Genomic DNA, 115,204 nt, shown 5'->3' with positions numbered 1-115,204 from the left:
TTTTTTTCAAATTATTTTTAATAAAAAACTATGAAAAGAACATTTCAACCGTCAAATATAAGACGTAAAAGAAAAATTGGATTTAGAATAAGAATGTCAACTAAATCTGGAAGAAAAATATTAAATAATAGAAGAAATAAAAAAAGAAATAATTTAATTGTAGCTTAAATTATATATGAAGAAATTTTCATTAAATAAAAAATTTTTAATAAAAAAAAGTGATTTTTTTAATAAAAAAATATTTAATAATTCAATAAAAATATTAGATATATCAATTTTTTTTATAAAAAATAATTTAAAAATCTCTAGAATAGGTTATATTATAAAAAAAAAAGAAGTTAGTAATTCTTATAATAGAAATAGAATAAAAAGAATAATAAAAGAATTATTTAGATTAAATAAAAATTTATTACCTATAAATTTAGATTTAATTGTAATACCAAATAAATCAATAGATAAAAAAAATAATTTTTTAATTTTTATGAAATTAAAATTTTTATTAAAAAAAATAATAAATCATTATATAAATTAAATTATATGAATTTTTATGAAAAAGATACTATAATAGCAATATCTACTCCAATTGGAAAAAGTGGAATAGGAATAATTAAAATATCTGGCAATAATGTTAATGAAATATCTAAAATTTTTTTTAAAAAAAAAAAATTAAAAGATAGATTAGCTGAATTTTCTAAATTTATTAATCCATTTAATAATAAATATGAAATTATAGATGAAGGTATATTAATATTTTTTAAATCACCTAATTCATATACTGGAGAAGATATATTAGAATTTCAATGTCATGGAAATCCAATAATATTAAATTATATATTAGATTGTATAATAAAAAATAAATATGCTAGATTAGCATATAATGGAGAATTTTCAAAAAGAGCATATTTAAATAATAAAATAGATTTAATACAAGCTGAATCCATATTAAATATTATTGAATCAGAATCAATAGATTTAGTAAAATTATCTTTTAAATCATTAAAAGGAAATTTTTCTAAAAAAGTAAATAATATAATTAATTTATTAAATAATATTAAAATTGATATAGAATCATTAATAGATTTTTCATATGAAAATATAGATGTATCATATAAAAATATAAATAATTTATTTATTTATGTAAAAAAAAAAATAAAAATTTTAATAAATGAATCAAAAAAAAATTTATTTTTAAGTAATAAATTAAATATATCAATAATAGGTAACCCTAATGTAGGTAAATCAACTTTATTTAATAAATTAATTAATAAAAATAAAGCAATAGTTACTTCAATTCCAGGAACAACAAGAGATATATTATGTGATAAATTTAGTTTAAACAATATTGATATTAATATATTTGATTCCGCAGGAATACATAATACTGATAATATAGTAGAAAAAATAGGAATAAAATATACAAAAAAAAATTTAAATAAATCTAATTATTTATTAATAGTAATAAATACAAAAATTGATATTTCAGAAATAAATAGTAATAATATACTAAATATATTAAAAGATAATTTAAATAAATATATTTTTTCTATAATAAAAAAAAATAAAATAGAATTTTTAATAATAAAAAATAAATCTGATATAAATAACGAAAAACCTGGATTATACAAATTTAATAATATAAATATAATTAATATATCTGCAAAAAAAAATATTGGTATAAATATAATAAAAAAATTTTTAATAAATAAATTTAATTTCAATATTAGTAATACTACATTTTTATCTTCTAAAAGATATATAAATTTAATGGAAAATTCATTAGAAATATTAAATGAATTTAAAGATATATATGAATGTAATGATATAGTATTATTTCTTAATAATATATCTTTGTCAATAAAAAAAATAATAGAAATTACTGGTAAAGAATTATCTAATGATGAAATTTTAAATAAAATTTTTTCTAAATTTTGTATAGGAAAATAAAAAATTTATAGAACAGAGGAGGAGAGATTTTAACTCTCAACTACTGATTTTGGAGACCAGTACTTTTCCTTTTAAGTTACTCCTCTACTATAAAAATTTTATTTGATAATTTCCTACTCTCACATAAATTAATACACTACCATCGGCACTATGACATTTCACTTCTGAGTTCGGAATGGAAAAAATAAATAAAATATTATTTTTATTCAGGTGGTTCTATCACGTTATAATTATCAAATAAAAATATTCTTTTTTTATAAGAGTTAAGTCTCACGGGATATTAGTATTAGTCAGCTCAACATTTCACAATGCTTACACACCTAACCTATCAACGTCATAGTATATAACGTCCCTTTAGGTAATAATTAAAATTATTACTGGGAAGATTAATCTTAAGGTAAGCTTCCCGCTTATATGCTTTCAGCAGTTATCTTTTCCATACGTAGCTACCGGGCAATGCCATTGGCATGACAACCCGAACACCATAGGTATGTCCACTCCGGTCCTCTCGTACTAGGAGTAGCTCCTTTCAATCTTCCAACGCCCACGGCAGATAGGGACCGAACTGTCTCACGACGTTCTAAACCCAGCTCGCGTACCACTTTAAATGGCGAACAGCCATACCCTTGGGACCTGCTTCAGCCCCAGGATGTGATGAGCCGACATCGAGGTGCCAAACACCGCCGTCGATGTGAACTCTTGGGCGATATTAGCCTGTTATCCCCGGAGTACCTTTTATCCGTTAAGCGATAGCCTCTACCATATAGGATCTATCGGATCACTAAGACCTGCTTTCGCATCTGCTCGAATTGTAGTTCTCGCAGTTAAGCTAGCTTATGCCTTTGCACTAACCTCACGATATCTGACCGTGATTAGCTAACCTTTGTACTCCTCCGTTACTCTTTAGGAGGAGACCGCCCCAGTCAAACTACCCGCCAGACACTGTCCTCAATCCGGATAACGGATTAAAGTTAGTATATCAAATATTAAAGAGTGGTATTTCATATTACGACTCTATATTAACTAGCGTCAATATTTCTTAGTCTCCCACTTATTCTATACATTAATATCAAATATACAATATCAAGTTATAGTAAAGGTTCACGGGGTCTTTCCGTCTTGCCGCGGGTACACTGCATCTTCACAGCGATTTCAATTTCACTGAGTCTCGGGTGGAGACAGTCTGGCCATCATTACGCCATTCGTGCAGGTCGGAACTTACCCGACAAGGAATTTCGCTACCTTAGGACCGTTATAGTTACGGCCGCCGTTTACCGGGGCTTCTATCAAAAGCTTCTTTAAATATACTTTACAATATAATTAAATAACTTAATTAATTAACCTTCCGGCACCGGGCAGGCGTCACACTGTATACATCCATTTTCATGTTAGCACAGTGCTGTGTTTTTAATAAACAGTTGCAGCCAGCCGTTATCTTAGACTAATTTCAGCTATATAAAATAACTTACATATTAGTATGTCTTCTCCCTAAGTTACGACATCATTTTGCCTAGTTCCTTCACCCGAGTTCTCTCAAGCGCCTTAGTATTCTCTACCTGACTACCTGTGTCGGTTTAAGGTACGATTTATTAAAATTTAAAGTTTAGAAGCTTTTCTTGTAAGCGTGGCATAAATTATTTCGTTATTTTATTAACTCATCATCATATATCAATGTTAAAAAGAAAAAGATTTACTTATTTCTTACATCTAAATATTTAAACTAAGATAACCTTCACTTAGCTAACATAGCCTTCTCAGTCACTCCATCACAAATTTTAATAAGTACAGGAATATTAACCTGTTATCCATCGATTACGTATTTCAACCTCACCTTAGGATCGACTAACCCTATCCCGATTAACGTTGGATAGGAAACCTTAGTCTTTCGGCGAACAAGTTTTTCACTTGTTTTATCGTTACTTATGTCAGCATTCGCACTTCTGATATCTCCAATTCACCTTACGATAAATCTTCACAGACTTACAGAACGCTCCTCTACCCAATTTATTAAAAATAAATTGTCGTAGTTTCGGTGTATGATTTTAGCCCCGTTAAATCTTCCGCGCAAGATGACTCGACTAGTGAGCTATTACGCTTTCTTTAAATGATGGCTGCTTCTAAGCCAACATCCTAGTTGTCTAAGACTTCTAACTTCGTTTTACACTTAATCATAACTTAAGGACCTTAACTTACGATCTGGGTTGTTTCCCTTTCCACTATTGACATTATCGCCCATAGTGTGTTTCCAATAATAAAATTTATAGTATTCGTAGTTTGCATTGAACTGGTAACATAAGTCCCTAGTACAAAACAGAGCTCTACCCCTATAAACTAATTATAAGACGCTACCTAAATAGCTTTCGAGGAGAACCAGCTATCTCCTGGTTTGATTGGCCTTTCACCCCTAACCACAAGTCATCCGCTAATTTTTCAACATTAGTCGGTTCGGTCCTCCAAATATATTTACTTATTCTTCAACCTGCTCATAGTTAGATCACCAGGTTTCGGGTCTATATCCTGAAACTAATGCCCATTTAAGACTCGGTTTCCCTACGGCTCCCTATTTTAAAAGTTAACCTTGCTACAGAATATAAGTCGCTGACCCATTATGCAAAAGGTACGCAGTCACATAAAAAAATATAATGCTCCTACTGCTTGTACGTATACGGTTTCAGGATCTATTTCACTCCCCTAACCGGGGTTCTTTTCACCTTTCCCTCACGGTACTAGTTCACTATCGGTCAAACAGTAGTATTTAGCCTTAGAGGATGGTTCCCCCATATTCAATCAAGATAACATTTCTCGATTTACTTAAAATAAGCCAATATATATAAATTTTAAAACACAGGGCTATCACCTTTTATAGCTAAATTTTCCAAAATTATTATTATAATAAATATATATTGTATAGCTTATTTGGCTTTTCCCTTTTCGCTCGCCACTACTAAGGGAATCTCTTTTTGATTTCTTTTCCTCAGAATACTAAGATGTTTCAGTTCTTCTGGTTTGCTTTATTAAACTATTTTATTTATTTAATAATAAATATAATTTTAATTATATTTAGGTTACCCCATTCGGATATTACCGATTAATAACGTTTCTTATCAACTCATCGATACTTTTCGCAGATTAGCACGTCCTTCATAGCCTCTGTTTGCCAAGGCATCCACCATATACGCTTAATTTCTTAACCCCTTTTTTTTATTTAAATGGAACTAAGCGGAATTGAACCGCTAACCTTCTGATTGCAAAACAGATGCTCTACCTATTGAGCTATAGCCCCTATTGTAGGCTTGAGTGGATTTGAACCACTGACCTCACCCTTATCAGAGGTGTGCTCTACCATACTAAGCTACAAGCCTAAAATTATTCAATTTTTTTTTCTATAAAACACCTAAAATAAAATAAACAAGGAGGTGATCCAACCACAGGTTCCCCTACGGTTACCTTGTTACGACTTCACCCCAGTCATGAAACACAAAGTGGAAAGATCTTTTCAATTTTACTTGATTAAGTTTTCTCGCTTCTTTTGCAATTCACTTCCATGGTGTGACGGGCGGTGTGTACAAGGCCCGAGAACATATTCACCGTAGCATGCTGATCTACGATTACTAGCGATTCCTACTTCATAGAGTCGAGTTGCAGACTCCAATCCGGACTATGATATACTTTTTGAGATTTGCTTGTTCTCGCGAAGTTGCTTCTCTTTGTATATACCATTGTAGCACGTGTGTAGCCCTACTCATAAGGGCCATGATGACTTGACGTCGTCCTCACCTTCCTCCAGTTTTAAATCACTGGCAGTTTTCTTTGAGTTCCCGACTTTACGCTGGCAACAAAGAATAAGGGTTGCGCTCGTTAAAGGACTTAACCCAACATTTCACAACACGAGCTGACGACAGCCATGCAGCACCTGTTTAAAGATTCCTTTTTCAAGGCACTAAAATATCTCTATTTTATTACTTTAAATGTCAAGAGTAGGTAAGGTTTTTCGCGTTGCATCGAATTAAACCACATGCTCCACCGCTTGTGCGGGCCCCCGTCAATTCATTTGAGTTTTAACCTTGCGGTCGTACTTCCCAGGCGGTCAATTTAACGCGTTAGCTACGAAAAATATAAATTTAAAAAATATTTACATTCTTCAAATTGACATCGTTTACAGCATGGACTACCAGGGTATCTAATCCTGTTTGCTACCCAAGCTTTCGTGCCTCAGTGTCAGTTATTACCCAGGGAGTCGCCTTCGCCTCTGGTATTCTTTCAAATATCTACGCATTTCACCGCTACACTTGAAATTCTACTCCCCTCTATAAAACTCTAGTATATTAGTTTCAAATGCAGTTTTTAAGTTAAGCTTAAAAATTTCACATTTGACTTAATAAACCACCTACGCACCCTTTACGCCCAATAATTCCGATTAACGCTTGCACCCTCCGTATTACCGCGGCTGCTGGCACGGAGTTAGCCGGTACTTCTTCTGCAAGTAATGTCAATTAATAATAATTATTAGTTATATTAACTTCTTCCTATGCTGAAAGTGCTTTACAATCAAAAGACCTTCATCGCACACGCGACATAGCTGCATCAGGGTTTCCCCCATTGTGCAATATTCCCCACTGCTGCCTCCCATAGGAGTTTGGACCGTATCTCAGTTCCAATGTGGCTGACCATCCTCTCAGACCAGCTAGAGATCATTGCCTAGGTGTAGCTTTTACCTCACCTACAAGCTAATCTCGTCTGGGCTCATCTAATGACATAAGGTCTTTTAAAAGATCCCCTACTTTAATCTAAAATCTTTTAAGATATAAAGATATTATGCGGTATTAGCTATCGTTTCCAATAGTTGTCCCCCATCATAAGGCAGATTCCCAGATATTACTCACCCGTACGCCGCTTGCCATCAATATAATAATAATAAATTACAATTATATTATGTTAGCCGCTCGACTTGCATGTGTTAAGCTTGCCGCTAGCGTTCAATCTGAGCCATGATCAAACTCTTAATAAATAAATAATAAAATACTATATAAAAATAAAAACATATTATAGTAAACTAAAATATATTTAAATTTTATATAATCATTCTATTATTTAATAGAAAAATAATTAATATATAACAAATATGATTATATAAAAAAAAAACATATAAATCTATATTATTTAACAATAAAATTTTAAAATGAAATAAATATTCATGAAAGTAAGTAATTATAAATTATATACATCTAAAAATAAAATAAATAATAATTATACATTAAGTCATAAACTAATGATTAAATCTGGATTAATAAAAAAAATATCATCTGGATCCTATATATGGTTACCAACAGGTTTAAGAGTTATAAAAAAAATAAATTCTATAATAGAAAAAAAAATGGAAAGTGTAAATTTCAATGAAATATCTATTCCAATTCTTCAAGATAGTGAATTATGGAAATTAAGTGATAGATTAAATATATATGGTAATGAAATTTTTCATATAAAAAATGAAAAGTATATATTAAGTCCTACAAATGAAGAAATAATAACTTATATATTAAGTAAAGAAACAACATCATATAAAGAATTACCAATAAAATTATTTCAGATAAATAATAAATTTCGTAATGAAATAAGATTCAGTAATGGAGTAATAAGAACTAAAGAATTTATAATGAAAGATGCATATTCTTTTCATATAGATATTAATTCTTTAAATGAAACTTATTATAGAATATATAATTTATATAAAAATATATTTAATAAATTTAAATTAAAATTTAATATATATAAAGTTAAATCTAAAAATATGGGAGGAGATATATCACATGAATTTAAAACAAATTTTAATAAAGAAAGTGATATAGAAATAGCTCATATATTTAAAATAGGAGATAAATATTCTAAAATATTTAATTTTAATTTTATAGATAAATTAGGAAATAAAAAATATATTAATATGGGTTCTTATGGAATAGGTATATCCAGATTAATATATACTATAGTAGAACAAAATAATGATAGTAAAGGTATAATATGGCCAAAATCTATATCACCATTTGATATATGTATTATTCCAATAAATTTTTATAAATCAAAAATTGTAAATGAAATATCTAAAAAAATTTTTTATAAAATAAAAAAAATTAATATTTTTGATATCATAATATATGATATAAATAAAAGTATAGGTTATATGTTTTCAGATATAGAATTAATTGGTATACCTTTAATATTAATAATTAATGAAAAAAATACATTAAATAATCTAATAGAAATTAAAATAAGAAAAAATAATGAATCTAAATTAATAAATTTAAAATATATATTTAATTATATTAAATGTTTTTTTAAAAAAAATTAATATTTAATTATTAATTAAAAAATATATTTTACTTTTAATATCTTTATAATTTAAATTTTTATTAAATATTTTTATTAAAAAATATTCACTAAATTTTTCTATTTTTATATATTTTTTATCAATATTAAACTTTTTATATAAAAAATCAAATATATTATTTTTTAAATTATAATATTTGTTATCTAATTTTATTTTTATTAAATTATTTACTATTTTAGTTTTATTTTTACTAATAAATTCATAATAATTATTATTATTACTTATAATATTTAATAAAATTAATATTAATTTATTAACATCAGATTTATATAAATCTAATAAGTTATTTAATATATTTTCATTTGTTAATAAAGAACCATTCTTATATAAATTTAAATCATTATAAGATTTAACTAAATTAATAAATTTATTTATCCTTAAATTATTAATTTCCTTATCTTTAGGAAATTCAATTTTATTAATAATATAATTATATTTTTTTTCTAAAACTTTTATAAAATTAAATTCCTTATTTAGAAATAATATAGATTTTCCAGATCTTCCAGCCCTTCCTGTCCTTCCTATTCTATGAACATAAGTATCTACATTTTCAGGAATTTCATAATTTATTACTAAATCTATATCTTTTATATCTATACCTCTTGAGGCAATATCTGTTGCAACTAATATATTAAATTTTTTATTTGATAATGATTCTATAGTTTTTTCTCTTGATAATTGATTCATATCTCCATTTAAATAACAACTATTATAACCTTTAGATCTTAATAAATCAGAAATATAAATTGTAGAATATTTTTTTTTAGTAAATATTATTAATAAATTAAAATTTATTATTTCTATAAATTTTATTAAAACATCTTCTTTATTATAAGAATTAACTATACAATAATTTTGTTCTATTTTAGGTACTATATCATTTTTAACTATTATTTCTTTTGGGTTTTTAGTAAATTTATTTATTATATTAAATCTTATATATTTAGACATAGTCGCAGAAAATAAAATAGTCTGATAATTTTTATTATCTATGTTAGATACTATTTTTTCTACTTCATTTATAAATCCCATTTTTAATATTTCATCAGATTCATCAAAAACCAATGTATTTATATTAGATAAATTTAATGTTTTTCTATTTATATGATCTAATATTCTTCCTGGAGTGCCAATTATTATATTTGATCCTAAATTTAAACTTTTAAATTGATTATTATAATTTTGTCCTCCGCATAAAATAGATATATTTATATTTTTAATATCACAAGAGAACTTTTTAAATACATTACTTACTTGAATTGCTAATTCTCTAGTGGGTTCTAATACTAATATTTGAGGATATAAATTATTTAAATTTAAGTTATTTAAAATAGGTAAAACAAATGCTAGAGTTTTTCCACTTCCAGTGTTAGCTATACCTATAATATCTTTTTTAGATAATATTTCAGGTATACATAATTTTTGTATAGGAAATGGATTAATATAATTTAAGTTGTTTAATTTTTTTATTAAAAAATCTTTAATACCTAAATCTAAAAAAGAAATATTATTCATAATTTAAAGTATATTAATTAAAATTTAATTTTATATAATCTGGATTATTCATATTTATGATTTTAACATTTATTTTTTGGCCAATAATAAATTTTTTATTTAAATTTGTTAATATATTTTTTTTAATTATACCTTTTTTATTTATATCATCTATATTAACAATTAATCCTATATCTAATATTTTTATTATTGTACCAATATATAAATCTCCAATATTTGGTATATATAATATATTATTTATTTTATTTAAAGTTTCTAAATAAATCTTATTATTTGGAGATAATATTTTAATTACTCCATCATCATTAATATCTATATTAGATCCTGTTTCTTTTATAATATTTTTAATTGTAATTCCACCTTTTCCTATTATATTTTTTATTTTACTTTTACATATATTAATAGTATTTATTACAGGAGCAAATTTAGATAATTTTTTATCATATTTAGATATATTATTATTCATTATATTTAATATTTTAATTAAAGCTTCTCTAGATTTAATTATTATATCTTTTAATATGTTAATATTTAAATCATTTATCTTTGTGTCCATTTGTAAAGACATTATCCCATTATAACTTCCAGATATTTTTATATCTACATCTCCAAAATTATCTTCTTCTCCTGATATATCAGTTAATATTATATATTTATCATCACTATATTTTAATAACCCCATAGCTATACCAGCTACATGATTTTTTATTGGTATGCCTGCATCCATTAATGCTAATGAAGCTCCACATACAGAAGCCATAGAAGATGACCCATTAGATTCTAATATTTCAGAAACTATTCTTATACAATAAGGGAAAATATTAATATCAGGTATCAATGGTAATATTGATCTTTTAGATAAATTTCCATGCCCTATTTCTCTCCTTTTGGGATACCCGATATTACTTATTTCTCCGGTAGAGAATGGTAAAAAATTATAGTGAAATAATAATCTATCATTTGAATTTTTATCCATCATTCCTAATGTAATAGTAACTAGAGATTGAGTTTCTCCTCTAGTGAATAATACTGATCCATGCACTCTTGGTAAAAATTTTCTTATTATATTTATTTCTCTTATATCATCAAATTTTCTATCATCAATTCTAATCATATTATTTAATATTTTATTTCTAAATATATTTTTTTCTATGTCATTAAAATGATATAAAATTTCTGATTCAGAATAATCTGATAGTACATCATCTATTTTGTCTAATAATATTTTTTTTATATTTTCTATTTTTATTTTTCTTAAATTTTTATCCTTAATTAAATAAATAATATTTACATCATCATAAACTATATTTGATATTAACTCATATAAATTATTACTTTCAGTATATTTATTATTAATATTTAATATTATTTTATTTTTTACATTTATAATAAATTCATTTAAACAATCAATTATATTTAATTGATTTTTATATCCAAAAAATATAGCTTCTATTAAAATTTCATCTAATATATCTTTTGAAAAAGATTCTATCATAGTTATTGTTTTATTATTACATGAAATTATAAGATCTAGGCTACTAGATTCCATTTTATTTTTTAGTGGATTTAATATAAAGTTATTGTTTATATATGCAATTCTAGATGTAGATATTGGTCCATAAAAAGGTATATCTAATATACTTAAAGCTACTGAAGTTCCAATTATTGATATAACATCAGGATTAATATCTGGATTTATTGATAAAGATATTATAGTTATTTGTATTTCATTAAAATAATTTTTATCAAATAATGGTCTTATAGATCTATCTATTAATCTAGAAATTAATATTTCATTTTCATTTTGTTTTATTTCTCTTTTTAAGAAATTATTTGGAAATTTACCTAATGAATAACTTCTTTCATAGTAATTTACAGTTAATGGAAGAAAATTTTTAAATGAATATGAATCATTTTCTACAACAGTTATTAAAACTTTAGTATCATTCATACTTGCAATTATAGAAGATGAAGACTGTCTAGCAATAAAACCAGTTTCTAATTTTATATTATACTCACCATATTTAAAATTTTTAGTTATATTATTAAAATTAAACATTTTATTTTAACTATTTTTTAATTCATATATTATATTTTTATATTTATTAATATCGTTATTTTTTATATATTTCAATAATTTTTTTCTTTTACATATTTTTAATATTAATCCTCTTTTACTATGAAAGTCATTTTTATTTTTATTAAAATGATTTTTTAAATAATTTATCTTATTAGTTAAAATATTTATTTGATATATTATTGATCCAACATTTTCCATATTTTAATTTTTAAATATTTATTAATTGTGAAATAGTAATCATTTTATTAAAATTACCTATACTTAAACGTCTTAATGAATAAACATAAGCCATACAACCTAATGAAATACCTATATCATTTACTAATGATCTAATATAAGTTCCTTTAGAACACGTTATTTCTAATTCTAAAAATTCATTTTTAAGAGATATTATATTAATAATATATATTTTAACATATCTACTTTTTATTATACATTTTATATTTGACCTGGCGTAATTATATAATCTAATTCCATTTATTTTAATAGATGAGTAAATAGGTGGTTTCTGTAAAATTTTACCTTTAAATAAATTAATTTTATTTAAAATAAAATTAATATTAAAATTAATTTTATTAGTATATATATTTATTTTAGATTCAGAATCATATGTTTTTGTAAATTTACCAAGTCTGGCTATAACATTATATTTTTTAGGTAAATTTAATATATATTGAAAATATTTAGTACCATTATCAAAAATTATAGGAATCATACCTGTAGCTAATGGATCTAATGTTCCTATATATCCATATTTTTTTTTTTTAATTATTTTTTTTATTTTATTTAATGTATAATTTGACGTCCAACCATACGGTTTATCTAAAAATAATATATTTTCATCATATTTTAGCATTTATTATTTAAATTTTTTATTAAATTATATAATCTAATATTTTTATATATGGATTCATCATATATAAAATTTAATTTAGGTATATTTTTTACCACTAAAGATTTACTTATTATTTTTCTTATAAAATTTTCAGTATTTTTTATTATTTTCATTTTTTTTATTATTTCGTTTCTATTTTTTTCTAAAAAAATTATAAATATATTTGCTACACTAAAATCTAAAGATATATCTACATCTATTATTGATATATCTTTTATTCTAGAATCATTTATTTTTTTAATTAGAATTAAAGAAATTTTATATTTTATTTCTTTAGATAAACGTTTTATATAAAAAATATTTTTTTTATTCATTTTATTTAGTATGAATTTATTTTATCATTTATTTTTATATTATTAAATTTTATATATAATCCACATTTCATTCCCTTTTTTGCTTCCAAAATATTTTCTTTAAATAATTTTATTGATTCTAATTTACCTTCATATATATTTATATTATTTCTTATGATTTTTATATTATTATTAACTTTTATAATTCCATATGTTATCTCACATCCAGATATAATACCAACATTTTTTATATTAAATATATTTTTAACTAAAGCTGATCCTTTTATATTTTCTAATATAATATTATTTTTTCTTTCTGAAATTATACTTTTAACTTTATCTATTAGGTCATATATTATAAAATAATTCTCAAAAAATATATTATTTATTTTTATTAATTTTAAAATATTTAAATTTACTTTTATATTAAATCCTAATATTATTGATTTAGTTATAATAGCCATATTAATATCATTTTTATTTATTTTTCCTATACTATGACTAATAAATTTAATATTTAAATCAATTTTTTTTAAAGAATTAATTATAACATCACATATTCCTTTTACATTAGTTTTTAATATTATGTTTATATCATTAGTTGATGGTTTTATTATACTTATATCTTTTGTTTTACTTTTTTCGGATTTATAAATAAAATTTATTTTATTTTTATTATTATATACATATATTTTTTCTCCAATATTAGATATATTATTTAGTCCTAATATTTCTATAGGCATAGATGGTAATGCATATTCTAAATATCCATCAGTACTATTTATTAATTTTATTTTTCCAATATTATTATTACATATAATATTATCTCCTATCTTAAATATACCTTTTTTTACTATTAAGGATATAATAGGACCTCTATTATCTATAAATGACTCTAAAACTATTCCTTCTGGAGTATTACTTTCTATATTAGAATTTAAATTTATCATTTCAGATTGCAAATATATTGCTTCTAATAAATTATCTATTCCTATTTTATTTTTAGATGATATATTTATAAATTGATATTCTCCTCCTAATTTATCAGAAATTATATTATATTTATATAGATCTCCTATTATTTTATTTGAATTATATAAATTTATATCTTTGTCTATTTTATTTATAACTATAACTGAAGGTATATTAAAATTTTTTATATAATTTATACATTCTATAGTCTGTAATTTTATACCATCATCTGCCGCTATTACTAATATTACTATATCTGTAATTTTAGCACCTATATTTCTCATATATATAAAATCTTCATGACCTGGAGTATCTAGAAATGTCATAAAACCAAATTTAGTCTTTATATAAAAATATTTTATATATTGTGTAATATTACCATATTCATTTAAATTTATATTTTTATTATTTAATAATAATATTTCATTTAATATTGATGTTTTTCCATGATTTACATGTCCTAATATAGTTATTATTGGAGTTCTTTTTTTATATTTTTCAATATTGTTTAATTTAAAATTATTTTTACTCATTTAGTTTCATTAAGTAATTTAAAATTTTAATATATAAAATTTAATTTATATTTACATAATTTAGATAATAATTTTATATTATTTTTATTTTTTAAAAAAAATATATTGTTATCTTTTTTAATAAAAATATCTAATTTATATTTATTAATATTTATTTTTAATATTTTTATAGGAAATATAATATTAAAAATAAGTTTTTTTATATCATTATTCCAAATTATTATGTCTATTTTTTCTCCTGATAATTCATTTGAAATATATCTATTTATTTTTTTATTTAAAATATTATTAAATATTATATCTAATTTATTTTTTAACTTTATTATTATTTTAGATATATATCCAGGATTTCTAATTATTGAAATTATTTTAATATAATTTTTATTTTCACTATTAATATTTTTATAAAATAATTCATATATAATTTTATTTGATGTTCTACTTATAAATAATTCTATATCATATTTATTAATAATAACATTAAATAATATTCCAGTTATTTTATCGCCTAATTTAAATGAATCATTATTTAACATATTATTTTTATTTAATATAGCATCTATATTATCTTCGATATATATTAAAATATAATTTTTACTTATTTTTTTTACTATACCTAATATTAATTTTCCTATAAGTTTATTAAATTTATTAAATAAAATATTATTTGATATTTTTTTTACACTTTCTATTAAATTTTTTTTTGTAAGTTCTATTAAAATTCTATTAAATTTTATATTTATTTCTTCTTTTAAAATATTTTTATTAATTAAATTATTATATATATTATTACAATTTGATTCTGTTAAATTTTTATATATTTTTTTATAAAATTTAATATCTCCACTATTTTTATCTATATATACTTCTATATTATTTATATTTTTTAATGTTTTATTAATTGCTAATAATAAAGAATCTTTTAAAATTTCAAATACTTTATCTTTAGATATTAAATTTTTATTAGATATAGATTCAACAATAACTAAAATTTTTTTATTCATAATTACTGAAATTAATATTTTTATAAAAATTTTAAATTTTTAATAAATTTATAAAAATAAGACAAAAAAAATATATTATTTTAATATAAAATTAATACTTATTGAACTATAAAAGATTGCGGAAGTTGGATTCGAACCAACGACCTTCGGGTTATGAGCCCGACGAGCTACCACTGCTCTATTCCGCGTATTTGAATAAATTAATTGTAATTATATTATTATATTATAAAATATCAAAAAAATAAATATTTCATATACTATTAAATTTTACCGAGAAAGGGATTCGAACCCTTAAACTTTTAAGTACTACTATCTTAAAGTAGCGTGTTTTCCAATTTCACCATCTCGGTTTAAATATTATTTTTTTTTATTAAAATTAATACTATAGAAAATAATATTATAGATACAATATATATAATTCTATTTAAAATAATATCATCTTTATACATTATTATGTCATATTTTTTAAGATTTAAATTTTTATTATATAAAATATTTTCTATAATAAATAAAATTATTAATAATAATGAAAAAATATAAAACATAAAATAAAATAAATTCATAACTTTTTATTATTAACAGTAATCTATTGGTTTTCTATTTATTAAATTGTTTATTTGATTAGAATTTAAGGTTTCATTTTTTATTAAAGCATCTTTCATAGAATGTAAAATATCTATATTTTTTATTAAAATATCTTTAGCTCTTTGATAATTTATATTTATTATATTAATAATTTCTTGATCTATTACTTTTAATATATCTTCAGATAAAGTTTTAGATCTAAATATAAATTTATTATTCATATATGATTCATTTTCATCATCAAATGAATACATTAAAGGACCTAATATTTTTGAATATCCTAATTGAATTACCATTTTTCTTGCTATTGAAGTTGCTACTTTAATATCATTTAATGATCCTGTTGATATTTTATTATATCCATATATTATTTCTTCAGCTAATCTACCTCCATATAATGCAGATATTTTACTTTCTAATCTTATTCTATTAGTATTTAAATACTCTTCATTAGGTAAAAATAATGTTACTCCTAAAGATCTACCTCTAGGTATTATAGTTACTTTATTTATAGGATCATGATCTGGAATTAATTTTCCAACAATAACATGCCCTGATTCATGATATGCTATATATTCTTTTTGTTTATTAGTAAGAATCATAGATTTTCTTTCAGAGCCTAATATTATTTTATCTCTAGAAAATTCAAAATCTGACATATATATTTTTTCTTTATCATTTTTAGCCGCATGTAATATTGCTTCATTAACTAAATTAGATAAATCTGCTCCAGAAAATCCTGATGTACTTTTTGATATTAATGATAAATCTACATCTTCATTTAAATTAATTTTTTTAACATGTATTTTTAATATTTCTTCTCTACCTTTTATATCAGGTAAATCAAATATAACTTTTCTATCAAATCTTCCTGGTCTTAATAATGCATTATCTAATACGTCTGGTCTATTAGTAGCTGCTATAACAATAACTGATTCATTATTATCAAACCCATCCATTTCAACTAACATTTGATTTAATGTTTGTTCTCTTTCGTCATGACCTCCTCCAAAACCAGTACCTCTTTGTCTACCAACAGCATCTATTTCATCTATAAATATTATAGATGGAGATTTTTTTTTTGCTTGATCAAACATATCTCTTACTCTTGATGCACCAACTCCAACAAACATTTCTACAAAATCAGATCCTGATATAGTAAAAAATGGCACATCTGATTCTCCTGCTATAGCTTTAGCTAATAATGTTTTTCCGGTACCAGGAGGCCCTATCATTAAAATACCTTTAGGTATTCTTCCTCCTAATTTTTTAAATTTATTTGGATTTTTTAAAAAATCTACTATTTCTTTAACTTCTTCTTTAGCTTCATCACATCCTGCTACATCTTCAAATTTTATTTTTATTCTATTTTCTGAAATTATTTTTGCTTTATTTTTACCAAAATATATTGATCCTTTACCTCCAATTTGTATTTGTCTAATAAAGAATATCCATACTAATAAAATTAAAATTATTGGAGACCAAGATATTAATATTGAGGTAATAATATTATCTTCATTACATTTTCCTATTATTTTTATATTTTTATTTAATAAAATACTTAATAATTTATAATCTAATATAGGCATATATGTAATATAACTATCTCTATTTTTTTTTATAACATAAATTTCTTTTCCATTTATACAAACTTCTTTTATTTTTTCTTTATTTAAATCATTAATAAAAGTAGAATAATCAATTTTATTTTTACATTCATTTATATTAAAATTATTAAATATAAATATTAAAGATAAAGTAATAATTAACCAAATGATAAAGTTTTTAATCATATTTTTATATAAATAATTTATTTATTAAATATTTTAAAATTTTTAGCTACAATATAAAATTCACTAGATTTTTTTTTTGATGAAACAGGTTTTAATATTTTAATATAATTAAATAAATTTTTAATTTCTTTAATTATTAGTTCTGTATAGTAACCATAAAATAATTTTATAACCATACATCCATTAAATATTAATTTATCTATACATAAATTAATACATACTTTATATAAATCATATATATTTTTTGAATCTATAATTTTATTACCACTTATATTAGGAGACATATCAGATAATATTAAATTTATATATTTAACTTTAATAAAATTTATAAAATCATTATATGAATTTTTTTTTAATATATTACATTTAAAAAAAAAACATTTTTTATATAATCCATATCTAATATATCACATGAAAATATTATTGAATTACTTGTATAATCTGATGCAAATTTAGACCAACCTCCAGGAGAAGATCCTAAATCTACTATTTTAATATTGTCATAAAATATTTTTTCTCTATTATTTATTTCTTTTATTTTAAACCAAGATCTTGATTTTAATTTTAATAATTTAGCTTTTCTATAAAAAAAATCACTAAAATTTTTGTTATTTTTCATTTTAATTTATTGATAATATTTTATATCTTAATATTCCAATTGGGGCTTTTATTTCTACTATATCATTTATTTTTTTATTTAAAATGCTTTTAGCTACTGGAGAGTTTATAGATATCTTATTATTATCTATATTGGATTCAAATTCACTAACTATATGATAAATATTTATTTTATTATTATCTATATTCAATATTTTAACTTTAGAATAAATTGTTATTAAATTTAAATTTCTATTTTTTAAATTAATTATTTTTAATTTAGATAATTTTTCTTCTATATCAATTATTTTATTTTCATATATTTTTTGTTGTTCTTTGGCTGATTTGTATTCATAATTTTCTTTAATATCTCCATATGACCTTGCTTCTCTTATAGAATTTATTATTTCAGGAATTTTTATATTTTTTATGTAGTCTAATTTTTTTTTTAATTTTCTAATTCCTTCTTTGCTTATTAATATAGAATCCATACTTAAACCTTTTTTAAAAAATTATATATATCAATTAATAATTTATTTATACTAATATTTTTTTTTGCAGAAATTAAATAATAATTTGATTTCCAATTTAATTTACTAATTATATAATTAGAATATAGTAATACATCATTATAACTTAATAAATCTATTTTATTAAAGACAATCCATTTTTCTTTTAAAATTAAATTTTTATTATATAAATATATTTTATTAAAAATATTATATATATTATTAATAGAAAAATTACATTTATAATATGATATATCTATAATATATATTAATAATGAACATTTATTTAAATGATTTAAAAAATTGATATTAAAATTACTAGAATTTATTAATCCAGGAGTATCTATTATAGAAAATTTATTATTAACTATAAATTTTCTAGGATATTTAGTATTTAAATCTATTTTATCTTTATTTATAATAGAATATATTAAAGATGTTTTACCAGAATAAGATAATCCTATAATTCCAACATCAGAATTTAATTCTAATTTTAATATTAAAGTTCTATTTTCTCCAATTTTACCTAATGTACAAAATTTTGGCGATCTATTTATTGATGATTTAAATTTACTATTACCTAATCCAAAATCTCCTCCTTTTGCAACTATTAATAACTCATTATTATTTTTTATATTATAAATAATTTCTTCAGTATCATAATTTATCACTTTAATATTAATTGGAACATTTATTATTGTACTTTTACCATTTTTTCCTGTTTTATTTTCTTTACTTCCCTTTTTACCATCTTCTGCATATATTATATTTTTAAAATTACAATCATTAAAATTATTTATGTTTTTATTAGATAATAAAAATACATCTCCTCCTTTTCCTCCATTTCCTCCATCCGGTCCTCCTTTATTTATAAATTTTATTTTTCTAAAACTTACACATCCATCTCCTCCATTTCCGGCTTTAACTTTAATAATTTTTTTATATAAAAAATTCATAATTTAAATTGGTATTACATATATAACTTTTTTATTATTTATTTTATTTTTTTTAAATTTTATTATTCCTCTTATTAATGAAAATAAAGTATAATCCTTTCCACATCCAACATTAACACCAGGATGAAATTTACTTCCTCTTTGTCTAATTAATATATTACCAGGATATACAATTTCTCCTCCAAAATGTTTTAATCCTAATCTTTTACCAGGAGAATCTCTTCCATTTCTTGTAGATCCAGCAGCTTTTTTATGAGCCATATTATACCTCAATAATATTTTTTATTTTTATATTAGTAAACCATTGTCTATGATTATTTATTTTTAAATAATTTTTTCTTCTTTTAAATTTTAGAATTTTTATTTTTTTTGTTCTTATATGATTAATAATTTTAACAATTATTTTTATATTCTTTATGAAAGGATTACCTATAAATAATTTATTATTATAATTTAATAATATTAAATTATTAATTTCAATTTCACTATTTATATTTAAATTAATTTTATCTACTTTTAATATTTGATTATCTTTAGATATATATTGTTTATTATTAAATTGAAAAATTACATACATTTATTTTACCTTTTTATTAAATAATATTATATTATATAATGTTATAATTATAATTTTAATATATTTTATATAAAATAAAAAAGAATATGGCAGTACAACAAAATAGAAAAACTAGATCAAAAAGAAACATGAGAAGATCTCATGATAAAATAATAATTCCTAAATTATCAATTGATTTTTATTCTGGAGAATTACATATTAGACATTTTGTTAGTAAAAATGGATTTTATAAAGGTAAAAAAATATTTTAATTTAAATATGAATGATTTTTTATATATAGATAAAAAATTTAATGAAATAATATCAATATATAAAAAAAAAAGAATCCCATTATTAATAGATTTAAATAATTTTATATATAAAAATATCTTATTAAATAAGATATTTAAATGGATATTATGTATAAATAAAATTAATTATAATACATGTGGTAAATGTAATGAATGTATACAATCAAATATAAATTTAAATATTAACTTTATTAATATAAATAATTTTATTATAGATAAAACTATAAATATAGAAGTAGTTAAAATTTTTATTAAAAAAATATATAGATACAATAATTCTAAAAATAATACAATATTTTATATACCTAATTTAAATTTATTAAATGATATTTCTATTAATCTAATATTAAATATATTAGAAAATTATAATAATAATATTTTTATAATAATATGTTGTAAAAATATAAATAATATTCCAAATACTATAATAAGCAGATGTTTTTATATAAAAACATATATTAAAAATAAATTATTAATTAGATTTATAAAAAATGAATTCAAAAATATAGATATAAAAATAATTAATATTGCTATTAATATATATGAAAAATCTTATATTAATATAATTAATTTTTTAATAAATAATTATAATAAAAGAACTTTTTTTTTTAATTTTTTTTATGTTTCTTTAATAAATAATAATTTTAGTAATTTATTAATTAATATAAATAAAAATAATATAAAAATATATGATATATTATATTGGTTAATTTATTTATTTAAAGATTTACTAATTATAAAAACTAAAATTGAATATATAAAAAATATAGATCAAATTATATTAATAAATAAATTAGAAAAAATTTTATCTGTAGATAATATATTTAAAATAATAGATAATATAACTTATCATATAAATAACATAAAAAAAAATAAATATATAAATAAGTCTATAATAAAATATAATATAATTATATTTTTAGAAAAAATTTTATTAAATAAATGAAAAATATAAATTTAATAGATTCTCATTGTCATATAAATGATATATTAACAAATTATAGTATATATAATAATATAGATGATTTTATAAATGATTCATTAAAAAATAATGTAAATATTTTATTAAATGTTAGTATAACAATATCTGATTTTAAAGAATCTTATTTAAAATTTAAAAAAATAAAGAATATATTATATTCATGTGGTATACATCCTTTGCATATAAATAATACAAATTTAAATAAAGATATTAAAGAGCTATCAGAAATATCTTTAAATAAAGATGTTATAGCTATAGGAGAAACAGGATTAGATTTTTTAAAAGAATATAATAAAGTAAAAAAAAATATACAAATAAATTCTTTTACAAAACATATAGAAATTAGTAAAAATGTAAATAAACCTATTATAATACATACAAGAAATTCAAGTGAATATATTATAGATATAATAAAAAATGAAAAAATAAATGGGGTAATACATTCATTTAATGATGAATTATATATTCTAAAAAAATTTTTAGATGAAAATTTATATATATCTTTATCTGGTATATTAACTTTTAAAAATTCTAATTTAAAAAATATAATAAAATATATACCAATTAATAAATTATTAATAGAAACAGATTCTCCTTATTTATCCCCTCATCCATATAGAGGAAAATGTAATATACCATCAAATATTAATGAAATAATTAATTATATTAGTAAATGTTTAAATTTAGATGTAATATATTTATCTGAAAATATATATAATAATTTTATAAATTTTTTAAATTATAAATAATAAAAATTAAATATAAATTATTAAATAATATTTAAATTCTAGAATAAATTATTCCTCCTCCTATACAATTATTTCCTATATAAAATACAACTGATTGTCCTGGTACAACTACACCATTAGGTTTATCAAAAATTACATATACAAAATTATTAAATATTTTTACTAAAGAATTTATATCATTATTATGATTATATCTTATTTTTACTAATGCTTTAAATCTATTAATATTATTAGGGATTTTATTTATCCAATTTATATTATTAGCTATTAATCCATAAGATATTAAATTTTTATGATTTTTATTTTGTGATACTACCAATATATTTTTTTTTATATTTTTATCTATTATATACCATGGACTTTCTTTGTATCCTTTTATACCTCCTATATTCAAACCTTTTCTCTGGCCTATAGTATAAAACGATATACCATTATGATATCCTATAAATTTATTATCTTCAGATAATATAATACCTTTTGATTTACTTATAAATTTACTTAAAAAGTTATTAAAACACTTATTTCCTATAAAACATATACCAGTTGAGCTTTTTTTATTATAATTACTTATTTTTATTTTTTCTGCTATTTTTCTAACTTCATTTTTTTTAAAATTTCCTAATGGAAAAATATATTTATTTATTTCATTAGAATTTAATTTATATAAAAAATAACTTTGATCTTTATTTTTATCTAATCCTCTTAATAAGAAATTTTTATTTTTTTTTTTACAAAATATATTTCTTGCATAATGACCAGTAGATATATAATCACATTTTATATTTTTATTAATAAAATCTTTTAATATATTAAATTTTATTATTTTATTACATAAAATGTCAGGATTTGGAGTATTTCCTTTTAAATATACATTTAAAAAATATTTGAATACATTATTAAAATAATCTTTTGAAAAGTTAATAGTATGTAATTTTATATCTAATATATCTGTAACTAATTTAGTATCTAAAAAATCTTTTAATGAATTACAACTATTTTCATTATTATCTATTTCCCAATTATTCATAAAAATTCCTTCTACACAATATCCGATTTTTTTTAATATATATGCAGATACTGATGAATCTACCCCACCTGACATTGCTACTATTACTTTTTTTTTAATCATAACTTGTATATTTATTAATAAAAATTATATATAATTAAAATAATATTATATTATGAATATTAAAATGTCGATATAGTTTAATGATTAAAACAATACATTCGTAATGTACAGTTATAGGTTTAATTCCTATTATCGACTAAAGTGAGATGTCTGAGCGGCTTAAAGAACATATTTGTAAAAATATGTGTATAAAAATATATTTTTATACTCGAGGGTTCAAATCCCTCTCTCACTAATAAAATATATAAAAATATGAATTTAATCAAAAATTTAGTATTAGTAAGTAATATAACTTTAATTTCAAAAGTTATTGGATTTATTAAAGATATAGTTATAGCAAAAATATTTGGAGCTGGTTTAAATACAGATTCATTTTTTATATCATTTAGATTAATAAATTTATTTAAAAGAATATTAGCTGATGGTATATTTTTTCAAGTTTTAATACCAATATTAGTAGATTACAAAAATAATAATAGTATTAAAGATACAAAAATATTTATAAAAAAGATTTCTGGATTTTTAATAATATTATTATTTATAATAATGTCTTTATGTTTATTATTTTCATCTAATATGATTAAAATTATAGCTCCTGGAGTAAGTAATAATTATAATGAATTTTTATTAACTGTAAATTTATTTAAAATATTATTACCTTATATATTTATAATTTCATTTATATCTTTTTCCGGATCTGTATTAAATATATTTAATAATTTTACTGTTTCATCTATATCACCATCTATATCTAATTTAGTTACTGGGATCTTTTTAATATTAATAATTAATTTGTATAATAGTACAAATATAATATTATTACCAATATCTATAATAGTAGGTAATATATTACAACTAATTATTCATTTGTTTTCTTTAAAATTTTTATTTAATATAAATTTAATACCAAATTTCAGTATAGATAAAAATATATTTAATATTATATATAAAATTATACCTATAACTATTAATGTTTTAGTTAGTCAAATATCTAATATATTAAATACTATATTAGTATCGTTTTTAAATCCTGGATCAATATCTTGGCTATACTATTCAGATAAGATAATAGAATTTTCATCTGGTGTTTTAGGAGTTTCTTTAAGCACAATAATATTTCCTATATTGTCAAATAATATAAATAATATAGATAAATATTCTGATATATTAAATTGGGGTATAAGATTAAGTTTATTATTATCTATACCAGCATCTATTATAATAATAATATTATCTGAAGAAATAATAGTATCATTATTCCAATATGGAAAATTTTCTAAATTTGACACTTTAATGACAAAAGAATCATTAATATATTATTCATTGGGATTAACATCAATAGTTATATTAAAATTATTAAATGTTGCATTTAGTTCATATCAAGATAATAAAACTGTATTAAAATCTTCTGTATTAACTTTATTTTTAACACAATTTATAAACTTTTTATTAATATTTAAATTTAAACATATAGGATTATCTTTATCTATAACATTAACATCATTAATTAATTCTATAATATTATATTATATGTTAATAAAAAATAAATTATTTAAAGATAAAATTGATTGGTTAAATATTTTATACAAAATATTTATATCATCATTAGTAATGATAATATCTTTAAAAATAGGTAAAAAATATATAAAAATTTTTGATTATAACAATTTATTTATTAGATTAATAAAATTAGTATCTTTAATATTAATAGGTAAATTATCTTATTTAGTATCATTCTTTTTATTAAAAAAATTTTAAATTTTATTTAATGTTTTTATACCTAATAAATTTAATGATATTTTTATTATTTTAGAAGTCAATATTATTAAATTTAATTTACTATTAATAGTATTTGTTTCTAAAATTTTACATTTTTCATAAAAAATAGAAAATTTTGTTGATATCATATAAATATAATCACATAATATATTTGGTAATCCATTATTACCAGAAAGTATTATTTTTTCCTCAAAATTTATTATATTAATAGCAAGATCTCTTTCATATTTATTATATATTTTAAATTCTACTTTTAAATCTGATATATTTTTTTTATTTTTAATTTTATATTTATTTATTAACGAACATATTCTAATATATGTATATTGTATATAAAAAAATGTATTTTTATTAATAGATATTATATTATCTATTTTAAATATATAATTATTAAATCTATTTTTAGATAATTCAAAATATTTTATTGATCCTATACTTAAATTATTTACTATATTATTTATTTTTCTTTTACATTTTATCTTATATTTAAGATCTTTTTTTATTTTATATTTTACTTCTTTTATTATATCTATTAATTTTAATAAATCACCATCTCTTGTTTTAAATGGTTTATTATCTTTATTTAATATCATACCAAATATATGATGCTCTATATATGAATTTTTTGGTATATATCCAGCAATTTTTGATATTTCATATGAAAATTTTATATGATCTGATTGTCTACTATCTACATAATAAATAATTTTATTAGCTTTTAATATATTTAATCTATATTTTATAGATGCAATTTCGGTTGATGAATATAAATATGTTCCGTCTTTTTTTTGTAAAATTATCCCCATAATTTTATTTTCTTTATTTTTAAATTTTTTTAAAAATATTATTTTAGAACCATTATATTCTTTTAAAATATTTTTATTAGTCAAATCATCTATTATTTCTGGTATAAATTTTTGATAATAACTTTCTCCTATTATATTGTTTAATTTTAATGATATATTCATAATTTTATATATTCTTAAAATATTCATTATTGATATTTTTATTATTTTATTCCATATATTTGTTATATAAGTATTTTTATCTTGTAATTTTTTAAAAATAATATTAGAATTTTTATTAAAATTTTTATCATTTAAATATTTAATTCTAGATTTAATATATAATTTTTCTATATCATATATTGATATATCTGAATATTCATTAAAACCATTTATCATAAACTCATATATTATCATACCAAAATTTATCCCCCAATCTCCTATATGACTTACTTTTATTACTTTATTACCAATAAATTTTAATATATTAGATATAGAATCGCCTATAAAAGTTGATCTTATATGACCTATATGAAGTTCTTTTGCCATATTTGGTGATGAATAATCTATAACTATAGTATTTGTATTAATTTTTTTATTTATATTAAATTTATTACATAACATATTTAATATATTATTTTCTATATATTCATTGCTTAAATATATATTTATAAAATTATTTATTAGTATTACTTTTTCAATAAATTTATTTTTTTTAATTTTTTCTATTATTTTATTTAATAAAATATCTTTATTACTTATATTTTTTAATATATTAAATATCCCATCTATTTTATAATCACCAAATAATTTACTTTCTCTTAATATTATTTTTTTTTTTATGATATTTATTTTATATAAATTAAATATATTATATATATCATTTATAATTGATTCTTTTATATTTATCATAATTTTGTTTTTCATATCCATAATCTTTTAGTTTTGGGTTGTATGATGAAAGTTTAGCTAAAAAATCACATCTTTCATTTTCTTTTACACCTGAATGACTTTTTATCCAATTCCAATTTATAATTTTAAATTTACATATATTAAAATATAATAATTTCCATAAATCTAAATTTTTAATTTCTTTTTTATTATATAATTTCCAATTATTATTTTTCCAATTATAAATCCATTTAGTTATTCCTAATTTTAAATACATACTATCTGTATTTATTTTTAAAATATATTTTTTGTTAATATTTTTTAATAAAATTAAAGCCCCCATTAATTCCATTCTATTATTAGTTGTTAAATAATATCCATTACTTATTTCTTTTGTATAATTATTATATTTAATTAAAATACCATATCCTCCAGGTCCTGGGTTTTTAATACATGATCCATCAATGAATGTATCTATCATTTTCATATTAAATATTTTAAAATATAAATGTTATGAAAAAAAGACAAATAGCGTTGGATACAGAAACAACAGGAATAAATAAATTTGGAGCTCATTATTTAGGTCATAAAATAATAGAAATAGCAGCTGTAGAAATATTAGATAGAAAAATAACAGGTAAAAAATTTCATACATATCTTAATCCTAGAAGATTAATAGATAAAGAAGCATATAAAATACATAATATAAAAGAAGATTTTTTAAAAGATAAACCTTTATTTAAAGATAAAATAGTTGAATTTATAAAATTTATAAAAGGCTCAGATTTAATAATACATAATGCAAGATTTGATGTAGGTTTTATAAATAATGAAATAAATATGCTTAATTTAAAAAAAGAAATAAAAATAGATAAAATATGTACTATAATAGATAGTTTAAATATAGCAAGAAAGGTATTTCCTTGTAAAAAAAATAATTTAAATGATTTATGTTTTAGATTATCTGTAAATAATAAAGATAGAAAATTTCATAGTGCATTATTAGATGCAAATATTTTAGCTGAAGTTTTTTTAAAATTAACTAGTAACCAAATAAAAATAGATTTTGATATTAATAATAAAAATAATATAGAATATAATATATTAAATAAAAAAAATATTAAAATAATTTATGCAAATAAAAAAGAAATATTAAGTAATAATATTTTTTTTAATTTTATAAAAAAAAAATATATTAATAATTAAACTTAATATATAATATTATCTATTGGTGCGGTAGTTCAGATGGTTAGAACATCGGTCTGTCACGCCGAGGGTCACGGGTTCAAATCCCGTCCGCACCGTTATTTAATTTAAAAAAAAATATAATATTACAATACATTTCCTTAAATTAATTTATAAATTTAATTAAACATTTTTAAAAAAATTATATATTTTAACTAATAAAATAATTATATTATTAAATTAATTATTAAAATAAAAATATGATAAATAATAAATTAAATAATAAATTATTAATTCCAATATTACCTTTAAGAGATATTATTGTATATCCTTTTATAATATTACCTTTATTTATAGGAAGAGATAAATCAATAAAATGTTTAGAAGAGGTAATGAGAAAAGATAAAAAAATAATTTTAGTTACTCAAAAAGAATCAAATAAAGATTTTCCAAATATAGACGATTTATTTAATGTAGGTACATTATCTATAGTTTTACAATTTGTTAGATTACATAATGGCACAATAAAAATTTTAATAGAAGGATTAAATAGAATTAAAATAAAAAATATATATGATAATGGTAATTTTTTTATATCAGAATTAGAATATATAAAAGAAATATGTAACTTAACTAATAATGAAAAAGAAGCATATTGTAAAATTTTAATAAATAAATTTGAAGATTATATAAAATTAGATAAAAAAATATCTATAGATATATTAAATTCTATATACAATATAGAATTTAATAATATATCAAAACTCGTAGATATTATATCATCTAATCTTCCAATAAAAATAAATGATAAACAATATATATTAGAAGAATCAAATATATTAAATAGAATAAATTTTCTAATAAAAATAATAGAAAAAGAATTAGATATTCTTATTATAGAAAAAAAAATAAGGAATAGAATAAAAAAACAAATGGAAAAAAGTCAAAAGGAATATTATTTAAATGAACAAATAAAAGCGATACAGAAAGAATTAGGGAATAAAGATAATATAGACGAATATGAAATTTTTGAAAAAAAAATAAATGATTTAAAATCTTCTAAGGAAATAAAATTAAAAATAAAAAATGAATTAAATAAATTAAAAAATATGCCAATGATGTCTGCTGAATCTACAGTAGTTAGAAACTATATAGATTGGTTATTAATAATACCTTGGAAAAAAAAAACAAAATTAAAATCTGATATAAATTATGCTAAAACAATTTTAGATAATGATCATTATGGATTAAAAAAAGTAAAAGAGAGAATATTAGAATATTTATCTGTGCAAATAAGATCTAAGAATAATAAAATTAAAGGGCCTATATTATGCTTTGTAGGCCCTCCTGGGGTTGGTAAAACTTCATTAGGTAAATCAATAGCTAAAGCTACTGGAAGAAAATATATAAAAATATCTCTTGGTGGATTAAAAGATGAATCTGAAATAAGAGGTCATAGAAGAACATATATAGGCTCAATGCCAGGAAAAATAATACAAAGAATTTCTAAAGTTGGGGTTAAAAATCCGTTATTTCTATTAGATGAAATAGATAAAATGTCTTCTGATTTAAGAGGGGATCCTTCTTCAGCATTATTAGAAGTATTAGATCCTGATCAAAATTACTCATTTAATGATCATTATATAGAATTAGATTATGATTTATCTGAAGTTATGTTTATTACTACATCTAATTCAATATCAAATATACCTATCCCATTACTTGATAGAATGGAGATAATAAATATATCAAGTTATACAGAAGATGAAAAATTAAATATAGCAAAAAATTACTTATTTACAAAACAAATAAATCAAAATTTTTTAAAAAAAAGTGAAATAAAAATAAATAATGATTCTATTATTAATATAATAAGATATTATACACAAGAATCAGGTGTAAGAAATTTAGAAAAACAAATTTCTAAAATTTGTAGAAAAGTGGTAACTTTAATTGAAAATGATAATAATATAAAATCAATAGAAATTAATATTGATAATATAAATAAATTTCTTGGTCCAAAAAAATTTGATTATGAAAAATATTATAATAAAGAAAATCAAATAGGCATAGTTAATGGATTAGCATGGACTGAATCAGGAGGAGATATAATGCCAGTTGAAATTTTAATAAATAAAGGAAAAGGTAGACTAATATATACTGGGTCATTAGGAGATATTATAAAAGAATCTATTAAAACTTCATTAACTTTTATAAAGCATATTTCTGATATATTAGATATAAAAAATAATTATGAAGATATAGATATACATGTACATATGCCTGAAACATCAATTCATAAAGATGGACCAAGTGCTGGTATAACAATATGTATTGCATTAATTTCTTCATTATTAAATATCCCGGTAAAATCTAATATAGCAATGACTGGAGAAATAACATTATATGGAAATATTTTACCAATAGGAGGTTTAAAAGAAAAAATATTAGCAGCTAAAAGAAATGGTATAAATAATATAATTATACCTAAAAATAATAATTATGATTTAGAAGAATTAGAAAAAGATATATTATATAATTTAAATATACATTTAGTTAATAATATAAATGAAGTTATATTATTATCATTTATAAATAATCCTTTAAAAAATTTTAGTTAATAAAATGATTAATATTAAAAATTTTAGTAATTTTGTATTAAAATCATTATTATATTTTATATGTATATCTTTAATATGTAGTTGTATGTTGAATTACTTAATGATTAAACAAAAAGATTTTATAATAAAGATAAATAATGAAAAAATAAGTGCAGATCAAACTAAATTTGAATTTGATAATGAGATAAGAAAGCAAAGTTATGAATACGGTTTTAATATTTCTGATGTTATATTTGATAATTTAAATAATACAAAAAAAAATATAATATTTAAAATAATTAAAGAAACATTATTATCAAAATATTATTTATCAATAATAAATAATAAAAACAATTTAAATAAAAATGAAATAGACAAATTAAAAATTATATTATATAAATTATATAATAGAATTCCTTTACAAACTGATATAGATAATAATGAAATAAAAAATATACCAAAACATTACAATAATATATCAATAAATAAAATTTCATTTTCTGAAATTAATAAACATTTTAAAGATATAGAATTTTATTTACCAAATGAAGATATAAATTTATTACCAATATTAAGCCAAGATAGAGAAATTAGATTAGCTAATATAAATGTAAAAAAAATATTGAATAATAAAAATATATCTGAAGATGAAATATTAAAATATTATAATGAAAACAAACCTTATAGTTTAGATTTATTTAAGATTAAATATATATTTATTAATAAAAAAAATATATTTGATAATATAAATATAAATGAAAATTTTTATATTTGGTTTAATAAAATAAAAAAAAAATATAGCAATTTAGAAAAAAATAAAAAATATGTAATATTAAATTTTAATAGTATAAATGATTGTAAATTAGCATCAAATTTATTAAAAAAAAATAAAAATATATTAATATCAGAAGATAATATATCAAAAGAATTGAAATTTAATAAAATTGAGTTTACTAAATGGATAGATTCAGATAATAATTTCTTTAAAAATTTTAATTTGAATAATATAGGAGAAATTTCTAATATATTTAAACATAAAAATTATTACGTATTATTACAATTAATTGATATATGTAATAAAAAAATAATATCTTTTAATGATTTTAGTGAAAAAAATAAAAATATAATATTAAATGATTATAAATTAATTGAAGTTAATAAACTATTTAATTATATATATAATAAAATTTATGATAATAAATATAATGAAGATTTAATAAAATATATTTTAAATAAATATAATTTTTTAAAAATAGAAGAAAGTTTATGGTTTAATAAAAAGAATATACCTAGAACAATAAATTCAGAAATAATAAATAGATTTTCATTTTTTGATTTTTGTAAAAAATTATTAAAAAATAAAAAAAATAATATATTTTTATTAAATTCAAATTCTTTAATATTAATAGATGAAATATTAAATATACCTCCTAAAATAATGGGTATTAATGAATCAAGAAAAGATATATATAATAATATTATGTTTAATAATATAAATAAATTAGAAAATGAAATATTAAATTTATGTAATAAAGGAGATGAAAATAAAGCAAAAGAAAAATATAATTTTTGTTTTAGTAAACCAGAAACAATAAATTTTTTTTCTAAAAAATTTAATTATATAAGTGATATAATATTTTCTATGAGTATGGTAAATAATAAATCAAATTATAAAACAAAATTTTTAGATAAAGAAAATTTAATATTAATATCTTTAGATAAAATTAAAAACAAATATATTAATAAAGAAAATAAACATAAAATTATATATGAAAATATATTTAAATCTATATTAAATAATGTTGTAATTGATCTATTAGTAAGTAATTTAATAAAAAAATCAGATATTACAGTAAATGATAATTGTTTGAATTTTTAAAATTTATTTTGTTTTATATATTTATTTTATTATTGATCCCAATAATAATATTAAAATTATTAAATTGGAAATGGAAACCTATATATTATATAAATAATTTTTATATATTATTATTTTTAAATATAATAAAATTATTTAATAATAAATATTTTATTTTTATAAAAACTATTTTATTTAATATTTTATTATATAATATTAATAATAAAGATATATTTGTTATTAATTTTTTGCTTATTATATCTAATTTTATAAAACATATAATTAAAAATTTAATTAAAATAAATAGACCTTATTTTTTATATATAAGAGAAAATATAAATAAAAAAAGTAATAATAAATATATAGATATATATTTAGGTAAAATTAAAAATATATCTTTTGATATTCTAAATATAGAACATAATATTTATTATTCATTTCCATCAGGACATTCAATTTTATTTTCTATGTATATATTTTTAATTTATAAAATATATAATAATAAAATTATTAATAAATATATATTTATAATTTATTTTATATTATATACTATAAATTTATATACTAGAATTTTTTTAGGATTACATTATTTAATAGATGTTTTATTTGGAATTTTAATAAGTTTTATATTAATAAATTTCTACACATATTTTTTATTAAAATGAAATATATTCCTCTGTAGTTCAGTGGTAGAACGACGGACTGTTAATCCGTATGTCACTGGTTCAAATCCAGTCGGAGGAGAATAATAAAATATTATGGTGATTATAGCTCAAATGGCAGAGTTCTGGATTGTGGTTTCAGATGTTATGGGTTCGAATCCCATTAATCACCCTATTTTATCGGTAAGTAGCGCAGTTTGGTAGAGCAACTGGTTTGGGACTAGTAGGTCAGAGGTTCAAATCCTCTCTTACCGATTTAATTTTATTTATTCTTAAAGAGAATTTTTTTTTACCTAAAATATATATTATATTACTTATTTCTGGAGTATTATTTATTTTTCCAGTTAATAATATTCTTAATAATTCATATATATCTTTTAATATAAAATCTTTATTTATACTATTATTTATAGTATTTTTTATATTATATTCATTCCAATCTTTAATTTTTAATATATTTTTTTTTAAATTAAAAATAAATCTTACTAATTTAGTATTATTTAACTTATTAAAAAAATATTCTTTATTAATTAATAATTCGTTATATATATAATTAGAATTTTCTAATATTTCATTTAATGTATTTGATCTATATTTATATACATTAATTATATTTATTAATAGTTTATTATTTAATTTTAAATTTAATTTATATTCTTTTATATATTTTTTAATATATTTTAATATAATACTTACATTTAAATTAATAATACATATTTTATTTATCCAAAATAATCTTTTTTCATCAAAAATATTAGATGATTTATTTATATTTTTTAATGAAAAATTTTTTATCATATCGTCAATAAATAATATATTTTTTTTATTAAAATCTAAATTAAATAAATAATTAAGTATAGCTTCTGGGATAATTCCAATTTTTTTATATTCAAATATATCTATATAATTATCACTATTTTTAGATAATTTATTTTTATTTTTATCTAAAATTAATGGAATATGAATATAATTAGGTATTTTTAAATTTATAGATTTTAATATATTTATTTGCTTTGGTGTATTACTTATATGATCATTACCTCTTATAATATGAGTTATTTTCATATCGTTATCATCTATAGCAACGCAAAAATTATATGTATACTCTCCATTAGTTTTTTTTATTATAAAATCATCTAACTCATTATTATTAAATATAATTTTATCAAAAATTAAATCATTAAATATTACATTTCCATTTAATGGATTTTTAAATCTTATTACATACTTATTATGTAATATATTTATATTTTTATTTCTACAAGATAAATCATATTTTGGTTTTATTTTATTACTTATTTGTATTTTTTTTGTATTATTAAGTTTATCTTTATTACATATACAGTAATATGCTTTATTATTATAAAGCATTTTATTTAAAATATAATTATATCTATTATATCTTTCAGATTGAAATATTATTTTTTTATTATCCCAATTTAATTTTAGCCATTTCATTATATTTATAATATCTAAAATATATTTATCATTACATTTTAATTTATTAGTATTTTCTATTCTTAATAAGAATTTACCATTAAATTTTTTAGCAAATAATAATGAATATAAAGCTATTCTTATATTTCCAATATGTAATTTACCAGTAGGGCTTGGTGCAAATCTTGTTATTATTTTTTTCATATTAAACAAAAATATATTGACTCATTTTATTAAACAATTAAAATACTATTAGGTGATTAGCTCAGCAGGCAGAGCATCTCTTTTACAAGGAGAAGGTCGACGGTTCAAATCCGTCATTACCTATTTTATTAGGGTTGTTAGCTCAGTAGGAAGAGCAGTTGACTTTTAATCAATTGGTCACAGGTTCGATTCCTGTACAACCCATTAATATATTATATTTATCCCTATTTTTATTAATTTTTTTATTTTTTCTATATTTTTACTATTTTTAAAAAAAGTTAATATATTATTAATTGTTTTTTTATTAACTACTTTTAGTAAAAAATCTTTATTATTTTCAAATTCAATTAATTCATATATAGATTTATATTTTTTTGATATATTAATAGCTGTTTGAATTCCTATATTTTTTATATTTAAAGAATATATAAATTTATAAAAAACTATATTTTTAGATTTATTTATTGATTCTATTATATTTTTTTTTAGTTTATTATTTATATTTATTTTATTATGTAAATTAAATATATCTATTTCATCATTTATTATATTTTCATTAACAAATAATTCTATTAATCTTTTTCCTAATCCGTATATAGAAAATGAATTTTTTGATACAAAATGAAAAATATATGATTTAAGTTTAGATTTACATTCATATACATCAGATATACATTTAAATGTATTATTTATTGATTCTATATTATTTTTACAACTAGGACAATTTTTAATTATTTCTACTTTTTTTAATTCTAAATTATTTTTTCTTTTTTCTATTAAAACTGATTCTATATTAGGTATTACATTACCTGATTTTTTAATATATACATAATCGCCGATCATAATATCAATTTTTTTAATATAATTAATATTAAATAATGATATTTTTTTTATTTTAGATCCATCTATTATTATAGGTAATAAAATTCCTATAGGAGTTATAATACCATTTTTACTTATTTCATATATTATATCTATAAGTTTTGTTATTTTTTTTTCTGGAGTAAATTTATATGATATAAGCCAATTAGGATATTTATAAGATACCCCTAAAATATTTTGTAGTTTTATTGAATTTACTTTTATAACTATCCCATCTGTTTGATATTCTATATTTTTCTTTATTATATTAAAAGAATTAATATAATTAATAACATCTTTTATACTGTTACATAATTTATTGTTAATATCTATTTTTAAACCTAATTTTTCATTATATTTTAGTATGCAATAATGACTATCTGTATTTATATTATCTGTATATCCAATACCATAATTTATAAAATTTAAATATTTTTTATTTTCTTCTTCAATATTATGTTTTCTAATAAACCCAGAAACTAGATTTCTAGAATTACATATTTTTTTATTTTTTAATTTTAATTTATTAAAATCTATATTAGATATATATATTTCTCCTCTTATTTCTATAATATTTGGAATATGTTTAATATTATTAAATAATAATGGAATATTATTTATACCTGATATATTTTTTGTAACGTCTTCTCCTATTAAACCATTACCTCTAGTAGTAGCTTTAATTAATTTACCATTTTTATATACTATACTCAAAGCTATACCATCTATTTTTACTTCACAGCAATAAGTTATATTTAAATTATTATTTATATTTAATTTTCTATGTATGTTTTTATCAAAATTTATTATATCTTTTATACAATATGTATTTTTTATTGAAAGCATAGGTTTTATATGATAGTTTTTTATTTTTTTTTTATTAAAAAAAGTAGTATCATATATTTTTTTTGTAGGAGAATTATTTGTACATAATTTAGGATATTTATTTTCTAAATTTATTAATTTATTAATTAATAAATCATAATTATAATCTGATACTATAGATTTATTATTTATGTAATAATTATATTCTAATTTTCTTATTTTTTTTTTTAGTAAATTTATTTTTTTATATATAGTATTTTTCATAATTTATAAATTAAAAATGATATATGGTACAGTTTTTATATTAAAATTGAATAATTTTATAAAATATAAATATATAAAAAAAATTGAAATTGATAATGAATTAAAAAAAACATTATTAGGAATAAAAAATACAATAAAAGAATTAAAAATAATTAATAAAAAAATTAATAAATATTTAAAAAATAAAAATAAATTTAATATATTTAATATACAAATAAAAATATTATGTAAAAAAAATTTTATTAAAAATATTATTTTTTTTATAAAAAAGAAAAAATTTAATTCTTATTATTCAATATATTATTCTATATATTTATCACAAATAGATATATTAAAAAATAAATATAATTTTTTTTTAAAAAATGAAGATATAATAACTGATATTATAAATAGATTAAATAAAAATATATATAAAAATTCATTTAATAAAATTTATAATATAACTTCTTTAGAAAAAAATAAAATATTAATTTTTAAAAATTTAATAAATATAAATATATTATATAATTTAAATTTTAAAAATGTAAATTTAATAATTATAAATAAATATAAAAATAATAGTATTAATAAAATAAAAAATATACCTATATTATATCTTAATAATATAATTTTTTTTATTAAAAATGGTGATTATATATTTATTAATAAATTAAATAATAATATATATATAAACCCAGATTCAAAAAAAATTAAATGTTTAATATAAAATTTTAATTTGTTTATTAAATAAAAATATGTTAAATTAAATTTAATAGTTCAAGTATTTTATTTTTAATAATCTAAATAATGTTATATAATAATAATGAATATAGATAATGTATCTAGAAAAGTTTTAGCTAATGCTATAAGAATATTAAGTATGGATTCAGTTGAAAATGCAAATTCAGGTCATCCAGGAGCTCCAATGGGTATGTCTGATATAGCAGAAGTGTTATGGAGAGATTATATTAATCATAATCCTAGCAACCCAAATTGGATAAATAGAGATAGATTTATACTATCTAATGGACATAGTTCAATTCTTTTATATAGTATATTACATTTAACTGGGTATAATGTTTCTATAGAAGATTTAAAGAATTTTAGAAAAATTAATTCTTTAACTCCAGGACACCCGGAGTACAGACACACTCCGGGAGTTGAAATAACTACAGGACCTCTTGGTCAAGGAATATCTAATGCTGTTGGTTTTGCAATAGCTGAAAAATTATTATCATCAAAATTTAATAAAGATAATTTTAATATAATTGATCATTATACGTATGTATTTGTAGGTGATGGATGTTTAATGGAAGGAATATCTCATGAATCATGTTCTATAGCAGGTAATTTAAATTTAGGAAAACTTATAGTTTTTTATGATAAAAATGGTATATCAATAGACGGTGAAGTAAAAAATTGGTTTAATGATGATACAGAATTAAGATTTAAATCATATAAATGGCATGTTATAAATAATATAGATGGACATAATTGTGAAGAAATAAAAAAATCTATAGAAAAAGCAAAAAGTATAACAGATAGACCAACTATTATAATATGTAATACTATAATTGCATTCGGATCACCAAATAAATCTGGAAAAAGTATATCTCATGGATCTCCATTAGGCAATGAAGAGTTAATTAATGTAAGAAAATCATTAAATTGGGATGAATATGAATTATTTAAAATTCCTAAATATATATATGATAAATGGAATTTTATAGATAAAGGAAAAAATAAAGAATTAAATTGGAATAAAAAATTTATTAAATATTCTTCTAAATATCCTATTTTATCAAAAGAATTAATAAGAAGAATAAATAGAACTCTCCCAGATAATTGGGATTTTAATAATAAATTATTTTTAGATAAATTTTTAAAAGATTTAAATATAGATATAAATATTTCAACTAGAAAATCATCATTAAATGTTTTAAATAAAATAGGTCCTATATTACCAGAATTATTAGGTGGTTCTGCTGATTTATCATCAAGTAATTTAACATATTGGGATAAATCTTTATATATTAAAGATGATTTTATAAATGGTAATTACATACACTATGGAGTAAGAGAATTTGGTATGACAGCTATAGCAAATGGCATATCAATATATGGAGGATTTATTCCTTATACTAGTACTTTTTTAGTATTTTCTGATTATGCTAAAAATGCAATAAGAATGTCTGCTTTAATGAAAGCTCATCATATTTTTGTATATACTCATGATTCAATATGTTTAGGAGAAGATGGTCCTACTCATCAACCAATAGAACAATTAAATTCTTTAAGAGAAATACCTAATTTAATTTTATGGAGACCATGTGATCAAATCGAAACGTTAATATCATGGAAATATGCTATAGAAAATAAAAATGGACCTACTGTAATAATTTTATCAAGACAAAATTTAAAACAACAGTATAGAGATAAATGTAAGATATTAAATATAAAAAAGGGCGGATATATTTTAAATGATAATACAAGTAATAAAAATAAAAAATTAGTAATAATATCTACAGGGTCAGAAATAAATATATCTGTATTATTATTTAATTATTTTAAAGAAAAAAATTTTAATATAAGAATTGTATCAATCCCATCTACAAATATATTTGATTTACAAAATTCAAAATATAAAGAATATGTGTTACCTAAGAATTCAACAAAAATAGTAATAGAATTAAGTACTACTAATTTCTGGTATAAATATATAGAAAATGATGGAGAAATTATAGGAATAAATTCATTTGGTAAATCTGGATCAGAAAAAGATTTACTTAATTTTTTTAAATTTGATTTTAATAATTTAGTTAATAAAATAAAAAGATATCTATAAATTATTATATTGTAATATTAATTTATTTCTTTATAATATTAAAATAATATATTTTATTTTTAATTTTTTAAAGTAAATAATTATGATAAAACTTATCTTTTTATATCTGTTAATTAATACTAATGTATGTTTTTCTTCTGAAGTTTTAATAGATAAAGTTTCTGCAATTTTTAATAATGAAGCAATATTACAAAGTGAAATAAATTTAATAAATAAAATAAATAATATAAATAATAGTAATAATATTTTAGATAATATAATTTCATTAGATGAAATTATAGTAGAAAAAATGAATTATCAATTAGCTATAGATAAAGGTATATTAATAAATGATTTAAGAGTTGATTATTATATAGATAATATAGCTAAAAGTAAATTTTTAACCAGAAATAAATTTTTAGATATTATAAAAAATAATAATATAGATATAAATTATTATAGAGATTTTATAAGAAAAAAAATAACTGTAGATTTATTATATAATTTAGAAATAAGAAGTAAAATAGATGTATATGAAAGCGAAATATGTAAAAATATAGATAATATAGATTCTAGCTATATAAATTCAATGTTCTATAAATATTGTTTAGAATTTATTAAAATCCCAGTAATAAGTGATAAACATAAATTAGACTCTTTAATAAAATTTACTGTAGATAAAGTTATAAATAATAAAGTTAGTATAAAAACATTATTAGATACTAATGAATTTACTAAATTTCCAAAAAATATAGAATTCTTTTATATAAAAGATAAAAACAAAGAAGAATTACCTAATTTTTTATCAAGATATATTGGTAATGAATCATATGTTAATGATATAATAGGTCCGGTATTTACAAATAATTATGTGTTTATATCTAAGATAAGCAGTATTGTTAAGAACAATATAATAAATGAGAATGTAAAAGAAGTTATTATTAAGAATATATTTATAAATATGAGAGAATTAAATTCTAAAAACATTATACATAATATATTTAATGATATTAATAAAAATAATACTTCATTTAATGAGATTTTACTTAAACATTATAATAGAGGTATTATTTATATAAGAGATTTATCATGGAGAGATATAAATTTATATACAGATGAATTTAGAAATAAATTATTATCATTAAAACCTAATGAAGTTAGTAAGCCTTTCATATCAGATAATAACTGGCATATATTAAAATTAATAAGAACTAGAAGTATAAATTATATTGATCATTTAAAATATAAAATATCATATAACGATATATATAATAAAAAATTTAATAGTGTAATATCAGAATGGATAAATAATAATAAAAATAACTTTTATATAGAAATTGTAAATTAAAAATAAATTTGAAAAAAATAAAATATGATCAATATATATTAAATAATAATTATATAGTAGATTATATTGTTAATTATTTAAATTTAAATATAAAAAGTAATAGTATAGTTGAAATAGGACCGGGTAGTTGTGTAATTACTAAAAAAATAATTAATATATTTAAAAAAATATATTTAATAGAAATAGATAAAAATATAATTCCTAATTATTTTTTATATAAAAAAAATATAGATATAATTATAGAAGATGCTAGATATTTTAATTTTTATAATTTATATTTAAAAAATAATAAAAATAAATTAGTAATATTTGGAAATTTACCTTATTGTTTCTCTGTGCCAATAATTATAAATATAGTAAAATATAGAAATTATATAAAAGATGTATTATTTATGGTTCAAAAAGAATTATGTGATAGATTACTTTATAATATAAATAGTAAAAAATATGGTAGATTATCGGTTATAGTTAATTTATTTTTTAATACTAAAAAAATATTAGATAATATAAAACCTAATTCTTTTATACCTGAACCTAAAGTTTTATCCTCAATAATAAGAATGTCATTAAAAAATGTAAATTATAATATAGATTTAGATAAAATAAAAAAAATTACATTTATATTATTTAATAATAAAAGGAAAAAAGTAAAAAATAATTTGTTAAAATATTTTAGTTTGTCTATTATAAGTAAATTAGATAATAAAATATTAAATATGAGACCGGAAAATATATCGATACATGAAATTTTAAATATTATTAATTTATTAAATTTTTAATATTAATACTATATAACTTAATAATATTATTATATCTGATGTATTAAACATTATTGGTAAATAATACTTATATAACTTAAAAGTTATAAAATCTATTACTTCTTTATATAATATTTTTTCTATTATATTACTTATTGATCCAGATAACATAATTATAAATATAATATTTAATAATTTTTTCTTATTTGTATATTTAGATATTATTTTAAATAATAAATATAATATTTTTATAATAAAAATATAATATAAAAAACTATTAAAATTAAATGATACTTTGTTCTTAGTATCATTTATATTTAATAAATATATATATAAAATATTTAATATATTTATCTTTTTTATTATCTTATTTCTTCTTAAAAAGAATTTAATTAATAAATCTGTAATTAATATAAAAAAAAATATTAAATATTTATACAAATTTTCTTTCTTCTCCATTTAAAAATATATTATTTATACATCTATTACAAATTAAATTATTTTTTAATTCATATTTATAAAATAAATTCCAACATCTATTACATTTAATACCATCTATTTTTTTTAGAAATATATTTATTAAGTTTACATTATTTATTTTATAAGAATAATCATAATTATAACTATTTATTTCATCTTTATTTAATACTGATACTTTAGAAACAATAAAAATAAAGTTTAATTCATTTTTTAATTCTTTTAAAATATAGGTATATTTTTTATTTTCAGTATATATAAAAATATGAGATTCTAAAGAATTTTTTATTATATATATACTTTTACAATGTTCTATTATTTTATTTATTTTACTTTTTATATAAAAAACTGAATTCCAAAAATTATGATTAAATATATTTTCGTTATTTATGCTAAATTTACTTAAGTCATACCATTTTTCTATAAATATATATTTATTTTTTTTTTTATTTTTATTTATATTTCTGTATATATCATATGAAGTGAAAGGTAATATAGGAAATATTAATCTTGTTATAGATTCTATTATATGATACATAGATGTTTGTAAACTTCTTCTCGATATTGAATTAGATTTATTAGTATATTGTCTATCTTTAGTTATATCTATAAATAAACTAATTTCATTAGATAAAAATTTTATTAAAGTGTCTACAACTAAATGAAAGTTAAAATTATTATAATAATTTATAATTTTATTTTGTATGTTATTTATAGAACTTAATATCCATTTGTCAATATATAATAAATTTTTAAAATTTATTAAATTTTTTTTAATATTAAAATCATATAAACTTGATAAAATAAATCTTGATATATTTCTTATTTTTCTATAATAATCATTTATTATATTAAATGAATTATAATATATTGTTATATTTTTTTTATAATTTAAATTTGATATCCATAATCTTATTATGTCGTTACTATTTTCTTTTAATAAAGATTCAGAATTACCTATATTTCCTAATGATTTAGATATTTTAATATTTTTATCATCCAATACAAATCCATGAGATAATATATTTTTAAAAGGCAAATCATTATTTATTATAAAATATATTAGTATTGATGACATAAACCATCCTCTAAATTGATCATTTCCTTCTAAACATAAATCAATATTATTATATTTTAATTTAGAAATAATTTTTTTAATAAAAAATATAGAGCTTCCAGAATCAAACCATACATCTAATACATCATCTGTTTTTTTATAAATTTTATCATCAATATCAAAATATTTATAATCTACATTCCACCATATTTTAGATCCATTATTTTTTATTAATTTAAATATTTTATTAAAAATACTAAGTGTTTTAGGATGAGGTGAATTATTATTTTTATTTATAAATATAGATATTGGTATACCCCATTTTCTTTGTCTAGATATACACCAATCATCTATTCTATTTTTTATCATTTTTTCCATATAATTTTTACCCCATCCTGGTATCCAATTTATATTATTTAATTTGTTTATTATGTTTAATTTTAAATTATTTTTATTTAAATCTATGAACCATTGATTAGTTAATCTAAAAATTATCTTAAAATTATGTCTTGAACAAAAAGGATAATTATGTTTTATATTTTTAATATATAAAAAACTATTATTTTTTTTTAATAATTTTACTATTAATTTTTCACATTCAAATATATTTTTATTATCTAATAATGTATCAGTATTTTTATATTTTCCTTTTTCATCCACTGAATTTATAATTTTTAATTTATTTTTTAATCCTAAATCATAATCATTTTTACCATGACCTGTTGCTATATGAACTATACCTGTTCCTAAATTTATATCTATATTGTTATCGAAAATTAATTTTATTTTTTTATTGTATATTGGATGTTTTATACTAATATTTTTTAATAAATATCCTTTTATTTTTTTTAAAATAAAATATTTTTTTATTTTAATTTTAATCATAACTTCTTCAGTTAATTTTGATAATATTATTAAATTTAGATTCTTATTTATATTAATAAAATCATAGTATAAATCTGGATTTATTGATAACCCTGTATTATCTATTATCGTCCAAAATGTAGTAGTCCATGCTAAAAATGATATATTTTTTATATTATAAGTATTATTTATTTTAAATATATTAAGTATATTTTTTGATACATTAAATAATAAATAAATTGATCTACATTCATCATTAATATAATTTATTTCAAAGTGCGATAATGTAGATTTACATTTTACACACCAAAAAAATGGTTTAATATCATTTTTTAAATAACCTAACTTAAAAATTTTTTTTAAACATTTTAATGTAGATAATTCAAAATTTTTATCCATAGTTAAATATGGTTTATTCCAATTAGCAATTATTCCTAAATTTATAAAATCTTTTTTTTGATTTTCTATTTGTTTTAATACATAATTATTACATTCTTCTATAAATTTATTATCATATTTATGATAATTTAAATCCTTATTAATTTTTAATTCAATAGGTAAACCATGACAATCCCAACCTGGTATGTATATAGAATTAAAACCGCTTAAATTTTTAAATTTTATTATTATATCTTTTAAAATTTTATTTAATATATGTCCTATATGAACATTTCCATTTGCATATGGAGGTCCATCATGTAATATAAATATATTTTCATTTTTTCTATTTCTTTTAATAAAATTATATATATTTATTTTATTCCATTCATTTAGTATTTCTTTCTCTCTTATTTTTAAATTTCCTTTCATTGGAAATTTTGTTTTAGGTAAATTTAATTTATAATTAGTATTATCAACTAAAATTTTTAATTTCATATATTATATATTTTTATAACTAATTAATTTTATTTTTAATTTAAAGTTTAAATAAAATTATATATTAAATATATGTTTTTAAAAAATATTATTTTAAAATATTCAAATTATGAATAACAAATGTATTGAAGTAAAAAAAAATAATTTTAAAAGTAAAAAAATAATAAAAACTTTAATTAAAAAAACTAAATTATCAATAGAGACAAAAAATAAAAATCTTTCTATTGAAAATTTTAAAAAATTACAATCATATTTAGATATACAAACAAAAAAAAATATAATAAAAAAAAATAAATGCTCTAGATATAAATCAAAATTAATGATTAAAATAAATAGTATATAAATAAATTATGAATAAAAATAACAAAATAGGAATATTTTTTGGAACGAATACAGGTAATACAGAAAAAATATCTAAAATAATTAATAATAAAATAGGAGAAGAAAATTCTATTTTATTTGATATATCATTAAAAAATAGTATAGATAATATATCTAACTTCAAATATATGTTATTTGGTATACCTACTTGGTATTATGGAGAATTACAATATGATTGGGAAAATATAATTGATTTAATAAAATCTACTGATTTTAATAATAAGTACATAGGATTATTTGGATGTGGGGATCAAATAAATTATTCTGATAACTTTTGTGATGCTATATATTTAATATATAATATTTTAAAAAAAAATAATGCTAATATAATTGGATTATGGCCTAATAAATTCTATTTTTTTAAGAAAACTAAAAGTTTAGATAAAAAATCAAATAATTTTTTTGGATTAACTATAGATGAAGATAATCAATCAGAAAAAACAGATGAAAGAATAAATATATGGTTAAATATTATTAAAAAAGATTTAAATAAAAATAATGAAAATATATTTAGTTGGAGGAGCTATTAGAAATAAATTATTATCTTTACCAGTAAAAGAAAAAGATTGGTTAGTAATAGAATCAAATATAGATGAAATGATTAAACTGGGATTTAAACAAGTAGGTAAAAATTTTCCTGTATTTATAAATCCTATAACTAAAGAAGAATACGCTTTAGCTAGAACAGAAAAAAAAAATGGATATGGATATAGTGGTTTTATATGTAATTTTTCATCTTCTGTTACTATAGAAGAAGATTTATATAGAAGAGATATTACTATAAATGCAATTGCTGAAGATAAATATGGTAATATTATAGATCCATATTTGGGGTTATATCATATCAAAAAAAGAATTATAAAACATATATCTAATAATTTTTCTGATGATCCATTAAGAGTTCTTAGAGTTGCTAGAATATTTGCATATTTATATCATTTAGGATTTAAAATAGATAAATTAACATTAGAATTAATGAAAAAAATAGTTAATTCAAGAGAACTTATATATATATCATATGAAAGAATATGGATTGAAACTAAAAAATCACTATTAAATACAAATTCTCATATTTACTTTTATACATTACATATGTGTGGAGCTTTAAAATTATTATTTAATGAATTTTATAAAATTATAGATAAAAGATATATAAAAAATAAAATAATTTTTTTTTTAAAAAAAATAAAAAAAATTAAAAATTTAAAGTTAAATATATTAAATAAATTTTTATATATAATTTATGAAATAAGTAAAAATTTAAATGTAAATGAAATAAAATATGAAATATCTAGTTTATTAAAAAAATTAAATATATCTAAATATTTTAAAAAAATAATTATTGATGTAATAAAAAATTATTTTTTAATAAAAAATATAAAAAAATTAAATTCATTAAATATTATTAAATTAATATATAACTTAAAATTAAATGATAAAAAAAAAATGAATATAATAAAAGAAATATCTTATGAAGAAATGAATAATATAATTTTTTTAAATAATAGAAAGATATATATACATGAATATATTAGTATTATATTAAATGAAATAAATTCTATTTATACAAAAGATATAATTAATAAGTTTAAAGGTAAAAATATAAAATTAGAAATAATTAAAAAGCAAAAAGAAAAAATAGATGATTTTTTTGTTAAAAATAAAATTACTTAATTTTTTTATATAAAAGTTCAGATAACTCTAAATCCCATCTAGAATTTATATACAAATTATTTTTTATTAAATTTTTATTTTTTTTAAAATATTTAATATATTTCAAATAACCTACATAAGCTATCATTGCTCCATTATCTTTACTAAGATATAATTTAGGAAACCAAATTTTTATATTATTTTTTTTACCTAAATTATTAAAATTTTTTCTTATTTCAGTATTAGCACTAACCCCTCCTGATATTACTAAATTATTTATATTATTATTTTTTAACGCACTGATACTTTTGCTTAGTAAAATATCTATTACTGAATTTTCAAATTCTTTAGCTATATTACATTTTTCTTGATAATCAATATTTTTTATATTTTTTATTATATTTGATACAAATGTTTTTAAACCAGAAAAACTGAAATTATATTTTTTATTTTTTATTAAAGGTCTAGGAAATTTGTATTTATTATTTACACCATATTTTGCTAACATTGATAACTTTCTCCCTCCAGGGTATTCTATTCCTAATAACCTTGCAACTTTATCAAAAGCTTCTCCTACAGAATCATCAATAGATTCACCTAATATATTATAATTTCCTATATTATTAACTTTTATTATTTGTGTATGCCCTCCTGAAATTATCAATCCAATAAAAGGAAAATTTATAATTTTATCTATTATAGGCGATAATAAATGACCTTCTAAATGATTAATAGGAATTAAAGGAATATTTAAAGAATAAGATAATGATTTACTAATACACGCTCCTATAACTAATGATCCAAATAAACCAGGACCTGCGGTATATGCTATACAATTTATATCATATTTACTTATATTTTTTTCATTTAATAAACTTTTTATTAGAGGTAAAATTTTTTTTAAATGATTTCTTGATGCTAATTCAGGAACTACTCCTCCATATTTAGAATGAATTTTTTGACTATAAACTTTATTTAATATTTTTTTAACAGTACTATCATATATAGCTATTCCAGTTTCATCACAAGATGTCTCTATTCCCAATATTTTCATTATAAAATAAATTAAGAAAAATTATAAATATTATATATAATAACTTATAAATATAAATTTTAAAATGGTATATTAAAATGACAATAATAAAAATAGAAAATAATGAATCTTTTGAATTAGCTTTAAGAAAATTTAAAAAATCATGTGAAAAAGCTGGAATAATATCAGAAATTAAGCGAAGAGAATTTTATGAAAAACCTACTACAAAAAGAAAAAAATATAAATTACTAATAAAAAAAAAAATAAATAAAAAAAATAAAATAAATAAATTATAATTTTAATGGATAATAACATATATATTAGCAATTTATTAAAAGATATAAGTATAATTGATTTTGTAAAATTAATTTTAAATTTAAAAAAAATAGGAGATAATTTTTTTGCTTTATGTCCATTTCATAAAGAAAATAATCCATCATTTGTTGTAAATGAATTAAAAAAAAAATATCATTGTTTTGGATGTGGAGCTCATGGAAATATAATAGATTTTATAAAAAATTACTATAATATAAATTTTTATGAAACAATAAAACTTTTAAATATAGATATAAAAAATAAATATAATTTATCAAATATAAAAAAAAATAAATATTTTTTTTTATATAGCAAAATGAATGAGATATGTAATATATATAAAAAAAATTTAATAGAAAATATAAATAATAAATATTTATTAAAATTTATAAGTGATAAAAAATGGGATATAAATATAATAAAATTTTTTAATATAGGATTTTCATATAATAATGTATTAATTAATAATTTTAAAAACTTATATTTATTAAAAAATTTAGGATTAATTATAAAATATAAAAATATACATATTGATAAATTTAATTTAAGAATAATTTTTCCTATAAAAAACACATTTGGTAATATAATTGGTATTGGGGGAAGAAGATTAGATGATAAATATCCTAAATATATAAATTCTAAAGATAATAAAATTTTTAAAAAAAGAAATATATTATATGGACTTGCAGAAATAAAAGAAAAACACTTTAAAATAAATAAATTATTATTAGTAGAAGGATATACTGATGTAATATCATTGCATTTTAATGGTATAGATTATGCTTTATCATCATTAGGAACATCAACTACAGAAGAACAAATAAAAATATTATTTAATAATTCTAATAGAATAATATTTTGTTATGATGGAGATAAAGCCGGAAGGGTGGCTTCATGGAAAATGTTAAATAAAATTTTATGTTATATAACAGATGACAGAGAAGTTAAATTTTTATTTTTACCTAAAAACGAAGATCCAGATTCTTTAATAAGAAAAATAGGAAAGACGAAATTTGAAAATATGATAGATAATTCTATGTATTTTTATGATTTTTTTTTTAAGGTAATAAAAAAAAATATTAATATATCTAATATATATGAAAAAATAAAATTAATAAGATTAATAAAAAAATTTTTAAAAAAAATACCAGGAAAATTAATAAAATTTTTTCTAAAAAAAGAAATAAATATTAATTTTAATTTATATAATAGAAATATTAATAATAATTTTAATAAAAAAATAACTTTTAATAAAAATAATATAAATCCATTAAAATTATTTACTATATTATTAATACAAAATCCAAATTATTATTATTATATAAATAATAAAAAAGAATTAAAATATATAATAGAAAAATATAAATGTAATATATTAATAGAAATATTTAAAATATATAAAAATAATAAAATATTTAATACATATAAATTATTAAATTTATTAAAAAAAAATATTTTTTTTGAAAAGATATTATACTTTTCAAAATATAATCATATGATAAATATAAAATATACTAATATAGTATTTATTGATATATTAAAATGGATAAATAAATTTTTTATAAAAAATATACAAGAATATTTAATAAAAAAAGATAAAAAAATAGGTTTAAATAAAATTGAAAAAAATAAATTGTGGTTATTAAATTTAAAATTATTTAAAAAATAATTTTATTAAATTATTATAATTAATAATTAAAAATATATATTAAAATATAATAAAATTATAAATAAATATTTTTTATAAAAATGTACATGAAAGAAATGGGTTCAGTAGAACTCTTAACCAAAGATAAAGAAATAAAATTATCAAAAAATATAGAAGAAGGTATAAATGAAATAAAATTAGCAATAATAGAATATCCTAAGTCAATATCATATTTATTAGAACAATATAATTTAGTAGAAAAAGGAGAAATAAAAATTTTTGATCTAATAGATGGATTTTATAATAAAAATAACATATTTAGTAAAAAAAATAATTTTTCTTTTTGTACAGAAAATAATATAGATCCTGAAATAACTAAAAATATATTTTTAGAATTAAAAAATCAATATAATAAAATAAATAATATAAAATTTAATTCTAATAATGAAATTATAAATTTAGAAAAAAAAAAATTATTTAAAATAATTAAAAATATAATTTTATCTAAAAAATCAATTAATTTTTTAATAAATTCTATAAAACAAGTTATATATAATATTAGAATTAATGAAAAACTAATAATGGATTTATGTATTAATTATTGTAATATCCCAAGAAATATATTTTTATCAATATTCTTAAAAAATGAATCAGATTATAATTGGGTTTTTGATGAAATAAATAGTAAAAAATTATGGTCAAAAAAATTATTTGAAATTAAATATGAAATATTTAAATATATAAAAGAATTAAAAAATATAGAAAATGAATCTGAAATAAATATAAATAAAATAAAAGATATAAATAAAAGAATATCAGTAGGAGAATCAAAAACTAAAAAAGCTAAAAAAGAAATGATTGAAGCTAATTTAAGATTAGTAATATCAATAGCAAAAAAATATTTAAATAGAGGATTACAATTCTTAGATTTAATACAAGAAGGAAATATAGGATTAATGAAAGCTGTAGATAAATTTGAATATAAAAAAGGATATAAATTTTCAACTTATGCGACATGGTGGATAAGACAATCTATAACTAGATCTATAGCAGATCAAGCTAGAACAATAAGAATTCCAGTTCATATGATAGAAACAATAAATAAAATAAATAAAATATCAAGAAAAATAATACAAGAGAACGGAAGAGAACCTACAATAGAAGAATTATCTAAAAAAATATTAATTTCAGAAGAAAAAATAAAAAAAATAATGAGAATTTCTAAAGAGCCTATTTCTATAGAATTACCTATAGGGGATGAAAAAGATACTAATATAGGAGATTTTATAGAAGATACTTCTAACATTTTACCATTAGAATCAGCTACATTTGATAGTTTAAAAAATGCTACTAAAAATATATTATCTGAATTATCTTCTAGAGAAGAAAAGGTTTTAAAAATGAGATTTGGTATAGATATGAAATCCGACTATACATTAGAAGAAGTAGGTAAACAATTTGATGTTACAAGAGAAAGGATAAGACAAATAGAAGCTAAAGCATTAAAAAAATTAAGACATCCTAGTAAATCAGATATATTAAAAAGTTTTTTAGATGATTAAAATAATGGCTCTTGTTGGATTTGAACCAACGACCAAACGATTATGAGTCGTCTGCTCTTCCACTGAGCTAAAGAGCCTTATCTTTATAAATTATTAACTTTTTATTAATTAATATATTATCTATATTTATTAATATTAAATTATAAGAATAATCATTTATTAATATAATATCATTTATTTTTGATATTTTTTTTATTAAATTTAAATTATCAAATATTAATATTTTTATACTATTTTCTAATAAATATATATATATTTTATTAATACTTATTTTTATTTTTCTTATTATATTTATTAAATTTATTATAAAATTAATATTATATTCTAATTTATATAAATTACTATTATTTTTACTTAATAACTTTTCATATAAATTTAAATCTGGAAATTTTTCATTTAATATAATATTTTTTTTATCTATATTTAATTTTTTTATAAAAAATTGCCATATTTTTTCTGTAATAAATGGTATAAATGGATGTGATAATTTTAATATTGAATTTAATATAAAAAATAATGTATTTATATAATATTCCTTAATTAATTCATTATTACTATAATATAAAAAATATTTAGAAAATTCTAAATAATAATTACAAAATGTATTCCATACAAAATTATATATTAAATTTATTATTAAATCTAGTCTATAATTGTTAATAAATTTATTAAAAGATAATAATACCTTTTTAAATTCTAATATTATCCATATATTATATATAGATATTTCTTTAAAAGAATCACTATATTTTAAAAAATCAATATAAATATTACTATTAATATTAATATAAATAAATTTACTTGCATTCCATATTTTATTACAAAAATTTCTATATATAATAGTTTTATCTAATTTTAATTTAATATTTCTTATATTACTAAATGATAATAAATTTAATCTTAAACAATCTGATCCTATATAATATTTTTTTGTATTTTCTTTAAAATTACCATTTATAATATCTATTGGGTTTATAATATTATTATTTGATTTTGATATTTTATTTCCAAATTTATCATTTATTATACATGTTAGGTATATTTCTTTGAAAGGTATTTTTAAATTATCTTTTATTAAAAGATTTGATAATAATATCATTCTAGATATCCAAAAAAATATAATATCAAATCCACTTATTACTATATTATATGGGCTTATTTTTTTAAAATTATTTAATTTATTTGGCCAACCTAATGAAACAAAAGACCATAAACCAGAAGAAAACCATGTATCTAAAACATTTTTATCTTGATATATATGTATATTACTTCCAAGTTTATATTTATTTCTTACATATTTTTCATTATATCCTAAATATATATTATTTTTAATATCATACCATACTGGTATTTTATGCCCCCACCATATTTGTCTAGATATACACCAATCTTTTATATTATCTATCCATTTAAAATATATATTTTCATATTTTTTTGGATAAAATTTAATTTCATTATTTTTAACTAATTCTTTTAAATTTTCTGATATTTTTTTTGTTTTTAAAAACCATTGAGTAGTTATTATAGGTTCAATTATATTCATAGTTCTTGAATTAACTGGGATATTAATATATTTATTTTCTACTAAATATATTAAATTTAATTTATATAATTCATTTACTATTACTTCTCTAGCTTTATTTATATCTAATTTAGATACTATATTAGGAGTATTTTCATAATATTTAATATTGTTTTTATATATTTTTAATATATTGTTTATTTTTCCATTATCATCAAATATATTAATAAAACTTAAATTATATTTAATACCTATATTATAATCATTAAAATCATGAGACGGGGTTATTTTAATACATCCTGTAAATTTTAATATATCTATTGATTTATCAAATATTATAGGTACTATTCTATTAACTATAGGAACCACTGCATAATTGTTTTTTAAACTATAAAATCTATTATCATTTATATTAATTCCTACAGCTGAATCTCCTAGTATAGTTTCTGGTCTTGTAGTTGCTATAATTATATATTTATTTATATCTATTTTATCTTCTTTATTTTTTAATATAAAATATTTTATATACCAAATTTTACTAAGTGTTTTTATATTTTCTATTTCTAAATCTGATATAGCACTATTTATTTTAAAATCCCAATTTACCATTTTTCTATCTTTATATATTAAATTATCATTATACATTTTTATAAATGCATAACTAACTGAATATTTATAATGATTATCTAATGTAAATCTATACTTGTCTTTATTTATTAATAAACCTAATTTTTCAATTTGTTTTAATATAGATTTTTTTATTTTTTTTTTTAATAAAATAGATTTTTTTATTAATATACTTTTATCTTTAGTATTATTATTTTTTTCTATAAATATTTGAGTAGCTATTCCTGCATGATCTAATCCAAATTTATTGTATATTTTTTTACCAATCATTCTATTATATCTTATTAATGTATCAATTATATAATATTGTAATGAATGACCTATATGTAACTTACCATTTATATTTAATGGTGGGATAATTATGCTAAAATTATTATTACCTTCATAATTAATATTTTTATAATTAAAATTTTTTTCCCATATTTTATATATTTCATTTTCAAAATTTTTAGGATTATATTTTTCTTCTTTCATATTAAAACATTAAATTATTTATATTTCTTGGAAAAGGAGAAATATCTTTTATATTTTTTATACCAGTTAAAAATGATATAAATCTTTCAAAACCTAATCCAAAACCTGAATGAGGAACAGTTCCATATTTTCTTAAATCTATATACCAATTATAATCATTTAAATTTATATTATTTTCTTTAACAGATTTTAATATAAAATCTAATCTATCTTCTCTTACTGAACCTCCTATTAATTCACCTATGCCAGGTACTAATATGTCCATAGAAGAAACAGTTAAATTATCATCATTTAATTTCATATAAAACGGTTTTATTTTTTTAGGATAATTTTTTATTATTAATATATTTTTAAAAAAATTTAATAAAAAATTTTCATATTTAGATGTTATATTTTCATTAAATTTTATATTAAAATTATTTTTATTTAATATTTTTATTATTTCTTTATATTCTATTATTTCATATTTAGAATTAATTATATTAAATAATTTATCACTATTAATATTATTTTTTTTATGTAAAAAGATTATATCTTCATGTAAATTTATAATTAAATTATTATATATATTTTTTATTATATTTATTGATAAATTTATTAATTCATCTAAATTTATAAATGCAGCTTCTAATTCTAACATCCAGAATTCAGATAAATGTTTTGTAGTATTTGAATTTTCAGCTCTAAAAACAGGGCCTAATGAATAAACTTTAGATAATGAACAAGCATAAGCTTCTAAATTAAGTTGACCGGATACAGTTAAAAAAGATTCTTTACAAAAAAAGTCATTAATATATTTTATTTTTTCATCACCATATATATTTAATGATGAAACTTTAAATAATTTACTATTCCCTTCAGTATCTATTGAAGTTATTATTGGTGTAGGTATCCATTTAAATCCATTTTTATACATAAAATTATTTATTCTATTAAATATAAAATTTCTCACTCTTGACAAAGCAGAAAATATATTTGTTCTAGGTCTTAAATGTGGAAATTTTCTTAAAAATTCAAAACTATGAAATTTAGATGAAATTGGATATTCTTTTGAATTATATATATTTCCTAATATATTTATAATTCTTGATTTTATTTCTATATTTTGTTTTTCTCCTTTAGAAATTATTACTTTTCCTATAACATTAATAGAATATCCTGTATTTATTTTTAAAATATCTATATAATTATACAAATCTTTATTAGCTATTACTTGTATACTTTTAAAACATGATCCGTCATTTATAGATATAAAAGATATACCAATTTTAGAATTTCTATTGCTTTTAACCCAACCGTATATACTTATTTCTTTATTAATAAGTATTTTATATTTGTTAAATATTTCATTTATAGATATTTTCATTATTTTAAATATATATTAATTTAAATTTATTAGTATTTATGGTAAAATTATACTATAAATTATTTGCTATAATAATATAAAAGAGAGTAAATTATGATAAATTCTTATAAATATAAAAATAATAGTTATGAAGAAAATATAAATATAAAAACTAATATATTTATGAATAGAGTATATGGATGGATGTCTATTGGATTATTTTTAACTTCATTAACTTCATTTTTTATATCAAAAATACCATGTATTTTAAATTTAATATTTAATAGTCAATTAATTTTATTATTAATGTCTTTTTCTCAATTTTTTATTGTATTTTATTTATCAAGTATGATTAATTGTATAGAAAATAATTTAGCTATATTTTTATTTATACTATACTCAATAATAACTGGGATAAATATATCTGGTATATTTTTAATATACACATTATCATCAATATTTACTATATTCATGATAACTTCATTAACATTTATAATTATGACATTATATGGGTATTTTACAAAAAATGATTTAACAGATACAGGTAATTTATTATTAATGTTACTTATAGGAACTAGTTTATCATCATTATTTAATATATGTATAAATAGTGATATATTAACTTGGATTATTTCATATATAAGTATATTTATTTTTACTGGATTAATTGCTTTTGATACTTATAAATTGAAAGATATTAGTAAAAAATATAATGAAATTGATAATTGCTCAATAATAAAAAATTATTCAGTAATAGGAGCATTGATATTATATTTAGATTTTATAAATTTATTTTTAATACCATTAAAAATTAGTTATAATAAATATAATAAAAATAAAAATAATAATAAATCTTAAATATTAATTAATTATTTCCTAATATATTTATATTTAATTCTAATATTGAATTATGTATTTTAATTTTTATTAAATGTTCACCTACAATTTTTATAGGCTTATTTAAAATTATTTGATTTTTATTTATTTTTATATCTTTATTATTTAATATTTTTATTATATCTATTTTATTAATTGATCCAAATATTTTTTTTTCATCTATTAATTTCATATAAATTGTTAAATCATTTAATGATAATTTAATAATTTTATCTTTAATTTCTTTTATATATTTATTTTTATATTCAATTGATAAATTAACTTCATTTATTTTATTATTAATATTATTTATATTATTTTTTGTAGCTATAATAGCAAAATTATTAGGTAATAAAAAATTCATAGCATATCCATTTTTTACTAATACTATATTACCAATATTACCTAAATTATTTATTTTTTTTATTAAAATTATTTTTATCATTATATTAAATGTCTATCAGTATATGGAATTAATCCTATATATCTAGCTTTTTTAATTTCTTTAGATATTTTTCTTTGTATTTTTGATTTATTACCATTAATTCTTTTTGGTATTATTTTAAAATTATCATTAATATATTTTTTTAAAAAAATTATATTTTTATAATTTATAAAATAATTTATATCTAATTTATTTTTTTTAATTTTATTCATATTTTATATTTAATTTTAAATTTTTAATGAAAATTTTTTATAAAATTGTGTTTTAGTAATTAAAATTCTTATTATATTACTATTTAATTTAAAATTTTTTTCTAATTCTTTAATTATATTTACTATAACTTCTATATTCATTAATAAATATCTTCCGTTAGACATTTTTTTTATTAAATATGAAAATTTAATTATACCTAAATCTTCTATATTATGTATTAATCCATGTGAATTATTTATTATAGATGAATATTCATTAATTAAATTATCTATATCATTAAAATCTGATCTAAAAATTAAAACTATTTCATAATTTCTTTTCATATTATATATTTTTTTTAAGTTTTTGTCTTATAATTTCAAATAAAAATATACCTGTTGCTACCGATACATTTAAAGAGTTAATATTATTAATTGGTATCTTTACAATTTTATCACATTTACGTAAAATATTACTTCTTATCCCACAATGCTCTGATCCTACTATTAATGCTATATTATAATGATATAATTTAATTTTATCTAAATAAATATTAGATTTTAATGATGTTCCTATTACAACAAAATTTTTATCTTTTAATATTGATATAATATTACATATATTATTTACTTTTAGAATATTAATATTTTTTTCTATATTATATATTTTAGATACTTTTTCAACTGTTTTATTTATGGGGCATGAATTTCTATCTGTAATTATAATATTTTTAACATCAAAAGCATATGCGCTTCTTATACAAGATCCTAAATTCCTTGGATCTAATATCCTATCTAAAATTAAAATTAATTCTTCCTTATTATTTATACTTTTAAAAAAATTGTTTATATTTTTTATTTTAATCTCAAATTGATTTTTTTATTTATAATTTCTATAATTTTATTAACTAAAATTTTTTTTGATAAAATATCATTATCTATAAAAATACAATCATTCCACTTTTTTATATATGAAAATTGATTATTTAATAAATTTATAGTACTATTTATAGATAAATTTATCATTTCTTTATATGAAATTTTATTATCTATATACATCCACATTTCATTATATCCTATACATTTAATTGATTGCATATTTATATTTAAATCTTTTCTATCAAATAAACATTTAACTTCATTTTCTAAACCTATATCTAACATTTTATAAAATCTAAATTTTATTTTTTTTTTTAATATTCTTTTTTCTTTTAATATAAAAAATTTATTTATATTATATTTAAATTTAATTAATTTTTTATTACTATTGCTTAAACAAATTTCCATATATCTTATTATTCTATTATAATCATTTATATTTATATTAATATTCTTATTTATTTTTATAAAATCATATATATTATTTATATTATATTTTTTTATATATGATATTATATTTTCTTTTATAAAATCATTTTTATTAAAAATGGAAAACTCATTTAAAAAATATTTAAAATAAAACATAGTTCCTCCTACTAATATAGGAATTTTATTTAATTTTAAAATATTATCTATTTCATAATATAAATAATTACAAAATTCATATACAGAACAGCTTTGAGATGGATCTTTTATATTTATTAATTTATACGGAAATTTTAATAATGTATATTTATCTGGTTTATCTGTTCCTATATTCATATCTCTGTATATTAAAGCTGAATCTACACTAATTAACTCTATATGATTATAAAATATATCTTTTAAATATATAGATAAATCAGTCTTACCAGATGAGGTAGGTCCTATTATTAAAATAATATCTTTTATATTATTTTTAAATTTGATATTCATTTATAAAATGTTACTTCCCTTATATTATTTTTAATTTTAAATTTTAATATAATATCTGGTTTTAATATTGAATTTAAATTTATTTTATTTGGCCATTCTATTAAAAAAAAAAACAAACTTATTTTTTTTTTTATCTAATAAATCAAAAAAATTTAAATTTATTAATTCATTTAAATTATATAATCTAAATAAATCTATATGATATATTATATATTTTTTAATAAAATATTCTTTTATATATGTATATGTAGGACTATTTATATTATTAATATATCCAAAATTTTTTATAAATCCTCTACAAAAAGTAGTTTTTCCAGATCCTATTTCGCCAACAAAAATATTATAATTTTATTTTTATATTTACTTATATTATTAATAATAAATAAAGATACATTTTTACCAAAATTTTCCATATGTAAATTATTATATATTATGTTTTTATTATTCATTAAATTAAATTTAAAAATTTTTTATAAAAAATTAATTCTTTTATAGATTCATAAATATCAGATAATGCTCTATGTAAATTTTTTTTCTTAAAATTTATTAATGAATCTGGTTTACATATTTTTATCAATTCTTTTATAGAACTTACATCTAAATGTCTATAATGAAAATAATTTTCTAAATCAGGCATATATTTATATAAAAATCTTCTATCATGACTAACATTATTACCGCACATAGGAGATTTTTTATAATTTACCCACTTAGATATAAAATCTATAGTTTTATATTCTGCATATTTTTCATTTATATTACTATTTTTTACTTTATTTAAAAGACCACTATTTGTATGTGTATTTATATTCCATTTATCCATAACAGATAATTTTTCATTAGATTGATGAATTATTAAATCAGGACCTTTAGCTAATATATTTAGATTATAATCAGTTATTAAAGTAGCTATTTCTATTATTGTACATATATTTGGATCTAATCCTGTCATTTCCAAATCTATCCAAATTAAATTTTTATTATTTGTCATTTAGTTAATATTTAATAAATTTATTTTAAAATAATTAAAATAAAAAATTTTTAATATATTATAAAATATATATTTGATAAAATAAAATTAATTTAAAATTAATATAAAAATATAAAAATGTTTTATTTAAAAAAAAAAATAAATTATTTATTTGGACTTATATCTAATATAAGATTTAAATTTATAAGTAATATAATTATATTTATATATATAAAATTTTATAATATAAATTTAAATAATTTAATAGAAAAAGATTATAAAAAATATAATACATTTAATGATTTTTTTACTAGAAAAATAAATAATATAAATATAAATATCAATAATAATGCTCTAATATCACCAGCTAGCGGGACAATAACTCAATTAGGTAAAATAAGAAAATTAACAAATTTTAATATAAAAAATAATACATATTTTATAAAAAAACTTTTGGTTAATAAAAATTTTTTAATTAATTTAATAAAAAATGGTAGTTTTATAACTATATATTTATCCCCTAAAGATTATCATAGAGTTCATATATCATATTTTGGGAAATTAATATATATGATATATGTGCCTGGTAATTTAACAAGTATTAATAATTATTTAAATAGAAATTATATTAATGTAATAACAGAAAATGAAAGAGTAATATGTGTATTTAAAATAAAATTTGGTTATATAATTCATATTTTAATAGGGTCTATAATAGTAGGAAGTATAGAAACATCATGGCATGGTTTAGTAATACCTCCTAGAAATAATAAAATAATTGTATGGGATTATATTAAATATCCAAAAAATGCAAGAAAAATCTTTTTTTAAAAGGTGACGAAATAGCTAAATTTAAATTAGGATCAACTGTTGTAACTTTATTTTCAAAAAATATTTTTTTAGAAAAATTAAATATAAAAGATAAAATAAATATAGGAGAAAAAATAGCAAATATATATTAAGAAGAATAAAAATCAAATGAAATAGAATTTTTTAATTCATATAAATTTAAATATATCATAATTAATCTATCTATTCCTAAAGATACTCCAGAGCATTTTGGTATTCCTTTTTTTATAGAATATATAAAATTTTTATCTATTTTTATAATTGGAAGTTTTTTTTTAAATCTTATTTCATTTTGTTTTTCTAATATTTTTTTTTGACATAAATAATCTGTTATTTCATTAAATCCATTAGCTAGTTCTATTCCTTTAAAATATACTTCAAATCTATTAGATAAATTATTTTTTTTATTTATAGTAGAATTAAATGATTGATTTTTAGGGAAAAAATATATAAATATAGGATTTTTATGTCCTATTTTAGGTTTTATTAATAAATCAAAAGTTAACTCTAATAATGAATCTAAATCATATATTTTATTAACACTAATATTATTTTTTTTTAAAATATTAATTAATATATTATTATTACAATATAATGGATTTATATTCAAATATTTATAAAAAATATCTATATATTTTATAAATTTAGATTTTTTATAATTAAATATATTTTTTAATAATAAATCAGTTTCATTCATAATATCAAATAAATTTGATTTTAATTTATACCATTCTAGAATGGTAAATTCTATATTATGATATTTTCCATATTCATTATTTCTAAAGCTATGACATATCTGAAATATAGATTTACTTGGATTTCTTGATAATAATCTTTTCATATGAAATTCTGGACTTGTTATTAAATAATATTTATTATTATTTATATTTATATCTATAGGATTTAAATTATTATTATTATCTGAAAATTTACTTATTAAAGGAGTTTCAACTTCTATATAATCATTTAATAAAAAAAAATTTCTTATTTTATTTATTAAAAAAGATCTTTTAATTAAATTTTTAAATGATATATTATTCATTTTTTTTATCATTATATCTTTTTATTGATTTTATAATTTCACATTTAGAAAAATATGAATTTTCATATTTTATTATTTTTGAGAATTTATCTTTATCTAAAATTTTATAATTTTCAAAAAAAAATGTTATTTTATTTAATAAATCTTCATTTAATTCATTAATTTCATTAATATTAATATATTCTTTAGATATTTTATCACTAGGTAATGCTATTATTTTATTATCTTCTCCTGATTCATCTTCCATAAATAATATTCCTATTGGTTTACATTCTATAATCGATCCTATATGTAATTCATAATTTATTGGAATTACCACATCTAATTCATCTCCATCTAAAGATAAGGTTTTATTTATATATCCATAATTAAATGGATAAAATATAGGTGATTTTAAAAATCTATCTACATATATAAGATTATCTTTTTTAGAAAATTCATATTTAATGAATTTATTTCCTACTGGTATTTCTACAATAACATATATATTATTTGGTATATCTATTCCTGGTAAAAGTGTTTTAAAATTCATATTTATTAAAAATAAAGTTAATTTAAAATAAAAATATTATATAATTTATTATATAATTTTAAATAATAATATATATAAATTTAAAAATATATGATAAATAAAAATAAATTAGTTGTATTTAGTGGAATACAACCATCTGGTGATATAACTATAGGTAATTATATAGGTGTATTAAATAATATAATAGATATTCAAAATAAAGATGATAAAAAAAATTGTATTATATGTATAGCTGATTTACATTCTATAACATCATGTAAAAAAATAAATATAAAAGATAATATATTTAAAACGTTATCTTTACTTATAGCTTCTGGAATTAATCCAGATAAAACTTTAATATTTTTACAATCAAAAGTTATTGAACATTTAGAATTATTTTGGATATTATTATGTTATTCAAATTTTAATAAATTATCTAAAATGAATAAATTTAAGAAATTATATAAAAATGAAAGTAAAAATATAAAATTAGGAATATTAAATTATCCAGTTTTAATGTCTTCTGATATATTATTATATAATTCTAATATTGTATTAGTAGGAAAAGATCAAAAACAACATTTAGAATTTTGCAAATATATATCTATTAAATTTAATAATGAATTTGGTAATGTTTTTTTAATACCTGAAGTATACATAAAAAATTATTCATATATAATGTCACTAAATGATTGTAATAATAAAATGTCTAAATCTGATATTAATAAAAATAATTTTATATCTTTATTAGATAATAATAATATTTTATTTAATAAAATTAAAAATTCTATAACAGATTCAGAAATTCCTCCAAAAATATATTTTAATGAAATTAAAAAACCTGGAATTTCAAATTTAATAAAAATATTTTCTAATATTAGTAATACTTCTATAAAAGAAGTAGAAAATTATATGATAAATAAATCATATAATTTTTTAAAAAATGAACTTTATATTAATTTAAGTAAGAAATTAGGAGAGATACAAGAAAAATATTATTTTATTTTTAATGAAAAAAAATATTTAGAAAATTTAATAGTAAAAAATTCTTTAATAGCTAAAAATATAGCTAAAAAAAATATAAATAAAATAAAATCATATATTAATTTTTTTTAAAAAAAAATGTCAAAAATTTGTAAATTAACTAATAAAAAATCTATTTTTGGAAATAATAGATCAAATTCAATGAATAAAACTAGTAGGAAATTTAATATAAATTTCCAAAAAAAAAAAGTATACTTTCCTAATATTAATAAATTTTTAAAAATTAAATTATCAATTAAAGGTTTAAAATTATTATATAAAAAAATTAAAAATAATTAAAATATGAAAAGTTCAAGAGAAAAAATAAAATTACTTTCAAGTATATCTAATCATTTTTATACAACAACAAAAAGTAAAAAATTAAAATTAAAAAAAATAGAAATGAAAAAGTTTGATCCATTTATTAAAAAACATGTTTTATATAAAGAATGTAAGATAAATAAAAAAAAATAATTTTTTATTTTATATAATTATTTATTATATTTAATATTTCATCTATATATAAAGATGATTTTCCTATTAATAATCCATCTATAATATTATTATTTATTAAATCTTCACTATTATATGATGATATAGATCCTCCATAATAAAATTTTATTTTATTATTTATATTATCACAAAATGAATTTAAATAATTTTTTATAAAGTTAAAAACTTTATTTATATGTTCTTTACTGGCATAATTACCAGTTCCAATTGCCCATATAGGTTCATATGCTATAATAGAATTAAACATAATTTCTATTCCATATTTTTTTATTATTGTATTTATTTGTGAAATGCATATTTTTTCTGTTTTAAGATTTTCGTAGTCATTTAAATTTTCACCTATACAAAGTATAGGTGTTAATTCATTATTTTTAACACTAAAAAATTTTTCTGAAATATCATAATCACTTTCATTATGATATTTTCTTCTTTCTGAATGTCCTAATATAACATATGAAACTCCTATATCTTTTAACATTTTTGCAGATATTTCTCCAGTAAATGATCCATTTTCATTAATATCAACATTTTGAGAACATAAATATATTTCCTTATTTTTATTTATAATTTTATAAGAATAATCTAAATATAATATTGGAGGAGAAAAAATTACTTTTATATATTTTTTTTTATGTTCATCTAATGTTTTAAAAAAATTAATTAACTTTTTTAAAAAAATATTTATTAATTTTTTATTACCATTTAATTTCCAATTACATATTATAGTTATATTTTTCATTTTAATTACCAATATTTTTCATATGAAAATATATTATTATAATTATTTAATTTTTTATATTTTTTTAATATTATATATTTTATTTCTTTTATCATATTTTCGTTTCCACATATCATAATATGATCATTAGTATTTATTTTTTTATTTAAGTATGATTCTAGAAAACCATTATATATTAAATTTGATATTTTACCATTTATATATTCTTTTTTAATTTCACTACTAGTTAATACTAATATTTCTATAATATTATTTAATTTATCTTTTATATTATTTATTATATTTTTATAAAAAAAATCTTCTGAAGTTTTTATAGAATATATAAGTATTATTTTTTTAAACTTTTCTATAAAAAAATTTTTATTATATCCTCTTAATATTGATAAATATGGACCTATTGCTGTTCCATGTGATAACATCCATAATGTATTACAATTTGGAATGTTCATAATATTAAAATTACCAAAAGACTTTTTAGTAATTAAAAATTCAAATCCTGGTTTGCTATTATATAAAAAATTACTTACTTTACCATTGTTTATTCTACTTATATAAAATTCTAAAAATTTACTTTTTGGTGGATTTACATAAGAATATGATCTTTGTATTTCTATATTATTAATTTTAAATTTTATTTTTGAAAATTGACCTGCTATAAAATTATTTATTTCAGATTTAAAAATAAAACTAAACAAATAATCATTTATTTTTTTTAACTTTATAAGTTTAGCTTTTATCCACATTTTTATAATAAAAATTTATTAATATCATTATTTATTTCATTATCTTCATTTAAATTTAAATTTATATACTCTTTATCTATTAATATTCTTTTACCTTTATATATATGTGCATTAAATGATATATTTTCCATTAATTTTTCTAATATAGAATATAATCTTCTAGCGCCTAAATTTTCATATTTTATATTTTCATCCCATGCTTTTTCAGATATATATTTTATTGCAAATTCTGTAAATTTTATTTCTGCACCTTCAGTTGATAGTAATGATATATATTGATTTATTAAAGAACTATGAGATTCTGTTAAAATTTTTTCAAAATCTTCTTTTCTTAAAGATTCTAATTTAACTTTAATTGGAAATCTACCTTGAAGCTCTGGGATAAGATCAGTTGGACTAACATTATGAAAAGCTCCAGATGCTATAAATAAAATATAATCTGTTTTTACAACTCCATGTTTAGTTGATACATTACATCCTTCTACTATAGATAATAAATCTCTTTGCACACCTTCTCTAGAAACATCTAATCCAGAAGAGCTACTTCTTGATCTACATATTTTATCTATTTCATCTATAAACACTATACCGTTTTGTTCGACTAATTCTATAGATTTGTTTTTTATTTCATCTATATTTAAAAGTTTATTTGATTCTTCTTCTAATAATAAAATTCTAGCCTCTTTTATCTTAGTTTTATAAGTTTTATATTTTTGATTAGATATGTTTTTAAATATATATTGAAGTTGACTAACCATCTCTTCCATTCCTGGAGGAGATACTATTTCTATACCTAATGAAGATGTTAGATTAAATTCTATTTCTTTATCTTCTAATAAACCTTTTTTTAATTTACTTCTTATATCTGTTCTAATAGAATTATTATTTATATTTAATTTATCATCTTCTAATATTATTAATAGATCTATAATTTTTTCTTCTACTATTTTTTTTGCCAAAGTTTTATTTTTTTTTATAAGTTTAGATTTAATCATTTTAAATGATATATCTGTTAAATCTCTTATTATAGAATCAACATCTTTACCTACATATCCGACTTCTGTAAATTTTGTAGCTTCTACTTTTATAAATGGAGCATTTGATATTTTTGATATTCTTCTTGCTATTTCAGTTTTACCTACTCCAGTAGGGCCTATCATTAAAATATTTTTAGGTATTATTTCATTTCTTATCAATTTATTTAATTGCATTCTTCTCCATCTATTTCTTAATGCTATAGCAACTGCTTTTTTAGCATTATATTGTCCTATTATATATTTATTTAATTTATCAACAATTTCTTTTGGTGTCATCATTGTAAACATTTTTGAAACTCTTCTATTTATTAGATGATAATTCTTCTATTATAAAATTATTATTTGTATATATGCATATTTCACTTGCTATATTTAATGATTCTTTAACTATTAATTTTGCAGATAATTTTGTATTTTTTATTAAAGCTTTTGCTGCAGATTTAGCATATAACCCTCCAGATCCTATAGCAATTAAATCATCATCTACTTGCATAACATCTCCATTTCCAGTTATTAGTAATGATATGTCTTCATTTATTACTATTAACATAGTTTCTAATTTACGTAAAATTTTATCCATTCTCCAATCTTTAGATAATTCTATAGAAGATTTTAATAAATTACCTTGATAAAATTCTATTTTTCGTTCTAATAATTCTAATAATGTAAATGAATCGGAAGTACTTCCAGAAAACCCTGATATTATTTTACCATCATATAATTTTTTTATTTTGCATACATTATTTTTAATAATACTTTCACCAAAAGTAGCTTGTCCATCACCACCTATAGATACAAATTTATCTTTTCTAACAGTTAATATTGTTGTCATAATTAGTTACCTTTTATATATAAAATAATTTTATATTATTAATAATATATTAAAATTAATTTAATTTAAATAAAAATATTGTTTATTATTATAAATAATTAAATATTTAATTTTTAATATATAATTTATAATATGAAGTTAATTTAATAATTTTTTAAAGTTAATATGAAAAAAATACATCCTAAAATAAATAAAATATTATTTACATGTTCATGTGGTAATAAAAAATATATTTGGTCTATATTAGTAAAAGATATAAATACTGATGTTTGTAATATATGTCATTCTTTTTATACAGGTAAGCAAAAAATAAATAAGAATATAGGAAGAATAAAAAAATTTAATATTAAATTTAATTAATTTTTATTAAAAAATTAATTAAATTAATTTACATAAATTAATTTAATTAAAATTTTATTAATTTATTATATGGATAATAAATAATGAGAAAAATGTTAGTTAATGCTAGACATAAAGAAGAATTAAGAGTTGCTATAATAGATAATGAAAATTTATTATATGATTTATATATAGAAAATATGAATTATGAACAAAAAAAATCTAATATATATAAAGGTAAAATAGTAAAAATAGAACCTAGTCTAAATGCAGCTTTTGTAGATTATGGTTGTGAAAAAAATGGATTTCTTTCAATAAAAGAAATAAATGATAGTTTTTTTATAAAAAAAAAATTAGATATAAAAGTTGGTATAAAAGATATATTAAAAGAAAATCAAGAAATAATGGTACAAGTAAATAAAGAAGAAAGAGGTAAAAAAGGGGCTTATTTAAGTACGTTTATAAGTTTAGCTGGATCTTATTTAATATTAATGCCAAATAATCCTAATGTATTAGGAATATCTAGAAGAATAAAAAAAGAATTAAAATTTAAATTAAAAGATTTAATTTCAAAATTAATAATACCTGAAAATATGGGTATAATAATAAGAACTTCTGGGATTAATAAATCATTAGATGATTTACAAACTGATTTAAATATGAAATTAGATCATTGGAATATAATCAGCAAAATATATAAAGAAAAAAATAATCCATCTATTATATATAATGAAAATAATATAGTTATTAAAATATTTAGAGATTATTTAAATAATGATATAGATGAAATTATAATAGATGAATTAGAAATATTAGAATTATCTAAGGAATATTTAAAATTTCTTGGAAGAAATGATTTTATAAAAAAATTAAAATTACATGTAAATAATATTCCATTATTTTATAAATTTAATATAGAATCTCAAATAAAAACTATATTTAAGAAAAAAGTAAATTTACCATCCGGCGGATCAATAATAATAGATTCAACAGAAGCATTAACATCTATAGATATAAATTCTTCTAAATACACTAAAGGTATAAATATAGAAGAAACAGCATTAAATACAAATATAGAAGCTGCAAAAGAAATAGTTCGTCAAATAAAATTTAGAGATTTAGGAGGATTAATAGTAATAGATTTTATAGATATGCTTAAAGAAAAAAATAAGAAAGATATTGAAAATTTAATAAATAAATTAGTTTTAGAAGATAGATCTAAAGTACAAGTGGGTGTGATATCAAAATTTGGTTTATTAGAATTGTCTAGACAAAGAATAAATAATTCTATAAATGAATTTAATAATTATATATGTCCTAGATGTGAAGGGATTGGTTATATAAAAACTAATAAAAATTTAACAATATATATATTAAGAATTATAGAAGAAAAAATACTTAATAAAGATGTAAAAGAAATACATATAATAGTTCCTGTTATAATAGGAACTTATTTATTAAATGAAAAAAGAAATATTATAAATGAATTAGAATATAAAAATTTAAAAAAAATAGTAATAATACCAAGCGAACAAATAAAAACGCCTAATTATACTATAAATACTTTTAATAATATTAATAACACAATAGACTATTCATTATTTAAAATTAATAAAAAAAAAATAGATATATGTGAATATATAAATAAAAATAATAGCAAATTAAACAATAAATATATAAATTTTGATATATATAAAAAATACAATAATAAAAAATTATATAATATAAAATTATTTTATAATAATATTATTAATAAAATTAATATAATAAAAAACTTTTTTATTAATAAAATTATAAATAAAAAGAAGGAGTAGAGATTCGAACTCTAGAATATTATAAAATATTTCTGGTTTTCAAGACCAGTGCCTTCAACCACTCGGCCACTCCTCCAATTTTATATATATTATAATTTATTTTTTAAAAAAATGAAACTAAAAAAAAATAAAATAATTATTATTAAATTTATAAAAAAATTTTATAAAAAATATGGAATTTCACCAAATAAAAAAATGATTATATTCTTTTTAAAAGAAAATAATATAGTATTATATGATCATAATAATTATATAGATTCATTTTTTAAAGAAAATATAAATTCAATATATGAAAAATTAAATATACCTAAACCAAATAATAATTGCTTTATTTAAATATATAAAATTTTAAATTATTTATATTAAGTATTTAATTATTTTATTAAAATTTACTTTTTTATCATTTTTAAAACAAATTATTAATATAAATAAATATAAATTTTTATTAACAATATCTATTATATAATTTCTATTATTATTAGATTTTACTGATATATCTATATTATTTAATATTCTTATTAAAATATATAAGTTATATATATTTAATCTATTTATTATATTTATAATATATCTGTATCTATATTTACTTATATTAGTATTTTTTAAAATGTTTAATACAATTATTTTACTTTTATTTTTTAAAAAATATATTAATTTTATATATTTATCTAATATTTTTAATATATATATAATATTTACATTTTTATTTTTTAATATATTTATTAAATTATAATTAGATAATTTTTTATTACCTTTTAATATTGAATCTAAAAAATTTATTATAATTAAATTTTTACATTCTATAAAATTTTTAACTTTATATAATTCATTTATATTTTTATTATTTTCTTTTATATTTTTTATTATATATATAAATTCTCTACTATTAAGTTTATATATTAAATATAATTTAGATATTATTATTTTATTCTTTTTTTTTAAGAAAAAAGAAAATTTTGTATATTTATATAAAAAAAGTTTGAATTCATTTTTATTATTAATAAAGCAATTTACTAGTAATAAATTATCTTTTTTTATTAAATTTAATTTTTTTAATAAAAAATCAATATCTTTAATTGATATTAATATTTTTAATATAAAAATAAAATTATTTTTTTTTAAAAAATCTAACTTAAATAAATTTATATCATTTATATTTATTATTATTAAATTATTTTCATTAAACATATTAATATTTTTTAAAAAAATATTAGTATCACTTAATTTATATAAATTATATACATAATTTATATTTTTATATTTTATAAATAATTTTGATATATTTTTACATATATTTTCAATTAAAAAAATATTATTTCCATATATTATAATTATATTTTTTTCAATATACTTTTTATAATTTTTATAAATTTTATTTAATCTATATACTTTTATTATATTCATTAATTTTATTTAAAAATAAAATTTATTAATTTATTTTTTATAAAAATTATATTATATTTTTTATTTTCTATTATCTTAAATATTATTAATTTATTTTTTATAATTTTAAATATTTCATCTTTTTCAGTATCTTTTTTTATATATATCCTATCTTTAATTTTACCATTTATTCCTATTAAGAATAAAATTTTTTTTTCTATATTTAAAAAAGGATAATAATTTTCTATTTTAGGCCAATTTTCATAATCAATTGAATTTTTATTACCTAATTTTTTCCATATTACAAAACTTATATGAGGTGCAAAAGGATATAATAATTTTATTATTATTAAAAATGTTTTTTTTAATAATATATAGTTAAAATTATTACTATTTAATATAGTAATTAATTCATTTGTTAATTTCATTAATATTGATATTATAGAATTAAAATTATTTTTATTCATTAAATTAGTAACAAATATTATATTTTCATTTAATTTTAAATAAAAATCTAGTTCTAATTTTGATATTTTATTATTATTATTATTATTTTTACATTTTATTTTATCTGATATATTCCATATTCTGTTTAAAAATCTATATACTCCTATTATATTAGTTTCATCCCATAACATATCATGTTCTATTGGAGATGAAAATATTATAAATATTCTTAATGTATCAGCTCCATATTTTTTTATTATATCAATAGGATTTATGCCATTATTTTTTGATTTAGACATTTTACTTATCCCGCCATATATAACTTCTTTATTTTTATATAATATTCTATTATTATTTATAATAATATCTTTTTGAGATATCCATATTTTATTTTTATTTTCATCTATAAAATAATATGTTTTAGAATTAACCATTCCATGACATAATAATTTATTTACTGGTTCTTTAGTTTTTAAAAATCCAAAATCATTAAATAATTTATGATAAAATCTAAAATATAACAAATGCATAGTAGAATGTTCTATTCCTCCTATATATTGATCTATTGGTAACCAGTAATTTGCTGATTTTTTATCTATTATATTAAAATTATAATTAGGACACGTAAATTTTATATAATACCATGATGATTCTATAAATGTATCAAATGTATCTTTTTCAATTATCCCTATTTTTTTATTTATCAAAATTTTAATATTTTTACTATACTCATCATAAGTTAAACTTAAAGGTATTTTATTATTTGGTATTAAATATATTTTTTTATTAATATTAACTGTTGGAATTATAGCTCCCCAATATCTTTGTCTAGATATACACCAATCTTTTAAATTAAATTTTATTTTTTTAACTAAAATTTTTTTTTCAAATAAAAATTTTATTTTATCTTTTATATTTTCTTTTTTATCTATAAATATATCAAAATAAAAAAATGAATAATATGAAAAAAAATTTACTTTTAGTTTATTATATTTTTCATAATATATATTATTTATTTTTTCAGAGATAATATTTAAATTTTTATTTTTAAGTAAAAATTTTATCATATACTTTTTATCAAATATTTTTATTGATATATATTTTTTATTTAATGGATTAAAAACTTTTATATTATCATCTTTATTTAATATATTTTTTTTTATTAAAATATTATCATTTGACATCATTATGTAGGATGCATTAATAAATTCATATATATTATTTATATATAAAAACAATTTATATTTATTATCCCTTATATTAATATATAAATGTATTTCTAACCATTTTATTTTACCTATCCAATTGCTTTGCATAAGTTTTACTTTATTAGGCCAATTTTTTAGAAATTTTAAATTTTTTAATAATTTATTTGAATATTTAGTTATTTTTAAGAACCATTGTTTAATTTTTATTTTTTTAGTTATTGAGTTACATCTCCAACATTTGTCATTTATTACTTGTTCATTTGCTAATACTGTTTTATCTGTTTTACACCAATTAACTTCTGATAACTTTTTATAAGCAATATTATTTTTATATAATTTTTTAAAAAAAAATTGTTCCCATTTATAATAATCTGGAAGGCAAGTTATTATTTCTCTATCCCAATCAAAACTAAATCCTAACATTTTTATTTGTTTTCTCATATTATATATATTTAATGCAGTCCATTCCTTAGGATTTATATTATTTTTTATAGCTGCATTTTCTGCTGGTAGGCCAAATGCATCCCATCCTATTGGATATAAAACATTTTTTCCTAACATTCTTTGAAATCTTGATATTATATCTCCTATAGTATAATTTCTTATATGACCTATATGTAAATTTCCTGATGTGTACGGAAACATTGATAAACAATAATATTTTTTTTTATTAAAATCTTCTTTTACACTAAAAGTTTTATTTTTATACCAATATTTTTGTATACAACTTTCTATTGATTTATGAGGATAATTTTTCATCTTATCTATTTTATATATGGATTTAATATATTAAATTTTTTTAATAGTTTTATTTCTATATTTTTCATTTTATAAAATTTATTATTATTTATATGATCAAACCCTAATAAGTGTAAACATCCATGTATTATGATATGAGCCCAATGATCATTTATTTTTTTTTTATATACTAAAGATTCTTCTTCTATTATGTTTTTACATATTACTAAATCACCATAATAATTATATTTTTTATTAAAGATATTTATATTTTTAAATGATAATATATTAGTATAATTATATATACCTCTAAATTTAAAGTTTAAATATCGTATTTTATTTTTATTAACTATTACTATTGTTATTTCTATTTTTTTTTTATTTTTATATTTAAAAACAGATTTAACCCACATATTAATATTTTTATAATTAGGTATATTATTTTTATTTGTATTAATATACTTTATATTTATTTTCATTTTACACAAAATATTTTATTATCTATAATTAAAAATTTATAAACTATAATATCAAATTAAAATTTAATATAATTAAATGATAAATATATTTAACACATTTACCAAAAAAAAAGAAAAAATATCTTTTGTAAAAAATTCTAATATGAACATATATGTATGCGGGATAACTGCATATGATAGATGTCATTTAGGACATGGAAGATTATTTATAATATTTGATATTTTAATAAAATATTTAAAATATTTAGGATATAAAATCAATTATGTAAGAAATATTACAGATATAGATGACAAAATAATAAATATATTAAATTTATCAAAAATTAATATAGATATTTTTGTAAATAAAATTATAAGTCAGATGTATAAAGATTTAGATCATATAAATATATTAAGACCCAATATTGAACCTAAAGTTAGAGAAAACATAAATTTAATAATAAATAATATAGATATATTAATAAAAAATAATAATGCATATATAAATAATGGTAATGTATTGTTTTCAGTAAATTCATTTAATAAATATGGTATATTATCTAATCAAAAATTATCTTTATTAAAAGAGAATTTAAATATTATAAATAAAAATGATAAATCAGATTTTTTTTTATGGAAAAAAACAGAAAAAAATGATAAATATTATTGGAAAACAAAATGGGGAAATGGTAGACCTGGGTGGCATATAGAATGTACTGCATTAAGTAATAAATTTCTTAATAATAATATTAATATACATGGAGGAGGTATAGATCTATTATTTCCTCATCATGAAAATGAATTAGCTCAGTCATTTTGTATATTAAATAGATATAATGTAGATATATGGATGCATGTAGGATCAGTAAATATGTTTAATAAAAAGATGTCAAAATCAAATGGAAATTTTGTATATTTGGATGATATATATAAAATATTTCATAAAGAAACAATAATACATTATTTAATTGGAATTAAACATTACAGAAAATCATTAAATTTTGATTTTAATACTTTAAAAGTATCTGATAATTTTATAAGAAAATTATATATATTATTATATGAAAATAATTTTAATATTAAAAAAACAATTTATATAAAAAATGAATTTATGATTAAATTTTATAAATATATAAATGACGATTTAGATATACCAAAAATATGTTCTTTATTATTACATATTTCAGAAGAAATTGTAAAATTTAAAAATAAAATTAATATTATAAATATGTTATTAAATCAAATGGTAAAAATATCTAATTTTATAGGTTTATTAAAATCTGATCCAAATGACTTTTTTAATTTTTATAAAAAAAAGAATAAAATAAATATAAATTGTATAGAAAATTTAATAAATAAAAGAAATATAGAAAGAGAAAAAAAAAATTGGAAAATTGCTGATGATATAAGATCTTATTTAATAAGTAATGGAATAATAATAGAAGATAATAAAAATAAAACAAAATGGAAATTTAGATAAATTTATTTTATTACCCAGGACGAGACTTGAACTCGTATAGCATTTAGCTGAGGGATTTTAAGTCCCTTGTGTATACCTTTTCCACCACCTGGGCTTTAGACGCGTCCTGGAATTGAACCAGGATAAGCGGATTTGCAATCCGCTACATATTCCATTCTGTCAACGCGCCAAAATACGCTGCAGAGCGGAAGACGAGATTTGAACTCGCAACCTTAATCTTGGCAAGATTATACTCTACCTATTGAGTTACTTCCGCAAATATTCGTTTATTTTACTTAAAATATTACATTTTACATCATTTATTTCTAAATTAGAATTTATTTTTATATATTTTATATTATTATTTAATATATCTTCTTTATAAAAATTATTAATTTTTATAATATTATAATTATATTCATTTATTCTATTTTCTATTATTTCTTTTTTATCATCATCTCTTATTTCTAATTTATCACCAGTTATATCATCTAATTCATTATTTAATGGAGGATTATATATCATATGATATATTCTTCCTGATTTTTTATGTATTCTTCTTCCTAAAATTCTATTTATTAATATATCTTTTTCTATAAATAACTCAATTATTATATCTATTTTTATATTTAAATTATATATTATATTAGCTTGATTATATGTTCTAGGAAAACCATCAAATAATATATTTTTATTTTTATTTAAATTTATAAATTTTTTTAACAATTCAACTACTATATTATCATTTACTAATTTACCTGAATTCATTATATTAGATATATCATTATTTTTATTATTTAATATTTCATTTCTTAATATATCTCCTAAAGAAAAATGTAATAAATTAAATTCATTAGATATAAATTTACTATGTGTTCCTTTACCTGATCCAGGAGGTCCTAAAATTATTATATTCATATTAACAGTAAAAAGTATTTATTATAATTAATTCAAATCCTATTTTATCATTTGGATATACATCTATATTTTTTTTACCTTTTAAAAATATATTAGTATGATTTTTTATATTTTCAATAGAATATTTATTAGATAAATTTTTTATTTTTAACATGATATTATCATTATAAAAAAAATTTATATTATTAATTTTATTAATTTTAAATATCATTATATTATACAATAATGTTAATATTTCATCTATATTATTTCTATAATTTATATTATCTTCATTATTGTTTATAATATTAAAAATTAAATCTATTTTTTTTATCATTATAAAATATATTATATCTAATATAATATCTATATTATATAGACCTAATAATATATTTGTATCTTTAGTATTAATTTTTCCATTACCAATTATTGATAATTGATCTATTAAATTTAAAGCATCTCTCATACTTCCGTCAGAAAATCTAGATATTATATTTAATGAATAATTATCATAACTAATATTTTCATTATTTAATATATAGATAAGTCTTTTTTCTATATCTTTACTATTTATTTTTTTTAAATTAAAATTTATACATCTAGATATTACAGTATCTGGAATTTTATATATATCTGTTGTAGCTAATATAAATTTTATATAAATTGGAGGCTCTTCTATAATTTTTAATAAATATGAAAAACTTTGTTTAGATAACATGTGTATCTCATCTATTATATAAACTTTATATTTTCCTTTAACTGGAAAATATTTTATCCCTTCAAATAATTCTTTTATATCTTCAACTTTTGTTTTTAATCCTGCATTTATTTCTATCAAATCAATAAAAGAACATTCATTTATATTTATACAATTTTTACATATATTACATGGAAAATTATTATCAAATACTTTATTTTCACAATTAAATGTTTTTGCTAATATTCTTGCTATAGTGGTTTTACCAGTACCTTTATTTCCATAAAATAAATATGCATGATGAGTTTTATTTAAATTAAAACTATTTTTTATAAAATTAACTATTGTATTATGACCTACAACATCATTAAATATTTTAGGTCTCCATTTTCTATATAAAACCTCATATATTTTATTATTCATTATTATTTAAAATTTTCCACATTGAGCTTTATTTCTTAATATATGATCCATAAGTGTAATTAATACCATAGATTCAGCTATTGGTACAGCTCTTATACCTACACATGGATCATGACGTCCTTTAATTTCTAATTTAACTTCTTCTCCTAATTTATTTATAGTGTTACATTTTAATAATATACTAGATGTAGGTTTTAAAGCTATATTAATTATAATATCTTGACCAGTACTTATACCTCCTAATATTCCGCCACAATGATTACTTAAAAATCCATTTTTTGACATTTCATCTCTATTTTCACTTCCTAATTTTTCCACGACATCAAATCCATCTCCGATTTCAACTCCTTTTACTGCATTTATACTCATTAACGAATGAGCTAAATCAGCATCTAATTTATCAAATACAGGCTCTCCTAATCCTATTGGTATATTTTCTGATATTATAGTTATTTTAGCCCCTATTGAATCTCCATTTTTTTTAATATTCCTTATTAATAAATCTATATCATTTATTTTATTAGGGTCAGGACAAAAAAATGAATTTTTATTAATAAAATTATAATCTTTTAATTCACATGATATATTTCCTATTTTTGATAAATACCCTTTTATATTTATATTAAATTTTTCTTTTAAAAATTTTTTAGCTATTGAGCCTGCAGCCACTCTTATAGCAGTTTCTCTAGCTGATGATCTACCTCCTCCTCTATAATCTCTTATTCCATATTTTTTTTCATATGTAAAATCAGCATGACCTGGTCTAAATATATCCTTTATTGATTCATAATCTGAAGATCTAAAATCATTATTTTTTATTAATAAACCTATACTTGTTCCTGTAGTTATACCATTAAATATACCAGATAAAATCTCTATTTTATCACTTTCTCTTCTAGGAGATGTATATATAGATTGACCTGGTTTTCTTCTATCTAAATCTTTTTGTATATATTCTTCATTTATATTAATTCCTGGAGGCATCCCATCTATTATCCCTCCTATAAATGAACCATGAGATTCTCCAAAGGTAGTTACACGAAATATTTTTCCAATAGTATTTCCAGCCATTTTAAAACCTTTATTTTATACTTTTTTTAAAAAAAAAATTTTATTATTTTTATTAGTTTTTATCCAATTAAATTTTAAATTAGGATATTTTTTTTTTAATAATTTATAATTATTTCCTATTTCACATATTAAAATTCCATTTTTATTTAAATAATTTAATGATGAATTTATTATTTTTTCTATAAACTTTAATCCATTTTTACCTCCGTATAATCCTTTAATTGGTTCGTTTTTATATTCTTTAGGTAGATTTATAATATCAATATAATTAAGATATGGAGGATTAGAAACTATTAAATCATATTTATTTAATATTTTATTAAATAAATTAGATCTTATTAAATTTATTCTATTATCCATTTTATAATAAATTATATTTTTTTTAGATATTAATAATGATTTTTGTGATATATCTGAAGCATCAATTTTAGATTTTTTATATATAAAAGCTAATAATATAGCTAAACATCCACTTCCAGTACATAAATCTAATATTAATTTTGGATTTTTTATAATTTTTTTTATATATTTATTTTTTATTATACCGCCTATAGGCGATCTAGGAATAATAGTGTTTTTATCTATAAAAAATAGTAATTCATAATATATTGATCTATTAATTAAATAAAAAATTGGTTTTTTATTATAAATTCTTTTTTTTATAATATTAATTAATATTTCTTTTTTACTATTCTCTATTTTTAAATTATATAAATATTTATAATAATAAAATGGAACATCTAATATATAAAATATTAAAAATTTTATTTCTTCAAACAAATTATTAAATCCTGGACTTTTTATATTATTATTTTTTGATATTTTTTTAGCCCAAATAATTAAATTATATAAATTATCTATTTTATAAATATCATTTTGTATATTATTCAAAAATGTTTTATTTAAAATAATTAATAAAATACTTACAATTAAATTTAATTGTAAATGTATTTATATATAAAATCAATAAAATTTAAGTTAATATATAAGCCGGATTCTGTCTAGGATAATCATTTATCTAGGCTAATATTCATATATTAGCTCAATCAGCTTACCTTAAGGAAAAAAATGAGTTCTATCCTTTATTTTAGCCTTTCTCCAGGCGGAGTTTACATATAAAATTTGTTACCAAATTTTATGATAAAATCTTACTTTATCAAATTTCACCCTTACTTTTAAAAAAAAAAGCGGTATATTTCTTGTTGCACTTTTCATAGATTCACATCTTCCAGTTATTATCTGGCGCCATTGAACTCTGGAGCCCGGACTTTCCTCTACTTAAAATAAATAAATAGCGATTATCTAATTAACTTTATTATTAATTAAAATTTTATATATTATATTTTTATTAATATTAAATATTTCAGATAAAGTATACAATATTTTTTTATTATTTTTTTCATATAATATATCTATTATTTTTTTTATTTTATTTATATTTATATCTTTATAATCTTCAGAATCATCCCCTCCTATTAATAATACTATTTCTCCTTTATTATATTTTTTATTTTCTAAAATTTTTAATAAACTTATAATATCAGTCCTTATAAAATTTTCATATTTTTTTGTTATATCTTTTGCTAACACAATATTTCTTTTTTCCCCAAATATATTTATCATATCATTAAGAGAATTTATAATTCTATTATAACTTTCATAAAATATTACAGTTTTTTTTTCAAATTTTATGCTTTTAAATAAATCTATTCTTTTATTTTTAGTTCTAGGTATAAAACCTTCATAACAAAATTTATTAATTGGTAATCCAGATGCTGATATTGCAGCTATAGCGGCGCATGGCCCTGGAATTGGGATAATATTTATATTTAATTTTATTGCTTCTCTAATTAAAAAATAACCTGGATCATTTATTAATGGTGTTCCTTTGTCAGATATTATAGCTATACTTAATTCATATTTTAATATTTCATTTAATATTTTTTTTGATTTATATTTTTCATTAATATCATTAAATGATAATATTTTTTTTTTTATAGAAAAAAAATTTAATAATTTAGAACTTATTCTTGTATCTTCAGTTAAAATATAATTAACATTATCTAATATATTTAATGATCTAAAAGATATATCATTAATATTGCCTATTGGTGTTGAAACAATATATATAGTTTTACTACATATAGGAATTTTATTTAAATTACTTAATAACTTATCTATGTTCATTTATAATAAAATATTTAATATGTTTATAAAAAAATTAATAAAATTAATTTTAATGTCATTATTAATTAAAACAAATTTAGATTATAGAAAAGTAAATGTACAAATATATGATCTATTTAATAGATTTAAATTAAATAACATTATAAAAAAATATAAACATAATAATAGAATAATAATATTATTAAATAATAAAAATGTAATTATTTTAGGACAAGTAAAATCTATAAATGATATACATAAAATAGAAGAAGAAATAAATAAAAATTTAAATATAAATATAATAAATGAATTAAGATGTACAAATTATTTGAAATTAAATAATATTATCCGTGATAAATTAACTACATTACATGTACATATTAAATTTTTATTTAATATAAATATAAATAAATTTAATCATAAGATTTTTACTGAAAATAAAGAAATATTTATAATAGGAAAAATAAGTAATAAAAATAGAATAAATATGGAAAAAATTTTAAATAAAATTAATAAAAATAATTTTACTATAATAAATACAAATTAAATTTTATCTTTTAGAAAATTGAGGTCTTTTTCTTGATTTTTTAAATCCATATTTTTTTCTTTCTACTATTCTAGAATCTCTAGTTAAATATCCTACATCTTTTAATATTTTTTTATAATTATAATCATATTTGATTAAAGCTCTTGATATACCTAATCTTATAGATTCAGATTGTCCAGTATTACCTCCTCCTTTTACTGTTATATAACAATCTATTTTATCATTAAGATTTAATATATTTATTGGATTTAATATATTTAATATATCTATTTCTCTATTAAAATATTTTTTTAAATCAATATTATTAATAACAATTTTACCATTACCATTTTTTAAAAAAATTCTAGAGGAAGAAGTTTTTCTTCTACCTGTAGCATAATACACTATTTCTTTCATTCTATTAATTTTATATTTTTAATTTAATTGGATTTTGAGATATATTTTTATAATTTGAATCTTCATATATTTTTAATTTCCTTAATATAATTTTACTTATATTATTTTTTGGTAACATTCTTCTTATAGATTCTCTTATTATAAAATTAGAATTTTTATTTAATAAATCTTTAAATTTTATAGATTTCAAATTACCAATATAACCAGTATACTTAAAGTATGTTTTATCAAAATATTTTTTTCCAGTTATTTTTATTTTTTTTGAATTTATTATTATAATATAATCACTTATATTTATATAAGGTAAATATTCTATTTTATTTTTACCTTGCAATAATATAGATATTTTACTAGATAAACGCCCTAAAATTTCATTTTCTGCATCTATTATATACCATTTAACAGTATTTTTAATTTTCATTTTTATATTTTAAAAGAATATTAAAAAAAAATATATATTTTTTTTTAAAAAATAGTAGAATTTATTATTTTTTTTTATTATTATAAATATAATATTTATAATAAAATTTAAATATTATTATTAATTAAATTATAAATAAATATGAAAAAAATATCATTATTAATTGTTATATGTTTAATAAAAATATTAGATATTAATTATTTATATGCTTCATCAATAATATTTGGTGATCAAAATAAAATAAGTATATCTAATATGGTAGAAAAAGTTCTACCATCTGTAGTTAATATCTATGTAGAAGGATCAAAAAAATCAAAAAATTTTATTCCTAAAGAGTTTAAACATTTTTTTGAACCGGAATTATTTAATAGAAATAATAATAAATATAAACAATTTGAAGGTTTAGGTTCAGGAGTTATAATAAACTCTAAAAAAGGATATATAGTTACAAATAATCATGTTGTAAATGGAGCTAATCTTATAAAAGTTCAATTATATGATGGAAGAGAATTTAATGCTAAGTTAATAGGTTGTGATGAACAAACAGATTTGGCATTATTAAGAATTTTTTCATTTAATGACTTAGTTGAAATTAAAATAGCCGATTCAGATAATATAAGAATTGGAGATTTTGTTATAGCAATAGGTAATCCATTTGGATTAGGTCAAACGGTTACATCTGGTATTATATCAGCTTTAGGAAGAAGTGGATTAAATATTGATGGGTTAGAGAATTTTATACAAACAGATGCTTCTATAAATAAAGGTAATTCTGGAGGTCCATTAATTAATTTAAATGGTGAATTAATAGGTATAAATACTGCTATATTAGCACCTAATGGTGGGAATATAGGGATAGGATTTGCTATACCTAGTAATATAGTTACTAATTTAAGTAAACAAATAATAAATTATGGAGAAGTTAAAAGAGGACAATTAGGAATAAGAGGTACTGAATTAAATTTTGATATAGCTCAAGCTTTAAATATAAATATAAGACAAGGAGCATTTGTTAATGAAGTTATAACTGGATCAGCGGCAGATAAATCAGGTATAAAAGCAGGTGATATAATTATATCTATAAATAATAAACCTATAAAAAGTTTTTCAGAATTAAGAGTTAAAATAGGTATAACTTCTCCTGGAGAAACAATTAAATTAGGAATATTAAGAAATAATAAAATAAAATTCTTTTCTGTTATATTAGATAGTAGTATATCTTCTGTTTCAGGTAAAAATATATTATATCCATTGTTAAAAGGAGCTAAATTTAAAAATTATAAATCTAGTAATGGATTAGTAGGTATAATTGTTGAAAATGTAACAGATGATTCTCCTGCTTCTTATATAGGTTTAAAAAAAGATGATATAATAATAGGAATAAATAAAGATAAAGTTTATAATATAAATCAATTTAAAAAAGTATTAGAAAGTAAAAATTCTTCAGTAATTGCTTTAAATATAGTAAGGGGAGAAAATAAAATATTTATTTTATTAAAATAAATATTTTATTGCATAAAAAGAATTTATTAATAAATTCTTTTTATGTCAGCACCTATAATATTTAATTTATTTTCAAAATTTTCATATCCTCTATATAAATGGTATGCATTATTTATTAATGTATTATCATTTGCTATACATCCTGCTATAATCAATGTAGCTGATCCTCTTAAATCTTTAGCATTTAATATGCTACCATTTAAATTATTAACTCCTAAACAATATATTATATTTTTTTTTATATAAAATTTAGCACCCATTTTTATTAATTCATATATATGATTTAATCTATTATTAAATATATTTTCTATTATTATACTATTACCTATTGATATTGAGTTCAATAAACATATTTGCGGTTGCATATCAGTTGGGAATCCTGGATATGGAGAAGTTTTTATAGATATTGATTTAGATCTATAATTCATTATTACTCTAATTGAATTTTTTTTAATTATTAAATTAGCCCCAGTTTTACTTAATTTACTTATTATATTTTTAATATTACTTATATTATTAATATTATTACATGTTATATCACCTTTAGAAACTATAGAAGATACCATAAAAGTTCCAATTTCTATTCTATCTGAAGATATTTTAAAAATCCCTCCTTTGAGTTTAATTACACCTTCTACTATTATAATTCTTTCTTTTATATAAACTTTTATTTTAGATCCTAATTTATTTAAGAATTTTATTACTTCAAATATTTCTGGTTCTAATGATATATTTTTTATTATGGTTTTTCCTTTAGCTAATATTGATGCAAATATTATATTCAAAGTGGCGCCAAAACTTATTTTTTCTATATTTATATAATTTCCTATTAATTTCCCATTACTAAATGCATTTATTATATTATTATTTATATATATATTAACTCCAAATTTTTTTATATTATTTATATGTAAATCTATAGGTCTATCACCTATATTACATCCTCCAGGGAATGATGTAGATATTCTATTAAATTTAGATATTGTTGGGCCTAATAATAATATTGACGCTCTAGTTTCATTGATATGTTTATAATTTTTTATATCTAAATTATTTATATATTTATTATTTATATAACATGTAGATTTATCAAAATATATGTTTGATCCCATAAATTTTAATAAATCTATTATTATATATATATCATTTATTAGTGGTATATTTTTTATAATTATATCATTATCAGTTAATATAGATGATATTATTATAGGTAATGCTAAATTTTTTGAACCAGATATATTTACTATTCCTGATAGTTTTTTTTTACCTGATATTAATAATTTAATATCTTTCTTATTTTTCATAATTTTATTTTTTTTTTTTAATTTAAATAGTTTTATAGTAATGATTAATAATAATTTTAATTCTGCTAAAGGTTTTAAAGAAATATTATATGATGATTTGTTAATATGGAATAATTTATTAGAAATATCTAAAAATATATTAAATAAATATGGATTTAATGAAATAAAATTACCTATTATTGAAAATAGTTATTTATTTGATTTATTAAATAAAGACAAATATACAGATATTTTTAATAAGGAAATATATAGAATAAAAGATAAAAAGGGTAATTTTTTATATTTAAGACCAGAAAGTACATTACAATGTATTAGAATATATATAAAAAATAACTTATTAAAAAATAGGAATTTTGACAAATTATGGTACTTCGGACCTATGTTTAGATATGAAAATACTCAATTTTGTAGACATAGAGAATTTTATCAATTAGGGGCGGAAGTATTTAGATATGATAATATAGAATATGACTTAGAGTTAATTTTAATAATTAATAGAATATTTAAAACATTAAATTTAGATAAATATATAAAATTAAAAATAAATTATATTGGAAATAATTATGAAACAAAAATATTTTGTGAAAAATTTATTTTTTATATAAATAAATATAAAGAAAGTATAGATAAAAATATTTTAGAAAAAATCAATTTAAATCCATTATTTATATTAGATACCAAAGATAAAGATATAATTAAAATATTAAAAGATTCACCAAAAATATATGATTTTTTAAACAAAGATTCTAAATTTAAATTTAATTATTTTATTAATTTATTAATAAATAATAATATACCATACGAAATAGATAGTTTATTAGTTAGAGGATTAAATTATTATAATAATGGTATAATATTTGAATGGATCACTAATTCATTTAATAAAGATTTAACAATATGTGGAGGTGGTAGATATGATAGTTTATCTAAAAAAATTGGATGTAAATATAATATAAATTCATTAGGATTTTCAATAGGATGGAATAGATTAGTTGAATTATTTAAATTAAATAATAATAATTTTATATATAAAAATAAATATTTTATACTATATATTTCTATTTTAGATATAAAATATAAAAATTTTATGATAGAATTATCTGAAAGTATTCATAATAATTTTGATAAGTTTAAAATAAAATTAAATTTTTCATTAAAATCTATTAAAAAAAATTTTTTATTATCTAATAAATATAATTCTAATATTGTATTATTAATATTTAATAAAAATAAAATTTTATTTAAATATAATAAAAAAGAAGAAATTATAAATTCAAAAAAAAAATTATTTGATATATTTAAAAATATTAATAATTATATTTTTAATGTGTAAGTAAATGATTAATATATGTAAAAATAAATTTAAATATTTTTTATTATTGATTTCTGTAATATTTTTTTTTTATATTATTTCTTATAATAAAAACATAAAAAGTTATAAAGAACAAAATTCTTTTATTTTAAATAGTAAAAAAAATACAGAAAAAAATAATGAATTTTTATTTAAAAAAATGAAATATATAAAAGAAAAATATATATCGAGTAATAATTTTGATAAGGCAGAAATTGAATATAAAAGATTATTATCAATCCCATGTGATGAAAATATAAAATGTATAATAATAATTAATTTATCTAGAATACAAATATTTTTAAAAAAATTTAATTGCGCTTATAAAAATTTAAATACTATAAAAGTGAATGAATGGAAACCGTTATCTTTAATGTATAAAGGGGATATAGAGTTATTAAAAGGTGATAAAGATAAAGCTGTATGTATATATAATAATATATTAAAATTAAATTGTCCTGAATCTATTAAAAATTTAATAATGTTAAAATTAAGAAATATATAAAATGAACTATTTTGTTTCATTGATAGGAAAACCAAAAGTGGGTAAAACTTGTCTATTTAAAATTTTAACTAATAAAGATATTAATTTAGGAGATAAAAGCACTGATTTAAATTATTGTGAATTTATAGAAAATAATAAAATTATATTAATAGATACCGGAGGAATATCATTTAATAAAAATAATGAAATTGATAAGTTAATATTAAATAAAACTATTTTTTCTATAAAAAATTCAAATTTGATATTATTTGTATTAGATTATAAAACAGGATTTTTAAAAGATGATTCAAAAATACTATCTTTAATAAAAAAAAATAATAATAATATAATTTGTATAGTAAATAAATTTGATAATTTAAATTATCAAATGTATTGTGATAAAGATTTTTATTTATTAAAAAATAAGTATAACATAATATTTATATCATCGATTAATAAAATTGGTATAAATTTTTTATTAAAAATATTAATAAATTATTTTAATGAAAATAAAAAAATTATAAATAATGATTTATATAATTTTTTTATTAATAAAGAAAAAGTATATAATAAATTAATAAATATATCTATACTAGGTAGATCTAATTCTGGTAAATCAACTTTATCTAATTCTATACTAAAAAATGATATATTAATTACATCTAAAATTCCAAATACAACTACTAATAATACAGAATTATATAGTAAATTATATAATATAAAAATAACTGATACTATAGGAATAGATATTAAAAAGGATAAAAATTTATTCTTTAAAAAAATAAAAAAAGTAATTTTAAAAAGTAATATTATATTATTATTATTTGATATTAATAGTGAAATTTCTAATAAAGATATAAATTTAATAAATTCTTTAGTTAAATTTAATATTCCTATTATTATAGGAATAAATAAATTTGATTTAGTTAAAAAATATGAAAAAAAAAATACAAAAAAATATTTATTAAATAAATTTAATAATATAAAAAATTATATATATATAGTATTTATATCTTCTTTGTATAAGGAAAATATAAGTAATTTAATTAAATTATCAAAAAAAACATTTAATATATATAATACAGAATATAAAACTAAATATATAAATAAATTAATTAAATCTATAATAGAACATTATAAAATTAATAATAGTTATATTTTAAAAATTAAATATGCTAATATTATAAAATATAAACCTTTAACAATAATAATATACTCAAAAAACGCAAAATCAATAAAAAATAATGATAAAAAATTTATATTTAATTTCTTTATGAAAAGTTTAAACATAAAAGGATTTTTTATTAAATTAATATTTAAAGAATATTAAAATTATCTAAAAATTTATATTTTTTTAATTTTATATTATTTAAATAATTTTTAGTATTATTTTTTTTAAATTTATCTATAGTTAAATTAAATATATCTATTATATTTAAATTTATATTTAACATATATATATTTTTTACAATATTAATTTTATTTAAAATTTTATTATATATAAATTTATTATTATAATTTAATATAAAATATTTTTTATCTTTATCTATATTATTTTTTATATATGTAAAGAAATCATTTATCTTTGAAAGATATATATTATTATAATCATTATTTTTTTTATTATAATCATTAATTGACCAATATATAAATTCATTTGAGTATGATTTCATTATAAATATAATTTTATCATAAAAAATATTACTTTTTTTTTTTATATGTAAAAATAATATTTCAGGTATTGAAAAGTATAATATAGGTATATTAGATCCGAAAGATAAACCTTGAGATATACATATTCCTATTCTTGTACTTATAAAACTACCCGGCCCGACAATACATATTATTGTATTAAAATCTTTTATTTCTAAATTATTTTTTTTTAATATATTATTTATTTTATTTAAAATATCTTTAGATATATTATTTGATGTATATATATAATCATAAATATAACCATATCTATATATTCCTATATTATATTTTTTATATAAAGATGTATTAATATATAGAAATGTATACTTCATTTTATACTATAGTTACATTTACAGCAGATACCCCTTTTTGACTTTCATATATTTCAAATTCAACTTCTTGTCCTTCTAATAATGTTTTAAATCCTTCTCCATTTATTGAAGAAAAATGAACAAAAATATCTTTATTCCCTTCATTAGGTATTATAAATCCAAATCCTTTGTTTTTATTGAACCATTTTACTTTACCTTTTATTTTCATAATTTATCTCTTTTTTTTTAATTAAACATATCTATTTGATTATTATTTTTAATATTATTTTTTTTATAAAAAATACTAAAATAATAGTTTAAATATTTTATCATATTAACTTTATTTAATTCAAATATATTACAAGCTCCAGATTCTATTATAGATTCTATTGTTTTTTTATTTATTTTTATATCACTTTTTACTATTATTTTATATAAAAAATCTTTTAAATTTTTGAAATATCCAAAATTATTTCTTATTTTTAATATATTTATAATATTTGATTTTGGTATTCCTTTGATTATACTTAATCCATATATTATTTCTTTTTTATCATTAACATAAAAATAGTAATTACTTAAATTTATATTAAGATATATTATATTTATATTAAGTAACTTGCATTCATTAATTATTGAATTTATTTTATTTTTATCATCTAAATGATAATTTATATAAGATGACATAAATTCTTCTGTAAAATTAGATTTTAACCATAATGTTCTATATGTTATTAAAGCATATGCAGCAGAATGAGATTTATTGAAACAATAACCAGAAAATTTTTCTATTATTTTAAATAAATTTGATGATAAATCTAATTTAATATTATTTTTTTCTAAAGCTCCATCTACAAATTTTTTATAATGATCTTTTATATCATTTATTTTTTTTTTACTTATAATTATTCTCAAAATATCTGATTCTATAGGAGAATAATTAGAAAATATTCTAGATATTTCCATAATTTGTTCTTGATATAAAATTATCCCATAAGTTGAATGTAATATATTTATTAATAAATTATGACTACAGCTTTTATCAGGATAAAATATTTTTTCTTTATTATTTTTTCTATTTATATATTTATCTACCATTCCTGATTTTAAAGGACCAGGTCTAAATAAAGCTATTATATCCATAAGCTCTTCAAATTTATCAGGTCTTATTTTTTTTATTAATTTTTTTATACCATATGATTCTAATTGAAAAATACCATTAGTATTACATGATCTTAACATATTAAAACTTTTATTATCATTTAAAGATATTTTTGATATATCTATTTTTTTTTTATTAGATAAGTTATTATTAATAATATCAATAGTTGATTTTATTATAGTTAAAGTTTTTAATCCTAAAAAATCAAATTTTATTAATCCTATTTTTTCTATATCACTTTTATTAAATTGTGTAACTAATATTTCTTCATTAATATTTTTATATATTGGGATAATATTTTTAATTATATTTGGTGATATTATTATTCCTCCGGAATGTTTTCCAACATTTTTTACAGTACCTTCTAATTTAATAGATATATCTATTAAATTTTTTATATTAACATCATTTATATATAAATTATATAATTCAGTTTTTAGTTTCAAAGTTTTATTTAAAGTTATTCCTAATATATTAGGTATATATTGTGTTATTTTATTAGTAAAATTATATGTATAACCTAACACTTTACCAACATCTTTTATTATAGATCTTGCAGTCATTTTACTAAAAGTTATTATTTTAGATACAAAATTATCTTTATATTTACTAAAAACATAGTTTATAACTTTATCTCTTTTTTCCATACAAAAATCTATATCTAAATCTGGTATAGAAGCTCTTTCACAATTTAAAAAACGTTCAAATAATAAATTAAATTTTATTGGATCTAAATTTGTTATATCTAATGAATATGCAACTAAAGATCCAGCTCCTGATCCTCTTCCAGGCCCTACTGGTATATTATTATCTTTAGCCCATTTTATTAATTCCATAACTATTAAAAAATAGTCTGAAAAATTCATTATATTTATTACATTTAATTCTTTATTTAATCTATTAAAATATAGTTTATATTTTATTATTTTTTCTTTTTTATCTTTTATTTTTAAATTATTAAGTATTTTAATTAAACCTAATTTACTTAATTTATTTAGTAAATCATATGATGATATCTTATCATTTTTTATATTGAATTTAGGTAAATAAACTTTTTTTTTTAAATTTAATATCAAATTACATCTTTTAGATATTTCTATTGAATTAATTATAGATTCAGGTATATCATCAAATAATTTAATCATACTATCTATATTCTTAAAATATTGCTCACAAGTATATAATCTATAATTTTTTATTTTTGTATATGATGAATTATTGTATATTGATACTTTTATTTTATGATATTTAAAATCTTCTTTATCTATAAATCTTACATTATTAGTAGCAACTATAGGTATATTATATTTATATGATATTTCTATACATTTATTTATATAAAAACTTTCATTATTAATTCCTATTCTATTTATTTCAATATAAAAATTATCATAAAAATATTTATTATAAAGTAATATTTTTTCTTCTAATAAATTATTATATTTATTATTTAATAAATATTTACCTATATAACTATTAAATCCTATTAATATAATTAGACCTTTATTATGTTTAAATAATAATTTTTCATTTATATTAATATTATAATTATAAGCACTATTTATAAGAGATATTAAATTTTTATATCCATATAAATTTTTAACTAATAAAGTTATTTCTGAAATTTCATCACTATTAGTATATAAATTAAAATCTGATCCTATTATAGGTTTTATATTATTTTTACAACATAATTCATAAAAATTAATCATTCCAAATAAATTAGTAAAATCTGTTATAGCTAAAGAATCCATATTAAATTCTTTAGCTTTTTTTATTAATATATCTAATTTAGATAATCCATCTATTATAGAAAATTCACTATGAATTCTTAAATGTACAAACTTCATATTTTATATTAATTACCATATTTTTTTACCTAAATTAATTTGGAATTTTGTTATTTCATTTTCTTTATTAAGATTTAATGAATATTTAAATGGTATAGAATATGAAAATGATAATGGACCGAATGGTAAAATATATTTAAATGATATTCCAAATGATTTATTTATATATAATAAATTTCTAATAAAATTAAATGATTTATAAATCTTATCTCTTTCTTTAGTAAGAATATTTTTTGATCCTGTCATATCCATATTTAATCCTAAATCCACAAAAAATGATAAATCTACTTTTCTTTTTATATATTTATTGCTTATTATAAATTTTAATGGTAAAGATAATTCATTTTTTGATACTATATATAGTTTACTTTTATTAAATGAATCATCTGATACTTCTAACTTTCCTACATTATCACTAAATAAACTACTAAATTTTAATATTTTTAATTTTAATATATCTTCTTTTATAGGAAAACCTCTTATTTCTTCTAATGAAGATAAATTTAAATTATTATATGATGGAAATTTGTTACCATCTAAAAAATTACCAAAATACATTAATTGTGATAAATTACTTAATCTTATTCCTAATAAATCATTAGAAATTACACTTCTTAATTTAATTAAAATTCTATAATATTTATTTTTTGAAGGGACAAATGATGATAGTATATTAAAATTTATTTTTTTACCTTTTGTGGGGAAATATAATCTATTTGTTGAATCTAACCTCCAATTAAATGATAATAAAGTATCTAAATAATTTTCATATATATTATTTAAAAATAAAACTCCTTTTTTAACTTCAGAAACTAATAAATTATCTTTGAAAGTTAATACTTTTTCATTATTAACTCTATTAAATTCATATTCATTAAAATGACTATTATAATCAAAACTTATTTCTTGATTACTAAATATTGGTATACCAATCCCTATTTTTGTACCAGTATTTTTTATAAAAAAAAAACTACTTTTTTCCTCGTTACATATTCTATTATAAAAATTATCATTATATATATTTAATATATTTTTTTTAAATATAATTGGGACTTTAGTAAAAAAGTCGTATGATATTTTTTTTTTATTTATACTTGAACTTAATTTTATGGAACTTCCTGTTCCTAAAAAATTATATTTAAAAAAATTATTTCTTAAACTTACTCCTAGATTACTTATATATAAACCTATATTAATACCATTAATATCGTTATCTTCATTAACTTTATATAATAAAGTTACATTATTATTTTTATCTTCAATTATATTACAATCTACATCTACAAATAAATCAGTTTTATATAAGTTAGATATATCTTTTTCTATATTATTTAAATTTAATATAGAAAATTCCTTTTGAGATATACTATTTCTTATAAAATCTTCATTAGTATAATTATTTCCTTCTATATTAATATTATTAACAATTTTTTTATCTATTGAATATATATTAAATATTATATTTAATTCTCCTTTTTCTTTATCTATAATATCAATTTTATATTTTATATCAAAATTTATACAATTTTGTTTTTTAACAGTTTTATAAATTTTATTTTTTATTTTACTTACTTTTTTTTTATTATAGAAAAAATTTTTTTTTATTCCACTTAAATAATTTAATATAACATCTAATTTAATATTATCAACATTACTTTCAGAAAGTAAATTTGAAACTTTATATTTTATTCCTTCATTTAATTTTAAATCTATATCTATAAATAATTTATTTGAATTAAATTTAACAAATAAAGATTCTATTTTAAATCCAACATATCCATTATCAATATAAAATAAACTTAAATTACTTAAATCTTCAATAAATTTTTTTCTTTTATATACATCTTTTGATAATAATTTTATTATACTTTTTTTATGATTTTTAAATTTATTTAATAAAGTTTTATTATTAAATATTTTATTACCTGAAATGTTAATTTTTCTTATTCTTGAATATTCCCCTTCATCTATTAAAAATCTAACATTTACTCTATTCATAGAATCTAATTTAGTATCTAAATTAACTATTATATTATATTTCCCTATATCATTATAATATTCAATTATTTTATTTTTTAATTTAAATAATAAAAATTTATTTAATGGATCTCCGCTTTTTATATCAGCTTTAATACACATTTCTTCCATTATTTCGCTATCTAAATTTTTATTACCAATAAATTCTATTTTAGATATAATTGGATTTTCTTTTACCCTTATTAGTACTTTATCATTATCTATAAAAAATTCTACTTTAGAAAAATATTTAGTCAAATATATATCTTTTATTGTATTTTTTATATTTTTTTCTGATATTAAATTATTTTTTGAATATGAATTTAAATATTTAACTAATACATTTTCAGGGATTCTATATAAACCTTCAAAATATACTTTATTTAAAGAAAATAAACTTTCACAGTTTGCTATAGAAAAAAATGTATAAGTTATTACTAAATTTATTATTTTTTTTAACATATTATTAAACCTTTATAATTTTAAATTTTTATACATCCAAATTTTCTATCTCTTTTAGAAAAAGAAATTAATGATTTTTTAAATTCTATTTCATTAAAATCAGGCCACAATATTTTAGTAAAATAAAATTCCGAATATGCTATTTGCCAAAGTAAAAAATTACTTATTCTTTTTTCTCCTCCTGTTCTTATTAATAAATCTACTTTAGGAAAATTATTTATACATATATAATTGTCTATTGTTGATTCAGATATATTTTCAACTTTTATTTTACCTATTATAACATTATTAATTATTTTTTTTAAAGCTTGTAATATATCCCATTTACCTCCATAATTTATTGCTATATTTAATATTAATTTATTATTATTTTTAGTTGTTTCTTCAATTTTTTCTATACATGATTTTAATTTATTATTTAATTTATTTTTATCTCCTATAATATTTATTTTTATATTTTGATTATTTAAATTCTTTATTTCTTTTTTTAAAATTTTAGTAAAAATATTCATTATAAAATCAATTTCCTTTTTAGGTCTACTCCAATTTTCACTGCTAAAAGCATATAAAGTTAAAACTTTTAAATTAAAATTTATGGCAGATTTTATTATTTTATAAATAGATTTTATTCCATGCTTATGTCCAAATATTCTAGGTTTACCTATTTTTTTTGCCCATCTTCCATTTCCATCCATTATTATAGCAACATGATCTGGTAAGTTATCTATCATTTTTAAAAAAAATTTTAAATTTTTAAAATTTCATTTTCTTTTAATCTAACAATATTTTCTAGTTCTAATATATATTTATTAGTTAAATCAATTATTTTATTATAATTTATTTTAAATTCATCTTTACTTATAAATTTATCTTTTAATAATTTTTTTATTTTATTATTAAAGTCCCTTCTTGTATTTCTTATATTTATTTTTTCATTCTCTAATTTATCTTTTAATAATTTTATTAATTTATTTCTTCTTTCAATAGTATTTATAGGAACTTTAATTAAAATTTTATTATCTATAGTAGAAATATTAAATTCTATATCAATATTTAATATTTCATTATATATTTTTTTTAAATATTTACTTTCAATAACTTCAATTACTAATTTATTATAATCTTCTAGATAAATATTAGAAATTTTATTAATTAATAAATTTTTATTATTATCTTTTATATATATATTATTAAATAATTCTATTGGAATTTTATTTATATTTATATTTAATATTTTTTTATTAAAAAAATCTAAATGTAAACTAATTTTTTTATTAAAATCATTTATAATATTATTCATTTTAAATTTATATCTCTAATCTTTTAAAATCAAAAATTTCAGTATTAGTTTTATTTAATAAATCAATAATTTTTTCATTATTAGTTAATGAATATTGATTTGTTAAAGTTTTTTTATAAATAAAATCTTTTATTTTATTATTTAAAATATCATTATTATTATATAATTTTTTATATTTTTCTATTTCATCATCAATGATATATTTTGGAATATTATATTCATATATATATTCTGGATTATTTGCTGCTATTTGAATTAATATAGATTTTAATGTATTATAATTAAAATCTATATTAGATGATATTAGTACTCCTATCTTATTTAAATGAACATATGAATTTATAATATTTCCTTCCAAATATAAAATTTTATCTATAGATATGTTTTCTTTAAATTTAAATTTTATTTTTTCTATATCAGACTTAAATTCATTTAGTATTAAATTTAAATTATTTATTTTATTTAGTACTGAATATTTTAATATTTTTTCTTTGAAATATAAAAAATTATCATTTTTAAATATAAAATCAGTCTCACTACTAAATTTTATCAATATACCATATTTATTATCTTTAGATAACATAGAATATATTGATTTTTTATTAAAATTTTTTTTATAATCGTATATATTTAATACATTTTCTTTATTTATATTACTTAAAACTAAATTTATATCCCAATTATATTTTATTAGAATATTTTTACAATTTATTAGATTTAATCCAGTAATATCTCTTAATTGTATTATTTTTTTTATATCCATATTATTTATTTTCAAATTTATTATCTATAATTGATAAATAAAAGTCTATTGATTTTATTGAATCATCATTTCCTGGTATAACAAAATTTATATTAGTTGGATCTGAATTTGTATCTACTATAGCAAAAATAGGTATATTAAGTTTATTTGCTTCATTAATAGCATTTTTTTCTTTATTTATATCTATTACAAAAAGAGCATCTGGTAATTTAATCATATTTTTAATTCCATCTAAATTTTTTCTTAAATTATCTATATTATTTTTATAATTTATATATTCTTTTTTAGTAATTTTATTAATTAAATCATCATTAAAAATTTTATTTAAATAATCTAATTTTTTTATAGAAAGTTTTATTGTATCCCAGTTTGTTAATGTACCACCTAACCATCTATTATTTATAAAAAATTGATCATATTTAATAGCTAAATTTTTTATTGATTCTTTTAATATTTTTTTTGTTCCTATAAATAATATTTTTCCATTATTTTTATATACTTTAAAAAGCTCATCTATTGCATATTCCATCAAATACAAAGATTTATCTAAATTAATTATACTAATATTATTAAAATAATCTAAAATAAATTTTTTCATTTTTGGATTACAATATTTTCTATGATGTCCAAAATGGATTTTAGATTTAAACATATCATATGTAGATATATTCATTAATTCCCCAATAAATTTAAAATTTTCATTAAAATAAATTATAATATTTAATTATATCAGTAAAAATATATTTTTTTAAATATTTTATTAAAATTTATGAATATAATAAATATAAAATCCAAAGAAGAAATAAATAAAATTAAATTATCTGGAAAACTAGCATTTAATGTATTAAATATGATAAAAGATTATATAAAACCTAATGTTAGCACTGGGTATCTAGATGATATTTGTAATGAATATATAATAAATGTTCAAAATGCATATCCAGGATCTCTTGGATATTTAGGATTTCCAAATTCAATATGTACATCAGTTAATGAAGTAGTTTGTCATGGCATACCTAGTTATAAAAAAATATTAAAAGACGGAGATATAATAAATATAGATGTTGTAGTTTTAAAAGATGGTTTTTATGGAGATACTTCAAAAATGTTTTTTGTAGGCAAACCGACAATTTTATCAAAAAGATTATGTTATGTAGCAGAAAAAAGTTTAGATTTAGCAATAAATATATTAAAACCAGGATTAAATATAAAATATATAGGTAAAACAATACAAAATTTTGTAGAAAAAAATAATTTTTCGATTGTTAGAGATTATTGTGGTCATGGAATAGGTAGAAAATTACATGAATTTCCTCAAATTTTACATTATTCTAATAATAATAATTTTATACTAACTCCTGGTATATCATTTACTATAGAACCTATGATAAATTCTGGATCTAATAAAGTTAAACTTATGAATGATGGATGGACTGTTAAAACTAAAGATCATAGCTTATCTGCACAATATGAACATACAATTATAATAACTAATAATAGTTATGAAGTAATTACAATATAAATTGTATATAATGTTAAATAAAAATACTGGGATGCTAGGATTTGAACCTAGGAATCACGGGATCAAAACCCGTTGCCTTAAACCTCTTGGCTACATCCCAAATATATAAAAATACGGGAAGAGAGACTCGAACTCACAAACCTAAAAATGGTACTAGGATCTAAACCTAGTGCGTATACCTAATTTCGCCATTCCCGTAGAATTTTTATTAGCTACGACTGGATTTGAACCTGTAACTTCAACATTATGAGTGTTGTGCTTTTCCAGTTAAGCTACGTAGCTATTTTATATTATAAAATATATAATTATTATATATTTTATAATTTTAAAAATCAAAATATTATTATATTATAATTAAATGATAAAAAATAATTTTATTATAAAAGATATAGAAAAATATTTATATAATAAAAAAAATATATTAATTAAAACAAGATTCGCTCCAGAACCCAATGGTTATTTACATTTAGGTCATGTTAAAACAATTTTTATAAATTTTTTTATAGCAAAAAAATATAATGGTATATTTAATTTAAGATTTGATGACACTAATCCATCAAATATAAATATAAATTATATTAAAAATATAAAGAATGATATAAAATGGTTAGGTTTTAAATGGGATGGTAAAGTAAAATATTCTTCTAATTATTTCTTAAAAATATTTAAATTTGCAATTTATTTAATAAATAAAGGGTTAGCTTATATTGATGAATTGCCATTATATATTATGAATAAATATAAAGGCTCGTTTAACAAATATGGTGTAAATAGTCCTTATAGAAATAGATCTATAGAAGAAAATATTTATTTATTTAATAAAATGAAAAATGGATTTTTTAAAGAAAATGAAGTATGTTTGAGAGCTAAAATAAATATGAATTCTTCTATAATCTCAATGAGAGATCCAGTTTTATATAGGATAAGATTTAAAAGTCATATTAGAACAAAAAATAACTGGTGTATATATCCTACTTATGATTTTGCTAATTGTATATCAGATTATATAGAAAAAATAACTCATTCATTATGTACAATAGAATTTATAAATAATAAATTATTATATAATTGGATAATACATAATATATGCAAAAATGATGATATAGTACCAATTCAGTATGAATTTTCTAAATTAAATTTAGAGTATAATGTACTATCAAAAAGTAAATTAAAAAAAATTATAAATAATAATACAATATCTGGATGGAATGATCCTAGAATATTAACTATATCTGGATTAAAAAATAAAGGATATACTTCAAATTCAATATTAGATTTTTGTAATAAATTAGGTATTACAAAAAAAAATAGTGTTATAAAATTATCTTTATTAGAATCTTGTATAAGAAGTGATTTAGATAATAAATCTTTTAGATTAATGGCTATATTAGAACCTATATCTTTATATATAAAAAATCTTAAAGATTCTTATAAGAATATATTAGAAATTTATAATCATCCTAATGATAAAAATTTAGGAAAAAGAAAAATATTATTTAATAATAAAATATTTATAGAAAAATCAGATGTTATAAAATATATATATAATGAAGAATTAGATTTTATTTTTAATAAAATAATAAAATTAAAATATTCATATACTATAAAAATTTTAAAAGTAAATAAAAAATATGATAACTCTATAGATAATATAATATGTGAATGTTATTTAGATAGTTTAAATTCAATTTTTTTTAACAAAAAAAAAATAAATATAATAATTCATTGGGTTTCATCATTAGTTAATTCTAAATCAAAATTTTTTATATACAAAAATCTATTCAATCATAAACATCCATATTTATTAAAAAATTATAATAAATATATAAATAAACATTCTATATTAATTAAAGAAGGATATATAGAAAAATTAAATAAAAATATTTTTTATAAATATAAAAAAATGAAATCATTTCAATTAGAAAGAATAGGATATTTTTATATTAATAAAAAATCAAAACATAATAATATTATATTAAATGAAATAATAAATTTAAAAAATAATAATATTACTTAATATCATTTAAGTGATTTAAATGAGGAGGAAATGTAATATCTTTACTAACTAAATTATCAACATTATAATCATTTTTTATACTTGGTATTTTATAATAATCATTAAATTTTATAAATTCATTTATTTTTATTTTATCTACTTTTTTTAAATTTAAAATAAAAATATCATTATTCAACATAATTATATATTTAATTATTTTTTTATTAAACATAAAACCAAAAAAAGACATTAATAATATAGATAAAAATATTACATTTAATTTTATAAAATTTTTATATATTAAAAATTTATTTTTTTTATTATTTATCATTGTATTATTAAAATTTATAATTTAATCCTAAAAAAATAATATTATTTGTATTTTTATATAAATAATTTAATGTATTATAACTATCTCTTTTATAAGATTTTAATACTACTTTAAAATCTAAAAATGCATTTAAATTATTATTTATAATATATTTAATACCAAAATTTATTGAATTTTCTATATCTTCTTTTAAATTATTAGTTAAATATTTTATACCAGTTATTTTATATACACTAATAGATGGCACAATACCTATATCAGATGTATATTTAAGAGTAAATTGTGTATTATCATATTCACTTAAAAATCCAAAATTTTCATCTGTATTTTTTAATAACTCATCATCACTAAAAAAAGATTTAACATTAAGATTTCCATAAGGAATCATATTGTATTTTTTAACATATGAAGAAGATAAACTAACATTTTTTTTTTTTATTTCATATGCTAATGAAAACCCTTCAGCAATATCACATTTATTATTAGTAGAAAATATTTGTTGATATGTGCGTAATGATCTATTATATCCAGCAGCTAATTTTAAAAAATTTTTAAAAGAATATTCAGCACCTAAACCTATACCAATATCATTAGATTCTCTTATAGTTCTATTTGATTCAATTTTTGGATTTGAAGTATATTCTAAATTTTTAAATTGAAATTGAAAAATAAGATTTAAATTTTTAATTAAACTAAATGTATTATATGTAATTAAATTACTAGCTTTATCTGATAAAAAATTATCAGATATACAAGATTCAATTAACATTGGATAATTTAATGTATTTGTATATTCTAATGGTTTATATAAAACCCCATAATTTCTACCAAAACTTAATGATCCAATTTTATTATGTTTTAATCCTAAATAACTTAATCTAGTTTTATTATATTTAATATTTTTAGAATCTATATCATTAATACATATATCATGCTTTATATAACAAAATCCATATATATTTTTATATATATTAGTTTTTGAATTTAATTCAAATGACATTAAAGGAAACGTTGATACTAAATTATCTCTTAGATTAAATATTCTTGAATTATAAAAATCTATATTAAATTTTGTTTTAAATTTATTTTCTTTGGCTAATATACAAGATATATTAGTTATTAAAAATAATATTACTAAAGTAAATTTAAATAAAAAATATTTCATATTAAACTTTAAATTATAAAATTCTTTCTAAATCAACAACATTTTCATTTTTACACTTAATTAACAAAATACCTTTAGTGTTTCTTCCTATTAAACTAATTTCTTTAACATTTATTCTTACTAATGATCCAGAATTTGTAACTATTACAACCTGATCATTATCGTTAACTTCTATAGATTTAACTACTTCTCCATTTTTTTCTGTAATTTTAATAGATTTTGTACCTTTTTTAAATCTAGATTTTGTAGAATATTCTTTTTTATCAGTTCTTTTACCAAATCCTTTTTTAGTTAATGTTAATATATGATTTTTATTTATATCTGAAACTATCATAGATACAACTTTATCATTTTTACTTAATTTTATCCCTTTAACTCCACGTGTATTTCTTCCTGTCGGTTTTACTTCATTTTCATTAAATCTTAAAACCATTCCATTTAATGTAAATAACATGATATCATTATTACCATATGTTAAATTAACATCTATTAATTTATCATTTTCACTTAAATTAATTGCTATTATACCTGTATTTCTTATTTTATTAAAAGTATTTAACAATGTTTTTTTAACTATACCGTTATATGTTGACATAAATATATAACATTTTTTGTCACTAATTTTATCATTATTTATTGGAAATAAAGAAGTTATTTTTTCATCATTACTTATAGGTATTAAATTTGATATTAATTTACCTTTAATATTATTTTTTCCAGATCTTGGTAAATTATATACTTTAAATATATAAACTTTACCTTTATCAGAAAAAAATAAAATATCATCATGACTATTTGCTACAGATAATTTGTATATAAAATCTTCCTCTTTTACTTTAGCGGCTAATTTTCCTTTTCCACCTCTTTTTTGTGCAATATAATATGATGATGATTGATATTTTATATATCCTTTATAAGATAAAGTTATAACTACATCTTCATTTTTTATCATATTGCTTTTTTTTATATCTATATCATCAAAAATTATTTTTGTTAATCTATTATCTTGATACTGATTTTTTATTTCTATTAATTCATTTTTTATATTTTCTAATAATATATTATTACTATTTAGTAATAAATTAAATTCATTATTTTTATCTACTAAATCTATATATTCATCTAATATTTTTTTATATTCTATACTAATTAATTTATTTAGACGTAAATCTAATATATATTTAATTTGAGTTTCTGTTAAAATTATATTTTTAGGAATTAACTCTTTTAATTTATCAAAATTATCTAAATTATATGTATTATTTAAAGTAAAATTTTTATTAATTAATTTATTTTTAACTTCATCTGATGATGAACAATTTTTTATTAAATTAATTATATAATCAATATTATTTATAGATACTATTATACCTTCTAAAATATGTAATCTTTCTAAATTCTTATTTAAAGAATATTTTGTTTTTCTTAAAATAACTTCTTTTCTGTGTTCTATAAAATATACTAATATTTCTTTTAAAGAAAATAATTTAGGTTGTCCTTTATATAAAGCAACCATATTTATACTTAAATTAGTTTGTAACTGAGTTTTAGAATATAAATTATTTAAAACAATATCACTAGTAAAATCTTTTTTTAATTCTATTACTATTCTCATTCCATTTTGATCTGATTCATCATATATATTAGATATACCATCTATTTGTTTTAATTTTATTAATTCTACTATTTTTTCTATCAAATTAGTTTTATTTATTTGATAAGGTATTTCGTTTACAATTATAAATTCTTTTTCTTCATTTTTTTCTATTAATACTTTTGATCTAACACATATTTTTCCTTTACCTGTTTTATATATTTTTATTATATTATTTTTATTACTATTTATTATAGCTGAAGTAGGAAAATCTGGACCAGGTATATATTTTAATAATTCTTCTGTTTCTATATTAGAATTTTTTATAACAGCTAAACAACCATTTAAAACTTCTTTTAAATTATGTGGAGGTATACTAGTAGCAACACCAACTGCTATTCCATATGAACCATTTATTAATAAATTAGGTATTTTTGAAGGTAATATTTCTGGTATATATTCAGATCCATCATAATTTTTTATAAAATTTACAGTATCTTTATTTATATCACATAATAATTCATGAGATATTTTTGACATTCTTATTTCTGTATATCTCATTGCAGCAGCGGAATCTCCATCTATTGATCCAAAATTACCTTGCCCATCTATTAAGGTGTATCTTAATGAAAATTTTTGAGCCATTCTAACTATTGCATCATAAACAGTAATATCACCATGCGGATGATATTTCCCTATAACATCTCCAACTATTCTTGCAGATTTTTTATATGGTTTATTATAATAATTATTCAATAAATTCATAGCATATAATATACGTCTATGTACTGGTTTTAATCCATCTCTTATATCTGGTAAAGCTCTTCCTATTATTACAGACATAGCATAATTTAAATATGAACTTTTTAATTCTTCTTCTAAATAAATAAATTTATCATTTTTCATACAAATATTTAATTGTATAAGTTTGTATAATATATAAATTAAAATTCTATTTATATAATATATTATTAATATTAAATAATATAGTATAATTTAAAATAAATTTTATTTTAAGTTTTAATTTTTAATTATGAGAGTGAAATATGTCAGGAAAAGGAATAAATAAAGTTATATTAATAGGTAATTTAGGTCAAGATCCTGAAATAAGATATATGCCTAATGGAAATGCTGTTACAAATATAAGATTAGCAACATCTGAAAATTGGAAAGATAAACAAACTGGTGAAGTTAAAGAAAAAACTGAATGGCATAGAATTGTTTTTTTTGGAAAACTTGCAGAAATTGCAAATGAATTTTTAAAAAAAGGTTCTCAAATATATGTTGAAGGTCAATTACAAACTAGAAAATGGCAAGATAATAATGGTAATAATAAATATATTACAGAAGTAATAGTTAGTATTGGAGGGACAATGCAAATGTTAGGAAATAAAAATAATAAAAATATAGAAAATAAAGAAGATTTTTTAAATGAAGATAATATATTATTAGATAATAAAAAAGACTTTGAAGATATAAAAGATGATGATATTTCATCTTCTTTATCTGAATTTGATGATGAAATATCTTTTTAAATTGAAATTTTAATATATATTATATTTAAATATATAAAACTTATTTAATTATTATTAATATTTATAAAATTAAATTATTATATTTTTAATATATTAATTTATTTTATAAATTAATATCTAATTTTTATTTAGAAATTTTGATGAATAATGTAATGCATATTTATATCCATCTATACCTAATCCACATATTACTCCAATTGCTATATCAGATATGTATGAAAATCTTCTAAACGGCTCTCTAGAAAATATATTTGTTATATGAATTTCTATTAAAGGTAATGAAACTGCTATTAATGCATCTCTTATAGAGATACTAGTATGAGTTAATGATGCAGCGTTTATTAATATAAATTCAATATTATTATTTTTTAATTTATGAATATAATTTACTATTTCTGATTCTGAATTAGATTGTATATTAAATAATTCTAAATTTAATATATTACATTCTTTATTTAATTCGTAAATTAAATCCTCTAATTTTAAATTTCCATATTTATCTATTTCTCTATTACCTAATAAGTTTAAATTCGGTCCATTTATTAATGAAATTTTTTTTATCATTTTAAAATAAAATCTAATGCACTCTACAGGATTCGAACCTGTGACCTACGACTTAGAAGATCGATGCTCTATCCAATCTGAGCTAAGAGTGCTGATTAATATAAAATCTATATGAATAAATATTCTTTTTATAGGATGTATTTGAAATTCTTTTATATATACTTCTAATAAAGAATTACAATTATATAATACAATTTTTTCTTTTTTATTTAAATATTTATTAACATTTTTTTTTATGTATATTAAATATTTATTTTCTATAACTATATTAATATTTTTAATTCTATTACCATATATTATTGATGGAATTTTATTATCTTTTCTTATTTTTTTACTATTATTAGTTCCAAACTTGTTTCTTATATCGAATTTTATTTTAATCATATTTTAAATTTAATTATCCCATATTATTAAATAATATTTTTTTTTTCCTTTACATATTAATGTATATTTATTATATAATATATCTTCTTTTTTAAAAATGTATTTTATATCTGAATTTACTTTACCATTTATAAATATTGAATTAGAAGATATAATATTTTTAGATTGAATTTTTGATTTAGATATATTTAATTTTATTAATGATTCCTGTAAGCTTATTCCTAATTTAGAATAGATTTTATCTATAGATGTAGATATCTGATATAAATCATATTCGTTTAAATTAAATATATTTTCTTTAAATAAATTATTAGTTATTTTTAATACTATATTTAATTCATTATTTCCGTGAATTAATTTTACTAGATAATTAGCTAATATTTTTTTAGAAATTAAGTTACAATTTGTATTATTTTGATTTTTTAAAAAATATATATATTCTATTTCTTTAAAAGATAACATATTTAATAATTTATATATATATGAATCTGATATATTTATTATAAATTGATAAAATTTATATGGTGTTGTTTTGTTTATATCTAACCATATATTATCATTATTAGATTTACTAAATTTTTCACCATTTTTTTTGGTTAGTATTGGAAATGTTAAACCATATGTATCTATATTTGTTTTTTTTTTTATTAAATTTATACCTGAATTTATATTTGTTAATTGATCAGATCCTCCTATTTGTAATTTTACTTTATAATTTTTGAACATATGATAAAAATCATAACTTTGTAATATAGAATATGAAAATTCAGAAAAAGATAAATTATTTAAATTTAAATATTCTTTTATTATTTTTTTATCTATTAATTTATTTATTAAAAAATAATTACCTATTTTTTTTAAAAAATCTATTATATTTAAATTTTTAAACCATTCATTATTATTTAATATAAATAAATTATTATTATTTATATCTAATATATTTTTTATTTGATCTGATATTTTTTTTGAAAAAAAAAGTATTTTTTCTGTAAAATTTATACATCTTTTTTTATTTCTAAAACTAGGATCTCCTATTATAGATGTAGATCCTCCTATAAGAATAAATATTTTATTTTTATTATTATTTAAATAAAATCTTTTTAAACATATTAAAGATAATAAATGACCTATATGTAAACTGTCTGAATTTGGATCATATCCACAATATAAATTTATACTATTATTATTTAAATAATTTATTAATTTATTTTCATTAGAAATTTGATATATAAGATTTCTTTTATATAATTTATATATTATATTATTTTTCATTTTTAAAAATTAATTACATAAAAATTAAGTTATATATAATAAATTTAATGTAATTTTATTATTATCATTTTATGATTAAGTTTATAAAATTTATATTTTTTAAATTTTACATTTTATTATTATTAATATTTTTATCTTTTATAAATTATATATTATATTTAAATAATAAAATTACTAATACTATAAATGAATGTTCAAAAAACTCTACTATAATATATAGTAAAATTAATAATATAAATTATTATACAAAAAAAAAAGATTTAATAGATATACTTAATAATAATCAATATATAAAATCAAATGAATTAAATAAATCTGGAAAGTACATCATTGATAATGATACTATAAAGATTTTTAAAAGAGAATTTAACTTTCCAAATAAACATGAAAGTAAAAATATATTTAAAATAAAATTTAATGATCAAAAAATAATTAGTATTAAAGATATAAATAATTATAATATAAAAAATTTTAATATAGATCCAAAAATAATAGGTATAATTTATTCTAAAAATAATAACAGATGTAAATTATATTTATATAAAAATAAATTTCCAAAAACTCTTATAGATATGATTATTCTTACAGAAGATAAAAATTTTTATATTCATTCTGGTATAAGTATTAAATCTATAATTAGAGCATTATTTATTAATATAACTAAATTTAAAATTGTACAAGGGGGGAGTACAATAACTCAACAATTATCTAAAAATATATTATTAAATAATAAAAAAAATATAATAAGAAAAATAAATGAATTGATAATTTCTATAATAATAGAAAATAAATTTAATAAGGATAAAATAATAGAAATGTACTTAAATGAAGTATTTTTAGGTCAATATGGTAATAATAAAATAATAGGATTTCCGATAGCAAGTATATATTATTTTAATAAATATATAGATGAAACTAGTATAGATGAACAAGCTACATTAGTGGCAATGTTAAAAGGAGCTTCATTATATAATATTAATAAAAATTATAATCTTACTATAAAAAGAAGAAATGAAATATTATATAAATTAAAAAATAATAATTTAATAGATGAAAAATTATTTAATTTTCTAATAAAAAAAAAAACTAATGTAAATATAAATAAATTTATAATTAAATCTTATCCTTCATTTATTAAAATTATAAAAAAAGAATTTGATAGTAAATTTAGTTTTAGTATAAATAAAGGTTATAAAATATTTAGCACATTAAATTTAAATTCTCAAAATTCATTAAATATAACTACATCTTTTTTTAATTATAATTTTAAAAAAAAAGATGATGATTTAGAATTAATAATGATATCTATAGATAAATTAACTGGAGAAATAAAATCTGCTATAGGAGGATCAAATTATAATAATTTATGTTCTGATAGAATTTTTAATAAAAGACAAATAGGATCTTTAATAAAACCCATAATATACATGTTAATATTAAATATTCCTGATAAATTTAATTTAAATACATTAGTAGATGATAAAAAAATAATAATAGAACAAAGCAAAAATAACTTTTGGATTCCAAAAAATCATGATAATAAATTTAGAGGTAAAGTTAAATTAATAGATTCATTAGTGAATTCATTAAATATACCATATATAAATCTAGGATTATATATAGGTATTGATAATTTAATTAATTTTTTAAAAAGTTTAGAATTAAATATAAATAATATAAATAAATTTCCTTCAATATTTTTAGGATCTTTATATTTAAATCCTTTAGATGTATTACAAATATATCAAATAATATCAAATAAAGGTAATTTATCAAAATTATATTCTATTGAATATATAGTTAAAAATAATGATTTAATATATGATATTAATAATTATAAAATTATTAAGAATGTTATATCAGAACAATCTGTATATTTAACATTATATTCTATGCAAGAAGTAGCAAGAAAAGGGACTGCAAGAAGATTAAATATTAAATTTAATAAATTTAATTTAGCAGCAAAAACTGGAACAACTAATAATTGTATAGATAGTTGGTTTATAGGAATAAATAATAATGAAGTTTTTTTATCATGGATAGGTAAAGATAACTATAAAACTTCAAATTTAACTGGATCTTCTGGTCCGTTAATATTATATGAAAAATATTTAGACAATATAGATTTAGAACCATTATTTATTGATAAACCTAATGATATAAAATATATACAAATAGATAAAGATGGTGAATTTATATTAGATGAAAAAAATTATTCATGTAATAATTTATTTTTACCATTATGGGTATATAATAATATAGATAAAGAAAGTAATATTTTTAAATTTTTATATGATAGTTTATTAAACTTATTTAAATAAATACTTATTTAATGAAATCAATTAATATTTTAATATTATTAATAATAATTTATTTACAGTTTTCATTTATATTTAGAAATTCTGGATTAGTAAATTATATTAAAGTGAAAAATGAAATAAATAATATTAGAAAAGAAAATAATATAATATATAAAAAAAATATTAAATTAATAAAAGATATAAATAGTTTAATAAATGACTATGAAATAATAGAAGAATATGCAAGAAACGAATTAAATTTTATAAAAAATGATGAATTATTTTATTTAGTTAATTAATAAATTATTAAATTTTTTTATTTTAATAGTTTAATTTTATATATATAGATATTATTAATTATAGTAAAAATTAATTTATATTCACTTATATTGGAGAATAAATAAAATGGGAAAAATTATTGGAATAGATTTAGGGACAACTAATTCTTGTGTATCTATTATTGAAAATAATAAACCTAAAGTTTTAGAAAATAATGAAGGAGATAGAACTACTCCTTCAATAGTTGCATATACTAAAGATGGAGAAGTGTTAGTAGGACAGCCTGCAAAAAGACAAGCTATTACTAATCCTAAAAATACTTTATTTGCTATAAAAAGATTAATTGGTAGAAAATTTAATGATGTTGAAGTTCAACGTGATATAAGTATGATGCCATATAATATAGTAAGTTCAGAAAATGGAGATGCATGGATAGAAGTTAATGATAAAAAAATAGCTCCTCCACAAATATCAGCAGAAATTTTAAAAAAAATGAAAAAAACTGCTGAAGATTATTTAGGAAAACAAGTTACAGAAGCTGTAATAACAGTTCCTGCATATTTTAATGATACTCAACGTCAAGCCACAAAAGATGCTGGAAAAATAGCAGGATTAGATGTTAAAAGAATAATAAACGAACCTACTGCAGCCGCATTGGCATATGGTTTAGATAAAGATACAGGTAATAAAATAATAGCTGTATATGATTTAGGAGGAGGTACATTTGATATTTCTATAATAGAAATAGATGAAGTTGATGGAGAAAAGACATTTGAAGTTTTATCAACTAATGGTGATACACATTTAGGCGGAGAGGATTTTGATAATAAATTAATAAATTATTTAATAGATGAATTTAAAAAAATTAATAATATTAATTTAAAACATGATTCATTAGCTATGCAAAGATTAAAAGAATCATCAGAAAAGGCAAAAATAGAATTATCTTCATCTCAACAAACTGAAATTAATTTACCATATATAACTGCAGATTCATATGGTCCTAAACATTTTAATATAAAAATAACTAAAGCTAAACTTGAATCATTAGTTGAAGATTTAATAGATAAGACAATGGATCCTGTAAAAATAGCTTTAAAAGATGCTAAATTAGATATATCTAAAATAAATGATGTTATACTTGTAGGCGGTCAAACAAGAATGCCTTTAGTACAAAAAAAAGTTTTTGATTTTTTTAAAAAAGAAGCTAAAAAAGATATAAATCCTGATGAAGCGGTTGCTATAGGAGCTGCAGTACAAGGTGGAGTTTTAGCAGGAGAAGTTAAAGACTTGTTATTATTAGATGTTACTCCATTATCATTAGGTATAGAAACTATGGGAAATATAATGACTACTTTAATTCCTAAAAATACTACAATACCTACAAAACATAGTCAGGTTTTTTCAACTGCCGAAGATAATCAATCAGCTGTTACTATACATATACTACAAGGAGAAAGAAAAAAATCTTTTGATAATAAATCATTAGGGCAATTTAATTTAGATGGAATCAGACCTGCTGCAAGAGGCATTCCTCAAATAGAAGTTACATTTAATATTGATGCAGATGGGATATTACATGTATCTGCAAAAGATAAAAATAGTGGAAAAGAACAAAGTATAATTATAAAATCTTCATCTGGATTAAATGAAGATGAAATAAAAAAAATGATTCGTGATGCTGAAATGAATTTAGAATCTGATCGTAAATTTGAAGAATTAATAAAGATAAAAAATCAAGGAGATAATATTTTACATAGTACTAAAAAACAATTAGATGAAGTTAAAGATATAATTAATACAGAAGATAAATCATTAATATTAAGTTATATTAATAAATTAGAAGATTCTTTAAAAAAAGATAATAAAGAAGAAATTGAACTTTCAATAAAAGAATTAGTTCAAAATTCTAATAAATTATTTGAATTATCACAAAGTAAAAATAATAAAGATAATTCTAATGATGATCTTAATAAAGATAAAAATCAAAATACTACAGATGCTGAATTTGAAGAAATAAAAGATAAAAATAATATATAATAAAATGTCAAAATTAGATTATTATCAAGTTTTAGGAATTTCTAAAGATTCTAGTGATCAAGAAATTAAAAAGGCTTATAAACGTTTAGCTATAAAATTTCATCCTGATCATAATCAAGGAGATATAAAATCAGAAGAAAAATTTAAAGAAGTAAAAGAAGCTTATGAAATATTAATTGATCCAAAAAAAAGATCTATATATGATAAGTATGGATACTATGAATCAGATACATCAAGCGGATATTCTAAAGATAGATATAATAATAATTTTTATTCCAAAAGTGAATCATCATTTAATGATATTTTTAGTGATATTTTCAGTGATATTTTTAATGATAATAGAAAAAATTCTACATATAAAGGATCAGATATAAATATAAATTTAGACATAGATTTAGAAGATTCATTTTTTGGTTCTTCTAAAGATATAAAAATAAATATATTAGATAAATGTGATTTATGTAATGGAAGTGGCTCTAAATATGGAAAAAATAGTATTTGTTCAAGTTGTGAAGGTAAAGGAAAAATACAAATAAAACAAGGATTTTTTATAATTCAACAAACTTGTAATAGATGTAAAGGAGAAGGTAAAATAATAAAAGATCCTTGTAATAGATGTTTTGGTGAGGGTAGAGTAAAAAAGAATAAATTATTCTCTATAAATATCCCATTAGGTATAAATACTGGAGAATATATAAAAATATGTAATGAAGGTAATATAGGTAAAAATTTAAATAAAGGAGATATTTATATCAATGTAAAAATAAAATCTCATTCTATATTTAATAGGAATGATGATAATTTACATTGTGAAATTCCAATAAACTTTTCTATTTCTGCTTTAGGAGGAGAAGTTGAGGTTCCTACATTAAATGGAAAAATAAAATTAAAAATCCCATCAGAAACTCAAACAGGAAAAACATTTAGAATTAAAAACAAAGGTATAAAAAATTATAAAAATAATAATATTGGTGATTTATTATGTAAAGTAATAGTAGAAACTCCAGTAAAATTAAATGATAAACAAAAATTTCTTTTAAAAGAATTGGGAAATACATTTATAGGCCCTAATGGTGATAAAAATACTCCAAAATGTAAAACATTTTTTGATAATGTTAAAAAATTTTTTAATAATTTAACTTAAATTTAGTTATTTTATTTATTTTTAAATTTAAATTAAAAGTAATAATGTTAGAAAATGATAAAAAAAAATATCTTTCTATAGCTTTAGATCATATTGAAAAATTATTCGGTAAAGGATCAATTATGAGATTAGGTGAGAATAGATCTATGGATATAGAAACTATTTCTACGGGTTCACTATCTTTAGATATAGCTTTAGGTGCTGGTGGATTGCCTATGGGAAGGATAGTAGAAATATATGGACCAGAATCATCTGGTAAAACAACTTTAACTTTACAAGTTATAGCAAAAGCACAAAAAGATAATAAAATATGTGCTTTTATAGATGCAGAACATGCATTAGATCCTTTGTATGCAAAAAAAATTGGAGTTGATATAGATAATTTATTATGTTCACAACCAGATACTGGAGAACAAGCTTTAGAAATATGTGATATATTAACTAAATTAAAAGCTGTTGATGTTATTGTTGTAGATTCAGTTGCCGCTTTAGTTCCTAAAGCGGAAATAGAAGGAGAAATAGGAGATTCGCATATAGGATTAGCTGCTAGAATGATGAGTCAAGCTATGAGAAAGTTAACTGGTAATTTAAAAAATTCAAATACATTATTAATATTTGTAAATCAGATAAGAATGAAAATAGGTGTTGTATTTGGTAATTCAGAAACCACAACTGGAGGAAATGCTTTAAAATTTTATTCTTCTATAAGATTGGATATAAGAAAAATAGGTTCTGTAAAAAATGGAGATGTAATTATAGGAAATGAAATAAGAGTTAAAGTAGTAAAAAATAAAATATCCGTACCTTTTAAACAAGCTGAATTTGAAATAATGTATGGAGATGGTATAAATATATATGGCGAGATTATAGATCTAGGAATTAAATATAAATTAATAGATAAATCTGGATCATGGTATAGTTATAATGGAGAAAGTATAGGACAAGGAAAAATAAATGCTTGTGAATTTTTAAAGAAAAATCCTAATGCTTTTGAAGTATTAGATAAAAAATTAAGAAGTATTATTTTTAATAATGTAAATTAATGGTTATGAATTCAAATGAAATACGTAATATGTTTTTATCATTTTTTAAAAGAAAAAATCATGTATTTATTAAGGAAAGTTCTTTAATATCAAAAAGTAGTGATTTATTATTTACTAATTCTGGTATGAATCAATTCAAGGATCTTTTTTTACTAGAAAATAATAAATTAAATTTCACTAGAGTAGTAAATAGTCAAAAATGTATTAGAGTAGGAGGAAAACATGATGATTTAAATAATATAGGTTATACTCTTAGACATAATACTTTATTTGAAATGTTAGGTAACTTTAGTTTTGGGGATTATTTTAAAGAAGAAAGTATAAATTTTTCTTGGGAATTGTTAACAAATAAAAATTGGTTTAATTTAGATAAAAATAAAATATTTATTACTGTATATTATTCTGATGAAGAATCAGAAAATATATGGAAAAAAATAGGTATATCTAAAAATAAAATAATAAAAATAAAAGATATAAACAAAAATAATAAATATATATCAAATAATTTTTGGCAAATGTCAAATATTGGGCCTTGTGGCCCATGTACTGAAATATTTTATGATTTAGGTGATAATTTTAAAGGAAAATTTACTAACAAAAGTAATATAGGAGATAGATATATAGAAATATGGAATTTAGTTTTTATTCAGTTTAATAAAGACATAAATGGGAATTTAATTAAATTAAATATGAATTCTGTAGATACCGGAATGGGATTAGAAAGGGTATCATCTATTATACAAAATGTAAATTCTAATTATAAAATTGATATATTTATAAATTTAGTAGAAATAGTTAAAAATAAATTAAATTTATTATATAATAAAAAAAATATTAAATATATAAAAATTATAGCTGATCATGTAAGAACTTCTATATTTATTTTATATAATAAAATTATACCTTCAAATGAAAAACATGGATATGTATTAAGAAAAATAATAAGAAGAGCATGTTGTTGTATAAATATGTTAGGAATAAATTATCCAATATTGTATACTATAATAAATAATTTTATAGAATATATGAAATTATTTTATTATGATTTTTTTTTATCCAATTATGAAATTGGAAATATAGAAAAAATTATTTTAAATGAAGAAGAAAAGTTTATAAATTTAATAAATTATGGATTATTAATATTAAAAAAAAATATAGACAATAATATAATAATAAAAAATAATAAAAAACTTTTAGATGGTAATTTTGTATTTAAATTATATGATACATATGGATTACCTATAGATATTATTATTAATTTTTGTAAAAAATATAATATTAATATAGATAAATTAATTTTTAATGAATTAATGAGTATACAAAAAATAAATAATTTTTAAACAAAAATAATTTTAAAATAAGGAATTTTATGCTTATTCTTACTAGAAAAATTGGAGAAACTTTCTTTATAGGCGATGATATATTAGTTACAATATTAGGTATAAGAGGTAATCAAACTAGAGTAGGTATTAGCGCACCTAAATCTGTATTAATACATAGAGAAGAAATATATAAAAAAATAAAAAGTGAAGAGAAATAATATTTTATGATGAGATGGCCGAGCGGTTTAAGGCGCTCCTTTGCTAATGGAGTATATTTATTATATCGAGGGTTCGAATCCCTCTCTCATCTATATATATTTTATTAGCATTTGTAGCTTAATATGGATAAGAGCATTCAGCTACGGACTGAAAGGTTGAAGGTTCGAGTCCTTCCAAATGCATAAATTTTATATTATTTGTATGTCGATATAGCTCAGTTGGTAGAGCAACTAACTTGTAATTAGTAGGTCAAAGGTTCAAATCCTTTTATCGGCTTATGGTGGGGTTCCCGAGTGGCTAAAGGGATCAGACTGTAAATCTGCTGTCAACTGTGACTTCGAAGGTTCGAATCCTTCCCCCATCAATATTTTATTTTGCGAAT

At 17.5% G+C, this 115,204-nt stretch carries 109 protein-coding genes, 26 tRNA genes, 3 rRNA genes, 1 other RNA gene and 1 pseudogene (1 of these 140 only partly in view); 59 read left to right on the top strand and 81 right to left on the bottom strand.

Annotated features, from left to right (window positions below; all coding sequences use genetic code 11):
* Positions 1-30: 30 nt before the first annotated feature.
* From rpmH to mnmE, 3 genes are read left to right on the top strand one after another with little or no spacing between them, the layout of a single operon-like run.
* A complete protein-coding gene (gene rpmH / locus NARSGI1_RS01330; protein ID WP_130617006.1) occupies positions 31-168 on the top strand; it encodes a 50S ribosomal protein L34 in 138 nt (45 codons plus the stop codon).
* Positions 169-175: 7 nt separating this feature from the next.
* Positions 176-532: a ribonuclease P protein component gene (rnpA, locus tag NARSGI1_RS01325; RefSeq protein WP_130617005.1), complete on the top strand. Its 357-nt coding sequence runs from the start codon at positions 176-178 to the stop codon at positions 530-532.
* Positions 533-537: 5 nt separating this feature from the next.
* Positions 538-1,944, top strand: coding sequence for a tRNA uridine-5-carboxymethylaminomethyl(34) synthesis GTPase MnmE (mnmE, locus tag NARSGI1_RS01320; protein WP_130617004.1), 1,407 nt, complete (start codon positions 538-540; stop codon positions 1,942-1,944).
* Between the two features lie 13 nt (positions 1,945-1,957).
* Here mnmE and NARSGI1_RS01315 read toward each other — a convergent pair.
* The 6 genes from NARSGI1_RS01315 to NARSGI1_RS01290 all read right to left on the bottom strand — a co-directional run bounded on the left by NARSGI1_RS01315 (position 1,958) and on the right by NARSGI1_RS01290 (position 6,952).
* Positions 1,958-2,030: transfer RNA gene (locus NARSGI1_RS01315), tRNA-Trp, on the bottom strand.
* A 14-nt stretch (positions 2,031-2,044) separates the two neighbouring features.
* Positions 2,045-2,182, bottom strand: a 5S ribosomal RNA gene (gene rrf, locus NARSGI1_RS01310).
* 21 nt (positions 2,183-2,203) lie between these two features.
* Positions 2,204-5,137 (bottom strand): 23S ribosomal RNA (locus NARSGI1_RS01305).
* Positions 5,138-5,154: 17 nt separating this feature from the next.
* Positions 5,155-5,227, bottom strand: a tRNA-Ala gene (locus tag NARSGI1_RS01300).
* A 5-nt stretch (positions 5,228-5,232) separates the two neighbouring features.
* Positions 5,233-5,306: transfer RNA gene (locus NARSGI1_RS01295), tRNA-Ile, on the bottom strand.
* A 47-nt stretch (positions 5,307-5,353) separates the two neighbouring features.
* Positions 5,354-6,952: ribosomal RNA gene (locus tag NARSGI1_RS01290) — 16S ribosomal RNA — on the bottom strand.
* Together the 16S, 23S and 5S rRNA genes with 3 tRNA genes alongside form the textbook arrangement of a ribosomal RNA operon.
* Positions 6,953-7,138: 186 nt before the next feature.
* Between NARSGI1_RS01290 and NARSGI1_RS01285 the strand changes: the two genes are divergently transcribed.
* A complete protein-coding gene (locus tag NARSGI1_RS01285; protein ID WP_130617003.1) occupies positions 7,139-8,287 on the top strand; it encodes an aminoacyl--tRNA ligase-related protein in 1,149 nt (382 codons plus the stop codon).
* Positions 8,288-8,290: 3 nt separating this feature from the next.
* Here the strand turns inward: NARSGI1_RS01285 and NARSGI1_RS01280 are convergent, their stop codons facing one another.
* The 16 genes and pseudogenes from NARSGI1_RS01280 to rplU all read right to left on the bottom strand — a co-directional run bounded on the left by NARSGI1_RS01280 (position 8,291) and on the right by rplU (position 20,635).
* Positions 8,291-9,841, bottom strand: coding sequence for a DEAD/DEAH box helicase (locus NARSGI1_RS01280; RefSeq protein WP_130617002.1), 1,551 nt, complete (start codon positions 9,839-9,841; stop codon positions 8,291-8,293).
* Between the two features lie 13 nt (positions 9,842-9,854).
* Positions 9,855-11,900: a polyribonucleotide nucleotidyltransferase gene (pnp, locus tag NARSGI1_RS01275; RefSeq protein ID WP_130617001.1), complete on the bottom strand. Its 2,046-nt coding sequence runs from the start codon at positions 11,898-11,900 to the stop codon at positions 9,855-9,857.
* A gap of 6 nt (positions 11,901-11,906) precedes the next feature.
* Complete coding sequence (gene rpsO / locus NARSGI1_RS01270) at positions 11,907-12,119, bottom strand: 30S ribosomal protein S15 (RefSeq protein WP_130617000.1); 213 nt, start codon at positions 12,117-12,119, stop codon at positions 11,907-11,909.
* A gap of 10 nt (positions 12,120-12,129) precedes the next feature.
* The gene (gene truB / locus NARSGI1_RS01265; protein WP_130616999.1) at positions 12,130-12,777 is read right to left on the bottom strand and encodes a tRNA pseudouridine(55) synthase TruB; all 648 of its coding nucleotides are present in this window, start codon (positions 12,775-12,777) and stop codon (positions 12,130-12,132) included.
* Positions 12,771-13,130, bottom strand: a complete 360-nt coding sequence (gene rbfA, locus NARSGI1_RS01260) for a 30S ribosome-binding factor RbfA (protein WP_130616998.1) — start codon at positions 13,128-13,130, stop codon at positions 12,771-12,773. The genes truB and rbfA overlap by 7 nt, the downstream gene beginning before the upstream one ends.
* A gap of 5 nt (positions 13,131-13,135) precedes the next feature.
* Positions 13,136-14,614 carry a translation initiation factor IF-2 gene (locus NARSGI1_RS01255; RefSeq protein ID WP_130616997.1) on the bottom strand — a complete coding sequence of 493 codons (1,479 nt, stop codon included), beginning with the start codon at positions 14,612-14,614 and terminating at the stop codon, positions 13,136-13,138.
* A 26-nt stretch (positions 14,615-14,640) separates the two neighbouring features.
* The gene (locus NARSGI1_RS01250; RefSeq protein WP_130616996.1) at positions 14,641-15,618 is read right to left on the bottom strand and encodes a NusA N-terminal domain-containing protein; all 978 of its coding nucleotides are present in this window, start codon (positions 15,616-15,618) and stop codon (positions 14,641-14,643) included.
* A gap of 116 nt (positions 15,619-15,734) precedes the next feature.
* Positions 15,735-15,806, bottom strand: a tRNA-Met gene (locus NARSGI1_RS01245).
* Positions 15,807-15,886: 80 nt separating this feature from the next.
* Positions 15,887-15,968 (bottom strand) — tRNA-Leu (locus tag NARSGI1_RS01240).
* Complete coding sequence (locus NARSGI1_RS01235) at positions 15,969-16,181, bottom strand: hypothetical protein (RefSeq protein WP_130616995.1); 213 nt, start codon at positions 16,179-16,181, stop codon at positions 15,969-15,971. It lies immediately after the preceding tRNA gene.
* A 12-nt stretch (positions 16,182-16,193) separates the two neighbouring features.
* Positions 16,194-17,996 carry an ATP-dependent zinc metalloprotease FtsH gene (gene ftsH / locus NARSGI1_RS01230; protein ID WP_130616994.1) on the bottom strand — a complete coding sequence of 601 codons (1,803 nt, stop codon included), beginning with the start codon at positions 17,994-17,996 and terminating at the stop codon, positions 16,194-16,196.
* 17 nt (positions 17,997-18,013) lie between these two features.
* Positions 18,014-18,615 (bottom strand): annotated as a pseudogene (locus NARSGI1_RS01355) (SAM-dependent methyltransferase).
* A 1-nt stretch (position 18,616) separates the two neighbouring features.
* Positions 18,617-19,084 (bottom strand): GreA/GreB family elongation factor, encoded by a 468-nt coding sequence (locus NARSGI1_RS01215; RefSeq protein ID WP_130616991.1) that lies wholly within the window; start codon positions 19,082-19,084, stop codon positions 18,617-18,619.
* Positions 19,085-19,086: 2 nt separating this feature from the next.
* Positions 19,087-20,058 carry a GTPase gene (locus NARSGI1_RS01210; protein WP_130616990.1) on the bottom strand — a complete coding sequence of 324 codons (972 nt, stop codon included), beginning with the start codon at positions 20,056-20,058 and terminating at the stop codon, positions 19,087-19,089.
* Between the two features lie 3 nt (positions 20,059-20,061).
* Positions 20,062-20,319 (bottom strand): 50S ribosomal protein L27, encoded by a 258-nt coding sequence (gene rpmA / locus NARSGI1_RS01205; RefSeq protein ID WP_130616989.1) that lies wholly within the window; start codon positions 20,317-20,319, stop codon positions 20,062-20,064.
* Between the two features lies 1 nt (position 20,320).
* Positions 20,321-20,635: a 50S ribosomal protein L21 gene (gene rplU, locus NARSGI1_RS01200; protein WP_130616988.1), complete on the bottom strand. Its 315-nt coding sequence runs from the start codon at positions 20,633-20,635 to the stop codon at positions 20,321-20,323.
* A gap of 86 nt (positions 20,636-20,721) precedes the next feature.
* On the opposite strand from rplU, the gene rpmF reads away from it, so the two are divergent.
* The 3 genes from rpmF to NARSGI1_RS01185 are packed head-to-tail and all read left to right on the top strand — an operon-like array spanning position 20,722 to position 22,656.
* Positions 20,722-20,886: a 50S ribosomal protein L32 gene (gene rpmF / locus NARSGI1_RS01195; protein WP_130616987.1), complete on the top strand. Its 165-nt coding sequence runs from the start codon at positions 20,722-20,724 to the stop codon at positions 20,884-20,886.
* The gene (locus NARSGI1_RS01190; RefSeq protein WP_130616986.1) at positions 20,855-21,871 is read left to right on the top strand and encodes a DNA polymerase III subunit delta' C-terminal domain-containing protein; all 1,017 of its coding nucleotides are present in this window, start codon (positions 20,855-20,857) and stop codon (positions 21,869-21,871) included. Before rpmF ends, NARSGI1_RS01190 begins: the two co-directional genes overlap by 32 nt.
* Complete coding sequence (locus tag NARSGI1_RS01185) at positions 21,868-22,656, top strand: TatD family hydrolase (RefSeq protein ID WP_130616985.1); 789 nt, start codon at positions 21,868-21,870, stop codon at positions 22,654-22,656. Before NARSGI1_RS01190 ends, NARSGI1_RS01185 begins: the two co-directional genes overlap by 4 nt.
* Before the next feature lie 31 nt (positions 22,657-22,687).
* Here NARSGI1_RS01185 and mnmA read toward each other — a convergent pair whose 3' ends face one another.
* Positions 22,688-23,785, bottom strand: a complete 1,098-nt coding sequence (mnmA, locus tag NARSGI1_RS01180) for a tRNA 2-thiouridine(34) synthase MnmA (RefSeq protein WP_130616984.1) — start codon at positions 23,783-23,785, stop codon at positions 22,688-22,690.
* A 66-nt stretch (positions 23,786-23,851) separates the two neighbouring features.
* Here mnmA and NARSGI1_RS01175 point away from each other — a divergent pair.
* Together NARSGI1_RS01175 and murJ are read left to right on the top strand one after the other, a co-directional pair.
* Positions 23,852-23,923: transfer RNA gene (locus NARSGI1_RS01175), tRNA-Thr, on the top strand.
* Between the two features lie 114 nt (positions 23,924-24,037).
* A complete protein-coding gene (gene murJ / locus NARSGI1_RS01170) occupies positions 24,038-25,543 on the top strand; it encodes a murein biosynthesis integral membrane protein MurJ (RefSeq protein ID WP_130616983.1) in 1,506 nt (501 codons plus the stop codon).
* On the opposite strand, the gene argS is transcribed toward murJ, so the two are convergent.
* Both argS and rnhA read right to left on the bottom strand, forming a co-directional pair.
* Positions 25,540-27,276 (bottom strand): arginine--tRNA ligase, encoded by a 1,737-nt coding sequence (gene argS, locus NARSGI1_RS01165; protein ID WP_172596831.1) that lies wholly within the window; start codon positions 27,274-27,276, stop codon positions 25,540-25,542. The genes murJ and argS overlap by 4 nt on opposite strands.
* The gene (gene rnhA / locus NARSGI1_RS01160) at positions 27,230-27,727 is read right to left on the bottom strand and encodes a ribonuclease HI (protein WP_130616981.1); all 498 of its coding nucleotides are present in this window, start codon (positions 27,725-27,727) and stop codon (positions 27,230-27,232) included. Before rnhA ends, argS begins: the two co-directional genes overlap by 47 nt.
* Before the next feature lie 26 nt (positions 27,728-27,753).
* Here rnhA and dnaQ point away from each other — a divergent pair, with 26 nt between their 5' ends.
* The 8 genes from dnaQ (at position 27,754) to NARSGI1_RS01120 (ending at position 33,800) form a co-directional block, all read left to right on the top strand.
* Positions 27,754-28,446 (top strand): DNA polymerase III subunit epsilon, encoded by a 693-nt coding sequence (dnaQ, locus tag NARSGI1_RS01155; protein ID WP_130616980.1) that lies wholly within the window; start codon positions 27,754-27,756, stop codon positions 28,444-28,446.
* A 24-nt stretch (positions 28,447-28,470) separates the two neighbouring features.
* A tRNA-Asp gene (locus NARSGI1_RS01150) sits at positions 28,471-28,544 on the top strand.
* Positions 28,545-28,688: 144 nt separating this feature from the next.
* The gene (gene lon / locus NARSGI1_RS01145) at positions 28,689-31,046 is read left to right on the top strand and encodes an endopeptidase La (protein WP_130617016.1); all 2,358 of its coding nucleotides are present in this window, start codon (positions 28,689-28,691) and stop codon (positions 31,044-31,046) included.
* A 4-nt stretch (positions 31,047-31,050) separates the two neighbouring features.
* Entirely contained in the window at positions 31,051-32,904 is a 1,854-nt protein-coding gene (locus tag NARSGI1_RS01140) for a peptidyl-prolyl isomerase family protein (protein ID WP_130616979.1), read from the top strand.
* A gap of 8 nt (positions 32,905-32,912) precedes the next feature.
* A complete protein-coding gene (locus tag NARSGI1_RS01135; protein ID WP_172596830.1) occupies positions 32,913-33,548 on the top strand; it encodes a phosphatase PAP2 family protein in 636 nt (211 codons plus the stop codon).
* Positions 33,549-33,555: 7 nt separating this feature from the next.
* Positions 33,556-33,627 (top strand) — tRNA-Asn (locus NARSGI1_RS01130).
* Positions 33,628-33,644: 17 nt separating this feature from the next.
* Positions 33,645-33,717 (top strand) — tRNA-His (locus tag NARSGI1_RS01125).
* A gap of 9 nt (positions 33,718-33,726) precedes the next feature.
* Positions 33,727-33,800 (top strand) — tRNA-Pro (locus tag NARSGI1_RS01120).
* Here the strand turns inward: NARSGI1_RS01120 and gltX are convergent.
* Entirely contained in the window at positions 33,774-35,186 is a 1,413-nt protein-coding gene (gene gltX / locus NARSGI1_RS01115) for a glutamate--tRNA ligase (protein WP_130616977.1), read from the bottom strand. The genes NARSGI1_RS01120 and gltX overlap by 27 nt on opposite strands.
* Before the next feature lie 50 nt (positions 35,187-35,236).
* Between gltX and NARSGI1_RS01110 the strand changes: the two genes are divergently transcribed.
* Together NARSGI1_RS01110 and NARSGI1_RS01105 are read left to right on the top strand one after the other, a co-directional pair.
* Positions 35,237-35,309: transfer RNA gene (locus tag NARSGI1_RS01110), tRNA-Val, on the top strand.
* Between the two features lie 8 nt (positions 35,310-35,317).
* Positions 35,318-35,390, top strand: a tRNA-Lys gene (locus tag NARSGI1_RS01105).
* On the opposite strand, the gene ligA is transcribed toward NARSGI1_RS01105, so the two are convergent.
* Positions 35,391-37,136, bottom strand: a complete 1,746-nt coding sequence (ligA, locus tag NARSGI1_RS01100; protein ID WP_130616976.1) for an NAD-dependent DNA ligase LigA — start codon at positions 37,134-37,136, stop codon at positions 35,391-35,393.
* 16 nt (positions 37,137-37,152) lie between these two features.
* Here ligA and NARSGI1_RS01095 point away from each other — a divergent pair, with 16 nt between their 5' ends.
* From NARSGI1_RS01095 to rsmA, 4 genes are all read left to right on the top strand, one after another.
* Positions 37,153-37,842 (top strand): hypothetical protein, encoded by a 690-nt coding sequence (locus NARSGI1_RS01095; RefSeq protein WP_130616975.1) that lies wholly within the window; start codon positions 37,153-37,155, stop codon positions 37,840-37,842.
* A gap of 96 nt (positions 37,843-37,938) precedes the next feature.
* Positions 37,939-39,960, top strand: a complete 2,022-nt coding sequence (gene tkt, locus NARSGI1_RS01090; protein ID WP_130616974.1) for a transketolase — start codon at positions 37,939-37,941, stop codon at positions 39,958-39,960.
* Positions 39,961-40,042: 82 nt separating this feature from the next.
* Positions 40,043-41,287, top strand: coding sequence for a peptidylprolyl isomerase (locus NARSGI1_RS01085; RefSeq protein ID WP_130616973.1), 1,245 nt, complete (start codon positions 40,043-40,045; stop codon positions 41,285-41,287).
* An 8-nt stretch (positions 41,288-41,295) separates the two neighbouring features.
* Entirely contained in the window at positions 41,296-42,066 is a 771-nt protein-coding gene (gene rsmA, locus NARSGI1_RS01080; RefSeq protein WP_172596829.1) for a 16S rRNA (adenine(1518)-N(6)/adenine(1519)-N(6))-dimethyltransferase RsmA, read from the top strand.
* Here the strand turns inward: rsmA and NARSGI1_RS01075 are convergent.
* Together NARSGI1_RS01075 and ileS are read right to left on the bottom strand one after the other, a co-directional pair.
* Positions 42,055-42,504 carry a signal peptidase II gene (locus NARSGI1_RS01075; protein WP_130616971.1) on the bottom strand — a complete coding sequence of 150 codons (450 nt, stop codon included), beginning with the start codon at positions 42,502-42,504 and terminating at the stop codon, positions 42,055-42,057. The genes rsmA and NARSGI1_RS01075 overlap by 12 nt on opposite strands.
* On the bottom strand, positions 42,479-45,319 hold the full coding sequence (gene ileS / locus NARSGI1_RS01070; protein WP_130616970.1) for an isoleucine--tRNA ligase: 2,841 nt from the start codon (positions 45,317-45,319) through the stop codon (positions 42,479-42,481). The genes NARSGI1_RS01075 and ileS overlap by 26 nt, the downstream gene beginning before the upstream one ends.
* A gap of 109 nt (positions 45,320-45,428) precedes the next feature.
* Between ileS and rpsT the strand changes: the two genes are divergently transcribed.
* The 3 genes from rpsT to NARSGI1_RS01055 are packed head-to-tail and all read left to right on the top strand — an operon-like array spanning position 45,429 to position 47,374.
* Complete coding sequence (rpsT, locus tag NARSGI1_RS01065; RefSeq protein ID WP_130616969.1) at positions 45,429-45,662, top strand: 30S ribosomal protein S20; 234 nt, start codon at positions 45,429-45,431, stop codon at positions 45,660-45,662.
* Positions 45,663-45,669: 7 nt separating this feature from the next.
* Positions 45,670-46,230, top strand: coding sequence for a flavodoxin (locus NARSGI1_RS01060; RefSeq protein WP_130616968.1), 561 nt, complete (start codon positions 45,670-45,672; stop codon positions 46,228-46,230).
* Complete coding sequence (locus NARSGI1_RS01055; RefSeq protein WP_130616967.1) at positions 46,199-47,374, top strand: tRNA nucleotidyltransferase/poly(A) polymerase-related protein; 1,176 nt, start codon at positions 46,199-46,201, stop codon at positions 47,372-47,374. Before NARSGI1_RS01060 ends, NARSGI1_RS01055 begins: the two co-directional genes overlap by 32 nt.
* On the opposite strand, the gene tsaD is transcribed toward NARSGI1_RS01055, so the two are convergent.
* Positions 47,367-48,407, bottom strand: coding sequence for a tRNA (adenosine(37)-N6)-threonylcarbamoyltransferase complex transferase subunit TsaD (tsaD, locus tag NARSGI1_RS01050; protein ID WP_130616966.1), 1,041 nt, complete (start codon positions 48,405-48,407; stop codon positions 47,367-47,369). The two genes, NARSGI1_RS01055 and tsaD, sit on opposite strands and share 8 nt — an antisense overlap.
* 77 nt (positions 48,408-48,484) lie before the next feature.
* Here tsaD and rpsU point away from each other — a divergent pair, with 77 nt between their 5' ends.
* The 3 genes from rpsU (at position 48,485) to rpoD (ending at position 51,911) form a co-directional block, all read left to right on the top strand.
* Positions 48,485-48,682 carry a 30S ribosomal protein S21 gene (gene rpsU, locus NARSGI1_RS01045; RefSeq protein ID WP_130616965.1) on the top strand — a complete coding sequence of 66 codons (198 nt, stop codon included), beginning with the start codon at positions 48,485-48,487 and terminating at the stop codon, positions 48,680-48,682.
* A 5-nt stretch (positions 48,683-48,687) separates the two neighbouring features.
* Positions 48,688-50,370: a DNA primase gene (dnaG, locus tag NARSGI1_RS01040; RefSeq protein WP_130616964.1), complete on the top strand. Its 1,683-nt coding sequence runs from the start codon at positions 48,688-48,690 to the stop codon at positions 50,368-50,370.
* Between the two features lie 86 nt (positions 50,371-50,456).
* The gene (rpoD, locus tag NARSGI1_RS01035; RefSeq protein WP_232513717.1) at positions 50,457-51,911 is read left to right on the top strand and encodes an RNA polymerase sigma factor RpoD; all 1,455 of its coding nucleotides are present in this window, start codon (positions 50,457-50,459) and stop codon (positions 51,909-51,911) included.
* 5 nt (positions 51,912-51,916) lie between these two features.
* Here rpoD and NARSGI1_RS01030 read toward each other — a convergent pair.
* The 3 genes from NARSGI1_RS01030 to asnS form a co-directional block, all read right to left on the bottom strand.
* Positions 51,917-51,988, bottom strand: a tRNA-Ile gene (locus NARSGI1_RS01030).
* Positions 51,979-54,534: a valine--tRNA ligase gene (locus tag NARSGI1_RS01025; protein WP_130616962.1), complete on the bottom strand. Its 2,556-nt coding sequence runs from the start codon at positions 54,532-54,534 to the stop codon at positions 51,979-51,981. The genes NARSGI1_RS01030 and NARSGI1_RS01025 overlap by 10 nt, the downstream gene beginning before the upstream one ends.
* Position 54,535: 1 nt before the next feature.
* Entirely contained in the window at positions 54,536-55,903 is a 1,368-nt protein-coding gene (gene asnS / locus NARSGI1_RS01020; RefSeq protein ID WP_130616961.1) for an asparagine--tRNA ligase, read from the bottom strand.
* A 90-nt stretch (positions 55,904-55,993) separates the two neighbouring features.
* Between asnS and NARSGI1_RS01015 the strand changes: the two genes are divergently transcribed.
* Positions 55,994-56,737, top strand: a complete 744-nt coding sequence (locus tag NARSGI1_RS01015; protein ID WP_130616960.1) for a Bax inhibitor-1/YccA family protein — start codon at positions 55,994-55,996, stop codon at positions 56,735-56,737.
* 7 nt (positions 56,738-56,744) lie between these two features.
* Here the strand turns inward: NARSGI1_RS01015 and rplI are convergent, their stop codons facing one another.
* The 8 genes from rplI to orn form a co-directional block, all read right to left on the bottom strand.
* Positions 56,745-57,200: a 50S ribosomal protein L9 gene (rplI, locus tag NARSGI1_RS01010; protein ID WP_130616959.1), complete on the bottom strand. Its 456-nt coding sequence runs from the start codon at positions 57,198-57,200 to the stop codon at positions 56,745-56,747.
* Positions 57,200-57,412: a 30S ribosomal protein S18 gene (gene rpsR, locus NARSGI1_RS01005; protein WP_130616958.1), complete on the bottom strand. Its 213-nt coding sequence runs from the start codon at positions 57,410-57,412 to the stop codon at positions 57,200-57,202. The genes rplI and rpsR overlap by 1 nt, the downstream gene beginning before the upstream one ends.
* 15 nt (positions 57,413-57,427) lie before the next feature.
* A complete protein-coding gene (gene rpsF, locus NARSGI1_RS01000; RefSeq protein ID WP_130616957.1) occupies positions 57,428-57,736 on the bottom strand; it encodes a 30S ribosomal protein S6 in 309 nt (102 codons plus the stop codon).
* A gap of 1 nt (position 57,737) precedes the next feature.
* Positions 57,738-58,193, bottom strand: coding sequence for a 23S rRNA (guanosine(2251)-2'-O)-methyltransferase RlmB (locus NARSGI1_RS01380; RefSeq protein ID WP_420895821.1), 456 nt, complete (start codon positions 58,191-58,193; stop codon positions 57,738-57,740).
* Positions 58,194-58,246: 53 nt separating this feature from the next.
* Positions 58,247-59,185, bottom strand: coding sequence for a tRNA (adenosine(37)-N6)-dimethylallyltransferase MiaA (gene miaA, locus NARSGI1_RS00990; RefSeq protein WP_130616956.1), 939 nt, complete (start codon positions 59,183-59,185; stop codon positions 58,247-58,249).
* Between the two features lie 84 nt (positions 59,186-59,269).
* Positions 59,270-59,473: a tRNA (adenosine(37)-N6)-threonylcarbamoyltransferase complex ATPase subunit type 1 TsaE gene (locus NARSGI1_RS01375; protein WP_420895820.1), complete on the bottom strand. Its 204-nt coding sequence runs from the start codon at positions 59,471-59,473 to the stop codon at positions 59,270-59,272.
* Between the two features lie 32 nt (positions 59,474-59,505).
* Complete coding sequence (locus NARSGI1_RS01360; RefSeq protein ID WP_269771056.1) at positions 59,506-59,634, bottom strand: hypothetical protein; 129 nt, start codon at positions 59,632-59,634, stop codon at positions 59,506-59,508.
* Complete coding sequence (gene orn / locus NARSGI1_RS00980; protein ID WP_130616955.1) at positions 59,634-60,176, bottom strand: oligoribonuclease; 543 nt, start codon at positions 60,174-60,176, stop codon at positions 59,634-59,636. The genes NARSGI1_RS01360 and orn overlap by 1 nt, the downstream gene beginning before the upstream one ends.
* Positions 60,177-60,293: 117 nt before the next feature.
* Here orn and asd point away from each other — a divergent pair, with 117 nt between their 5' ends.
* Positions 60,294-60,986, top strand: a complete 693-nt coding sequence (gene asd / locus NARSGI1_RS00975; RefSeq protein ID WP_130616954.1) for an archaetidylserine decarboxylase — start codon at positions 60,294-60,296, stop codon at positions 60,984-60,986.
* On the top strand, positions 60,953-61,117 hold the full coding sequence (locus NARSGI1_RS01370) for a phosphatidylserine decarboxylase (RefSeq protein ID WP_130617013.1): 165 nt from the start codon (positions 60,953-60,955) through the stop codon (positions 61,115-61,117). The genes asd and NARSGI1_RS01370 overlap by 34 nt, the downstream gene beginning before the upstream one ends.
* Here NARSGI1_RS01370 and epmA read toward each other — a convergent pair.
* Together epmA and ppa are read right to left on the bottom strand one after the other, a co-directional pair.
* The gene (gene epmA / locus NARSGI1_RS00965) at positions 61,114-62,058 is read right to left on the bottom strand and encodes an elongation factor P--(R)-beta-lysine ligase (RefSeq protein WP_130616953.1); all 945 of its coding nucleotides are present in this window, start codon (positions 62,056-62,058) and stop codon (positions 61,114-61,116) included. The genes NARSGI1_RS01370 and epmA overlap by 4 nt on opposite strands.
* Positions 62,039-62,578, bottom strand: coding sequence for an inorganic diphosphatase (gene ppa / locus NARSGI1_RS00960; protein WP_130616952.1), 540 nt, complete (start codon positions 62,576-62,578; stop codon positions 62,039-62,041). The genes epmA and ppa overlap by 20 nt, the downstream gene beginning before the upstream one ends.
* A gap of 90 nt (positions 62,579-62,668) precedes the next feature.
* Between ppa and trpS the strand changes: the two genes are divergently transcribed.
* Genes trpS through rpmG form a run of 3 tightly spaced genes read left to right on the top strand, consistent with a single transcriptional unit; the run spans position 62,669 to position 64,057 of the window.
* Positions 62,669-63,676, top strand: a complete 1,008-nt coding sequence (gene trpS, locus NARSGI1_RS00955) for a tryptophan--tRNA ligase (protein ID WP_130616951.1) — start codon at positions 62,669-62,671, stop codon at positions 63,674-63,676.
* Between the two features lie 6 nt (positions 63,677-63,682).
* The gene (rpmB, locus tag NARSGI1_RS00950) at positions 63,683-63,883 is read left to right on the top strand and encodes a 50S ribosomal protein L28 (RefSeq protein WP_130616950.1); all 201 of its coding nucleotides are present in this window, start codon (positions 63,683-63,685) and stop codon (positions 63,881-63,883) included.
* Between the two features lie 3 nt (positions 63,884-63,886).
* Positions 63,887-64,057 (top strand): 50S ribosomal protein L33, encoded by a 171-nt coding sequence (gene rpmG / locus NARSGI1_RS00945; protein ID WP_130616949.1) that lies wholly within the window; start codon positions 63,887-63,889, stop codon positions 64,055-64,057.
* A gap of 4 nt (positions 64,058-64,061) precedes the next feature.
* Here the strand turns inward: rpmG and tpiA are convergent, their stop codons facing one another.
* Genes tpiA through hslV form a run of 4 tightly spaced genes read right to left on the bottom strand, consistent with a single transcriptional unit; the run spans position 64,062 to position 67,447 of the window.
* The gene (gene tpiA, locus NARSGI1_RS00940; RefSeq protein WP_130616948.1) at positions 64,062-64,835 is read right to left on the bottom strand and encodes a triose-phosphate isomerase; all 774 of its coding nucleotides are present in this window, start codon (positions 64,833-64,835) and stop codon (positions 64,062-64,064) included.
* A 5-nt stretch (positions 64,836-64,840) separates the two neighbouring features.
* Positions 64,841-65,578, bottom strand: coding sequence for an FAD-binding oxidoreductase (locus NARSGI1_RS00935; protein WP_130616947.1), 738 nt, complete (start codon positions 65,576-65,578; stop codon positions 64,841-64,843).
* 2 nt (positions 65,579-65,580) lie between these two features.
* Entirely contained in the window at positions 65,581-66,903 is a 1,323-nt protein-coding gene (hslU, locus tag NARSGI1_RS00930; protein ID WP_130616946.1) for an ATP-dependent protease ATPase subunit HslU, read from the bottom strand.
* Positions 66,904-66,916: 13 nt separating this feature from the next.
* The gene (gene hslV / locus NARSGI1_RS00925; protein WP_130616945.1) at positions 66,917-67,447 is read right to left on the bottom strand and encodes an ATP-dependent protease subunit HslV; all 531 of its coding nucleotides are present in this window, start codon (positions 67,445-67,447) and stop codon (positions 66,917-66,919) included.
* 165 nt (positions 67,448-67,612) lie between these two features.
* Between hslV and rpmE the strand changes: the two genes are divergently transcribed.
* Both rpmE and NARSGI1_RS00915 read left to right on the top strand, forming a co-directional pair.
* On the top strand, positions 67,613-67,807 hold the full coding sequence (gene rpmE, locus NARSGI1_RS00920) for a 50S ribosomal protein L31 (RefSeq protein ID WP_130616944.1): 195 nt from the start codon (positions 67,613-67,615) through the stop codon (positions 67,805-67,807).
* Between the two features lie 83 nt (positions 67,808-67,890).
* Complete coding sequence (locus NARSGI1_RS00915) at positions 67,891-69,600, top strand: Rne/Rng family ribonuclease (protein WP_130616943.1); 1,710 nt, start codon at positions 67,891-67,893, stop codon at positions 69,598-69,600.
* Here the strand turns inward: NARSGI1_RS00915 and NARSGI1_RS00910 are convergent.
* Positions 69,590-69,676 (bottom strand) — tRNA-Ser (locus tag NARSGI1_RS00910). The two genes, NARSGI1_RS00915 and NARSGI1_RS00910, sit on opposite strands and share 11 nt — an antisense overlap.
* A gap of 35 nt (positions 69,677-69,711) precedes the next feature.
* Between NARSGI1_RS00910 and NARSGI1_RS00905 the strand changes: the two genes are divergently transcribed.
* Positions 69,712-69,936, top strand: a complete 225-nt coding sequence (locus NARSGI1_RS00905) for a hypothetical protein (RefSeq protein ID WP_130616942.1) — start codon at positions 69,712-69,714, stop codon at positions 69,934-69,936.
* A gap of 21 nt (positions 69,937-69,957) precedes the next feature.
* Here the strand turns inward: NARSGI1_RS00905 and NARSGI1_RS00900 are convergent, their stop codons facing one another.
* From NARSGI1_RS00900 to ybeY, 3 genes are read right to left on the bottom strand one after another with little or no spacing between them, the layout of a single operon-like run.
* Positions 69,958-71,004 (bottom strand): hypothetical protein, encoded by a 1,047-nt coding sequence (locus NARSGI1_RS00900; RefSeq protein WP_130616941.1) that lies wholly within the window; start codon positions 71,002-71,004, stop codon positions 69,958-69,960.
* Positions 71,005-71,009: 5 nt separating this feature from the next.
* Positions 71,010-73,397, bottom strand: coding sequence for a class I tRNA ligase family protein (locus NARSGI1_RS00895; RefSeq protein WP_130616940.1), 2,388 nt, complete (start codon positions 73,395-73,397; stop codon positions 71,010-71,012).
* 5 nt (positions 73,398-73,402) lie between these two features.
* Positions 73,403-73,855 (bottom strand): rRNA maturation RNase YbeY, encoded by a 453-nt coding sequence (gene ybeY / locus NARSGI1_RS00890; RefSeq protein ID WP_130616939.1) that lies wholly within the window; start codon positions 73,853-73,855, stop codon positions 73,403-73,405.
* A gap of 76 nt (positions 73,856-73,931) precedes the next feature.
* On the opposite strand from ybeY, the gene cysS reads away from it, so the two are divergent.
* Positions 73,932-75,314, top strand: a complete 1,383-nt coding sequence (gene cysS, locus NARSGI1_RS00885; RefSeq protein WP_130616938.1) for a cysteine--tRNA ligase — start codon at positions 73,932-73,934, stop codon at positions 75,312-75,314.
* A gap of 11 nt (positions 75,315-75,325) precedes the next feature.
* Here the strand turns inward: cysS and NARSGI1_RS00880 are convergent.
* The 9 genes from NARSGI1_RS00880 to rsmI form a co-directional block, all read right to left on the bottom strand.
* Positions 75,326-75,408: transfer RNA gene (locus NARSGI1_RS00880), tRNA-Leu, on the bottom strand.
* A 3-nt stretch (positions 75,409-75,411) separates the two neighbouring features.
* Positions 75,412-75,483, bottom strand: a tRNA-Cys gene (locus NARSGI1_RS01350).
* A gap of 14 nt (positions 75,484-75,497) precedes the next feature.
* Positions 75,498-75,570, bottom strand: a tRNA-Gly gene (locus NARSGI1_RS00875).
* On the bottom strand, positions 75,561-76,211 hold the full coding sequence (locus NARSGI1_RS00870; RefSeq protein WP_130616937.1) for an adenylate kinase family protein: 651 nt from the start codon (positions 76,209-76,211) through the stop codon (positions 75,561-75,563). Before NARSGI1_RS00870 ends, NARSGI1_RS00875 begins: the two co-directional genes overlap by 10 nt.
* Position 76,212: 1 nt before the next feature.
* Positions 76,213-77,310 carry a DNA polymerase III subunit gamma/tau gene (dnaX, locus tag NARSGI1_RS00865; RefSeq protein WP_130616936.1) on the bottom strand — a complete coding sequence of 366 codons (1,098 nt, stop codon included), beginning with the start codon at positions 77,308-77,310 and terminating at the stop codon, positions 76,213-76,215.
* Positions 77,311-77,316: 6 nt separating this feature from the next.
* The gene (gene aroC / locus NARSGI1_RS00860) at positions 77,317-78,381 is read right to left on the bottom strand and encodes a chorismate synthase (protein ID WP_130616935.1); all 1,065 of its coding nucleotides are present in this window, start codon (positions 78,379-78,381) and stop codon (positions 77,317-77,319) included.
* Between the two features lie 15 nt (positions 78,382-78,396).
* Positions 78,397-79,272 carry a 50S ribosomal protein L3 N(5)-glutamine methyltransferase gene (gene prmB / locus NARSGI1_RS00855; RefSeq protein ID WP_172596828.1) on the bottom strand — a complete coding sequence of 292 codons (876 nt, stop codon included), beginning with the start codon at positions 79,270-79,272 and terminating at the stop codon, positions 78,397-78,399.
* A 79-nt stretch (positions 79,273-79,351) separates the two neighbouring features.
* Positions 79,352-79,695, bottom strand: an RNA gene (gene rnpB, locus NARSGI1_RS00850) — RNase P RNA component class A.
* The gene (gene rsmI / locus NARSGI1_RS00845) at positions 79,684-80,568 is read right to left on the bottom strand and encodes a 16S rRNA (cytidine(1402)-2'-O)-methyltransferase (protein ID WP_130616933.1); all 885 of its coding nucleotides are present in this window, start codon (positions 80,566-80,568) and stop codon (positions 79,684-79,686) included. Before rsmI ends, rnpB begins: the two co-directional genes overlap by 12 nt.
* A gap of 19 nt (positions 80,569-80,587) precedes the next feature.
* On the opposite strand from rsmI, the gene NARSGI1_RS00840 reads away from it, so the two are divergent.
* Positions 80,588-81,094, top strand: a complete 507-nt coding sequence (locus NARSGI1_RS00840) for a BON domain-containing protein (RefSeq protein WP_130616932.1) — start codon at positions 80,588-80,590, stop codon at positions 81,092-81,094.
* A gap of 3 nt (positions 81,095-81,097) precedes the next feature.
* On the opposite strand, the gene rpsI is transcribed toward NARSGI1_RS00840, so the two are convergent.
* Complete coding sequence (gene rpsI / locus NARSGI1_RS00835) at positions 81,098-81,490, bottom strand: 30S ribosomal protein S9 (RefSeq protein WP_130616931.1); 393 nt, start codon at positions 81,488-81,490, stop codon at positions 81,098-81,100.
* A gap of 10 nt (positions 81,491-81,500) precedes the next feature.
* Positions 81,501-81,911, bottom strand: a complete 411-nt coding sequence (rplM, locus tag NARSGI1_RS00830; protein WP_130616930.1) for a 50S ribosomal protein L13 — start codon at positions 81,909-81,911, stop codon at positions 81,501-81,503.
* A gap of 141 nt (positions 81,912-82,052) precedes the next feature.
* Here rplM and NARSGI1_RS00825 point away from each other — a divergent pair, with 141 nt between their 5' ends.
* Positions 82,053-83,414 (top strand): Do family serine endopeptidase, encoded by a 1,362-nt coding sequence (locus NARSGI1_RS00825; RefSeq protein WP_130616929.1) that lies wholly within the window; start codon positions 82,053-82,055, stop codon positions 83,412-83,414.
* Between the two features lie 26 nt (positions 83,415-83,440).
* On the opposite strand, the gene murA is transcribed toward NARSGI1_RS00825, so the two are convergent.
* Complete coding sequence (murA, locus tag NARSGI1_RS00820; protein ID WP_130616928.1) at positions 83,441-84,718, bottom strand: UDP-N-acetylglucosamine 1-carboxyvinyltransferase; 1,278 nt, start codon at positions 84,716-84,718, stop codon at positions 83,441-83,443.
* 40 nt (positions 84,719-84,758) lie between these two features.
* Between murA and hisS the strand changes: the two genes are divergently transcribed.
* Genes hisS through NARSGI1_RS00805 form a run of 3 tightly spaced genes read left to right on the top strand, consistent with a single transcriptional unit; the run spans position 84,759 to position 87,883 of the window.
* Positions 84,759-86,051, top strand: a complete 1,293-nt coding sequence (gene hisS / locus NARSGI1_RS00815; RefSeq protein WP_130616927.1) for a histidine--tRNA ligase — start codon at positions 84,759-84,761, stop codon at positions 86,049-86,051.
* Positions 86,052-86,055: 4 nt separating this feature from the next.
* Positions 86,056-86,574 (top strand): tetratricopeptide repeat protein, encoded by a 519-nt coding sequence (locus tag NARSGI1_RS00810; protein WP_130616926.1) that lies wholly within the window; start codon positions 86,056-86,058, stop codon positions 86,572-86,574.
* 1 nt (position 86,575) lies between these two features.
* Positions 86,576-87,883, top strand: coding sequence for a GTP-binding protein (locus NARSGI1_RS00805; protein WP_130616925.1), 1,308 nt, complete (start codon positions 86,576-86,578; stop codon positions 87,881-87,883).
* On the opposite strand, the gene NARSGI1_RS00800 is transcribed toward NARSGI1_RS00805, so the two are convergent.
* From NARSGI1_RS00800 to rpsB, 8 genes are read right to left on the bottom strand one after another with little or no spacing between them, the layout of a single operon-like run.
* Entirely contained in the window at positions 87,870-88,580 is a 711-nt protein-coding gene (locus tag NARSGI1_RS00800) for a hypothetical protein (RefSeq protein ID WP_130616924.1), read from the bottom strand. The two genes, NARSGI1_RS00805 and NARSGI1_RS00800, sit on opposite strands and share 14 nt — an antisense overlap.
* A 1-nt stretch (position 88,581) precedes the next feature.
* Entirely contained in the window at positions 88,582-88,788 is a 207-nt protein-coding gene (locus NARSGI1_RS00795; RefSeq protein ID WP_130616923.1) for a cold-shock protein, read from the bottom strand.
* A gap of 17 nt (positions 88,789-88,805) precedes the next feature.
* A complete protein-coding gene (dnaE, locus tag NARSGI1_RS00790) occupies positions 88,806-91,571 on the bottom strand; it encodes a DNA polymerase III subunit alpha (protein ID WP_130616922.1) in 2,766 nt (921 codons plus the stop codon).
* Between the two features lie 12 nt (positions 91,572-91,583).
* The gene (bamA, locus tag NARSGI1_RS00785; RefSeq protein WP_130616921.1) at positions 91,584-94,049 is read right to left on the bottom strand and encodes an outer membrane protein assembly factor BamA; all 2,466 of its coding nucleotides are present in this window, start codon (positions 94,047-94,049) and stop codon (positions 91,584-91,586) included.
* A 20-nt stretch (positions 94,050-94,069) separates the two neighbouring features.
* Positions 94,070-94,780, bottom strand: a complete 711-nt coding sequence (locus NARSGI1_RS00780; protein WP_130616920.1) for an isoprenyl transferase — start codon at positions 94,778-94,780, stop codon at positions 94,070-94,072.
* Positions 94,781-94,794: 14 nt separating this feature from the next.
* Entirely contained in the window at positions 94,795-95,349 is a 555-nt protein-coding gene (locus NARSGI1_RS00775; protein WP_130616919.1) for a ribosome recycling factor, read from the bottom strand.
* Positions 95,350-95,356: 7 nt separating this feature from the next.
* Positions 95,357-96,112 (bottom strand): hypothetical protein, encoded by a 756-nt coding sequence (locus NARSGI1_RS00770; RefSeq protein ID WP_130616918.1) that lies wholly within the window; start codon positions 96,110-96,112, stop codon positions 95,357-95,359.
* A 1-nt stretch (position 96,113) separates the two neighbouring features.
* Positions 96,114-96,785: a 30S ribosomal protein S2 gene (rpsB, locus tag NARSGI1_RS00765; protein WP_130616917.1), complete on the bottom strand. Its 672-nt coding sequence runs from the start codon at positions 96,783-96,785 to the stop codon at positions 96,114-96,116.
* Between the two features lie 96 nt (positions 96,786-96,881).
* Between rpsB and map the strand changes: the two genes are divergently transcribed.
* A complete protein-coding gene (map, locus tag NARSGI1_RS00760; protein ID WP_130616916.1) occupies positions 96,882-97,634 on the top strand; it encodes a type I methionyl aminopeptidase in 753 nt (250 codons plus the stop codon).
* Between the two features lie 26 nt (positions 97,635-97,660).
* Here map and NARSGI1_RS00755 read toward each other — a convergent pair.
* The 3 genes from NARSGI1_RS00755 to NARSGI1_RS00745 all read right to left on the bottom strand — a co-directional run bounded on the left by NARSGI1_RS00755 (position 97,661) and on the right by NARSGI1_RS00745 (position 97,916).
* A tRNA-Gln gene (locus NARSGI1_RS00755) sits at positions 97,661-97,734 on the bottom strand.
* Positions 97,735-97,746: 12 nt separating this feature from the next.
* Positions 97,747-97,832 (bottom strand) — tRNA-Leu (locus NARSGI1_RS00750).
* 11 nt (positions 97,833-97,843) lie between these two features.
* Positions 97,844-97,916, bottom strand: a tRNA-Met gene (locus NARSGI1_RS00745).
* A 76-nt stretch (positions 97,917-97,992) separates the two neighbouring features.
* Between NARSGI1_RS00745 and glnS the strand changes: the two genes are divergently transcribed.
* Entirely contained in the window at positions 97,993-99,651 is a 1,659-nt protein-coding gene (gene glnS, locus NARSGI1_RS00740) for a glutamine--tRNA ligase (protein ID WP_130616915.1), read from the top strand.
* Here glnS and NARSGI1_RS00735 read toward each other — a convergent pair.
* From NARSGI1_RS00735 to gyrA, 3 genes are read right to left on the bottom strand one after another with little or no spacing between them, the layout of a single operon-like run.
* Complete coding sequence (locus tag NARSGI1_RS00735) at positions 99,644-99,961, bottom strand: hypothetical protein (protein WP_130616914.1); 318 nt, start codon at positions 99,959-99,961, stop codon at positions 99,644-99,646. The genes glnS and NARSGI1_RS00735 overlap by 8 nt on opposite strands.
* A 7-nt stretch (positions 99,962-99,968) precedes the next feature.
* Positions 99,969-101,126: a porin gene (locus tag NARSGI1_RS00730; protein ID WP_130616913.1), complete on the bottom strand. Its 1,158-nt coding sequence runs from the start codon at positions 101,124-101,126 to the stop codon at positions 99,969-99,971.
* A gap of 13 nt (positions 101,127-101,139) precedes the next feature.
* The gene (gene gyrA, locus NARSGI1_RS00725; RefSeq protein ID WP_130616912.1) at positions 101,140-103,626 is read right to left on the bottom strand and encodes a DNA gyrase subunit A; all 2,487 of its coding nucleotides are present in this window, start codon (positions 103,624-103,626) and stop codon (positions 101,140-101,142) included.
* Positions 103,627-103,766: 140 nt separating this feature from the next.
* On the opposite strand from gyrA, the gene ssb reads away from it, so the two are divergent.
* Positions 103,767-104,255, top strand: coding sequence for a single-stranded DNA-binding protein (gene ssb / locus NARSGI1_RS00720; RefSeq protein WP_130616911.1), 489 nt, complete (start codon positions 103,767-103,769; stop codon positions 104,253-104,255).
* 117 nt (positions 104,256-104,372) lie between these two features.
* Here the strand turns inward: ssb and aroQ are convergent, their stop codons facing one another.
* The 4 genes from aroQ to tyrS form a co-directional block, all read right to left on the bottom strand.
* Entirely contained in the window at positions 104,373-104,819 is a 447-nt protein-coding gene (gene aroQ, locus NARSGI1_RS00715) for a type II 3-dehydroquinate dehydratase (protein ID WP_130616910.1), read from the bottom strand.
* 17 nt (positions 104,820-104,836) lie between these two features.
* Positions 104,837-104,911, bottom strand: a tRNA-Arg gene (locus NARSGI1_RS00710).
* A complete protein-coding gene (gene rplY, locus NARSGI1_RS01365) occupies positions 104,865-105,203 on the bottom strand; it encodes a 50S ribosomal protein L25 (RefSeq protein ID WP_130617012.1) in 339 nt (112 codons plus the stop codon). The genes NARSGI1_RS00710 and rplY overlap by 47 nt, the downstream gene beginning before the upstream one ends.
* A gap of 9 nt (positions 105,204-105,212) precedes the next feature.
* Positions 105,213-106,475 (bottom strand): tyrosine--tRNA ligase, encoded by a 1,263-nt coding sequence (gene tyrS, locus NARSGI1_RS00700; protein ID WP_130616909.1) that lies wholly within the window; start codon positions 106,473-106,475, stop codon positions 105,213-105,215.
* 71 nt (positions 106,476-106,546) lie between these two features.
* Between tyrS and NARSGI1_RS00695 the strand changes: the two genes are divergently transcribed.
* From NARSGI1_RS00695 to NARSGI1_RS01345, 12 genes are all read left to right on the top strand, one after another.
* Positions 106,547-108,796 carry a transglycosylase domain-containing protein gene (locus NARSGI1_RS00695; RefSeq protein ID WP_130616908.1) on the top strand — a complete coding sequence of 750 codons (2,250 nt, stop codon included), beginning with the start codon at positions 106,547-106,549 and terminating at the stop codon, positions 108,794-108,796.
* Positions 108,797-108,807: 11 nt separating this feature from the next.
* Positions 108,808-109,074 carry an FtsB family cell division protein gene (locus NARSGI1_RS00690; RefSeq protein WP_130616907.1) on the top strand — a complete coding sequence of 89 codons (267 nt, stop codon included), beginning with the start codon at positions 108,808-108,810 and terminating at the stop codon, positions 109,072-109,074.
* A gap of 106 nt (positions 109,075-109,180) precedes the next feature.
* The gene (gene dnaK, locus NARSGI1_RS00685; RefSeq protein ID WP_130616906.1) at positions 109,181-111,094 is read left to right on the top strand and encodes a molecular chaperone DnaK; all 1,914 of its coding nucleotides are present in this window, start codon (positions 109,181-109,183) and stop codon (positions 111,092-111,094) included.
* A 4-nt stretch (positions 111,095-111,098) separates the two neighbouring features.
* Positions 111,099-112,238: a molecular chaperone DnaJ gene (gene dnaJ / locus NARSGI1_RS00680; protein ID WP_130616905.1), complete on the top strand. Its 1,140-nt coding sequence runs from the start codon at positions 111,099-111,101 to the stop codon at positions 112,236-112,238.
* Positions 112,239-112,282: 44 nt separating this feature from the next.
* Positions 112,283-113,281, top strand: a complete 999-nt coding sequence (gene recA, locus NARSGI1_RS00675; protein ID WP_420895819.1) for a recombinase RecA — start codon at positions 112,283-112,285, stop codon at positions 113,279-113,281.
* Positions 113,281-114,621 carry an alanine--tRNA ligase gene (alaS, locus tag NARSGI1_RS00670; protein WP_130616903.1) on the top strand — a complete coding sequence of 447 codons (1,341 nt, stop codon included), beginning with the start codon at positions 113,281-113,283 and terminating at the stop codon, positions 114,619-114,621. Before recA ends, alaS begins: the two co-directional genes overlap by 1 nt.
* 29 nt (positions 114,622-114,650) lie before the next feature.
* Entirely contained in the window at positions 114,651-114,821 is a 171-nt protein-coding gene (csrA, locus tag NARSGI1_RS00665; RefSeq protein ID WP_130616902.1) for a carbon storage regulator CsrA, read from the top strand.
* A gap of 8 nt (positions 114,822-114,829) precedes the next feature.
* Positions 114,830-114,913 (top strand) — tRNA-Ser (locus NARSGI1_RS00660).
* A gap of 15 nt (positions 114,914-114,928) precedes the next feature.
* A tRNA-Arg gene (locus tag NARSGI1_RS00655) sits at positions 114,929-115,004 on the top strand.
* A gap of 21 nt (positions 115,005-115,025) precedes the next feature.
* Positions 115,026-115,098: transfer RNA gene (locus NARSGI1_RS00650), tRNA-Thr, on the top strand.
* A 3-nt stretch (positions 115,099-115,101) separates the two neighbouring features.
* Positions 115,102-115,186: transfer RNA gene (locus tag NARSGI1_RS00645), tRNA-Tyr, on the top strand.
* 12 nt (positions 115,187-115,198) lie between these two features.
* Positions 115,199-115,204, top strand: a tRNA-Gly gene (locus tag NARSGI1_RS01345) (it continues 65 nt past the right edge of the window).

The organism is endosymbiont of Sipalinus gigas (assembly GCF_004296475.1).
Taxonomy (GTDB): domain Bacteria; phylum Pseudomonadota; class Gammaproteobacteria; order Enterobacterales; family Enterobacteriaceae; genus Nardonella.
The sequence above is the reverse complement of the archived record's forward strand: the minus strand, read 5'-3'. Positions and strand labels throughout refer to the sequence as shown.

Excerpts from the sequence above, each read along its gene's own strand:
- ligA (WP_130616976.1), bottom strand. The coding sequence starts at position 37,136 with ATGAAAAATACTATATATAAAAAAATAAATTTACTAAAAAAAAAAATA.
- NARSGI1_RS01015 (WP_130616960.1), top strand. The coding sequence starts at position 55,994 with ATGATAAATTCTTATAAATATAAAAATAATAGTTATGAAGAAAATATA.
- NARSGI1_RS00895 (WP_130616940.1), bottom strand. The coding sequence starts at position 73,397 with ATGAAAAATTATCCTCATAAATCAATAGAAAGTTGTATACAAAAATAT.
- NARSGI1_RS01025 (WP_130616962.1), bottom strand. The coding sequence starts at position 54,534 with ATGAAAGAAGAAAAATATAATCCTAAAAATTTTGAAAATGAAATATAT.
- NARSGI1_RS01255 (WP_130616997.1), bottom strand. The coding sequence starts at position 14,614 with ATGAGTAAAAATAATTTTAAATTAAACAATATTGAAAAATATAAAAAA.
- rpmG (WP_130616949.1), top strand. The coding sequence starts at position 63,887 with ATGAAAAGTTCAAGAGAAAAAATAAAATTACTTTCAAGTATATCTAAT.
- rplI (WP_130616959.1), bottom strand. The coding sequence starts at position 57,200 with ATGATAAAAATAATTTTAATAAAAAAAATAAATAATTTAGGTAATATT.
- rpmB (WP_130616950.1), top strand. The coding sequence starts at position 63,683 with ATGTCAAAAATTTGTAAATTAACTAATAAAAAATCTATTTTTGGAAAT.
- epmA (WP_130616953.1), bottom strand. The coding sequence starts at position 62,058 with ATGATAAAAAAAATGAATAATATATCATTTAAAAATTTAATTAAAAGA.
- ftsH (WP_130616994.1), bottom strand. The coding sequence starts at position 17,996 with ATGATTAAAAACTTTATCATTTGGTTAATTATTACTTTATCTTTAATA.
- NARSGI1_RS01085 (WP_130616973.1), top strand. The coding sequence starts at position 40,043 with ATGATAAAACTTATCTTTTTATATCTGTTAATTAATACTAATGTATGT.
- ppa (WP_130616952.1), bottom strand. The coding sequence starts at position 62,578 with ATGAATTTTAAAACACTTTTACCAGGAATAGATATACCAAATAATATA.
- tpiA (WP_130616948.1), bottom strand. The coding sequence starts at position 64,835 with ATGAAAAATATAACTATAATATGTAATTGGAAATTAAATGGTAATAAA.
- NARSGI1_RS01190 (WP_130616986.1), top strand. The coding sequence starts at position 20,855 with ATGGATTTTATAAAGGTAAAAAAATATTTTAATTTAAATATGAATGAT.
- NARSGI1_RS00775 (WP_130616919.1), bottom strand. The coding sequence starts at position 95,349 with ATGAATAATATTATAAATGATTTTAATAAAAAAATTAGTTTACATTTA.
- dnaQ (WP_130616980.1), top strand. The coding sequence starts at position 27,754 with ATGAAAAAAAGACAAATAGCGTTGGATACAGAAACAACAGGAATAAAT.
- glnS (WP_130616915.1), top strand. The coding sequence starts at position 97,993 with ATGATAAAAAATAATTTTATTATAAAAGATATAGAAAAATATTTATAT.
- rbfA (WP_130616998.1), bottom strand. The coding sequence starts at position 13,130 with ATGAATAAAAAAAATATTTTTTATATAAAACGTTTATCTAAAGAAATA.
- trpS (WP_130616951.1), top strand. The coding sequence starts at position 62,669 with ATGATAAATAAAAATAAATTAGTTGTATTTAGTGGAATACAACCATCT.
- rpmF (WP_130616987.1), top strand. The coding sequence starts at position 20,722 with ATGGCAGTACAACAAAATAGAAAAACTAGATCAAAAAGAAACATGAGA.
- aroQ (WP_130616910.1), bottom strand. The coding sequence starts at position 104,819 with ATGATAAAAAAAATTTCATTAATAAATGGACCGAATTTAAACTTATTA.
- recA (WP_420895819.1), top strand. The coding sequence starts at position 112,283 with ATGTTAGAAAATGATAAAAAAAAATATCTTTCTATAGCTTTAGATCAT.
- dnaJ (WP_130616905.1), top strand. The coding sequence starts at position 111,099 with ATGTCAAAATTAGATTATTATCAAGTTTTAGGAATTTCTAAAGATTCT.
- rpsB (WP_130616917.1), bottom strand. The coding sequence starts at position 96,785 with ATGAATATATCTACATATGATATGTTTAAATCTAAAATCCATTTTGGA.
- NARSGI1_RS01280 (WP_130617002.1), bottom strand. The coding sequence starts at position 9,841 with ATGAATAATATTTCTTTTTTAGATTTAGGTATTAAAGATTTTTTAATA.
- NARSGI1_RS01360 (WP_269771056.1), bottom strand. The coding sequence starts at position 59,634 with ATGAATAATAAAAACATAATATATAATAATTTACATATGGAAAATTTT.
- orn (WP_130616955.1), bottom strand. The coding sequence starts at position 60,176 with ATGACAAATAATAAAAATTTAATTTGGATAGATTTGGAAATGACAGGA.
- bamA (WP_130616921.1), bottom strand. The coding sequence starts at position 94,049 with ATGTTAAAAAAAATAATAAATTTAGTAATAACTTATACATTTTTTTCT.
- NARSGI1_RS00780 (WP_130616920.1), bottom strand. The coding sequence starts at position 94,780 with ATGATAGATAACTTACCAGATCATGTTGCTATAATAATGGATGGAAAT.
- dnaX (WP_130616936.1), bottom strand. The coding sequence starts at position 77,310 with ATGAATAATAAAATATATGAGGTTTTATATAGAAAATGGAGACCTAAA.
- ileS (WP_130616970.1), bottom strand. The coding sequence starts at position 45,319 with ATGAAATTAAAAATTTTAGTTGATAATACTAATTATAAATTAAATTTA.
- rpsU (WP_130616965.1), top strand. The coding sequence starts at position 48,485 with ATGACAATAATAAAAATAGAAAATAATGAATCTTTTGAATTAGCTTTA.
- murJ (WP_130616983.1), top strand. The coding sequence starts at position 24,038 with ATGAATTTAATCAAAAATTTAGTATTAGTAAGTAATATAACTTTAATT.
- NARSGI1_RS00690 (WP_130616907.1), top strand. The coding sequence starts at position 108,808 with ATGAAATCAATTAATATTTTAATATTATTAATAATAATTTATTTACAG.
- NARSGI1_RS00840 (WP_130616932.1), top strand. The coding sequence starts at position 80,588 with ATGTTTATAAAAAAATTAATAAAATTAATTTTAATGTCATTATTAATT.
- NARSGI1_RS01185 (WP_130616985.1), top strand. The coding sequence starts at position 21,868 with ATGAAAAATATAAATTTAATAGATTCTCATTGTCATATAAATGATATA.
- rpmH (WP_130617006.1), top strand. The coding sequence starts at position 31 with ATGAAAAGAACATTTCAACCGTCAAATATAAGACGTAAAAGAAAAATT.
- tyrS (WP_130616909.1), bottom strand. The coding sequence starts at position 106,475 with ATGAAAAATAATATAATATATAAATTATATAAAAGAAATCTTATATAT.
- cysS (WP_130616938.1), top strand. The coding sequence starts at position 73,932 with ATGATAAATATATTTAACACATTTACCAAAAAAAAAGAAAAAATATCT.
- NARSGI1_RS01095 (WP_130616975.1), top strand. The coding sequence starts at position 37,153 with ATGATATATGGTACAGTTTTTATATTAAAATTGAATAATTTTATAAAA.
- murA (WP_130616928.1), bottom strand. The coding sequence starts at position 84,718 with ATGAAAAATAAGAAAGATATTAAATTATTAATATCAGGTAAAAAAAAA.
- tsaD (WP_130616966.1), bottom strand. The coding sequence starts at position 48,407 with ATGAAAATATTGGGAATAGAGACATCTTGTGATGAAACTGGAATAGCT.
- aroC (WP_130616935.1), bottom strand. The coding sequence starts at position 78,381 with ATGGCTGGAAATACTATTGGAAAAATATTTCGTGTAACTACCTTTGGA.
- NARSGI1_RS00735 (WP_130616914.1), bottom strand. The coding sequence starts at position 99,961 with ATGATAAATAATAAAAAAAATAAATTTTTAATATATAAAAATTTTATA.
- gltX (WP_130616977.1), bottom strand. The coding sequence starts at position 35,186 with ATGAAAAAAATAATAACAAGATTTGCACCAAGCCCTACTGGTAAATTA.
- rnhA (WP_130616981.1), bottom strand. The coding sequence starts at position 27,727 with ATGAAAATGATAGATACATTCATTGATGGATCATGTATTAAAAACCCA.
- argS (WP_172596831.1), bottom strand. The coding sequence starts at position 27,276 with ATGAAAAACAAAATTATGATAAATATAAAAGAATCAATTATAAATGAT.
- rplY (WP_130617012.1), bottom strand. The coding sequence starts at position 105,203 with ATGATTAAAATAAAATTCGATATAAGAAACAAGTTTGGAACTAATAAT.
- rpmE (WP_130616944.1), top strand. The coding sequence starts at position 67,613 with ATGAAAAAAATACATCCTAAAATAAATAAAATATTATTTACATGTTCA.
- rpsO (WP_130617000.1), bottom strand. The coding sequence starts at position 12,119 with ATGGAAAATGTTGGATCAATAATATATCAAATAAATATTTTAACTAAT.
- NARSGI1_RS01210 (WP_130616990.1), bottom strand. The coding sequence starts at position 20,058 with ATGAATTTTTTATATAAAAAAATTATTAAAGTTAAAGCCGGAAATGGA.
- NARSGI1_RS00825 (WP_130616929.1), top strand. The coding sequence starts at position 82,053 with ATGAAAAAAATATCATTATTAATTGTTATATGTTTAATAAAAATATTA.
- NARSGI1_RS00730 (WP_130616913.1), bottom strand. The coding sequence starts at position 101,126 with ATGAAATATTTTTTATTTAAATTTACTTTAGTAATATTATTTTTAATA.
- asd (WP_130616954.1), top strand. The coding sequence starts at position 60,294 with ATGTTTTATTTAAAAAAAAAAATAAATTATTTATTTGGACTTATATCT.
- dnaG (WP_130616964.1), top strand. The coding sequence starts at position 48,688 with ATGGATAATAACATATATATTAGCAATTTATTAAAAGATATAAGTATA.
- rpsF (WP_130616957.1), bottom strand. The coding sequence starts at position 57,736 with ATGAAAAGAAATTATGAAATAGTTTTAATTTTTAGATCAGATTTTAAT.
- NARSGI1_RS01285 (WP_130617003.1), top strand. The coding sequence starts at position 7,139 with ATGAAAGTAAGTAATTATAAATTATATACATCTAAAAATAAAATAAAT.
- NARSGI1_RS00695 (WP_130616908.1), top strand. The coding sequence starts at position 106,547 with ATGATTAAGTTTATAAAATTTATATTTTTTAAATTTTACATTTTATTA.
- NARSGI1_RS00805 (WP_130616925.1), top strand. The coding sequence starts at position 86,576 with ATGAACTATTTTGTTTCATTGATAGGAAAACCAAAAGTGGGTAAAACT.
- mnmA (WP_130616984.1), bottom strand. The coding sequence starts at position 23,785 with ATGATTAAAAAAAAAGTAATAGTAGCAATGTCAGGTGGGGTAGATTCA.
- rplU (WP_130616988.1), bottom strand. The coding sequence starts at position 20,635 with ATGTATGTAATTTTTCAATTTAATAATAAACAATATATATCTAAAGAT.
- NARSGI1_RS01140 (WP_130616979.1), top strand. The coding sequence starts at position 31,051 with ATGATTAATATTAAAAATTTTAGTAATTTTGTATTAAAATCATTATTA.
- rpoD (WP_232513717.1), top strand. The coding sequence starts at position 50,457 with ATGAAAGAAATGGGTTCAGTAGAACTCTTAACCAAAGATAAAGAAATA.
- hisS (WP_130616927.1), top strand. The coding sequence starts at position 84,759 with ATGATTAATAATAATTTTAATTCTGCTAAAGGTTTTAAAGAAATATTA.
- dnaE (WP_130616922.1), bottom strand. The coding sequence starts at position 91,571 with ATGAAGTTTGTACATTTAAGAATTCATAGTGAATTTTCTATAATAGAT.
- NARSGI1_RS00795 (WP_130616923.1), bottom strand. The coding sequence starts at position 88,788 with ATGAAAATAAAAGGTAAAGTAAAATGGTTCAATAAAAACAAAGGATTT.
- rplM (WP_130616930.1), bottom strand. The coding sequence starts at position 81,911 with ATGAAAATTAAAAATACTGTTAAATGGTATATAATAGATGCAGAAAAT.
- ssb (WP_130616911.1), top strand. The coding sequence starts at position 103,767 with ATGTCAGGAAAAGGAATAAATAAAGTTATATTAATAGGTAATTTAGGT.
- tkt (WP_130616974.1), top strand. The coding sequence starts at position 37,939 with ATGAATATAGATAATGTATCTAGAAAAGTTTTAGCTAATGCTATAAGA.
- miaA (WP_130616956.1), bottom strand. The coding sequence starts at position 59,185 with ATGAATATCAAATTTAAAAATAATATAAAAGATATTATTTTAATAATA.
- NARSGI1_RS00800 (WP_130616924.1), bottom strand. The coding sequence starts at position 88,580 with ATGAAGTATACATTTCTATATATTAATACATCTTTATATAAAAAATAT.
- NARSGI1_RS00935 (WP_130616947.1), bottom strand. The coding sequence starts at position 65,578 with ATGTGGATAAAAGCTAAACTTATAAAGTTAAAAAAAATAAATGATTAT.
- truB (WP_130616999.1), bottom strand. The coding sequence starts at position 12,777 with ATGCTAAAATATGATGAAAATATATTATTTTTAGATAAACCGTATGGT.
- NARSGI1_RS01235 (WP_130616995.1), bottom strand. The coding sequence starts at position 16,181 with ATGAATTTATTTTATTTTATGTTTTATATTTTTTCATTATTATTAATA.
- hslV (WP_130616945.1), bottom strand. The coding sequence starts at position 67,447 with ATGACAACAATATTAACTGTTAGAAAAGATAAATTTGTATCTATAGGT.
- rpsI (WP_130616931.1), bottom strand. The coding sequence starts at position 81,490 with ATGAAAGAAATAGTGTATTATGCTACAGGTAGAAGAAAAACTTCTTCC.
- map (WP_130616916.1), top strand. The coding sequence starts at position 96,882 with ATGAATATAATAAATATAAAATCCAAAGAAGAAATAAATAAAATTAAA.
- gyrA (WP_130616912.1), bottom strand. The coding sequence starts at position 103,626 with ATGAAAAATGATAAATTTATTTATTTAGAAGAAGAATTAAAAAGTTCA.
- hslU (WP_130616946.1), bottom strand. The coding sequence starts at position 66,903 with ATGTTTACAATGATGACACCAAAAGAAATTGTTGATAAATTAAATAAA.
- rpmA (WP_130616989.1), bottom strand. The coding sequence starts at position 20,319 with ATGGCTCATAAAAAAGCTGCTGGATCTACAAGAAATGGAAGAGATTCT.
- NARSGI1_RS01250 (WP_130616996.1), bottom strand. The coding sequence starts at position 15,618 with ATGAATAAAAAAATTTTAGTTATTGTTGAATCTATATCTAATAAAAAT.
- dnaK (WP_130616906.1), top strand. The coding sequence starts at position 109,181 with ATGGGAAAAATTATTGGAATAGATTTAGGGACAACTAATTCTTGTGTA.
- NARSGI1_RS00900 (WP_130616941.1), bottom strand. The coding sequence starts at position 71,004 with ATGAATATAATAAAAGTATATAGATTAAATAAAATTTATAAAAATTAT.
- csrA (WP_130616902.1), top strand. The coding sequence starts at position 114,651 with ATGCTTATTCTTACTAGAAAAATTGGAGAAACTTTCTTTATAGGCGAT.
- NARSGI1_RS00770 (WP_130616918.1), bottom strand. The coding sequence starts at position 96,112 with ATGGATATAAAAAAAATAATACAATTAAGAGATATTACTGGATTAAAT.
- rsmI (WP_130616933.1), bottom strand. The coding sequence starts at position 80,568 with ATGAACATAGATAAGTTATTAAGTAATTTAAATAAAATTCCTATATGT.
- rpsR (WP_130616958.1), bottom strand. The coding sequence starts at position 57,412 with ATGAATAAAATTAAAAAAAATAAATTAGATATAAATTATTTTATAAAT.
- mnmE (WP_130617004.1), top strand. The coding sequence starts at position 538 with ATGAATTTTTATGAAAAAGATACTATAATAGCAATATCTACTCCAATT.
- rpsT (WP_130616969.1), top strand. The coding sequence starts at position 45,429 with ATGAATAACAAATGTATTGAAGTAAAAAAAAATAATTTTAAAAGTAAA.
- pnp (WP_130617001.1), bottom strand. The coding sequence starts at position 11,900 with ATGTTTAATTTTAATAATATAACTAAAAATTTTAAATATGGTGAGTAT.
- NARSGI1_RS00905 (WP_130616942.1), top strand. The coding sequence starts at position 69,712 with ATGAAACTAAAAAAAAATAAAATAATTATTATTAAATTTATAAAAAAA.
- NARSGI1_RS01215 (WP_130616991.1), bottom strand. The coding sequence starts at position 19,084 with ATGGATTCTATATTAATAAGCAAAGAAGGAATTAGAAAATTAAAAAAA.
- NARSGI1_RS01075 (WP_130616971.1), bottom strand. The coding sequence starts at position 42,504 with ATGGAGAAGAAAGAAAATTTGTATAAATATTTAATATTTTTTTTTATA.
- NARSGI1_RS01055 (WP_130616967.1), top strand. The coding sequence starts at position 46,199 with ATGAAAATATATTTAGTTGGAGGAGCTATTAGAAATAAATTATTATCT.
- NARSGI1_RS01060 (WP_130616968.1), top strand. The coding sequence starts at position 45,670 with ATGAATAAAAATAACAAAATAGGAATATTTTTTGGAACGAATACAGGT.
- ybeY (WP_130616939.1), bottom strand. The coding sequence starts at position 73,855 with ATGAAAATAAATATAAAGTATATTAATACAAATAAAAATAATATACCT.
- NARSGI1_RS00870 (WP_130616937.1), bottom strand. The coding sequence starts at position 76,211 with ATGAATATAATAATTTTAGGACCTCCTGGATCAGGTAAAGGAACACAT.
- rnpA (WP_130617005.1), top strand. The coding sequence starts at position 176 with ATGAAGAAATTTTCATTAAATAAAAAATTTTTAATAAAAAAAAGTGAT.
- NARSGI1_RS00810 (WP_130616926.1), top strand. The coding sequence starts at position 86,056 with ATGATTAATATATGTAAAAATAAATTTAAATATTTTTTATTATTGATT.
- NARSGI1_RS00915 (WP_130616943.1), top strand. The coding sequence starts at position 67,891 with ATGAGAAAAATGTTAGTTAATGCTAGACATAAAGAAGAATTAAGAGTT.
- alaS (WP_130616903.1), top strand. The coding sequence starts at position 113,281 with ATGGTTATGAATTCAAATGAAATACGTAATATGTTTTTATCATTTTTT.